At 44.3% G+C, this 115,343-nt stretch carries 102 protein-coding genes, 6 tRNA genes, 1 other RNA gene and 3 pseudogenes (1 of these 112 running past the window's edge); 81 read left to right on the top strand and 31 right to left on the bottom strand.

The window, feature by feature from the left end; translation table 11 throughout:
- Positions 1 to 372 carry the 3' end of a DNA translocase FtsK gene (locus tag GYX26_RS11405; RefSeq protein WP_238791240.1) on the top strand. Its footprint begins 3,327 nt before the window's first position, so the window shows 372 of its 3,699 coding nt (coding positions 3,328-3,699); its start codon lies beyond the left edge, outside the window; it ends in the stop codon at positions 370 to 372.
- Positions 373 to 981: 609 nt separating this feature from the next.
- The gene (locus tag GYX26_RS05825) at positions 982 to 1,359 is read left to right on the top strand and encodes a DUF805 domain-containing protein (RefSeq protein ID WP_174828482.1); all 378 of its coding nucleotides are present in this window, start codon (positions 982 to 984) and stop codon (positions 1,357 to 1,359) included.
- Positions 1,360 to 2,166: 807 nt separating this feature from the next.
- Here GYX26_RS05825 and GYX26_RS05820 read toward each other — a convergent pair.
- Positions 2,167 to 2,382 (bottom strand): DUF4177 domain-containing protein, encoded by a 216-nt coding sequence (locus tag GYX26_RS05820; protein WP_174828481.1) that lies wholly within the window; start codon positions 2,380 to 2,382, stop codon positions 2,167 to 2,169.
- Between the two features lie 1,246 nt (positions 2,383 to 3,628).
- Positions 3,629 to 3,967, bottom strand: coding sequence for a hypothetical protein (locus GYX26_RS05815; RefSeq protein WP_174828480.1), 339 nt, complete (start codon positions 3,965 to 3,967; stop codon positions 3,629 to 3,631).
- 607 nt (positions 3,968 to 4,574) lie between these two features.
- Between GYX26_RS05815 and GYX26_RS05810 the strand changes: the two genes are divergently transcribed.
- From GYX26_RS05810 to narI, 8 genes are all read left to right on the top strand, one after another.
- Complete coding sequence (locus GYX26_RS05810) at positions 4,575 to 6,506, top strand: histidine kinase (protein WP_174828479.1); 1,932 nt, start codon at positions 4,575 to 4,577, stop codon at positions 6,504 to 6,506.
- A gap of 21 nt (positions 6,507 to 6,527) precedes the next feature.
- Positions 6,528 to 7,181, top strand: a complete 654-nt coding sequence (locus GYX26_RS05805) for a response regulator transcription factor (RefSeq protein WP_100089852.1) — start codon at positions 6,528 to 6,530, stop codon at positions 7,179 to 7,181.
- 188 nt (positions 7,182 to 7,369) lie between these two features.
- Positions 7,370 to 8,593, top strand: coding sequence for a nitrate/nitrite transporter (locus tag GYX26_RS05800; protein WP_174828478.1), 1,224 nt, complete (start codon positions 7,370 to 7,372; stop codon positions 8,591 to 8,593).
- 12 nt (positions 8,594 to 8,605) lie between these two features.
- On the top strand, positions 8,606 to 9,976 hold the full coding sequence (locus GYX26_RS05795; protein WP_174828477.1) for an MFS transporter: 1,371 nt from the start codon (positions 8,606 to 8,608) through the stop codon (positions 9,974 to 9,976).
- A gap of 98 nt (positions 9,977 to 10,074) precedes the next feature.
- Positions 10,075 to 13,770: a nitrate reductase subunit alpha gene (locus GYX26_RS05790; RefSeq protein ID WP_174828476.1), complete on the top strand. Its 3,696-nt coding sequence runs from the start codon at positions 10,075 to 10,077 to the stop codon at positions 13,768 to 13,770.
- Between the two features lie 15 nt (positions 13,771 to 13,785).
- Positions 13,786 to 15,336: a nitrate reductase subunit beta gene (gene narH, locus GYX26_RS05785; RefSeq protein WP_174828475.1), complete on the top strand. Its 1,551-nt coding sequence runs from the start codon at positions 13,786 to 13,788 to the stop codon at positions 15,334 to 15,336.
- A gap of 10 nt (positions 15,337 to 15,346) precedes the next feature.
- Positions 15,347 to 15,982, top strand: a complete 636-nt coding sequence (gene narJ / locus GYX26_RS05780) for a nitrate reductase molybdenum cofactor assembly chaperone (RefSeq protein ID WP_202984288.1) — start codon at positions 15,347 to 15,349, stop codon at positions 15,980 to 15,982.
- Positions 15,983 to 15,995: 13 nt separating this feature from the next.
- Positions 15,996 to 16,685, top strand: a complete 690-nt coding sequence (gene narI, locus GYX26_RS05775) for a respiratory nitrate reductase subunit gamma (protein ID WP_174828474.1) — start codon at positions 15,996 to 15,998, stop codon at positions 16,683 to 16,685.
- 259 nt (positions 16,686 to 16,944) lie between these two features.
- Here narI and GYX26_RS05770 read toward each other — a convergent pair whose 3' ends face one another.
- The gene (locus tag GYX26_RS05770; RefSeq protein WP_174828473.1) at positions 16,945 to 17,562 is read right to left on the bottom strand and encodes a LexA family transcriptional regulator; all 618 of its coding nucleotides are present in this window, start codon (positions 17,560 to 17,562) and stop codon (positions 16,945 to 16,947) included.
- Between the two features lie 396 nt (positions 17,563 to 17,958).
- Here GYX26_RS05770 and GYX26_RS05765 point away from each other — a divergent pair, with 396 nt between their 5' ends.
- Entirely contained in the window at positions 17,959 to 18,387 is a 429-nt protein-coding gene (locus GYX26_RS05765; RefSeq protein WP_174828472.1) for a hypothetical protein, read from the top strand.
- Positions 18,388 to 19,105: 718 nt separating this feature from the next.
- On the opposite strand, the gene GYX26_RS05760 is transcribed toward GYX26_RS05765, so the two are convergent.
- Positions 19,106 to 19,696, bottom strand: a complete 591-nt coding sequence (locus GYX26_RS05760) for an XRE family transcriptional regulator (RefSeq protein ID WP_174828471.1) — start codon at positions 19,694 to 19,696, stop codon at positions 19,106 to 19,108.
- A gap of 367 nt (positions 19,697 to 20,063) precedes the next feature.
- Here GYX26_RS05760 and GYX26_RS05755 point away from each other — a divergent pair, with 367 nt between their 5' ends.
- From GYX26_RS05755 to GYX26_RS05740, 4 genes are all read left to right on the top strand, one after another.
- Positions 20,064 to 20,966 carry a phage antirepressor N-terminal domain-containing protein gene (locus GYX26_RS05755; RefSeq protein WP_174828470.1) on the top strand — a complete coding sequence of 301 codons (903 nt, stop codon included), beginning with the start codon at positions 20,064 to 20,066 and terminating at the stop codon, positions 20,964 to 20,966.
- 345 nt (positions 20,967 to 21,311) lie between these two features.
- Positions 21,312 to 21,800 carry a hypothetical protein gene (locus GYX26_RS05750; RefSeq protein WP_174828469.1) on the top strand — a complete coding sequence of 163 codons (489 nt, stop codon included), beginning with the start codon at positions 21,312 to 21,314 and terminating at the stop codon, positions 21,798 to 21,800.
- 3 nt (positions 21,801 to 21,803) lie between these two features.
- Complete coding sequence (locus tag GYX26_RS05745) at positions 21,804 to 22,145, top strand: hypothetical protein (RefSeq protein ID WP_174828468.1); 342 nt, start codon at positions 21,804 to 21,806, stop codon at positions 22,143 to 22,145.
- A gap of 52 nt (positions 22,146 to 22,197) precedes the next feature.
- Positions 22,198 to 22,629, top strand: a complete 432-nt coding sequence (locus GYX26_RS05740; protein ID WP_174828467.1) for a M15 family metallopeptidase — start codon at positions 22,198 to 22,200, stop codon at positions 22,627 to 22,629.
- A 742-nt stretch (positions 22,630 to 23,371) separates the two neighbouring features.
- Here the strand turns inward: GYX26_RS05740 and ssrA are convergent.
- Positions 23,372 to 23,732, bottom strand: a transfer-messenger RNA (tmRNA) gene (gene ssrA, locus GYX26_RS05735).
- A 226-nt stretch (positions 23,733 to 23,958) separates the two neighbouring features.
- On the opposite strand from ssrA, the gene GYX26_RS05730 reads away from it, so the two are divergent.
- The 17 genes from GYX26_RS05730 (at position 23,959) to GYX26_RS05650 (ending at position 36,452) form a co-directional block, all read left to right on the top strand.
- Positions 23,959 to 24,456, top strand: coding sequence for a DUF1841 family protein (locus GYX26_RS05730; protein ID WP_174828466.1), 498 nt, complete (start codon positions 23,959 to 23,961; stop codon positions 24,454 to 24,456).
- A gap of 117 nt (positions 24,457 to 24,573) precedes the next feature.
- Entirely contained in the window at positions 24,574 to 25,023 is a 450-nt protein-coding gene (locus tag GYX26_RS05725) for a DUF441 domain-containing protein (RefSeq protein WP_194240703.1), read from the top strand.
- Positions 25,024 to 25,092: 69 nt separating this feature from the next.
- Positions 25,093 to 25,183 (top strand) — tRNA-Ser (locus GYX26_RS05720).
- A 301-nt stretch (positions 25,184 to 25,484) separates the two neighbouring features.
- Positions 25,485 to 25,991: a Gp37 family protein gene (locus tag GYX26_RS05715; RefSeq protein WP_174828465.1), complete on the top strand. Its 507-nt coding sequence runs from the start codon at positions 25,485 to 25,487 to the stop codon at positions 25,989 to 25,991.
- 8 nt (positions 25,992 to 25,999) lie between these two features.
- A complete protein-coding gene (locus GYX26_RS05710; RefSeq protein WP_174828464.1) occupies positions 26,000 to 27,403 on the top strand; it encodes a phage tail sheath subtilisin-like domain-containing protein in 1,404 nt (467 codons plus the stop codon).
- Between the two features lie 9 nt (positions 27,404 to 27,412).
- Entirely contained in the window at positions 27,413 to 27,928 is a 516-nt protein-coding gene (locus GYX26_RS05705) for a phage major tail tube protein (protein ID WP_093090178.1), read from the top strand.
- A gap of 128 nt (positions 27,929 to 28,056) precedes the next feature.
- Complete coding sequence (locus GYX26_RS05700) at positions 28,057 to 28,341, top strand: phage tail assembly protein (protein ID WP_174828463.1); 285 nt, start codon at positions 28,057 to 28,059, stop codon at positions 28,339 to 28,341.
- Positions 28,283 to 28,489, top strand: coding sequence for a GpE family phage tail protein (locus GYX26_RS05695; protein ID WP_100090311.1), 207 nt, complete (start codon positions 28,283 to 28,285; stop codon positions 28,487 to 28,489). The genes GYX26_RS05700 and GYX26_RS05695 overlap by 59 nt, the downstream gene beginning before the upstream one ends.
- Positions 28,490 to 28,632: 143 nt before the next feature.
- Positions 28,633 to 31,179: a phage tail tape measure protein gene (locus tag GYX26_RS05690; RefSeq protein WP_174828462.1), complete on the top strand. Its 2,547-nt coding sequence runs from the start codon at positions 28,633 to 28,635 to the stop codon at positions 31,177 to 31,179.
- Entirely contained in the window at positions 31,179 to 32,075 is an 897-nt protein-coding gene (locus GYX26_RS05685) for a phage tail protein (protein ID WP_174828461.1), read from the top strand. Before GYX26_RS05690 ends, GYX26_RS05685 begins: the two co-directional genes overlap by 1 nt.
- 2 nt (positions 32,076 to 32,077) lie before the next feature.
- Complete coding sequence (locus tag GYX26_RS05680) at positions 32,078 to 32,299, top strand: tail protein X (protein ID WP_100090308.1); 222 nt, start codon at positions 32,078 to 32,080, stop codon at positions 32,297 to 32,299.
- Positions 32,287 to 33,387 carry a phage late control D family protein gene (locus GYX26_RS05675; protein ID WP_174828460.1) on the top strand — a complete coding sequence of 367 codons (1,101 nt, stop codon included), beginning with the start codon at positions 32,287 to 32,289 and terminating at the stop codon, positions 33,385 to 33,387. The genes GYX26_RS05680 and GYX26_RS05675 overlap by 13 nt, the downstream gene beginning before the upstream one ends.
- Positions 33,371 to 34,000 carry a phage baseplate assembly protein V gene (locus GYX26_RS05670; protein WP_100090306.1) on the top strand — a complete coding sequence of 210 codons (630 nt, stop codon included), beginning with the start codon at positions 33,371 to 33,373 and terminating at the stop codon, positions 33,998 to 34,000. The genes GYX26_RS05675 and GYX26_RS05670 overlap by 17 nt, the downstream gene beginning before the upstream one ends.
- 80 nt (positions 34,001 to 34,080) lie before the next feature.
- Positions 34,081 to 34,452: a GPW/gp25 family protein gene (locus tag GYX26_RS05665; RefSeq protein ID WP_174828459.1), complete on the top strand. Its 372-nt coding sequence runs from the start codon at positions 34,081 to 34,083 to the stop codon at positions 34,450 to 34,452.
- A complete protein-coding gene (locus GYX26_RS05660) occupies positions 34,449 to 35,594 on the top strand; it encodes a baseplate J/gp47 family protein (RefSeq protein ID WP_174828458.1) in 1,146 nt (381 codons plus the stop codon). Before GYX26_RS05665 ends, GYX26_RS05660 begins: the two co-directional genes overlap by 4 nt.
- The gene (locus GYX26_RS05655; RefSeq protein WP_174828457.1) at positions 35,587 to 36,165 is read left to right on the top strand and encodes a phage tail protein; all 579 of its coding nucleotides are present in this window, start codon (positions 35,587 to 35,589) and stop codon (positions 36,163 to 36,165) included. The genes GYX26_RS05660 and GYX26_RS05655 overlap by 8 nt, the downstream gene beginning before the upstream one ends.
- Entirely contained in the window at positions 36,165 to 36,452 is a 288-nt protein-coding gene (locus GYX26_RS05650; RefSeq protein ID WP_174828456.1) for a hypothetical protein, read from the top strand. The genes GYX26_RS05655 and GYX26_RS05650 overlap by 1 nt, the downstream gene beginning before the upstream one ends.
- Before the next feature lie 44 nt (positions 36,453 to 36,496).
- Here the strand turns inward: GYX26_RS05650 and GYX26_RS05645 are convergent, their stop codons facing one another.
- Positions 36,497 to 36,847, bottom strand: coding sequence for a hypothetical protein (locus tag GYX26_RS05645; protein WP_174828455.1), 351 nt, complete (start codon positions 36,845 to 36,847; stop codon positions 36,497 to 36,499).
- Positions 36,848 to 37,007: 160 nt separating this feature from the next.
- Between GYX26_RS05645 and GYX26_RS05640 the strand changes: the two genes are divergently transcribed.
- The 17 genes and pseudogenes from GYX26_RS05640 (at position 37,008) to GYX26_RS05560 (ending at position 52,632) form a co-directional block, all read left to right on the top strand.
- Positions 37,008 to 38,054: a hypothetical protein gene (locus GYX26_RS05640; RefSeq protein WP_174828454.1), complete on the top strand. Its 1,047-nt coding sequence runs from the start codon at positions 37,008 to 37,010 to the stop codon at positions 38,052 to 38,054.
- 12 nt (positions 38,055 to 38,066) lie between these two features.
- Positions 38,067 to 38,726 (top strand): hypothetical protein, encoded by a 660-nt coding sequence (locus GYX26_RS05635; RefSeq protein ID WP_174828453.1) that lies wholly within the window; start codon positions 38,067 to 38,069, stop codon positions 38,724 to 38,726.
- Positions 38,727 to 39,417: 691 nt separating this feature from the next.
- Positions 39,418 to 40,490, top strand: a pseudogene (locus GYX26_RS05630) (IS3 family transposase).
- The gene (locus GYX26_RS05625; protein WP_238791239.1) at positions 40,487 to 40,705 is read left to right on the top strand and encodes a DUF2635 domain-containing protein; all 219 of its coding nucleotides are present in this window, start codon (positions 40,487 to 40,489) and stop codon (positions 40,703 to 40,705) included. The pseudogene GYX26_RS05630 and the gene GYX26_RS05625 overlap by 4 nt, the downstream one beginning before the upstream one ends.
- Positions 40,705 to 42,129, top strand: a complete 1,425-nt coding sequence (locus tag GYX26_RS05620; RefSeq protein WP_174828543.1) for a phage tail sheath subtilisin-like domain-containing protein — start codon at positions 40,705 to 40,707, stop codon at positions 42,127 to 42,129. The genes GYX26_RS05625 and GYX26_RS05620 overlap by 1 nt, the downstream gene beginning before the upstream one ends.
- A 59-nt stretch (positions 42,130 to 42,188) precedes the next feature.
- Positions 42,189 to 42,575, top strand: a complete 387-nt coding sequence (locus tag GYX26_RS05615; RefSeq protein WP_093090215.1) for a phage tail protein — start codon at positions 42,189 to 42,191, stop codon at positions 42,573 to 42,575.
- Positions 42,575 to 42,952 carry a hypothetical protein gene (locus GYX26_RS05610; RefSeq protein ID WP_174828452.1) on the top strand — a complete coding sequence of 126 codons (378 nt, stop codon included), beginning with the start codon at positions 42,575 to 42,577 and terminating at the stop codon, positions 42,950 to 42,952. Before GYX26_RS05615 ends, GYX26_RS05610 begins: the two co-directional genes overlap by 1 nt.
- Positions 42,953 to 42,996: 44 nt before the next feature.
- Positions 42,997 to 43,179: a TetR family transcriptional regulator gene (locus GYX26_RS05605; protein WP_100136624.1), complete on the top strand. Its 183-nt coding sequence runs from the start codon at positions 42,997 to 42,999 to the stop codon at positions 43,177 to 43,179.
- A 120-nt stretch (positions 43,180 to 43,299) separates the two neighbouring features.
- Positions 43,300 to 45,828, top strand: a complete 2,529-nt coding sequence (locus GYX26_RS05600) for a hypothetical protein (RefSeq protein WP_174828451.1) — start codon at positions 43,300 to 43,302, stop codon at positions 45,826 to 45,828.
- Positions 45,828 to 47,156 (top strand): DNA circularization protein, encoded by a 1,329-nt coding sequence (locus GYX26_RS05595; protein ID WP_174828450.1) that lies wholly within the window; start codon positions 45,828 to 45,830, stop codon positions 47,154 to 47,156. Before GYX26_RS05600 ends, GYX26_RS05595 begins: the two co-directional genes overlap by 1 nt.
- Positions 47,146 to 48,285: a phage baseplate assembly protein gene (locus tag GYX26_RS05590; RefSeq protein WP_238791238.1), complete on the top strand. Its 1,140-nt coding sequence runs from the start codon at positions 47,146 to 47,148 to the stop codon at positions 48,283 to 48,285. The genes GYX26_RS05595 and GYX26_RS05590 overlap by 11 nt, the downstream gene beginning before the upstream one ends.
- Before the next feature lie 44 nt (positions 48,286 to 48,329).
- Positions 48,330 to 49,010 (top strand): phage baseplate assembly protein V, encoded by a 681-nt coding sequence (locus tag GYX26_RS05585; RefSeq protein ID WP_100113390.1) that lies wholly within the window; start codon positions 48,330 to 48,332, stop codon positions 49,008 to 49,010.
- A 78-nt stretch (positions 49,011 to 49,088) separates the two neighbouring features.
- Entirely contained in the window at positions 49,089 to 49,439 is a 351-nt protein-coding gene (locus GYX26_RS05580; RefSeq protein WP_100113391.1) for a phage GP46 family protein, read from the top strand.
- A gap of 25 nt (positions 49,440 to 49,464) precedes the next feature.
- A complete protein-coding gene (locus tag GYX26_RS05575) occupies positions 49,465 to 50,517 on the top strand; it encodes a baseplate J/gp47 family protein (protein ID WP_174828449.1) in 1,053 nt (350 codons plus the stop codon).
- Complete coding sequence (locus GYX26_RS05570; RefSeq protein ID WP_174828448.1) at positions 50,514 to 51,080, top strand: YmfQ family protein; 567 nt, start codon at positions 50,514 to 50,516, stop codon at positions 51,078 to 51,080. The genes GYX26_RS05575 and GYX26_RS05570 overlap by 4 nt, the downstream gene beginning before the upstream one ends.
- A gap of 96 nt (positions 51,081 to 51,176) precedes the next feature.
- A complete protein-coding gene (locus tag GYX26_RS05565; RefSeq protein ID WP_202984287.1) occupies positions 51,177 to 51,980 on the top strand; it encodes a tail fiber protein in 804 nt (267 codons plus the stop codon).
- 10 nt (positions 51,981 to 51,990) lie between these two features.
- Entirely contained in the window at positions 51,991 to 52,632 is a 642-nt protein-coding gene (locus tag GYX26_RS05560; RefSeq protein ID WP_174828446.1) for a hypothetical protein, read from the top strand.
- Positions 52,633 to 53,133: 501 nt separating this feature from the next.
- Here GYX26_RS05560 and GYX26_RS05555 read toward each other — a convergent pair.
- Both GYX26_RS05555 and tsaE read right to left on the bottom strand, forming a co-directional pair.
- Complete coding sequence (locus GYX26_RS05555; RefSeq protein WP_174828445.1) at positions 53,134 to 54,453, bottom strand: N-acetylmuramoyl-L-alanine amidase; 1,320 nt, start codon at positions 54,451 to 54,453, stop codon at positions 53,134 to 53,136.
- 3 nt (positions 54,454 to 54,456) lie between these two features.
- A complete protein-coding gene (gene tsaE, locus GYX26_RS05550; RefSeq protein WP_174828444.1) occupies positions 54,457 to 54,927 on the bottom strand; it encodes a tRNA (adenosine(37)-N6)-threonylcarbamoyltransferase complex ATPase subunit type 1 TsaE in 471 nt (156 codons plus the stop codon).
- Positions 54,928 to 55,161: 234 nt separating this feature from the next.
- Between tsaE and murI the strand changes: the two genes are divergently transcribed.
- From murI to upp, 6 genes are all read left to right on the top strand, one after another.
- Positions 55,162 to 55,971: a glutamate racemase gene (gene murI / locus GYX26_RS05545; RefSeq protein ID WP_174828443.1), complete on the top strand. Its 810-nt coding sequence runs from the start codon at positions 55,162 to 55,164 to the stop codon at positions 55,969 to 55,971.
- Positions 55,972 to 56,002: 31 nt separating this feature from the next.
- Positions 56,003 to 56,635: a phosphoribosylglycinamide formyltransferase gene (gene purN, locus GYX26_RS05540; RefSeq protein WP_174828442.1), complete on the top strand. Its 633-nt coding sequence runs from the start codon at positions 56,003 to 56,005 to the stop codon at positions 56,633 to 56,635.
- A gap of 17 nt (positions 56,636 to 56,652) precedes the next feature.
- The gene (locus GYX26_RS05535) at positions 56,653 to 57,327 is read left to right on the top strand and encodes a DUF3108 domain-containing protein (RefSeq protein ID WP_174828441.1); all 675 of its coding nucleotides are present in this window, start codon (positions 56,653 to 56,655) and stop codon (positions 57,325 to 57,327) included.
- A 9-nt stretch (positions 57,328 to 57,336) separates the two neighbouring features.
- Entirely contained in the window at positions 57,337 to 58,599 is a 1,263-nt protein-coding gene (locus tag GYX26_RS05530; protein ID WP_174828541.1) for an RsmB/NOP family class I SAM-dependent RNA methyltransferase, read from the top strand.
- Positions 58,600 to 58,617: 18 nt separating this feature from the next.
- Entirely contained in the window at positions 58,618 to 58,929 is a 312-nt protein-coding gene (grxD, locus tag GYX26_RS05525) for a Grx4 family monothiol glutaredoxin (RefSeq protein WP_100090284.1), read from the top strand.
- Positions 58,930 to 59,003: 74 nt separating this feature from the next.
- Positions 59,004 to 59,636, top strand: a complete 633-nt coding sequence (upp, locus tag GYX26_RS05520) for a uracil phosphoribosyltransferase (protein ID WP_100090322.1) — start codon at positions 59,004 to 59,006, stop codon at positions 59,634 to 59,636.
- A gap of 326 nt (positions 59,637 to 59,962) precedes the next feature.
- Here upp and GYX26_RS05515 read toward each other — a convergent pair whose 3' ends face one another.
- The 6 genes from GYX26_RS05515 to arsC form a co-directional block, all read right to left on the bottom strand.
- Entirely contained in the window at positions 59,963 to 61,354 is a 1,392-nt protein-coding gene (locus GYX26_RS05515) for an ATP-binding protein (protein ID WP_174828440.1), read from the bottom strand.
- Positions 61,330 to 61,992 (bottom strand): response regulator transcription factor, encoded by a 663-nt coding sequence (locus tag GYX26_RS05510; protein ID WP_174828439.1) that lies wholly within the window; start codon positions 61,990 to 61,992, stop codon positions 61,330 to 61,332. The genes GYX26_RS05515 and GYX26_RS05510 overlap by 25 nt, the downstream gene beginning before the upstream one ends.
- 128 nt (positions 61,993 to 62,120) lie before the next feature.
- Positions 62,121 to 62,408, bottom strand: coding sequence for an acid-shock protein (locus tag GYX26_RS05505; protein WP_174828438.1), 288 nt, complete (start codon positions 62,406 to 62,408; stop codon positions 62,121 to 62,123).
- 690 nt (positions 62,409 to 63,098) lie between these two features.
- A complete protein-coding gene (gene hemL, locus GYX26_RS05500) occupies positions 63,099 to 64,388 on the bottom strand; it encodes a glutamate-1-semialdehyde 2,1-aminomutase (RefSeq protein ID WP_174828437.1) in 1,290 nt (429 codons plus the stop codon).
- 321 nt (positions 64,389 to 64,709) lie between these two features.
- Positions 64,710 to 65,369 carry a YdcF family protein gene (locus GYX26_RS05495; RefSeq protein ID WP_174828436.1) on the bottom strand — a complete coding sequence of 220 codons (660 nt, stop codon included), beginning with the start codon at positions 65,367 to 65,369 and terminating at the stop codon, positions 64,710 to 64,712.
- Complete coding sequence (gene arsC, locus GYX26_RS05490) at positions 65,370 to 65,726, bottom strand: arsenate reductase (glutaredoxin) (RefSeq protein ID WP_174828435.1); 357 nt, start codon at positions 65,724 to 65,726, stop codon at positions 65,370 to 65,372.
- 277 nt (positions 65,727 to 66,003) lie between these two features.
- Here arsC and GYX26_RS05485 point away from each other — a divergent pair, with 277 nt between their 5' ends.
- A complete protein-coding gene (locus GYX26_RS05485; protein ID WP_100113408.1) occupies positions 66,004 to 66,522 on the top strand; it encodes a TlpA disulfide reductase family protein in 519 nt (172 codons plus the stop codon).
- Positions 66,523 to 67,553: 1,031 nt separating this feature from the next.
- Complete coding sequence (locus GYX26_RS05480) at positions 67,554 to 68,864, top strand: FAD-binding protein (RefSeq protein ID WP_202984286.1); 1,311 nt, start codon at positions 67,554 to 67,556, stop codon at positions 68,862 to 68,864.
- 145 nt (positions 68,865 to 69,009) lie between these two features.
- Here the strand turns inward: GYX26_RS05480 and serC are convergent, their stop codons facing one another.
- Positions 69,010 to 70,113: a 3-phosphoserine/phosphohydroxythreonine transaminase gene (gene serC / locus GYX26_RS05475; protein WP_174828433.1), complete on the bottom strand. Its 1,104-nt coding sequence runs from the start codon at positions 70,111 to 70,113 to the stop codon at positions 69,010 to 69,012.
- A gap of 307 nt (positions 70,114 to 70,420) precedes the next feature.
- Positions 70,421 to 71,235: pseudogene (locus tag GYX26_RS05470) on the bottom strand (competence/damage-inducible protein A).
- Positions 71,236 to 71,367: 132 nt separating this feature from the next.
- Here GYX26_RS05470 and GYX26_RS05465 point away from each other — a divergent pair.
- Entirely contained in the window at positions 71,368 to 72,186 is an 819-nt protein-coding gene (locus tag GYX26_RS05465; RefSeq protein ID WP_174828432.1) for an META and DUF4377 domain-containing protein, read from the top strand.
- Between the two features lie 104 nt (positions 72,187 to 72,290).
- On the opposite strand, the gene GYX26_RS05460 is transcribed toward GYX26_RS05465, so the two are convergent.
- The 5 genes from GYX26_RS05460 to GYX26_RS05440 all read right to left on the bottom strand — a co-directional run bounded on the left by GYX26_RS05460 (position 72,291) and on the right by GYX26_RS05440 (position 75,347).
- A complete protein-coding gene (locus tag GYX26_RS05460) occupies positions 72,291 to 72,719 on the bottom strand; it encodes a hypothetical protein (protein ID WP_100090273.1) in 429 nt (142 codons plus the stop codon).
- Between the two features lie 199 nt (positions 72,720 to 72,918).
- The gene (locus GYX26_RS11400) at positions 72,919 to 73,314 is read right to left on the bottom strand and encodes a type IV pilin protein (RefSeq protein WP_174828431.1); all 396 of its coding nucleotides are present in this window, start codon (positions 73,312 to 73,314) and stop codon (positions 72,919 to 72,921) included.
- A 44-nt stretch (positions 73,315 to 73,358) separates the two neighbouring features.
- Positions 73,359 to 73,694, bottom strand: coding sequence for a DUF2288 domain-containing protein (locus GYX26_RS05450; RefSeq protein WP_174828430.1), 336 nt, complete (start codon positions 73,692 to 73,694; stop codon positions 73,359 to 73,361).
- 81 nt (positions 73,695 to 73,775) lie between these two features.
- Positions 73,776 to 74,648 (bottom strand): MetQ/NlpA family ABC transporter substrate-binding protein, encoded by an 873-nt coding sequence (locus GYX26_RS05445; RefSeq protein WP_370520853.1) that lies wholly within the window; start codon positions 74,646 to 74,648, stop codon positions 73,776 to 73,778.
- Positions 74,649 to 74,723: 75 nt separating this feature from the next.
- The gene (locus GYX26_RS05440) at positions 74,724 to 75,347 is read right to left on the bottom strand and encodes a hemolysin III family protein (RefSeq protein WP_174828429.1); all 624 of its coding nucleotides are present in this window, start codon (positions 75,345 to 75,347) and stop codon (positions 74,724 to 74,726) included.
- Between the two features lie 178 nt (positions 75,348 to 75,525).
- On the opposite strand from GYX26_RS05440, the gene glyQ reads away from it, so the two are divergent.
- From glyQ to GYX26_RS05405, 7 genes are all read left to right on the top strand, one after another.
- Positions 75,526 to 76,443, top strand: coding sequence for a glycine--tRNA ligase subunit alpha (gene glyQ, locus GYX26_RS05435; protein WP_174828540.1), 918 nt, complete (start codon positions 75,526 to 75,528; stop codon positions 76,441 to 76,443).
- Positions 76,444 to 76,465: 22 nt separating this feature from the next.
- On the top strand, positions 76,466 to 78,529 hold the full coding sequence (gene glyS, locus GYX26_RS05430) for a glycine--tRNA ligase subunit beta (RefSeq protein WP_174828428.1): 2,064 nt from the start codon (positions 76,466 to 76,468) through the stop codon (positions 78,527 to 78,529).
- Positions 78,530 to 78,574: 45 nt separating this feature from the next.
- Positions 78,575 to 79,024: a cell surface protein gene (locus GYX26_RS05425; RefSeq protein WP_194240700.1), complete on the top strand. Its 450-nt coding sequence runs from the start codon at positions 78,575 to 78,577 to the stop codon at positions 79,022 to 79,024.
- 8 nt (positions 79,025 to 79,032) lie between these two features.
- Positions 79,033 to 79,608 (top strand): D-glycero-beta-D-manno-heptose 1,7-bisphosphate 7-phosphatase, encoded by a 576-nt coding sequence (gmhB, locus tag GYX26_RS05420; protein WP_100090268.1) that lies wholly within the window; start codon positions 79,033 to 79,035, stop codon positions 79,606 to 79,608.
- Positions 79,609 to 79,614: 6 nt separating this feature from the next.
- Positions 79,615 to 80,376 (top strand): 1-acyl-sn-glycerol-3-phosphate acyltransferase, encoded by a 762-nt coding sequence (locus tag GYX26_RS05415; RefSeq protein WP_100113417.1) that lies wholly within the window; start codon positions 79,615 to 79,617, stop codon positions 80,374 to 80,376.
- Between the two features lie 68 nt (positions 80,377 to 80,444).
- On the top strand, positions 80,445 to 80,624 hold the full coding sequence (locus GYX26_RS05410; protein WP_174828427.1) for a hypothetical protein: 180 nt from the start codon (positions 80,445 to 80,447) through the stop codon (positions 80,622 to 80,624).
- A gap of 218 nt (positions 80,625 to 80,842) precedes the next feature.
- Positions 80,843 to 81,541: a M48 family metallopeptidase gene (locus GYX26_RS05405; protein WP_174828426.1), complete on the top strand. Its 699-nt coding sequence runs from the start codon at positions 80,843 to 80,845 to the stop codon at positions 81,539 to 81,541.
- A 121-nt stretch (positions 81,542 to 81,662) separates the two neighbouring features.
- Here the strand turns inward: GYX26_RS05405 and mfd are convergent, their stop codons facing one another.
- The 3 genes from mfd to typA form a co-directional block, all read right to left on the bottom strand.
- Positions 81,663 to 85,082: a transcription-repair coupling factor gene (gene mfd / locus GYX26_RS05400; RefSeq protein ID WP_174828425.1), complete on the bottom strand. Its 3,420-nt coding sequence runs from the start codon at positions 85,080 to 85,082 to the stop codon at positions 81,663 to 81,665.
- Between the two features lie 188 nt (positions 85,083 to 85,270).
- Positions 85,271 to 85,759: a DUF456 domain-containing protein gene (locus GYX26_RS05395; protein ID WP_100136657.1), complete on the bottom strand. Its 489-nt coding sequence runs from the start codon at positions 85,757 to 85,759 to the stop codon at positions 85,271 to 85,273.
- Between the two features lie 374 nt (positions 85,760 to 86,133).
- Positions 86,134 to 87,948, bottom strand: a complete 1,815-nt coding sequence (gene typA, locus GYX26_RS05390; RefSeq protein ID WP_100090263.1) for a translational GTPase TypA — start codon at positions 87,946 to 87,948, stop codon at positions 86,134 to 86,136.
- Between the two features lie 236 nt (positions 87,949 to 88,184).
- Between typA and GYX26_RS05385 the strand changes: the two genes are divergently transcribed.
- On the top strand, positions 88,185 to 88,454 hold the full coding sequence (locus tag GYX26_RS05385; protein WP_174828424.1) for a DUF1289 domain-containing protein: 270 nt from the start codon (positions 88,185 to 88,187) through the stop codon (positions 88,452 to 88,454).
- Between the two features lie 54 nt (positions 88,455 to 88,508).
- Positions 88,509 to 89,393 (top strand): EamA/RhaT family transporter, encoded by an 885-nt coding sequence (locus tag GYX26_RS05380; RefSeq protein ID WP_174828423.1) that lies wholly within the window; start codon positions 88,509 to 88,511, stop codon positions 89,391 to 89,393.
- A gap of 45 nt (positions 89,394 to 89,438) precedes the next feature.
- On the opposite strand, the gene prfA is transcribed toward GYX26_RS05380, so the two are convergent.
- Both prfA and hemA read right to left on the bottom strand, forming a co-directional pair.
- Complete coding sequence (prfA, locus tag GYX26_RS05375) at positions 89,439 to 90,521, bottom strand: peptide chain release factor 1 (protein WP_100136661.1); 1,083 nt, start codon at positions 90,519 to 90,521, stop codon at positions 89,439 to 89,441.
- Between the two features lie 84 nt (positions 90,522 to 90,605).
- Complete coding sequence (gene hemA, locus GYX26_RS05370; RefSeq protein WP_174828422.1) at positions 90,606 to 91,868, bottom strand: glutamyl-tRNA reductase; 1,263 nt, start codon at positions 91,866 to 91,868, stop codon at positions 90,606 to 90,608.
- Between the two features lie 190 nt (positions 91,869 to 92,058).
- Here hemA and pdxH point away from each other — a divergent pair, with 190 nt between their 5' ends.
- Positions 92,059 to 92,691: a pyridoxamine 5'-phosphate oxidase gene (gene pdxH / locus GYX26_RS05365; RefSeq protein WP_174828538.1), complete on the top strand. Its 633-nt coding sequence runs from the start codon at positions 92,059 to 92,061 to the stop codon at positions 92,689 to 92,691.
- A gap of 40 nt (positions 92,692 to 92,731) precedes the next feature.
- On the opposite strand, the gene GYX26_RS05360 is transcribed toward pdxH, so the two are convergent.
- Positions 92,732 to 93,544 carry a lysophospholipid acyltransferase family protein gene (locus tag GYX26_RS05360; RefSeq protein WP_174828421.1) on the bottom strand — a complete coding sequence of 271 codons (813 nt, stop codon included), beginning with the start codon at positions 93,542 to 93,544 and terminating at the stop codon, positions 92,732 to 92,734.
- Positions 93,545 to 93,556: 12 nt separating this feature from the next.
- Entirely contained in the window at positions 93,557 to 94,378 is an 822-nt protein-coding gene (mutM, locus tag GYX26_RS05355; protein ID WP_100090257.1) for a bifunctional DNA-formamidopyrimidine glycosylase/DNA-(apurinic or apyrimidinic site) lyase, read from the bottom strand.
- A 302-nt stretch (positions 94,379 to 94,680) separates the two neighbouring features.
- On the opposite strand from mutM, the gene GYX26_RS05350 reads away from it, so the two are divergent.
- From GYX26_RS05350 to GYX26_RS05315, 8 genes are all read left to right on the top strand, one after another.
- On the top strand, positions 94,681 to 97,509 hold the full coding sequence (locus GYX26_RS05350; RefSeq protein ID WP_174828420.1) for a tetratricopeptide repeat protein: 2,829 nt from the start codon (positions 94,681 to 94,683) through the stop codon (positions 97,507 to 97,509).
- 208 nt (positions 97,510 to 97,717) lie between these two features.
- On the top strand, positions 97,718 to 98,356 hold the full coding sequence (gene lolB / locus GYX26_RS05345; protein WP_238791236.1) for a lipoprotein insertase outer membrane protein LolB: 639 nt from the start codon (positions 97,718 to 97,720) through the stop codon (positions 98,354 to 98,356).
- A 6-nt stretch (positions 98,357 to 98,362) separates the two neighbouring features.
- Positions 98,363 to 99,214: a 4-(cytidine 5'-diphospho)-2-C-methyl-D-erythritol kinase gene (gene ispE, locus GYX26_RS05340; RefSeq protein ID WP_174828418.1), complete on the top strand. Its 852-nt coding sequence runs from the start codon at positions 98,363 to 98,365 to the stop codon at positions 99,212 to 99,214.
- A gap of 10 nt (positions 99,215 to 99,224) precedes the next feature.
- Positions 99,225 to 99,300, top strand: a tRNA-Gln gene (locus GYX26_RS05335).
- A gap of 21 nt (positions 99,301 to 99,321) precedes the next feature.
- Positions 99,322 to 99,397 (top strand) — tRNA-Gln (locus GYX26_RS05330).
- Between the two features lie 30 nt (positions 99,398 to 99,427).
- A tRNA-Gln gene (locus tag GYX26_RS05325) sits at positions 99,428 to 99,503 on the top strand.
- Between the two features lie 576 nt (positions 99,504 to 100,079).
- Positions 100,080 to 101,066, top strand: a complete 987-nt coding sequence (locus GYX26_RS05320) for a ribose-phosphate pyrophosphokinase (protein WP_100090315.1) — start codon at positions 100,080 to 100,082, stop codon at positions 101,064 to 101,066.
- Between the two features lie 60 nt (positions 101,067 to 101,126).
- Positions 101,127 to 101,699, top strand: coding sequence for a 50S ribosomal protein L25/general stress protein Ctc (locus GYX26_RS05315; RefSeq protein WP_100090253.1), 573 nt, complete (start codon positions 101,127 to 101,129; stop codon positions 101,697 to 101,699).
- A gap of 586 nt (positions 101,700 to 102,285) precedes the next feature.
- Here the strand turns inward: GYX26_RS05315 and rnr are convergent.
- Positions 102,286 to 104,622, bottom strand: a complete 2,337-nt coding sequence (gene rnr, locus GYX26_RS05310) for a ribonuclease R (protein ID WP_174828417.1) — start codon at positions 104,620 to 104,622, stop codon at positions 102,286 to 102,288.
- 87 nt (positions 104,623 to 104,709) lie between these two features.
- Between rnr and GYX26_RS05305 the strand changes: the two genes are divergently transcribed.
- Positions 104,710 to 104,796, top strand: a tRNA-Leu gene (locus GYX26_RS05305).
- 704 nt (positions 104,797 to 105,500) lie between these two features.
- Positions 105,501 to 105,587: transfer RNA gene (locus GYX26_RS05300), tRNA-Leu, on the top strand.
- A 93-nt stretch (positions 105,588 to 105,680) separates the two neighbouring features.
- Here GYX26_RS05300 and GYX26_RS11390 read toward each other — a convergent pair.
- A pseudogene (locus GYX26_RS11390) lies at positions 105,681 to 106,220 on the bottom strand (threonine/serine exporter family protein).
- Positions 106,221 to 106,255: 35 nt separating this feature from the next.
- Positions 106,256 to 106,768 (bottom strand): threonine/serine exporter family protein, encoded by a 513-nt coding sequence (locus GYX26_RS05285; protein ID WP_255453846.1) that lies wholly within the window; start codon positions 106,766 to 106,768, stop codon positions 106,256 to 106,258.
- Between the two features lie 4 nt (positions 106,769 to 106,772).
- Here GYX26_RS05285 and GYX26_RS05280 point away from each other — a divergent pair, with 4 nt between their 5' ends.
- From GYX26_RS05280 to GYX26_RS05270, 3 genes are all read left to right on the top strand, one after another.
- Positions 106,773 to 106,913, top strand: a complete 141-nt coding sequence (locus GYX26_RS05280; protein WP_174828414.1) for a hypothetical protein — start codon at positions 106,773 to 106,775, stop codon at positions 106,911 to 106,913.
- A 723-nt stretch (positions 106,914 to 107,636) separates the two neighbouring features.
- Positions 107,637 to 109,334 (top strand): ShlB/FhaC/HecB family hemolysin secretion/activation protein, encoded by a 1,698-nt coding sequence (locus GYX26_RS05275; RefSeq protein WP_238791235.1) that lies wholly within the window; start codon positions 107,637 to 107,639, stop codon positions 109,332 to 109,334.
- Between the two features lie 107 nt (positions 109,335 to 109,441).
- On the top strand, positions 109,442 to 115,343 hold a 5,902-nt coding region (locus GYX26_RS05270; RefSeq protein WP_174828412.1), incomplete at its 3' end, for a filamentous hemagglutinin N-terminal domain-containing protein.

Genomic DNA, 115,343 nt, shown 5'->3' with positions numbered 1-115,343 from the left:
CCTGAACGCGTACATGGTGCATTTGTGGCTGATGAGGAGGTACATCGTGTAGTGCATTATCTGAAACAGTTTGGCGAACCAAAGTATATCGATGATATTTTAACTGCCGGTGTCAATGACGATGATATGTTCAGTAATGCTTCCACACGCAGCAATGAGAATGAACTGGATCCACTGTACGATGAAGCGGTTGCACTGGTGGTAAAAACCCGTAAAGCAAGTATTTCTTCCGTGCAGCGTCAGTTGCGCATAGGCTATAACCGTGCAGCTCGTTTGGTAGAACAGATGGAAACTGAAGGTATTGTTTCACCTGCTGAAGGTAACGGTAATCGTACTGTACTGGCACCACAGAATAGCCATCTGGATGATTAGCTGCGCATAACAGGAGCTGCCTGCATCTGTACATTAATCAGAATATTTTAAAACGCATACACACTGTATGCGTTTTTTATTTTCATCATAATATTATGCTGTGAAGTAGTCACTCTAAATGGGTAGTTATTATCGCAGTCATTAGTAATGCTTAAATATTATCAGCGCTGACATCACATGTAATCATTATAGTTAAAATAATGTATTTATTTGTATGAATAAAATAAATATGTAGTGATTTTGTTGCTTTAATAGTCTGTTTTTTTGAAAAATATCAACATTTAGTCAGATTTTACTAAGTAAATTACTGCTGTTTAGCTGGATTTGGCATCAGCCGATACTGGACATTAAAAAGCTGTATAAAAATATGTGCAAAATATTGCTGAAAATTTATTAATACATGTATAAATTTTCAAATCATAAATAAAGAAAAATAAAATTTCTATTATGTTTTATAAGAAAAATAAAATTTGTAAGTAATTGTTTTAAATATTAAATCGTTTGTATTGATTCTAAATTGGTTTTAAGATGAATTGGCTATATTCGAAATGTAAATTTAAATCTTTAACTCTGTAGATATAAATATGTTAATTATCAGGAGGCAAGTTTATGATTGAATCTTATAAACGGTTTTGGCATAACATTCTGAATTTTTCTGGCACCTCCAATCGAACCGATTACTGGTGGCCTATTGTAATAAATTATGTTCTTGGTATGATTTTAATGCATATCGTTGAAAAAATGCTGGGGCATCCGATTAATGATATCTATACCTGGGGTGACTGGACAGTTAATTTTGCCGTGCTTGTGGTTGGTTTTGTAGTTTGGATTGCTAGCTTGTCATTGCTGTTCAGACGCCTGCATGATACAAATCGTTCCGCATGGTGGATTCTGATTTCTCTGATACCGTTAATTGGACAAATATGGCTTATTATCCTGACACTGCTACCCAGTAGACCGAATCGCTTTCATCAGGGTTTTTTTTAATCTGTTTTTCTGACTGGTTTGCAGATGGCAATGAATGAGTAAATTACCCATTTCTGCGTTGGGTTTTCTGTTTATAACCAGTCTGCTTCAGCAGCCATATTTCACTGAGTGGAAAGGTGTTGCTGAGCAGAGAAGCATAAAAAAGTTATCTGTAGCCTCAGGGTTAGTATATTTATTTAGCTGCAATACTGAGCTAACACAGATAATCCACCGGTAAAAATGGCTTGTGATGCTTTTTCTACGAATCATAAAGTAGGATTGATTTAGCATGTCATTATTTGAATGAGAATTTAGTTTAATTAAATATGGTTTAGTTTTCTTTCTTGATTAGAGCTTTAGTTTAAGATAATTTTGATATGAAATGCTAACTGAGCAGATTATTGAAAGGCAATCTGCGATCTTAATCGCTACTTCGATCCTTGGCGCACATTCAAACTAGAAAATCTGTATACAAGAGATATTAAATATCTATTCAGGTCAATAAAATAATTAAATCGAGAGTATGAACGAAAAAAGTCATGCTCTCGATCGTATATTATTTTAAATAGCCTTTTTTCTTTAATTCTTTTTCATGTAGAAAATCTTTTCCTAACAAAAATAAAATTAGACCGACAACAGCAACCATAAGCATTAATATTAAAACACCAAAAATATACAAAATCCATGCTCCTTAATAACGATATGTTGCCCTTGTTCCAGCAAAGAAATTTTAATTTCAGGCTGATAGATTCATTGAAGTCAATATATTTAATATAACCTAATATTTTGATGACAACAATAGAATTTGAATCAAAAAGATTCCTGAATTTACATACGATCTCTTTCCATAATAACTACATATGCTTCTCGATTCCAGAATAGCAGCATACGGCGCATATCTTTTTCAGTTGTTACCACGCGCCATCCCTGCTGAGCATGTTTATTTAAAAATTCTGAAAATTTAATTGGATCAACTTTGGCTGAACCTAAAAACAATGAAGAAAGCATGCTTTCCTGATAGATAATTACTTTATATTCCTTCATCACTACATTCCATAAAGTTTAAGTTTATTTAATTTATTAACTATTAATCGCAAATTAATCTTGCTAATTTGCTCTTTATAGTTAAATTATGTTATCTTACTGAGATGCATTTAGCAAGATTTTTATGACAGTGTGTAATGATGATTGAGTCGTGTTTTATTTGTATTAATATCCTACAAGGCAATGGATTTGCCGCAATCAAAAAACATTATTCTCAAAAAAAGATAATTATTATTTTATGTTATATTTATGAATTTATTATAACGGCGCATCTTTGTGCCGTAAACCGGATAAATTATGCACTAATATGATGCAATTTGCCGTCAGGAATAACTACACTGAGTTAAACATTTTTAAGGAATAAAGTAAATTTAATGCAGATTGCAACAAAAGGAACTGGTTATGTTGCGAAAAGAGCTTAAGCTGTTGCAGATCGAAAACAATATCCCAAAGCAGGCTGTTATCCGTCCAAAGTAAGTAGGCTGAAATTGGTCGCGAATTATGTTGAGAAAATTGAAAATTTTTAACCGTATCTATTAAGTGTTCCAACGTAATTAATATTGACCTCTTGAGCAAAGAAAACTACTAATATGACGATGAGGTGGCGGAAGCAGCATTTAAATTATTAAAACTGGGTTTGCTACAGGAAAAAACTTATTACAAATTGAAGAATTGAAACAGACTTTTGCTACCTATGCTTTAAGCTAAATTTAAAATGATAATGCTATTTAGATTTTGTCTGATTTTGAATATTTGAATTGATTTTAGTAATTAATATTTTTTGAAGAAATTAAATAATTATCTCCATCGTTCATTGAACACTCTACATTTGAAGCATCACTTTTCATCGTTACTTCATAAGTTTTTCCTTTATTTTCATAAAACGCAATAATAAATTTGTGTATATAAACTTTTTTCAGATACTAATAGTGTTATTCGGGTTTTGGTATATCTAAATGTTGAAATCAACTATGCCAGCATTTCTCATCCACATCTTAGTTCATATTTACTGGCCAAGTGTAGCAACTAGATGCTTTTGCTAAATACTGGACAGGAAAATTCGTAATAATAGTGTTAAATAGAATTTTTTAGTTACATAATATTAAAAATTTTTTAAGAAGATTTATAAAAAAGTAAAGAATACGATAAGGTTGTTTCTGCTCTAGCAAATCCATATTGTTTTGTGTTTTGAGCAATACGAAAATTTTAATGGTCTAATCTATTATATTAAAAACTTTTATTGTATTTAGTAAAGAATACGACTTTTTGATATTAAATAGCTATTTACAGTACTCATTGAACATTCTTCATGTGAAGCTTCATTTTGAGTAATTATTTCGTAAGTTTTTCCTTGTTTGTCAAAAAACACAAAATGGTAGATTTGAATATATAAATCTTTTTTCTTTTTTTCTGATGCCAATAAAGTTATTTTTGTTTTGGATTCATCTAAGTTATAGATATCAACTATATTAGCATTTTTCAGCCATCCTTTAGTCATATTCATAGGCCAATTATGGCAATCAGGAGCTTTTGCATGAGACATCATTGGAAGTAACACTAATAATATTTTAGTTAGTTTTTTCATTCTATATACCTCGATTTTTTTTGTCACCACTTTCCTATAATAATTGTTTACGATACTTAAGGTCTATAATAATATATCTGTGAGAAGCCGTTCTGTTTCTTTTACTATTATCACAATGAATTAAAAAAACAGATATACAATACATTTTATTATTTTAAACTGGTAGTAATCTGATTAAATATTTACCCGTAGTAGGATAGGATGGAATTAGTTCAACTATTGTATAGTAGTCTTTAGGAATTGGGCTAATATTTGGTACATTTTCCATCTTGGGAACGTTTTTCCCATATCTTTAGCTGCATACTCTTGAGCTATAAACTTTCCAATATGTTTTAATATATATGTTTTTTTGATTATATGCTTATGAAATAAGGCTACTCCCTTATTTTTACTTGAGTTTGAAATCTCACATTTGAGCTTTTGAAGTTACACTATTTATTATCTATTAATATTGAATTAAATATGTTTTTATTACTCAGGATTCTGTATTAATATGTCTTGTTTTCTTATGTATTTATAATGAAATTTAGTAAATAATTTAAAAAGTTATCAATATTTTATTCTAATTTTTCATTTATATTGATATCAATATATGAGATTAGGTGTTATGAAGAATTTGTGGCAAAAATTTGACCGGTCATTTTTACGTGGGCAAAAGCTTTCAAAAGTATTGGTGGTCATGATTACGATTTGGCTGTTTCTGGCTACCAGTCTGGTAGGGCTGTCGCTGAATACATCGTGGCGGCTGGAGGAGCTGGGGATGGCGATTAATGAAGCCGGTAGTCTGCGCAAACGGGTGTTTTATATGGTGCTGGTGACGAAAACGCCGGGTGCAGAACAGCAGTTTGTACATGAGCAGCGCCAGTTTGAGGCGATTCTTGGTCATTTGCGTCAGTTGCATGAGGCCGGATTTGTTAATGGCTGGCGTCATCGGCAGTTACGGGCACAAGTGGTTAAGGTTGAGGCTCAGTTGCAGGATTTTTTCAGCGACCGTGAGGCATATTTGCAGGGCAGGTTAGGCGATGCGGCATTTCTGGCGCAGGCGCAGAAGTTTACAGCGGTTATTGATCAGCTGGTACTGCTGATTGAGCAGGATAATACGCATAATATTCAGTTGCTGCGCTGGTTGCAGGCATTATTGCTTGTGATGGCGGTGGTTTCGGCGATGGTGTCGCTGGTGCTGCTACATCATTTGGTGATTGTGCCGTTACTGCGTCTGAATCAGGGGATTAGTCAGATTGGGAAAGGCTATTTTGATACGCGTTTGCAGCTTGGCACGGCTAATGAGTTCGGGCAGGTTGCTGATGGTTTTAATCTGATGGCGGCAAAGTTGTATGAGGTATATGACACGCTGGAAAACCGGGTGGCAGAGCAGACTCAGGCAGTGGTGAAACGCAATCGTGAGCTGGCTGTGCTGTATGCGATGACGTCGTTGTTTCAGGAACAGCATGATTTGGCGGTGCTGGTGCAGGTGTTTATGCACAAGATGAAAGCCTTTAGTGGTGCGGATGCGTGTGTGGTGCAGTTGAAAAATCGTCATTCGCAGATGCTGGAGGTGGCCGGTTCGGACGGGCTGACGGAAGAGCAGGTAGACAGGTTTCGCGATTATCGCTGTGATGGCGGGCACTGCACGCAGTTGCTGCAATCGGGACAGATGATTACGAATGAGCAGCTGCGGATTCATGCTGCAAATGATGGTTGCTGCCAGATGAGGCAGACTTTGCCATTTTGTTTGACGTTTGCGGTGAAGTCGGTGGAAGATGAAATCGGTATGCTACATTTGTTTGCGCAGATGCCGTTTACGCTGAGTGGGGAAAATCAGCGCCTGATTTCAACGGTATGCAGCCAGTTTGGGATTGCGATTGAGAGTATGCGCCTGAATGAGCTGGACAAGCAGATGGCGATTCTGGAGGAGCGCAATCTGATGGCGCAGGGCTTGCATGACAGTATTGCGCAGTCGTTGTCGTTTTTGAATATGCAGGTGCAGGTGCTGGAAAAGGCACTTTCGGAGCAGAAGGAGCAGCAGGCGGCACAGACGCTGGATTTTATCCATGAGGGCATTCAGCAGTGTTATGATGATGTGCGCGAGTTACTGTCGAATTTCCGGGTGCGACTGGTGTCGGAGGGGCTGATCAGTTCATTGCAGGGGGTGATGAAGCGCTTTGAGCGGCAAACCGATATTGCGGTGGATTGGTCGGTAGAGGGGGACGTGTATGAGGTGGAATCGGATGTGCAGTTGCAGGTGGTGTTTATTGTGCAGGAGGCTTTGTCGAATGTGCGTAAACATGCGCAGGCCAATGCTGTACGGGTGCGGCTGGCGTATATGGCTGATCGTTTGAATCTGTGGATTGAGGATAATGGTGTGGGTTTTGCTGAGGATACGCTGGAGCAGAAGGAGCAGCAGGGGCATGTGGGTATTCATATTATGAAAGAGCGTGCCGGCAAGATTAACGGGCAATTAAGGATTTTTGCACGGGCAGGCAGTGGGGCGTGTGTGGAGCTGATGGTGCCACGTCAGTATATTCATACGCAGGAATAAATTGTTTTTTTGGGGATGTAGATGCTTGACGGGAAAAAGTACCGGATTCTGATTGTGGATGACCATACGTTGTTTCGGCGTGGTTTGCGTGCGCTGATTGACAGTTGCGCGCGGTTTGAGGTGGTGGGTGAGGCCACAGACGGGCTGGAAGGTGTGAAGATGCAGCAGCAGTTGCAGCCAGACGCGGTGCTGCTGGATTTGGATATGCCGGTGATGCGCGGGCTGGAAGCGCTACCGCAGATGATGAATCACAATCCGCAGCAAGTGGTGCTGATGCTGACGGTATCGGAGGATGGTAGTGATCTGGTGGAATGCATGCGACTGGGAGCACGGGGCTATCTGCTGAAAAATATTGATACTGAGTTTCTGCTGGACAGTATTGAGAAGGCGATTAATGGAGATAGTGTGCTGTCGCCGGAGATGACCAGTAAACTGGTTACGCAGTTGCGCCAGCAGGAACAAGTAGCTGATGAGGTGAAGGAACCGTTAACGCCGCGGGAGCGGGAGATTCTGCGCTGGCTGGCGCGCGGCAACAGTAATAAGCTGATTGCCCGTAATCTGGAAGTTACGGAAAGTACGGTGAAGGTACATGTGCAGAATATTCTGCGCAAGCTGAATGTGGTAAGCAGGGTGCAGGCTGCGGTGTACGCGGTTGAGCACGGTATGGATAAGTAGTTATGTGGTAGTTGCTGTGTGATAGTTGTGCAATTTTTGAGTTTGTATATGGCCTGTTGATTTTGTCAATAGGCCATTTTGCTTATGTGAGCTTGTTCTTTTGGGTTACTGCTTCTGCATCTGATGACTAATGGGATATGCAGGGATGATTCCGTACACTAGGCAAAGTTATTTTTGGGAGTGGCGGGATGGATTCTGGAGTCAGGAAGTCTGTAACTGTGCTTACATCCAGCACGATTGCGTTTGTGACTTGTTTCATGATCTGGATGGTGTTTGCGGTGCTGGGTTTACCTATCAAGCAGCAACTGCATCTGAATGAAACGGAGTTTGGTTTGCTGACGGCGATGCCGGTGTTGTCGGGTTCGCTGATTCGGGTGCCGCTGGGTATCTGGGCTGACCGCTTTGGTAGCCGTATTGTGTTTTTTCTGGTGATGCTGGTGTGTGTGCCGGCGGTATGGTTATTGGAATATGCGCATACTTATAGCCAGTTTTTGTGGATTGCATTGTGGCTGGGCTTGGTAGGCGGTTCGTTTTCAGTGGGTACGCCGTATGTGGCCAAATGGTTTCGCAAGGAGCGGCAGGGGATGGCAATGGGGATTTTTGGTGCCGGTAATGCAGGGGCGGCACTGAACAAGTTTCTGGCACCGGCGCTGATGGCAGCTTATGGCTGGCAGGCTGTACCGCGGGTGTATGCGGTGATTCTGCTGGTGATTACGGTGCTGTTCTGGTTTTTCAGCTATCCGGAGCCTAAAGCTGTTAATGCTAAACAGCCAAGTCTGAAAGCACAGTTGCTACTGATGAAAAATCCGCAGGTATTGAAATACAGCCAGCTATATTCGGTGGTGTTTGGCGGCTATGTGGGTATTTCGCTGTGGATGGTGAGCTATTTCGTTAATGAATATCAGTTTGCTTTGACACAGGCGGCATTGCTGGCCGCGTGTTTTTCGTTGCCCGGTGGTGTGCTGCGTGCCTTTGGTGGGTGGCTGTCGGATAAATATGGTGCTTATAAGGTGACTTGGGCGGTGATGTGGGTGTGTTGGGTGGCATTCTTTCTGCTGTCCTATCCGCAGACACAGATGTCTATTCGTACGGTAAGTGGTCATCTGGATATGCATATTGGTTTAAGTGCGACAGTATTTACGGTGCTGCTGTTTGTTGTAGGTGTGGCGCTGGCAATTGGTAAGGCTTCGGTATTCAAGTTTATTTCCGATGAGTTTCCAGAGGATATGGGCACAGTATCTGGTGTAGTGGGTCTGGCCGGTGGTCTGGGTGGCTTTCTGCTGCCGATTATGTTCGGGGTGTTGGTTGACTGGACAGGGATACGTTCCAGTTCGTTTATGCTGATGTTTGGTACGGTATGTATCAGTTTAATCTGGATGCATTTTTCATTAAAAAAACAGAAGCATCAATAATGTGAGGTTAGTATGGGTAAGGTTTTGAAAGACTGGCGGCCGGAAGACAAGCAGTTCTGGCAGGCCGGCGGTCGTGCGGTGGCTCGCAGGAATTTGTGGATTTCAGTTCCTGCACTGTTGCTGGCATTTGCTATCTGGCAGGTGTGGAGTGTGACGGTGGTGAAGCTGCCGCTGGTGGGCTTTAAATACAGCAGTAATGAGCTGTTCTGGCTGGCGGCGTTACCGGCGCTATCTGGGGCAACTTTGCGGATTTTTTATTCGTTTGTGATACCAATTTTTGGCGGCCGTAAGTGGACGACAATTTCTACAGCCAGTTTGCTGATTCCAGCGCTGGGATTGGGTTTTGCGGTACAGAATCCGAATACTTCTTATAGCACGATGTTTGTGCTGGCACTGTTGTGCGGTTTTGGTGGCGCGAATTTCAGTTCGTCTATGTCGAATATCAGTCTGTTTTTCCCGAAAGCAGAAAAAGGGCAGGCGATGGGTGTAAATGCCGGTTTGGGTAATCTGGGTGTTTCTGCGGTGCAGATTGCGGTGCCGCTGGCAATTACTACCTGTTTGTTTGGTGCGCTGGGTGGTGAGGCGCAGACGATTACTACGCCACAGGGCAGTACGCAGGTGTGGCTGCAAAATGCTGGCTTTATCTGGGTGCCGTTTATTGTGCTGAGCACGCTGGCTGCGTGGTTTGGTATGGATGATATTGGCAGCCTGCATTCTTCGCTGAAAGAGCAGTCAGTTATTTTTAAACGTTTGCACAACTGGATTCTGTGCTGGCTGTACGTGGGTACGTTTGGTTCATTTATTGGCTTTTCTGCTGCTTTTCCTTTGCTGATTACTCGTTCTTTCCCTCATATTGATGCAATCAGGCTGGCTTTTCTGGGGCCGTTTGTGGGCGCGGTGCTGCGTGTGGTGGGTGGCTGGCTGTCTGACCGTATGTCGGCTGCGAAGTTAACGGAAATCAGCTATGCAATGATGATTGTCGGGGTGATTGGTGTGCTGGTGTTTCAGCCAATGGGCGGTAATGCAGGCAATTTTGTTGGCTTCTTCTGTAGCTTTATGCTGTTGTTTGCGTTCAGTGGTATCGGTAATGGTTCGACTTATGCGCAGGCGCCACGGATTTTCTCGCTGTTTCACCGTGAGCTGCATCAGAGTGATGTCAAAGCGGCTGAAATGCATGCAACCAAGGAATCGGCCACGGTGCTGGGCTTTATGGGAGCAATCGGTGCTTATGGCGGTTTTCTGATTCCGAAAAGTTTTGGTTCTTCAATTGAGGCTACGGGCAGTGTATCCATGGCGTTGTGGGGCTTTATCGTTTTCTATGTGAGCTGTCTGCTGATTAATTACTGGTTTTATGTACGTAAACAATCGGTGACACGCTGCTAGTTTGCTGTAGTTACGCCATTGTCGCTGATGATGGCGCTGAAAAAATATAAATCAATAAGAAACTGTTTGAGGCTGCGGCCTCTATGGAGCACAAATTCATGAGCCATTTTTTAGACAGACTGAATTTTTTACGTAAAACCAGAGAGACTTTTTCTGCCGGACATGGTGCTGTGGTGGCAGAAGGGCGTGAATGGGAAGATGCTTACCGTCAGCGTTGGCAGCATGACAAGATAGTACGTTCTACTCATGGGGTGAACTGTACGGGTTCATGTAGCTGGCGCGTTTTTGTGAAAAACGGGCTGATTACATGGGAAATGCAGCAGACGGATTATCCGCGTACTCGTGCGGATTTGCCTAATCATGAGCCACGCGGCTGTCCGCGTGGGGCATCTTATAGCTGGTATGTGTATTCAGCACAGCGGGTGAAATATCCGATGATTCGTGCATCTTTGCTGCGTATGTGGCGCGAAAAGCGCCAGAGTATGGGTGCAATTGAGGCATGGCAGAGCATTACTCAGAATCCGGAGTCAGCGAAGAAATATAAATCCCAGCGTGGTCTGGGTGGTTTTGTCCGTTTGGATTGGCGTGAGGCTTATGAAATTATTGCTGCCGCCAATGCATTTACGATTAAGGAATTTGGCCCTGACCGTGTGATGGGTTTTTCGCCAATTCCGGCAATGTCGATGGTGAGTTATGCTGCTGGTTCGCGCTATCTGAGTCTGATTGGTGGTGTACCGCTGTCGTTTTATGACTGGTACTGCGATTTGCCGCCGTCCAGCCCGCAAACATGGGGTGAGCAGACTGACGTAGCAGAATCAGCCGACTGGTATAACGCCAATTATCTGATGGTATGGGGCTCAAATGTACCAATGACGCGTACGCCGGATGCACACTTCTATACTGAAGTACGCTACAAGGGAACGAAAACGGTAGCGGTATCTTCCGATTATGGTGAAATGGTGAAATTCAGTGATATCTGGATGGCACCGAAGCAGGGTACGGATGCGGCGTTGGCGATGGCGATGGGGCATGTGATTCTGAAAGAATTCCATCTGCAAAATCCATCAGCTTATTTTATCGATTACTGCCGCCGTTTGACTGATATGCCCAATCTGGTGGTACTGAATCAGGATAAGGGTCGTTTGTTGCCCGGTTATTTCCTGCGAGCCAGCCAGATTGCCGGCGGGCTGGATGAGGACAATCATCCGGAATGGAAAACGCTGGTTATTGATGAAAATACCGGCGATATCGTGGCACCGAAAGGCTCGATTGGTTTCCGCTGGGGTGAGCAGGGTAAATGGAATCTGCGCGCGGAAAAATCCGATAATGCGGAAATCAAAGCACTGATTTCACTGGAAAAGAATCATGATGAAATTATGGGCGTGTCTTTTGACTACTTTGGTGGTGAAGATGCGGCTGAAGTGCTTGTGAAAAATATTCCGGTTAAACGGATTACTAATGCTGATGGTGAACAGATACTGGTAACAACAGTATTTGATTTGATGTGCGCCAATTATGGTATCGACCGTGGTTTTGGTGGTGATGGCGTTACTGATGATTATATGGCTGATGTGCCGTATACACCGTTGTGGCAGCAGAAACACACGGGCGTGAAACCTGAGCTGGTGATTCAGGTAGCACGTGAATTTGCACAAAATGCGCATGAAACGCATGGCCGCAGTATGGTGATTGTGGGTGCCGGTCTGAATCACTGGTATCACATGGATATGGCTTATCGCGGCATTATCAATATGCTGATGATGTGTGGCTGTATTGGTCAGAGTGGTGGTGGCTGGTGTCACTATGTGGGTCAGGAAAAGCTGCGTCCGCAAACTGGTTGGGCACCGCTGGCCTTTGCTGCCGACTGGAACAGACCATCACGGCAGATGAATGGCACGTCATTCTTTTACGCGCATACCAGTCAGTGGCGGCATGAAAAGCTGAGTATGGCGGAAGTGATTGCGCCCACTCATGCAGGCCAGATGGCGAATATGAGCCAGTTGGACTTTAACGTAAAAGCTGAACGTATGGGCTGGCTGCCCTCGGCACCACAGTTGGCATGCAATCCGCTGGATGTGACCCGTGATGCAGAAGCACAAGGTAAAGACCCGATTGCTTTTGCTGTTGAGCAGATGAAAGCTGGCACGTTGGATATGGCGTGTAACGATCCTGATAATCCGCAGAATTTTCCGCGCAATCTGTTTGTATGGCGCTCGAATATTCTTGGTTCATCCGGTAAGGGACATGAATATTTCCTTAAATATCTGCTTGGTACTCAGAATGCACTGATGAGTGATGAAAGCACTGCCATCAAGCCAATTGATGTGAAGGTACGCCCGGCTGCTGAAGGCAAGCTGGATTTGCTTACCGTGCTGGATTTCCGTATGTCTACTACCTGCCTGTATGCGGATATTGTGCTGCCAACAGCTACTTGGTATGAAAAGGATGATTTGAATACTTCGGATATGCATCCGTTTATTCATCCTATGAGCGAAGCGGTGAAGCCATTATGGGAAAGCAAGACTGACTGGGATATTTACCGTGGTCTGGCCAAAGCTTTTTCAGAAACCGCGAAAGATTATCTGGGCGTACGCAAAGACTTGGTATTAACACCATTGATGCACGACAGCCCGGAAGAACTGGCACAGCCGTTTGACCCGAAAGACTGGAAACTGGGTGAATGTGAGCCGGTGCCGGGTAAAACCATGCCGAAAATGACGGTAGTGGAACGCGATTATGGCGCGATTTACGACAAGTTTACTTCTGTTGGTCCATTACTGGAAAAAATCGGTAATGGCGGTAAAGGCATTAGCTGGCAGACCGCTGCGGAAGTTGATTTGTTGCGCAAGCTAAACAACACCCAGCATGAGGGTGTGGCCAAAGGACAGCCGAAATTGCACAGTGCCATAGATGCAGCAGAAATGATTCTGACGCTGGCACCGGAAACCAATGGCCATGTAGCAGTTAAAGCATGGGAGGCTTTATCCAAAAATACCGGTATTGACCATACTCATCTGGCAATTGCACGTGAGGATGATGCCATTCGTTTCCGTGATGTGCAGGCGCAGCCACGCAAGATTATTTCTTCGCCTACATGGTCTGGTCTGGAAAGCGAAAAAGTCAGCTATAACGCTGGTTATACCAACGTGCACGAATTGATACCGTGGCGTACGCTTACCGGCCGCCAGCAGTTTTATCAGGATCATAAATGGATGCGGCTGTTTGGTGAAGGATTGGTTTCCTATCGTCCGGCGGTAGACCTGAAAACCACGCTGAATGTGCAAGGCCATCACAGTAATGGCAATCCGGAAATTGTGCTCAATTTCATCACTCCGCACCAGAAATGGGGTATCCACAGTACCTATTCTGACAATCTGCGTATGCTGACTTTGTCTCGTGGTGGTCCGCATGTCTGGGTATCTGAAATTGATGCTAAACGCGCAGGTTTGCAGGACAACGACTGGGTAGAAGTATTCAATGTGAACGGTACTTTAACCGCTCGTGTGGTAGTGAGCCAGCGCGTACCGGAAACTATGATTCTGATGTATCACGCGCAGGAAAAAATCGTTAATGTACCCGGTTCGGAACTGTCTGGTAAGCGTGGTGGTATTCATAATTCCGTCACTAAAGTGGTGATGAAGCCAACTCATATGATTGGTGGCTATGCGCAACTTTCATGGGGCTTTAACTACTATGGCACGGTAGGCACTAATCGTGACGAATTGGTAGTGGTACGCAAAATGAACAAGGTGGACTGGCTCGATCAACCGGCCAAAACACCGGTAGCAGAATAAGTAAGGAACACAATCATGAAAATACGTGCACAAATTGGAATGGTGTTGAATCTGGACAAGTGTATTGGCTGCCATACCTGTTCTGTTACCTGTAAAAATGTCTGGACCAGCCGTGATGGGGTGGAATATGCCTGGTTTAATAATGTTGAAACCAAGCCGGGTATAGGTTATCCGAAAAACTGGGAAGATCAGGAACAGTATAAGGGGGGCTGGGTACGCGAACGTTCTGGTAAGCTGAAACTGAAACAGGGTAATAGACTGAAAATATTGGCTAATATCTTTGCTAATCCGAATATGCCGGCTATTGACCAGTATTATGAACCATTCACCTATGATTATGAACATCTGCAAAAAGCACCACTGATGCAGACTCCGCCCACGGCGCGGCCGGTTTCGGTATTGACCGGGCAGAAAATGGACAAAATCGAATGGGGGCCAAACTGGGAAGATGATCTGGGTGGTGAGTTTGCCAAACGTTCGAAAGACAAACTCTTCGATGGGATTCAAAAGGACATTTATGCCGCTTTTGAAAACACCTTTATGATGTATCTGCCACGTTTGTGTGAGCATTGTCTGAATCCGGCCTGCGTGGCTAGCTGTCCGTCTGGTTCGATTTATAAGCGTGAAGAAGATGGCATTGTGCTGATTGATCAGGACAAATGTCGTGGCTGGCGCATGTGCGTATCCGGTTGTCCGTATAAAAAGATTTATTACAACTGGGTAGCTGGTAAAGCTGAAAAATGTATTTTCTGCTATCCGCGCATTGAAGGCGGGCAGCCAACCATCTGCTCGGAAACCTGTGTTGGCCGAATCCGCTATCTTGGCGTACTGCTCTATGATGCCGATCGTATCAGCGAGAGCGCAGCTGTTGAAAATCCGCAGGATTTATATGAGCAGCAACTGGATATATTCCTCGACCCGAATGATCCGGAAATTGCTAAGGAAGCACTGGCACAAGGCATTCCGGCCGACTGGATACAGGCTGCGAAAAATTCACCGGTTTACAAAATGGCGGTTGAGTGGAAAGTGGCGTTTCCGCTGCATCCTGAATACCGTACCTTGCCGATGGTATGGTATATACCGCCGTTATCACCGATACAGTCAGCAGTTGAATCCGGGGTAATCGGACAAAATGGTTTGATTCCGGAAATCAAGGATATGCGTATTCCGCTTGAATATCTGGCTAATCTGCTGACTGCCGGTAAGACTGAGCCGATTGTGAATGCGCTACAAACCATGATTGATATGCGTAAATACATGCGCAGTAAATCTATTTACTCAGACGAGCAGGCTTTACAGGAGTTGTCTGGCCACCGACTCAGTGCCACACAGATTGAAGAAATGTATCAGATTATGGCCATTGCCAATTATGAAGACCGTTTTGTCATTCCAAGTGCGCATAAAGAACTGGTGAGCAACACCTTCGAAGAAAAAGCCAGCTGCGGCTTCTCTTTTGGTGATGGCTGCCACAATGGCCACAGCAAGGAAAGTCTGTTTGGTACCCGCAAAGCTGCGCCGATTGTTTTTCATGGTCTGCGCAAGAAAAATGACCGCCAGTCAATTTAAGAGGATAGAAATGTACAAGATTTTATCCATTTTACTTAGCTATCCGCGGCAGGAATGGCTGAACCATACTGAAGAGCTGTCTGATGCTGTCAGCAAGCAGGCTACGGCTGAGCAGGCAACAGCCTTACAGCCATTCTTTGCCCATTTGCGTGCCCACGATGAAATCAGTCTGCAGGAAGTGTATGTCGATACCTTTGATCGCAGTCGCAGCCATGCTCTGCACCTGTTTGAACATCTGCATGGCGAAGACCGTGCCCGCGGACAGGCAATGGTAGACCTGCTGGCTGAGTATCAGGCACGCGGACTGGAACCGGAAAATAATGAATTGCCGGATTATCTGCCCTTATTTCTGGAATTTTTGTCCAGTATCGATGTGCAGGAGGCTGAGAATCTGCTTGCTGATGCCGTACATGTGATTAGCTATATTGCGGAAAATCTGCATAAAAGCCAGTCTGTGTATGCGCCGGTAATGGATGCTGTAGTGGCTTTATCCCCTGTGGCTCCAGAACCGTTACAAGCAGCACCAGTGCGCAATATGGATGAAGCATTGGAAAAATTTGGCCCCACCGCAGAAGGACTGGAACCTTTATTAAACCAGCCATCAGTGCAGGAAGTGCAATTTTTCCGCAATAAAAAACTTAGTTAAGCCGGGAGACAGCATGTATTATCTCAATCAATTTATTTTCGGCATTTATCCGTATATTGCCGTCAGTATTTTTTTTCTGGGCAGCCTGATTCGTTTTGATACTAATCAATACTCATGGAAATCCGAATCCAGCCAGTTACTGTATCCGCGTCTATTGCGCGTTGGTAACATTTTGTTTCACATCGGTGTACTGGGGCTGTTTTTTGGCCATCTGGTTGGTTTGCTGACGCCGGTTATCGTCTGGGATACGCTTGGAGTCAGCCATGAAACCAAACAGCTTACTGCCATGATTGCAGGCGGTACTATGGGCACTCTGGCTCTGATTGGCCTGCTGATGCTTATCTATCGCCGTTTCAGCTGTGCGCGCCTGCTGGCCAATAGCAGCTGGCGTGACAAGCTGGTTTTAATCTGGCTGCTGATAACACTTTGTTTGGGGTTGGGCACAATTCATGTTTCTGCTCATCATCTGGATGGGGAAGAGATGATTAGCCTGATGCAGTGGGCGCAGCACATTGTTACTTTTAGAAGTGGTGCAGCAAACATTATTGCCCATGTCGACCCGATATTCAAATTACACCTGTTTATGGGGATGAGTGTATTTGTGATTTTCCCATTTACCCGTCTGGTGCATATCTGGAGTGGTTTCGGCGCCTTAGTTTATCTGAAACGTAAGGCTCAATTAGTGAGAAGCAGACGTTATTAATATAGCTTGCTAGTGATCAAAAAGGCAGTACTGGTATTCAGTACTGCCTTTAAAATATTTGTTATCCGCATAAAGCAATCAGGCAACCTAAACCAATATCGCTTCAATCACTATTGATTTTATACGGCCTGATAAAGCATAATTACACCAATCTTATTGCATCTATGATGCTGATCTCAGCCAGATGGCCATAATATCCAGGCAATGTTGTAATCTCTTTATATCAGGCCGACATTCAATCAAAACCATATATGGTGGATTAAATATATATTTTAAATTTTTCTACCACTACGCCGCATATATGAAAGCGTTGAGACATTTCGATAATCGGATAGCGGTTATTCAATGGCTTCAGATAGTGGTGGCTACCTTCATTGATATATTGCTTGAACATGGCTTCGCTGCCATTTTCACGCACTACAACAAAACATCCGTGGTGTACAGGTTGTTCCGGTTCAACAATAATTCTGTCGCCAGCCGTAAATTCAGGTTCCATACTGTCGCCTTTGATTTCCAGCGCAAATGCCTGTGCTCCTGGCTTGCGTAATGTGGGTACCCAGCTACTGCTGGCCGCAGTTAAAGTATCCCTGTCCAGTTGTTTGGCTGCATCTATCCACGATAGCAAGGGTACTTTGTAACCATTGAATAAAATTTCATTTGCTTCAAATGAACCTATACCAAAATGTTCTGGCTTTACTACATCAGCAAAATAAGAAACCAGCTTGTCAATATGTGCCTTATCTATGCGGCCGGTCTGAATCCAGCTGGTTACAGAAGGTGGTTTAATTGCGAAAGCGCGGGCTACATCAGCTTTTCGTACACCTTTAAGCTCAATTGCGGATTTAATCGCCTCACCTAATTTTTTACCCGTATACATAATGATCCTTAGTTTTTGCCTAATCTTATTTAGTGGCTGTATAATTAGGCAATGAATTGCAATTTATTAGTTATTAGCTTATTATTACGCTTATTCTATTGTGTGGCTATACTTTTTATTAATCAATATCCAATTTTTGTTAGGCAAGTAGTAAAATATATTTATTAAACTACAATATAATACCTACTACAAATTTTAATTTAAAAATACATCATAGCAATCTAAGAAAAGGGAAAAGTATGATTTTGCTAAATATTTGTTAAATAAGTATTTAATCTTATTGTATATCTAAGGTATTAATGAACCAAAGACAAATTCACATCTGGTTAAATACTTTATGAAATTATTAAGTATAACTTAAATGTTTTTAGCACATCACTTAGTTAAGGTGTATCTATGACAGACTATAGAGTAGAAGTTGATCTGGCAGAAAATGTATTGCGTGCTTATGAATACTGTATGAGAGATACCATTAAAAAAGGGCATTGCCGCAGTATTGAATGGAAATATCAGGCTACCACACATGTCAAAAATAATCAGCAGGCACTTTATCCTACCTATCAGCCAGAAGTATACGATATGGTAAAAATCACGTTGGGAAACCTGTTTTACAAAAATCGTGAAGCATTTGCTACATTATCAAGCAAATACTGCAAAATAAGTCCTTTATATAAGCGTCAGAGTCAGCATGGTGTTAAACGCAACCAGCGCCGGCGCTATTCCAGTAAAGACTGGAATCAGGCCATTGAACAAAGCCTGTGGCTTTTCTGGCAGGAAATGAAGCAGCAACCCCTATTTGAAAAATATTTTCGTTATACTACTTGACACATTCTGTACAAACTTTATAATAAGTTAAAAATTACAGGTATGCTTAACCTTAAACAGCTGATAGATAAAGTTCCCGAAAGGGAGCTTTTTTGCGCCCTAAAAAATATTTAGCATGTGAATGCTGATTATTATTTTGATTATTTGAAGCAAATGGCTATTATCTTAAAATTGGATACTGTTTGAATGGATCCGGTTTTTGTTAAGAGCTTGTTTTGAAAATTATGGAAACTTACATCCATGAGGTGAAGTGTACTATTTAAACTTATTTTACAAATATTTAATGAAGAAATTTATCTTTTAAACAAGATGTGTTTCAATTTTGGTCTGGTTATTAGAGCATAATCAAATCGGTGAATTCTTACTGCTTGTGATTGTGTAGCGGATAGAATCATTTTAATCACATAAAGACACAGCGTTAATAGTAATCAAAAGCTTCAATGTTTATTCATACTCCAAATAGTGAAATTCACTAACTAACCCAATTGCCAGCCATAGCTGGCGGTTATCTGAAGGTGAACTGCCTGCTACATTTAGATATAAATGCATAGAAATATTTCAAAACAAATTGTTAAATATGAAATGACAAAAGGTTATTTAACTAAGATTTTTAAGGTTAAGAATCTCTAAGTATTGGGCTGGATACTTTGTTTGGTATCCAGCTAATCATCTGCTATAAAATGATGACTATTAAGATTACTAATTGCCATTAATGTACTTATAAAAATCCTGCTTTGTAAACGATTTGCCCGATAAGTTCAATATCACTTAAGGCCACAATTTCATCAGGGTATTCATAATTGTTGTAACTTTTCATGCGTATTTGCTGATTTGGTAAATTTTGCAGAATTTTGATTCTGAACAGTTCTCCCTGATTAAAGGCATACATCTTGCCATCAATCGGATTTTTCTTGGAAATATCAATAATGAATTTATCACCATCATTCAACAGGCTTTGCATAGAGTTCCCGCTCATGGTGGCACAAACCAGATTATCTATCTGCAAATTATGTAGATTCAGTTCTGTTTTTAAAATGGATAATTGGGTGTTCCATAAAGTGGTACCCTGATTAACGAGTGGAGGAATATTAATGAAAGCACTATCATTGCTACTAATTTGGGCTGTAGTAACAGTTTGCTGAAAATTAAGTATTTCCATGATTTTATTGACTGTTTCTAATCTGGGTGTGATTTTACCCAATTCATATCTGGATATCAGGGATGGGGTAATGCTGGTTTTCTGGGCTAGTTCTTTCTGGGAGAGTCCGGCCGCCAGTCTGGCTGCTTTGAGTTGATTAGCAAATTTCATGATAGAAAAAATAAGATGTTAAGAAATAAAATTTAATTCATAAATGATAAAAAATTGGTCATAAATGGCCATAAAATGCTTGTAATTATCTTTTATAGATTTTAATATAGCCATATATGGCTATGGCTGATAACCAGTTAGGGGTATATTACCTTAAATTATATAGAGTCAAAACTGTCACTAAGTTTTAACTGAAAGTATTTGTAAATAAATTCAACTTAAATTAACGATTGATTGATACAAGGTAAAAATAAAAATTTTTAAATATATTTAACAATATTAGTATCTGAAATGGAAATACCTCAAAGGCTGCCACCTTTGAGGTATTAAGTAAACAAAAATCCCAAGATTGAAAAAGGAGTTTTGAATGAATAATAGTATCACATTTGTTTCTTTTTATGGGAGTAGCCTCGCTACAGTTAAAGTTAAAAATACGGTTTACGTATGTATGAAATCGGTGATTAATGGAATTGGTCTGGACTGGTCAACCCAGCACCGTAAATTAAAGGGATGCTATCAAAAATATGGATGCGGATTTTTGTCTATCCCGGTTAAAAACGGTACCAAAAAAATTCTAGTGACGCCACTAAAAAAGCTGACTAACTGGCTGCAGAGTATCAATCCGAAAAAAGTTAAAGATAGCGTGAAGGAGATGGTATTGGTTTATCAGCGCGAATGCGCTGAGGCTATTCAGGCTCACTGGCGTAAGCCCCGAACTGTGAGAAAACCACGTTGTGAGGAAGTGGCTGATAAGAATGGTTGTACTGGTTTGTTGCCTAACCAGATTTCTATAATCAAGGCCTTACACAGGCAGTTGGTGCTAGCTGTTGCCAAAGAAAAACAGGCTGAGCTGGCGATGACCTTATGGCAGGCTGTGCAAACACGCTATGGTGTCAGTTATGAGAAAGTACCCTCAGCCAAATTTGTAGATGTTATCTGCCTGTTAAGCCGTGTTGCAGTCAAGAAAGCCAGTATCTGTAGCCTGGAATCGGAAAAAGATTGTAGTGATGAAATTAACGTTCCATCTACAGTGCTGGTTAGCCTGTATGAATCATTTGCCTGTTCGCAGAAGATGCGCCTGATGTATGAGCATTTATTTCCGACTTTTCGTATTCTGGGTAGTAAATATGAAGCGCAGATTCATGAATTTGCATATGAAATGGATCGGATATTTAATAAATGTCACAAGGCTTTTTTACCATTGTTCGAAAAAATGCCAGAATCCGAAGCTAAAGAATCAGCACGTAATTATCTGGCCAAACTGATGTAACAGTCTGGTTGGTTTGAATAAAAGTAGTTGTAAGCTTTAGCCACACCTTGAGAGCATCTCGAAACCGGGCTGTCTAATGTGTGGCTAATAATGGCTGAATTAGCTGTAAATTGTTATCACTATAAATTTTAGCATGTATTTAATATGAAAAAGATAATTATAAATTAGTAATGATGTTTACTAAAAAATGATTTTTTATATAAAAGTAAGGAATGAAAAAAAATTTAGAACTTTAAAATAAACTTTTGAAAAATATGATTAATAAATGAATATTTTAATATTAATAGGTATTAAAACTGGCTTTTGAGCCAGTTTTATTGTTTTTGAGGATTTGATGGTTGATTTATGAAAAATGTGGAATTGGCATTGCAGCTACTTCATTCGCTGCTGGACTTGAGGTTTTTGCCTGATAAATTGCAAAAATGGTTATTTTGTACAGGTACACGGGTAATTACGGTTACCAGTGCGCTGATTATGATAGGTTTTGCTGGCATGTTTCTACTGGGTGGCAGTGAAATTTTTAATCTGAAATTGTATAAAGGCTTTTTGTTATTGCACCCTTATACATTGTCGATATTACTGATTGGGGTGGCATTGTTGCAGCTGATTATAGCGATATTTAAATCCAATCGTTGTAGTGTGCTTTCTGGTTATTTACTGATTTTATCTGCATTGATGTGGGCTGTAATATCAGCTACGTTCTGGGCATCATACCCGCCTTTAACAACAGGCATGACTACTTATCCTGTGTTAACCGTGGTGTGTGCTCTGGCAGGGCGTAATTTGATCAACTACACAAAACGGGTTGAAGATTTGAAATATAAAGGACGATAAAGTATGGAGTTAGTGAAAGATGCTTTTTCGGTCTGTATTTTATTTGCGCTGATGGGTGGGCTGGCTGGTTCTTTACTGGTTACAGATTACAAACGTTACGGCTGGTTTATGACGATTTTGTTTGTTTTGTTGGGAATGATATTTGCTGCGGCAGTAACCGATTATTTTTTCCCGCAAAATCATCCGTGGCTTTTTGCCAGCGTCGGGGTGTTTGCCGGTATGTCAACGACGTCATTTTTAGATGCGTTCAAGGCAGCCGCACCGAAACTGGCACAGCGCATAATTAATATTGTGAGCAAAAAAGCAGAGCAGTTTGTTGGTAGTGATGAGTCAACAAAAGAATAATTATAAATAAGTGTCCGGCAGCCTGAGGGCTGCTTTTTTATGGATTATAAAAATGTATAAATTGAGTAATCGATCATTGCAACGTTTATATGGGGTAGATGCTGGTCTGGTTAAGGTAGTCAAACGGGCAATTGAACTGACCAGACAGGATTTTATGGTAACAGAAGGTTTGCGCACGCATGAACAGTGTTGTATTAATTATGGCAAGGGCCGAACAGCGCAGCAATGCAGCCAGAAAGGTGTACCTGCTAAATATGCGCAGCCAGATTTGAGTAAAGTAACCTGGTTAAATAATCCGTTTGCCAGTAAACATGTTACCGGCAGGGCTATAGATTTGATTCCGTATCCGGTTGACTGGAATGATTTAAAAAAATTTCACTTGATTGCCGCGGCCATGAAACAGGCGGCTGCTGAGCTGGGAGTGAGAATTATATGGGGTGGTGACTGGAAAAGCAGTAAAGATTACCCACATTTTGAGATATAATAGGCCGGTTTGGCTTATATCTGGCCACTCTTCAAGCTTGTTGATAATTATCTGCTACATATAAGTTTATTGTGCTATTGGTTGTGCCAATCTGCTATAGACCAGAACTTTGATAATTGTCAGGCAATTTGGTTAATCTGACGGCAAAATTGAATTCTTCTAAACGGGTTGACTCTGATAGAGCAAATGGCGAGGAGTGAATGATATTCAGACAGTTATAAAATTGATTTAATCGGATAATTTGCCATTTATGATAACCGGCTTATCAGGCTGTTCTATCATTAGATTTAGACATTAATTTATTTTCTTTCGGAGATACTGTGCTTAGGGTTTATGAGCACGGATTTGCCATGGTGTGTATGGGTTGTACGACGGCCTATAGCTGATGATAGGATTTTGGCTGTAATGATATATTCAATATTATATTGTTTATCTCACGGAAATAAGTATTGGTTAATTGATATGGCATCAAATTAATTTATAAATTAAATTTATTTTTATTTCAGTATGTTAATATTATTATATTGACGTAAATCAGAAAAATAGCTATAATTTAAATTAATTAATAGGTATGCTTCACCTTAAACAGCTGATTAAAAAAGTTCCCTAAATGGGAGCTTTTTTGCGTTCTGAGGTGGGTAAATTGTTTATGATGTTTTTATCGCTGTGTCTATGTAGATGAAAGGCGGAACGCAGTAATTAATAAATTTAGATGTCGCATCTAAAAAACAGATAGGATAAGTGGTGGAGGCGGGGGGAATCGAACCCCCGTCCGAAAGTCCTCTACAGAGCGATCTACATACTTAGTCTTGCCAACTTCGAATCTTATTCACAAACCGCCGACAGACAGGCTGTTTGTAAACCAGTTGCCATAAATCTTGTTCAATGCCAGACAACACGACATTGAACCAGCCAATGTAAATGTCGTTGCGGTGAGTTACCTCACACGGCCCATTGGCGAACCGTTGCAACGTTTAGCCTTAAGCGGCTAAAGCGTAAGTTTCGTCGTTTGCGACTATATAAATTCAGTGTTTAACGGGAATCTGAGACCCCGGTATGCACGCATCTGCTTTGCAACCCCCGTCGAAACCAAGGTCGCCCCCAGATGGTTTGCTAATTATACTTTATTTTTGGTGCATATGCCTAGTCATGTAGCAATGGCTGCATACTATGTTGTTTTTTGCTGTTAATTTGTTGCTGCATGAGTTGTACTTATGGCTGAAATAGGCTCTGGCTAGCTTTGTGCTGATTGATAGATTGGCAGGAAATTATCGGTACTGATGGCATTGATTTATAATTTGCATTATTTTGTTTGGAACGAATGCTGTTATGTATGATGTTAATACCGATGATGTGCGCCTTTTTTTTGCAGATGTGTGGCGCAAGCGTCAGCAACCGCAGTTTCTGGATGCGTTGCAGCAGAAGGCTTTGCGGATTATTGCTGCGCATACTGAATATGCGCCTTATCTGGAAAATGTTGAACAGTTTCTCACCCGAACATGGCGGCCGGAAGAGGGGGAAACAAATCCTTTTTTGCATTTGTCGCTGCATTTATCGGTACAGGAACAGGTAGCGATTGATCAGCCGTTTGGGATTGCAGCTATTCATCAGCACTTGTGTGAGCGGTATGCGGGTGACTGGGTGAAAGCGGAGCACGATATGATTGAGGCGCTGGCAGAAACGCTCTGGCAGGCGCAACGCTACGGACAGGGGCTGGACGTGAATGCTTATATGACACGTTTGCGTAGTCTGGTGGGTTTGGGGCAGGAAGATGAGGCGCGTTTAAATCCTCATGAAGTGGGACAGGCTTCAGGCAAAGAGGTTTGAGTTTGCTCATGCTTTGATTATGGTTTATTGTTTGACACCTTTGTGTTGGTCAGCTGCGATGTTGGCTGGGTGCGCATGTGGAAACTATTTTCAATAATCTTTAAGCAGGGGATAAATATGTCTTTCTGGGCAAGTAATGCAAATGCTTTGTTGCTGTTGCTGTTTGTGGCTTTGGGTATTATCGGTAATAATCCTTCAGTAACCATTTCGGCGTTGATTATTTTACTGGTACAGCAAACGCCGTTACTTAAATATGCGCCGGTACTGGAAAAGTATGGGCTGCAACTGGGTATTATGCTGCTGATGATAGGTGTGCTGGCGCCCTTGATTACGGGCAAGGTGCAGCCGGCACAGATTGCTGCGCTGGTAACTAGCTGGAAAACCATTGCTGCTGTGGTGGTGGGTACAGTTGTTGCCTGGCTTGGTGGGCGTGGGGTGCAATTGATGCAGGTAAACCCGGCAATTGTGACTGGTTTAATGATTGGCACCATTATCGGGGTGGCTTTTTTACGCGGTGTGCCGGTGGGGCCACTGATTGCGGCAGGATTGCTATCGCTGATTTTATAAGCGCTGTGTTGCTGAAGTTCTTGCCAGAAAGTTAAGGTCTCGCTATAATGCGCGCAATTCCATTCTCACGGAGAGGTGGATGAGTGGTTGAAGTCGCACGCCTGGAAAGCGTGTATACGTGAATAGCGTATCGAGGGTTCGAATCCCTTCCTCTCCGCCAGATTGATTATTTAAAGCTGCCTGTGCAGCTTTTTTTTGTGAATGTTATATTTAATACCATTGGCATTAAATATTTTGTATTTACTCCAAGCCTACTTTTTATTGATATTCTGGTATTTGGGTTGGCTGTATTGGTTTTATGTTTGGTTTGTCAGAGTCGATATTCTGATTTTTTTGATTATTTTATTTATTTTTGCTGACAGGCTTGAGTTGTAATTAATTTTAGCCGCTAAAAATTATGCCCTCACAATTTTGGTTGTGAGGGTTTTTTTGTGCCTGCGGTATTGCATGAGGAGTGGAGGATGAATTTAACCCGTTCGGTTCTGGACAGTGTGCTGGTGCATGTTCAGCAGGCTCTGCCGGATTATTCGGTACAGCTGATGCCAAATAATTTAAAGAATTATCAGTTTGCTCATCCGTTGGGTGCAGTGCTGATTGGTTATCAGCGCAGTAAATTCAGTAAGCCATGTACTACTGACCTGATTACGCAAGAGCGGCGTTTGCAGTTGCGTTTTACTGTTTTTGCACGTGCTCTGGGTGGCGAACGGGGTGCGCTGGATTTACTTGATTCTTTACGCTTGGCTCTGGTGGGGGTTCAGCCTAACCATTGCCAGCAAATCCGGTTGTTGAGTGAGCGCTTTCTGGGGGAGGCCGATGGAGTTTGGCGCTATCGGTTATGCGCTCGCACTGAGACGCTTCAGGTGGAACAGCGTCCGGTGGTTAATCAGCAAAATCTGGTCAAATCGATACCAACTCGTGGTGAGATTAAGGCCAAAGCTATTTCACAATCTGTAACTTCGAAGGAGTAAAAATCATCATGGCAGCAGCTTATTTGCATGGTGTTGAAACAATCCGTATTGATGGCGGCAGTAGTCCGGTCTATACCGTAGACGGGGCGATTACGGCAATTGTCGGTACGGGTATGTCTGGCGCAGTAAATGAATTGACGGTGTGTCAGACAGTTAAGGATTTTAGTCAGTTTGGTTCGGTAACGGGAGCAGGTTTTACTTTGCCTGATGCGGCCAATATCTGGACGCGTTATCAGTCTGGAGTGGCCTATGTGGTCAATGTGCTGGATCCGGCCAAACATAAAACGGTTGTTGATTCTGAAGCTCTGGTTATCGACAGTGATACGTTGATGGCAAAAACAGCGCATCCGGCTGTACAGGCTGGTTATACGGTGCAGGCAGGTAATCAGACTTTGTCTGAAGGCACTGATTACACGCTGAATCAGGAAACTGGTGAGCTGACTTTTGTTCAGCCGCATTCGGATGTGTCAATTGCTTATACTTATCTTGACCCGAGCAAGGTAACGGTAGCGGATATTATCGGTGGCTATGAAGCGGCAACCGGTAAGCGCAAGGGGATGGAACTGCTTACTGAAGGTTTTACCCGCCTGGGTGCGGATGCGAAGATTGTGATCGTGCCGCAATATGATGCAGATGCGGCTGTGGCCGCAGCGATGGTAACGCTGGCAGACAAACTGGAAGCAATTGCCTACATTGCTGCGCCGAAAGGTACTACGCTGACGCAGGCGATTCAGGGACGCGGTTCGCTTGGAAATATTAATTTCCAGACTTCTTCAGACCGCGCGCAGTTATTTTATCCGTATGTTACCGGTTCCAGCGGCGAGCTGGAAAGTCTGGCCACGCATGCTGCCGGTTTGCGTATGAAAACTGATGTGAATCAGGGCTACTGGTTCAGTATTTCCAATCGTGAGCTTTTGGGCGTAACTGGTATGGAAGTATCGCTGACTGCACGGATTGATGATGCGCAGGCGGAAACCAATCGCCTGAATGAAAAGGGGATTACTACGGTATTTAACAGCTATGGTACTGGTTTCCGCTTATGGGGTAACCGTCTGGCCTGTTTCCCGACAGTAACGCATATCAAGAATTTTGAAACCGCTCAGCGTACTGGTGATTTGATTGATGAGTCGATTCGTCGTGCGCAGTTACAGTACATTGATTTGCCTATTGATGATGCGCTGATTGACAGCCTGCTGGGTACGGTACGTACTTATCTGGGTACACTCAAGAGTATTGTTGGTTTTAGTGTGAGTCTGGATTATGACTATGATCTGGCTGATGCTTTCAGTAAAGGGCAGGTACCAATCAAGTATGACTATACCCCTAAACTGCCAGCAGAACGTATCACCAATACCAGTGTGATGACCCGTACTTATCTGGCTAATTTGATTAGTAATCAGTCTGCCGCTTAGGAATCAGTTATGACAGAATTTAATGCAATTTATAATGCCAATGTTTATGTTAATGGTAATAGTCAGTTAGGCCGTGCCAGTCAGTTTAAATTACCGGATATTTCTGTTGGACAAACAGAAACCAAGGGATTAGGGCTGGTAGGTTCGGTGAAACTGCCCAGTGGTATTGAGGCGCTGGAGGGGGAAATTACCTGGAACAGCTTTTATCCGGATGTGTTCACTAAGGTTTATAACCCGTTTAAGGCCTGCCAGTTGATGGTACGTGCCAATGTGCAGGCATTTAATGCTTCCGGTCTGGCCGCAGAAGTACCGATGGTGGTTATGGTGATGGCTACATTCAGTAAAAATCCCTTAGGTACTTATAAACCAAAAGAAAAGGCAGAGTTTGCCAGTACTTTTCAGGCTACGGAAATTCATCAGACGGTTTCCGGCCGTGAGGTTTTGTATTACAACGCGTTTACCAATCAGTATCGGGTAAATGGTGTGGACATGCTGGCGCAGATGCGCGCAAATATCGGTATGTAGTTATTTTCAATTGGTAATGATGTTGTTAAATGCTCACTCTGCTTATCAGGGTGAGCGTTTTTTATAGTTGAAATGCTTTTTTTACGCTGGATGAATTTCGGCGCTTATTGATGATTCAAGGAATAGATATGGCACAAACTGAAGCGCAACAGCTGCAAGAACAATTGGGTACAGGTAAGGTTATCAAGCTGGCGGAACCGCTGCAAACGCCGAATGGTGTGGTAACGGAACTAACGCTGCGCCGGGTACGGGTTAAGGATTTTAAACGTGCCGCTGAGCAGTATCCGGATAATGCGGTATTGCAGGAAGCACAGTGTCTGGCTATGGCTTCAGGCCTGCAAAGTGAAGATTTTGATGAACTGTCGTGGGAGGACTACACGCTGGTGCGTCAGTTTTGTCTGGGTACTCACTGATTGGGATGGTTTTTATCAGGCTGCTGCGGATTTAGCGTGGTGGTTTGGTTTTTCTCCGGCAGATATTGATGAGATGTCTCTGGATGAAATTTTACAATGGCAGCAACAGGCTAACCGACAGATTAAGGCTAAATACAGCAAGCTGTAAGCGGTTGCTGCCCGTTGTGACAGTACCGTTAATTCAGCGCTGGTTTGTAGCAGGAGCTGTGAACCGGAGATGGGTTAACGGTAATGATTTATATGAATAATAAATAATAAGTTGGTGAATTCCAGTATCTCTTGAGTTATTGGATGAAATACATTGGTGCCGATATGGATAGTGGATTTGTTTCTGATTTTGGTGAGGTACAGCGTTCTGTTAAAGCCTTTGGTTCTGCTATTGGTATGGCAACCAGAAAAATAGAGGAGATGGGGCGGTCTGTACAGAGTTTGCAGGTGAAAATCCAGTCTATGGATAATTTGTCTGCAGCAACTGCGAAAGCAATCAGTGCTCAGAATAGGCTAACTGAGGCAGTAGACAGACATAACAAAATTCTGGGGCAGCGCAAGAAAATTGGTGAGGAATTAGCTAAAACCAAAAGTACCATTACAACCTGGATGAAGCCGGTTGAGAAGTCGGTGAAAATTCACATGGAACGGGAAACAGCGGAAACCGGGCTGAAACAGGCTATGATGCAGAAAGATGGCAGCATGGGCAGATTTAATCAGATTAATGCCCATGCTACGCAGCTAAGTCTTGAGCAACAGGGTAACAAAAATGATTATACTCACCTTGCTACCAGTATGAAGCAGGCCAATATGTCTGATGATGCGGTACTGCAGGGAGGGATGAAGGCAATTGCCAGTTTTAATGTGTTATTTGGCAAGAAGATTGAGGATATTTCGGTAGCCAAGGGGTTGATGCAGACTTATAAGCTGAAAGATACGGAATTGTCTGCTGGTCTGGACGCTGTGCAGAAAGTTGCGCATTCTGTAGGTATGAGTCTGGAGGATATTGAAAAATCCCAAGCTGTTATGGCTTCGCCCTTGCAAAAGCTGCATCTGACCGGTTTACAGAATCAGCAGAAAATATATGCCCTGGAGGGAATGGCAATACACGGTGGTGTCAGCAAGTCTGCGGCAGCAGATGGTATGGGGGAGTTTCTGGACAGGCTGGCACAGGGGCCAAAAGCCATGCAGCAGGCTACTGCTGCGATGAGTGTGGAAATGCGCCAGATGATGCAAAAATCTGGTGTGGCGTTTAGTCTGTTTAATAAAGACGGCTCGCTTAAAGATATGCATGTGGTTGTTGGTGAGCTGGAAGCGAATTTTAATAAAGTTAAAGCTAAATATGGTGACCGTGCTGCGTTGAATATGATGGATGCGGTATTCGGGAAGCGTGGCGGACAGATTGCTTCAGCCGCAGCTCAGGAAGGTGGTGCTGGTTTTGCCGCCATGCAAACTCGAATGGGTAATCAGCCTTCTCTGGATCAGCGTGCTCAGCTTCAGACTAATACGCTTGCTGTGAGTATGGGTAATTTACACGATGCAGTGATTGAGGTAGGCAATGCTTTTGGTGCCACGCTGGCACCTGATATTAATACTTTTGCTCAGGTAGCCAAAGATGTGCTGCTCAATACGGTATTGCCTTTTATTCAGAAGCATCCAGCGCTGATTAAATCTGTGGTGGCTTTTGGTGTAGGTTTGGCCGGGCTGCGGATGACGCTGCTGTTGGTTCGTTATGCTATTACCATGGTTACTGGTCCACTGGCGCTATTACGTACTATTTTTGCCCGTTTTCAGATTGCACGTGACCTCAAGCAGGGTGGTTCGGTGTTTCAGCGTTTACGTTTCGCTATTACCTCAGTGGGAAAGTCTGCCGGCTCATTGCGCCGGAAGCTGTTATCTTTTGGCAGCAGGCTGGCTGGTGTGGGCAAGAATTTTGCGGTGTTCAATAAGGGGCGCTCAGCACTGGGTTTACTGAAAAAGGCGTTTTCCAGTATTGGGCGTACTGCCATTGCGCCAATTAAGAAAATTGTGCAGTCATTTGGTCAGATTACCAAAGTAGCAAAACCTTTGTTTACGGTTTTTTCCAGTCTGGGCAGGGGTTTCAGTGCATTGGGTAAAGGCCGTATTGTGCTGAATCTGCTGCGTCAGGGAATTATAGCCGTAGGGCGGGCTTTTTTAATGACGCCTATAGGTTTAGTCGCACTGGCAATTGGTGCAGCTGCTTTTCTGATTTATAAGTATTGGCAACCAATTAAGAGTTTTTTTATTGGTTTATGGGATACCGTTAAAACTAAATTTGAAGCAGGAATGAAATTTTTTAAGGATTTACCTGCAAAATTCAGTGAGTTTGGACGCAATATTATTGATAGTCTGGTTAAAAGTTTTACTGAGGGTGTCAGTAGGGCTGTTAATGCAGTAGGTGAGTTCGCCAGTAAGATTATTAATAAGGCTAAATCTGTATTGGGGATTAATTCACCTAGCCGTGTATTTAAAAGCATAGGCGGTTCGCTGATGGAAGGTATGCATCTGGGGCTTGATCTCGGCGCAGACAAACCAGTTACAGCGATCGGTCTGGTTGCTGAGCGCTTACAGCAGAAATTCAAAAGTCGTTCCGGTACGTTGACTGCTCAGCTTAATGAAAAAATGCAGCTTAATGCAGCAGAATTTGCCCAGAATCGCTATCCGGCAGGACATGATTCCAGTGCAGTAACCATTAATTTTAATCCGACTATTCAGGTTAACGGCAATGCTGACCGTTCGGTGATTCAGCAGGCTTTGGCGCTGAGTCAGCGCGAATTTGAACAGATGTACCGGCGCATGATGCAGGCAAAAGAGTTAAGGAGTTACTGATGTATGCAATGCTAGGAGATATTCGCTTTGAAGTGTTGGATAGTTTCAGCAGTTATGAAGAAACGCATGGTGCTGTTTTTGCCAAACATGATGTGTTGGCCGGACGTCCGCGCCTACAGGCTACCGGCAATGATTTGACCACCATCCGTTTTGGTATGCTGCTGCACTGGAAGCTGAGTAATCCGGATAGTGCCTATACTGCATTGATTCAGGCCAAGGAAGCACAGCAGGCTCTGGCGCTGGTGTTTGGCTCGGGTCGTTTTGTTGGCTGGTTTGTGATTCAGCAGTTGAGCAGTACTACTCTGATTCAGGATGCTCAAGGGCGTACCGCCGCACGTGAAATCAGTGTTGAGCTGCTTGAGTTTGTTGGTGATCCGAATAATCCGTTACCAACACCGGGCATCATGACAGGTCAGAATCCGTTGCTTTCTTTTATGCCGGATTCGATTAAAGGGGCAGTTAACAAGGTTTCAGCGGCGGTACAGACTGGTGTGCGTATTTATCATGCTGTTGAGCAGAATGTCACTGAGATTCAGAACCTGATTACGTGTGCGCGTACCGTGCAACATAATACTTCTGGCTGGCTGGGTATGATTGCCGATGCGCTGGCTGTTGGCGGACAGACGCTAAGCAAGCTAAATACCTTGCCTGAGGTAGGTGCATGGTTTGGTGAGCTGTCCGGTGCGGCAGATTTTTTGTCATACACCGGTCAGGCTGCGCAGCAGCTGCAAGAATGTGTGAATTTAATACAAAGTGGTTATGACAGTGGTGAGTGGGGAGACTGGCTGGATAACAGTGAAAAACTGTTATCGATGGTAGAGGACAGTATTAGCAATGCAACTACCGGCGCTCAGTCGTTAACGGCATGGCTGGCTGCCAGAAAGGATGAGGCCTGATTATGGTTGATTCAGTTTTGCAATACCAGACCTGTGAAGGCGATCGGTGGGATTTGATTGCACATAAATACTATGGTGATGCCACGATGCTGGATCGGCTGATTGCTGCTAATCCGCATTTACCACTGGCTGAACAGTTTGCTGCCAATCTGACGGTACTGATTCCAGTCATACAGTCGGATACGCATACAGCGCAGGAGGATATGCCACCATGGATGCGTTGAGCCTGCTGACAGGAGTATCCGCTTTGGGACGAACCCATCCGGTGACGATGCCGGATTTCACTATAGGCTACGAAAAAAAAGACATTACTCTGGCAATCAAGCCTTATCTGCTCAGTATCAATTATACGGATTATCTGGGTGAGCAGTCGGATGAGCTGTCGGTAGCGTTTGAGGATACGGATGGCAGATGGTTGCGTAGCTGGTATCCGAATCAGGGCGATATGCTGTCGTTCACGCTGGGAGACCAGTTTACCGGTATGGTGAATCTGGGCAATTTTGAGATTGCCGATATTGATTATGCGTTCAAGCCCAATGTGATTACCCTGAAGGCTTTATCCACGGGGATTAGCCGTGCCAGTCGCACTTTGCAGCCCAGAGCATATGAGAAAACGACTCTGGAAAAAATTGTGCAGCTGGTAGCTGCGCGATTACAGCTGGTGCTCAAAAATCCGATTGCCAATCTGGAGATTGAACGTATTACCCAGTATCAGGAAAGTGATGTGGAATTTCTCGCACGGCTGGCAAAGCAGTTTGGCTATACTTTTAAAATTGTCGACCAGACTTTAGCCTTTATTGCCAATACGGAATTAACGGCACAGGAACCGGTGCTGGTATTGCTGCCGGAAGATGTGGAGTCTGCTAGTTTTCGTGATCAGCTCAAAGGTGTTCCAGATGAGGTAGTGGCTTGTGGTTATGATACTAAAGCTAAACAGGTGCGTACGGTCAAGCGAAAGGGGCAGCCGTTACGGCCGCAGAGTAAGCTGAGCGCAAGTGGTGATATGTTGAAAATTGTGGCCAATAAAGGGGAATCGCAACAACAGCTCACTGCACGTGCAGATGCTGCACTTACTGATGCGCGTCAGTGTCAGGTAACCGGTAGTCTGGAGCTGTTTGGCAATGTGAAGCTGGTGGCCGGCCAGATTATCCGTTTGAGCGGTTATGGCAAAATGTCGGGAAATTATCAGATTAAGCAGGCAGGCCACAATTTAAGCCGTAGTTCTGGTTATACCACGTCTCTGGAAATTAACATGATTGAATACATTGCTGATGATGCAGATACGGGGGAAAAACATGCAGAAACTGTATGAATTTGGGGCAACCTTGCAGTTTGGCCTTGTGGAAGCCATTGATGCCGGCAGGCATATGCTTAAAGTGAATATTCCGGCACTGGAGAATATGCATACAGACTGGCTGCCCATGCTTACTGCTGCCGCCGGTAGAAACTGTTTTTATTCTTTGCCGGATATAGGTGAACTGGTGGCATGTATTCTGGATGCCCGGGGTGAGAGTGGGGTGGTACTGGGTGCTTTGTACAATCAGAGTGATACCGCACCGGCACAGAGCAATGATATGTGGATGAAACAGTTTAGCAATGGTACGGTAATCAGCCATGATCGTAAAAGTGGCGAGGTTTGTGTTCAGACCAGCGGTACAGTGGTGGTGCAAGCAGATACGGTATTGGTTAAAGCCAGTGATATTACGCTGGATGCGCCATCCACTACAGCCACTGGCAGCTTACTGGTACAGGGAAAGTTAACCTATCAGGGTGGTATGGCTGGTTCTGGCGGCGGTAGTGCTGCTGCATCGATTGCCGGCACGATTAAGGTTAAAGGCGGTGATGTGGTGGCCGATGGTAAAAGTCTTAAGAGCCATACTCATCCTGATCTGACTTCGGGTGGTAATACTGGTACACCAAACTAATGTTCTGCTAACAGCTTATTCAAACCCAATTTTCATCCCTGTCATTGATGGCAGGGATTTTTTATTACTGGAAAAGCGTTATGACAATTACACCGCGCACTCGCCACTGGCAGTTAGCACCACTGGAATGTGGCTGCGATATTGTCACGGGCATTGATGATATTAATCAATGTATTTTGAATATTTTGATGACACGCAAGGGTACCGATGTGACCCGTCCTATTTTTGGTTCCAGCCATCTGGATTATCTGGATACGCCCGAGGATGTATTTATTCCCGGTGTGACGCGAGAGGTGATTCTGGCTATCCAGACTTGGGAGAAGCGTGTGGTGGTAGAGCGTGTTAGCTTTGCGGGTCAGGCACCTGAGTTAACAATAACAGTCCACTGGCGTATAGCTGAGGAAGTGGCAGGTGAAATTTATCAAACAAATATTGGATTGGTACGTAAATGACAGATTTAACTAAGCTCGCGCGGGCGGATATAAAGATAGTTGAAGATGATCTGGCAACCATTCTGGCCGATACGATAACTGATTACCAGAATCGTACCGGCAAGGTATTACAGCCGGCGCATATTGAACGCTTGCTGATTAATACCTATGCCTATCGCGAGGCATTAACCAGGCAACAGGTCAATGAAGCTTATCGGCAGCAGCATGTGCGCTTTGCTACTGGGTTGATGCTGGATTTATGCGGAGATGATGTTCATACCCCACGCTTGCAGGCACAGCCGGCACAAACAACGCTGCGTTTTCAGGCCAAGCTGGCCGGTAAAGAACAGGTAGTGATTCCGAAAGGAACCAGAGTTACTGTTGATGCGCTGATATTTGCCACTGTTGAAGCAGGTTTGCTTACTGCTACCAATAGCAGCATTGAGCTGGTTGCTGTCTGTCAGTCAACCGGGGTGGTGGGTAATGGCTGGTCAGCCGGGCAGATTAATACTTTAACAGACCATTTGTCTGATATTGCAGAGGTTAAAGTCAGCAATATTACCACTTCAAGTGGTGGTGTGGATATTGAAAGTGATGATGCCTATCGGGTACGCATTCTGCTGGCACCAGAATCATTTTCAGTGGCCGGTCCGGTTGGCGCCTATGAGTATTTTACTCGTCAGGTCAGTCAGGACATTATTGATGTTTATGTGACTAACGATACAGATAAGGAGGGTAAGCCCTTAGGTGGCGTGGTGGCAGTAACCATACTCACTAAAACCGGCCTGCCTTCAATGGAGCTGATTCATCAGGTACAGACAGCCTTGTCTGATGAGCGTGTACGCCCGTTATGTGATCAGGTAGTGGTGCGAGCACCGAAAATTTTCAATTATCAGGTTGCGGCAACATTAACTTTGTTTGTTGGTGCTGATGCTCAGGCGGTGCAGGCTGCGGCCAAAGCTACATGGCAGCAATATCAAAGCAGTCAGGAACAGCGGCTGGGGGTGGATGTGGTACCGCTGGTGATTCAGTCTTTATTAAAGGTTGACGGAGTCTATAACGTGGCCACGCCAGAGCTCAAACTGACTACAGTTGCAGCCGATACTTGGGCGCATTGCAACGATTTAATCCTCACCATTGCTGAGGAGGCTGTGGATGGCTAAGCTGACTTATGCCGCAGTAATTGAGCGCGATCAGCGCCTGCGGGCACTGGCCACACTGGGCTTGCGTCTGGAGCTGATCAGTACACCACAGCTTATGCCACGGCTGGTAAATTTAGTACTGGCTGATCATCTTGAGCTGCTGGCTGAAAGCCACTGTATTCTCGGCGTAAATGGTTACTGGCTGGCAGAAAGCGATCAGGCCAAGCGCCAACTGATAAAAGGAGCATACGAACTTCACCGCAGTAAGGGAACGCCCTGGTCGTTAAGAGAAATCGTTCGCCGTCTTGGTTTTGGTGAAATCACCATTATTGAAGGGCTCAATCATCAACAGCACAACGGTAATATTCAGCGCTCAGGATTATATGTGCATGGACATAATACTTACTGGGCACATTACCGTATTTTGCTGAATAGACCGATTACCAATCAACAGGCTGCCTTATTACGGCATACGCTGGCTGCTTTTGCGCCGGCGCGTTGCGTGCTGGCCAGTCTGGACTATACCGCAGTACCGCTGCAACACAATGGACAGGCACAGCGCGATGGCTCGTTTAATAAAGGAACTGCTTAATGGCAAGTTTAAAAGAAACTTTGTTCTGGGACAAAGGCGTTTATCAATGGGAAAGCAGTACAGCCATGATCGGCGTTCATGCTGTTTTTGAGATTTTTTATAGTAAAAACTATAGTTCATGGGCTGAGCTTATAAAAGTCGCATTAGATACGGCTGATGCACATGCCTCAGACTGGATTGGCGTTCTGCGTGGCAATCGGCAGTACCGTACTGTGGTTAACAGTGCAGCCTTAGGTTATAAGTCTCCTGTACAAATTGCGCTTTGTGATGTGGCAGGATTGATGTAACTAATTTTAGTACTCAGTGTAGATTACGATTGATTCTTTTTAATTTATTGATATTTACGGTTATTTCGTATTTCCACTTGTTTGATGTGCTCATTAAGGCCATCAGGTCCTGACGCTAATGCCTGCAATTTTTCATCAACAGCACGTCTGGCAAACTCGCAAATTCCTGCTTGTTTTTGAGACTCAGCTTTTCGAGCCGCATTCAGTATAAGCGAGCGATCATATTTTTCATCCTGCACATAGGAAGAGGGGATATTACTGTTAGCTTCAAGCTTAACAATTAATTCATCCCAGCGCTTAAAAACATCCTGACAGTTTTGTGGAAGACCGCTTGTACTGGTTCCACAAGCAGAGAAAGATATACAGCAACATAAAATAAATAAGACTTGTTTCATATTTTACTACCCTTCTTTGTTGATAGTGAAAGCATATCATCAAATCCAGCTAGGCACTACTGTATCACAATGGACAGGTGCAGCGTGATGGCTCGTTTAACAAAGGAATTGCTTAATTAGCAAATTTAAAAGAAACTTCATTTAACAAAGGAACTGCTTAATGGCAAATTTAAAAGAAACTTCGTTCTGGGAAGAAGGCATTTATCAATGGGAAACATCCGATCCGGTATTGGGGGGAGAGAATGGGATTGATAATGTGCCCACTCGCCAGCTGGCCAACCGGACTAAATGGTTAAAAGACAATAAACTGGACAAATCAGCAACCGCAACAAATGCGGAGATGGCTAATAGAGCATGCATTGCTGACAGGCTAACCGATGCCAGAAAAATGGGTGGTGTAGCATTTGATGGCTCAGCAGATATTGATTTACCCGGAGTGAACAAGCCCGGTAATCAGAATACATCAGGCAATGCTGATACCGCTTCCAGATTACTTTTGCCAAAACATATTGGTGGTAAGGTGTTTGATGGAACAGCTGATATTCATTTACCAGTCTCAGCGGGCTATGTTTCGACCGAAAAATATGAATCGGGTGATTTGATCAAAGTCGATGGAGACTGGTACGAGTGTTACCATCCTGATGGATGCAAGGGCAAGGACCCTCGCGACCCCTTACACCGTCCTTCTGGCTGGCAAAATTCCGATCAAAGTCAGCCTTATTATTGGTTAAAAATTGGTAGGTGGTTGGCGTTTCCAGAAACAGGAAGTGCAATATATTTGCCAACTACTAATATCCGCGAGGGTTTAATTAAATACCGCAATGACGGTAATCTTCATAAAGACAAATTCTGGCGGCTAGCCACATTGTATCCGCATCTCATATTGAACAACTACATACAGATTGCCGATTTACGCGGCGAGTTCTTACGCGGGCTGGACGATAATCGAGGAATAGATGATTGGGGGCGCGTGATTTTCAGTGCACAAGGAGACGCGATACGAGATATCACTGGATCCTTCAGTGGCACGGTCTTCGGATGCGCTGGAGCCTTCAGTCTCGCAGGGTATAAAGATGCTTGGATGCATTTTGGCGAAGGCACATATTTTGACCGCGCAATTTATAATTTTGCTGCAAGTAGTGTCGTGCCGACAGCTCTAGAAAATCGCCCTCGAAACATTGCAATGCTAATTGCGACTCGGATTTAACAAAGGATAGATATGAAAATTTACTCATATAACGAACAAACAAACGAATTATTAGTTAATACACTACGTGCAGCCGATTATATTGATGCAGCCACAATTTCAATTCCTTTTAATTCAGTAATTGCGGATGCGGAATTGCCTGCTAAGGTAAAAAAGCAGGTTTTTATGGTTACAGGCAAACGAAATACAGACGGGTATTTTACCGTATCCCAAAATATAGCTACTGTCGAGGATTATCGTAGTGAAAAAGTATATCTTAAAGAAACAGGTGAGCAAGTCACTATTACTGAAATAGGTGTATTACCTGATAATGTCACGACATTATCACCCATTCCATATAGTGAATGGTCTGAAGAAACAGGTAAGTGGGTAGAAAAATCTAATGTAGATGAATTGCGCTTGTGGGATAAGCGAAAAGACGCTGGAATACTGAGTCGTAGCCAGATATTGACAGAGATTGAATTACAACATGGAAAAAGTAAAGACAAATTAGTCGAAATTGCTGAACGCGAACTAATCGGTGCACACTTAATTAAGGTGCGTAATACTATTTTGGAGGCTCAGACGTTTACACTGGCAAATGATGATATCTGGCAGTTTTTTACCGAAACATTAAATATTGACCAAGATAGATTATTCCGACTGTGGGAAGAAGCGAAAAAGAACTATTAAAGGGTTAAAAGATTGCGCCGGTTAAGTTGCCGGCGCGGTATAAAATTTGAGTAAAAGAGGCAAAATTTTTTATCACCTTAAATTGGTATAATATATTATTATTTATCTAAATTTCTGTTGAACACTTGAATATTATACATATTGAGTTATGCGAAAAAGATTTATTGGTTAAATGATAAATCAGATACTGAATAAAAGCATTTGATAAAGGCAAAAGGTGTTATCAAATCAATTTAATGGAATTTTTTTGTTTGCTTTTTTTTGTAAACTAATTGAAATTATTAATATTGTTTTAAAATTATTTTTATCATTTATAGCTTGCTGATAATGGCTTAAATAATTGTTTTATACGATCAATTTTTATTTCTTTTCAAGTTTGCTAATAGGTTATATTCAATCTATATCATTTTATTAACTGCAATCTATTTTGTTTAACGTAGCTTAAATTCATAAAATTTAATTTTTTCAACGTTATACTTTGAATAGATTGGATTATCATTTCATAGTAATGTAATACATCACTTCGATTGAGTTGTTACGGGCATGAATTATTAAAAATTTCCAGTACGGAGGGTGAATGCGCTCATTTTATTCTAATTGCGCATCTATAATGTAACTAACCCTAAAATAGTACAGTCCCGAAGTAGAAAATTTTCTCTGTTAACCCACAGAGGATTTAAACGTGAAAAAAATGACTGAACATCAGATCGTATCTATTTTAAAAGAAGCTGAAGCCGGTATTCCTATTAAAGAACTTTGCCGTAAATATGACATCGGCAATTCGACTTTTTATAAATGGCGGGAAAAATACGGTGGTATGGAAACGTCCGATATTAAACGCTTAAAGGAGCTGGAGGCTGAAAACCGCAAGCTTAAACAGATGTTTGCCGAGCTCTGTTTAAAATCTCAGCTTCAGGAGGAAATCATAAAAAAGCTATAGTGCCTACCAAAGTACGTAAAGCCTGGGCTCTGGAGCTACAAGAAAGTCATCCTGTTACTATTGCCATGAGCTGCGCTATTGTTGGCCTAAGCCGCTGTGCTTACTATTATCAACCCAAGTTACCGGATGATTCAGTGATTATGTCAGTACTAAGTGCTATCACTGACAGGCATTTACGCTGGGGCTTTCCCAAATGTTTTAATCGCCTCAGAAAGCTCGGCTATAAATGGAATCATAAACGTGTGTATCGGGTGTATTGTGAATTAAAGCTTAATCTGAGGGTAAAGCGTAAACAACGCATTCCTCCACGAAGCCCGGAAAGGCTATCAGTACCCAATAAACAAGGTGAATGCTGGTCAATGGATTTTATGAGTGACAGCAGTCGCAATCAACGGCGTTTTAGAACTTTCAATGTGATAGATGACTTTAATCGTGAGGCGCTAGGTATTGATATTGCGGTCAGTTTACCGGCTGGCAGGATTACTCGTTATCTGGATAAACTGGCCGAATATCATGGTTATCCACTAAAAATACGGGTAGATAATGGGCCGGAATTCACCGGAAACACGTTTACTAATTGGGCAAAATCACATGGTATAACTATAGAGTACATCAACTCCGGCTGCCCATATCAAAATGGCTTTATTGAACGATTTAACCGTTCGTACCGTACAGAGGTACTGGATTTATGTCTTTTTAATAACCTGGAACAGGCAAGGAGGGTAACCGAAGAATGGCTAACAATTTATAACACCGAAAGACCTCATGAAGCACTAAATAATATGACGCCGATTGAGTATAAAACACTAAAACAAGTAGCATGATTTTCTACGTCAGTTTTGTACTAGCTATGGGGTATTTACAGATCGTTCAAGCAGCAGACGGTTTACGCGTGCCAAAGGAAAATCGCGTTAATTCTTATATAACAACTAACCCAGTTAAGGTTCCAGCAAGTCTCTATTACCGCCGATTGGTAGCTGATGGTGACCTGATAATGATAACGGAAAATTTAAAAAATGAAACAGGAGTAAAGGAATGATTGATAATATTCAGTTTGATACTGTGCGCAATGATATTCGTGTACCAGGTCGGTATATTGAATTTAATACGCGTACTGCAGTAAGAGGCTTGCCAGCCAATCCACAAAAAATGTTACTGATTGCATCTAGATTGTCAAAGAGCAAACAGCCGGCACTGACACCAGTACAATTATTTAGTGATGCTGATGCTGCTAACCTGTTTGGTCAGGGTTCCTGGGCACATTATTGTGTAAAACAGGCATTTATTAATAACCCCTATCTGGATTTAACGGTAATTGGTGTTGATGATGCGGAGCAAAGTAATTCTGCTTATGCAAGTGTAACCATTAAATATTTACCAGATAATTCTGGCGTTCTGACAGTAACCATTGGTGGAATTGATTGCCAGACCCGAGTAAGTAATGATGAGGCCATTGCTGATGTTGTGGAGAGAATGGTTAGCATTATTAATGAAGCACACACTCTGGCAGCAGCAGAAGCTGATGGCAAAGCAATCATACTGACAGCCAGAAATACGGGTTCGATTGGTAATGAAATTTCTTTAATGGCATCTTTTAGTGGAGACAGTGCCAATGCGGATCAAGCTTTCTTGGATATAGAACCATTTCAGGATGGTCATGGGAATCCGGATATCGGTGCTGCCCTTGAGCAGGTAGCCGGCAAACATTTTCATATTATCTGTAGTGCTTTTTCCGATGATTTAAATGCCAGAAAATTATCTGATCATATTGATCTGGTATCCAATGCAATTGAAAAGCGTGGCTGTATCGGGGTGATGGGCTGGCGCGGTACACTCAGTACTGGAACCACTTTTGCTAATGAAATCAATAGTGGCCGTATTACCATAGCTTGGTATAAAAATGCCATGGAAGGCAACGCCATTATTGCAGCAGGTTATGCGGCTGTCATTGCTGGTGAAAATGATCCGGCTCGTCCACTCAATACACTGGAAATAAAAGGGCTGAGGAAAACGGCTGATGCCAACTGGCCTCTGTTTGCTGAGTTTAATAGTGCTCTGTATAACGGGCTGACGCCTTTGCAGATCGTGAATAATCGGGTGCAGATTATGCGTGCCGTATCTACCTATGTGAAAAATGCCACAGGTACAGATGATCCGGCATTGCTGGATATCACTACGATTCGTACACTTGACTATGTACGCGATGCTGTTAACCAGCGTATCGCCTTACGTTTTCCGCGTGAGAAGCTTTCAGAACGTACTCCGTTGAGAGTGCGCTCAGAAATTCTGGATGTATTATATCAGTGTGAAAATGCAGAAATTCTGGAGGCAGTTCTGGAAAATAAAGATAAATTGATTGTACAGCGTAATCCAAATGATCCAAACCGCCTGGATGCGGTTATCCCCGCTGATGTAGTCAATGGCTTGCATGTACTGGCTGCACGTGTGGATCTGTACTTATAAATTAATCATATAAGGTGTTAGTTTCAAGGTTAACACCTTGTCTATATAAAGGAAAAAATATGGCAAATAAAACAGGCGCTAAATATGCCGGCGCGGTAATTATGGAAGTAAATGGTCGTGAAGTAGAAATTATCAGCTTCAAGCCGGAAGTGACTACCGGACGTAAAGTAGTTAAGACCATGAACAAGTCCGGCAAAGTGCGTGGTTATGCAGATGGTGTAACAGAATACACAATGAGTGTCAGTGCAGCCATTCCGCTGGATGAAAGTGGTATTGACTGGGACAACATTACCAATGCAAAAATTACTATTTATCCCCGTAATGCAGATGAAGCACGTATTAGCTATATAGGTTGTACCAGCACTAAATGTTCGGAAGAATACAGTGTAGAAAATGAAGCGCGTCGTGATATTGAAATGTTTGCATTGGATAAAGTGGTAGAATAATGTTAAAAGAGACTGGAAAACTGGTTTATGGTTTGGCGTACAATGGCCAGATGTATTTTGATTATACTGTTAAGCCGCTGACTTTGGCAGATGAACTCAAAGCACTGGAAATACTGGAAGAAACCGGTTTGATTGAAGATGTATCAGGAGCAAAAAAAGCCATTCTGACCACACTGGCTTATTGGGCACAACAATTGGAAGTTTCTGGTATTGATGCAGAGAATCTGAGCGTTGAATTTCTATTGCACAATCTTGCCTCAGAAGATTATCAGTCAATTTTAACCAGTATGGAATCTTTACGTTCAAAATCGATTGCCGCTGGCCAGTCAGACCCAGCGGCATCAGAGGAAGCGGACAGCAACGTAGTTATGCAATAGCTCATAAAAATTATCGACAGGCATGTATTCTGCTGGCTAAATCAATGATTACGCCGGCTATGGTTAGCACGATGTGCCATGCTGAAGTATCTGTCTGGATTGAGACTGTTCTGGAGAGTATGGGCATAAAAAATGATGATGATAATGTTATTATTTCTTTACGCCAAAGAAAGCCAAAACCATTCCAGCCAGTTAAAGATAGTTTGTTAGCTAATCAGCCTGATTGATTAAAGCCCTGCTGTATGGCAGGGCTTTTTGCACGGGTGCTGCTCCGGCATATTCACTTCTTTCAATTATTTTTAATCAGTCAGAATAAATATAATTAACAATTAGGCGAGAGTATTGACATGTCTTCAAATCAGGAGTCGCTAGCAAAACAGGGGGCCTCCATTACCAGAATGACTGAGGAGGTAAAAAAATTAGAACAGCAAATCAAGCGTACAGCTGCTGTTGCAGTCAGGGAAAGTGAGAAAGCCGGTAAATCACAAATCCGAATTATTCAGCAGGTTCAGCGAGAGCAACAGCGTGCTGCGGATATGCGCTTACGGAAGGAAATACGGTCTGAACAGGAAATACAGCGGGAAATTGGCAAGAGCAAAAATGCATATAAGAATTTTACCGCTACTGCTACTGCGGCTCAAAAGCAGATTCAGCATGCAACCAGGGCTTCTCGTAACAGTATTCGCGAGTTAAATAAGGAATTAGAAAAAAGTTCTAAAATACAAAAAACTATTGCAGAACAACAAAAAAAATCATCTAAATGGGGGGCGGCTAAAACAGTCGGCAGCGAAATTATCAAGGGAGGAAAGGCTGTCTACGGCGCAGTTAAGCCAGCAATAGATGATGAGAAAAAATTACGTTCAGCTGTCATTCAGGCTGCTGTAAAAGCATATGGTACAGATAAAAGTAAATCAGCAGACTGGATTAAAACTCAGGGTGTAAAAGAAATTCAGGGTTTGGTTCAGGGACTGGTAGCCAGAAATGGCGGTACATCACAGGCTGCGCTGAATCTGTTTACTGATATGTTACAGCAGGACATGACTCTGGATCAGGTTAAGGCAACTATTCCTTATGCCCATCGTACCATGGTCGGATCAGCTACCAGCGCCGGTGAGTATGATCATGAAAATACAGCCAGACTGTACAAATCATTGGCAGACTATGGTTTGCAGGCTAAGGATTATAACTCGGTTTCTGATCATATTATTGCATCAAGCAGTCAGGGTAAATTTACTATTGCCCAATTGCAGGGTGAATTACCAGATTTATTGTCTTCTGCTAAAAAGGCGGGGCTAACAGATACCGGCGGTATCGATTATTTAATTTCAACCTTACAGGCTACATCAAAAGAGTCAGAATCTAATGACGATGCAAGTAAAAGCGTTAAAGCTTTTCTGGAAGCATTGGCTAATCCGGAACTGGCCAGTACTCTGAGTAAAATTAAAGACCCTGATGTTTCAGGCAAATATCTTGACTGGGATAAAATCAGGGAACAGGGCAGTAAGCAGGGCTTAAATGATGCTCAGTCCCTGATTAAAGTTTGCAGTGATATTCTTGCTAAAGACAGGAATTACCAGAATTTAAAGCAAAAAGCCGATGCTGGCGATGTACATGCCCAGCAACAGATGCAAGCTCGTCAGAATAAGCTGTTATCTTTTATTCCTGTAGATGCCAGAGATGCTGTTAATGCCAATTTGAATAATAATCTGTTGCTGCCACAAATAAACGCGTTGCAGAAAGATGCTGATGGTTTGGCTGCCAAACAGTTAGCTGTGTTATCTGCGGATCCGGAGCGGCAGCAGGAAAAGAATCATGCTCTGGCTACTTTGGGCAGAAGTGATGTAGTAGAACCGTTAGTTAATTTTCAAACCAGGTTAACCGAGTTATCAGCTGAATTTCCTACTCTTACTTTTGCTGTAACCGCTTTGGCCGCTGCCGCCGGTAGTGCAGCAACTGCACTGAAAGCATTGGGTACTTTGTCTGGTCAAGGAGGCGATATCGATATTGATTCAGGGGGTGATTTTGACAGAGAAAGAAGAAAATCGAACAGAAACAAAAGCACAAAAACGCCAGCCGGTCGGAAAACAGGGGTGAAAGGCAGAAAGATTCCGGCTAGAGTTCCTGGCAAGTTATTAGGCAGGGGTAATTCCGCAGTCGCTGTCCTTGGTGGCGCTTATAATGTATATGCGATTCAGAATGATGACAGCTTAACCCATGAAGAAAAGAAGACGGCTCAGATAAAAAATGCAACCAGTACCGCTGGTGGTCTGGCTGGAACCTGGGCTGGAGGTCAGGTTGGTGCAGCAATCGGAACACTAATATTACCTGGTATAGGTACTGCGGTGGGAGGGCTGATTGGCGGTCTACTTGGCGGAATTGGCGGCAGCATTATGGGAGAGAAGGTAGGCGATGCTGTTACGCAAAATAAGGATACCGAAGAAATAAAAGCCACAACAGGTGTAGGGAGCAGCGAGCCGTATACACCAGATTTTCGGCATGCCTATGGATTCAATCCTGCATTATATGGGCAATCAGTGTTTGCCTGTGAAAAGGATCAGCTGATAACAAGTGCCAATATGACGCCATCTGCTGCGATGATGCTTTCGTACAGAAATATTCCGGCTAATCTACCCGCAATAGAAAGCCAGTCTGGTGCCGGGCAGCCTGTGCTTGTGCAGCAAAGTGCTGAGTTTCAAAATGCTTTTCAGGCTATTGTACAGGAGTTGGGTATACGTTTAGACAAAATAGCTACTATTCTCTCGAACCAGCAACAGGTTATTCAGAATAATCTTACGGTGACGCTTGATGGCAGAGTGATTAGCAATCTGGTTTCACGCAATCAGATGGAAATGTATAACCGTGGAGGTGCACAATAATGACAATGTGGAAGAATAATCTGCAAAAGGCCAGTTACAAAAATGTTACCTTTGATGTCATTTCTATTAGTGATAAAAATGAGAAAGCACTGGTACGGCATGGCCGTCCGTTTGCAAATGGAACTGATATTGAGGATTTGGGTACACAGGGACGACAATGTCAGGTTGCTGCTGTCTATTTTGGTGCAGGCTTTGATACACAGTTATCACAGTTACTGGCTGTGCTGGAAGAACCAGGTGCAGGCACATTGGTTCATCCGGTTTTAGGCCTGTTACAAAATATGATTGCTGCAAGCTGGTCATTTCGTACTGAAGCTGATTCAGTTAATTATGTTGCACTGGATATCACTTTTTTTGAAGCAAAAGAGTCAGCTCCGATATTTTTATTTGAGAATCAGTGGTTAGCCAAGTTAGAACAGATACAGAATACTCTGGAAAAGTATACACAGCAGTTACTGGGTTATTCTGAAACGCTGTTAAGCGTTCGGGAGGGAGTTTCGTCTTTATGGGGCAGTACAAATGGTGTATTTGCCGCATTGTGTGGCGTAGCTGGCAGTGTTCGCCGCTTTTTCGATCTGGATCCCATGAAGTATTTGACCAGTAAAGCTTTTTCTTCTGCATCTTACAGTCAGGACGTCAGCAGGCTGATTCATTCTGTAGTCACAATGGTGACAACAGGTCTGGCGAGTGATACACAGTTTGCTACTGGCAGTTTAAGTACCAGACAGACTTTTGATTCTGTCAGTAACCGTGTAGATGGCCTGAATAAATTGCCTGATAATATTCTGTATAGTCAGGATAGACAGGAAACTGAGGAAGAGGCGATCAATCATGTACAAAAGATTGCTGATATTCAGATGCAACCGATTGCCCAGATTCTGCAATTCTTGAGTATTGGTGCTTTGATGCAGAATACTGTCACGATGATTGAAGCGAATAGTGACATAGTGACAGCAAATGAGTTGCTGTATATAAATAATAATCTTCGTCTGCGTATTCAAAAATTAATAGATATTTTACGTGAAACTTACGATTATGCTGATAATGTCAAAAGCATTAATGCTGCCAATATTTATACGCAAACGACGATAATGATTCAGTTGCTGGCCAATATGGCCGCACAATTTAATGACTATGCTTTGGCCGTCATTAATCAGAAACCGCCAATGCGTACCAGAAAAGCAGATATTAATGGCACCATTCATCAGTTGGCATATTTACTTTATCGAGATATTGAGCGGGCAAATGAATTAATGCGCCTTAATCCTCATTTGTGCCATCCATCATTTATTCAGCGTAATGAGTGGATTAATTATTATGTTAAATGAAACTGAAATGTTGCCTTATCCATATGGCAATGAAGTGGTAGTGAGAATAGGGGGGAAAGAACATAAAGACTGGCTTAGCTATGATATTGACAGTGATTTTCTGATTCCTGCTGATGCCTTCAGTTTTGAAACCAATGTTTCTCAAAATCAGAGTGTTCTGGCCGACTATAGCTCCTTGCAATGTGAAGTGTTGATTAATAACCAGTTGGTTATGACTGGAATTATTGGCCATCAGAATGAAATGGTTGATAAAAACAACCATAGTATCGGTTTTAATGGCCGTGACCTTGCCGGTTTACTGGTGGATTGCAGTGTTAAACAAATTAATGTTAAAGGAATGAATGTTTTAGCTGCCGCACAGAAGATAGTTGAACCCTGGCCACAAATCAAAAAAGTGATATTAAAGGCTGAAAAAAATCCAGTTCTGGACAAAGTAGATATCGAACCCGGGGAAACTGCATGGCAGGCATTGAGCAAAATTGCCTATAAGGCAGGCCTGCATGTGTGGCTGGAACCAGATGGTACATTGGTTGTTGGTGGTGCTGATTACGCCAGCCCGCCAGTGGCAACCCTGTGCCACAGTAAAAATGATCGCCGACGTAATATTCAAAGTATTCATATTGAGTATAGTACTGAAAATCGCTACTCGGAAGTTACCTTTCTTGGCCAAAGTCACACCCGTTATGCCAATTCGTCAAAACACGATTTGAAATGGGTATACAAAGACGAAACAATGGTTTTATACAAGCCGAAAACAGTAGTAATCGGTGATGCAGAAAATCTGGAACAGTTGAAGGTGCAGGCAAAAAAAATGCTTTCTGACTGGCGTCTGGAAGGTTTCACTTTAACCATTACGGTTGCAGATCATAAAACTCAGGATGGCCTGCTGTGGCAACCCGGACAACGTGTGCATGTGATTGATGAAGACCAGCAGATAGATGCCATTTTTTTTCTGATGGGACGCCGTTTTTTACTGAACCGAAGTGGCGGCACGCTGACTGAACTGCGCTTAAAAGAGGATGGAATATGGACGCCGGATGCTTATGTTAAAAAATCCGCAGCAGCACGATCACGTAAAGGAAAACGTAAAGGTGTGACTAACCGGCAGATAAAACAGGTCAAGATATAACAGCGTATATATTTAATTGGAATAAATTTTAATTGGAGAGTCAGATGAGTTATGTTGCGAAGCTGGTAAATAAAACCAGAACGACAATTAATAATACCACCAGCTCAGTCCGGCAGGCTTTTCGAGGCAGGCTGACACGGGTAAATGCCTCTCAGCCGATTCAATCTGCTCAGGTAGCAGCTCTGGCCGATGAGGTTTTACAGGATGTGGAGCAGATACAGCAATTTGGTTTTACCAGTAATCCGCCCGTGGGCTCGGAAGCTATTGTTTTGCCTTTAAGTGGTCAGACCAGTCATGGCATTATCATTGCCACTGAGCATGGTGAATACCGGATTAAAGCACTGGCCGCAGGAGAAGTAGCTGTTTATAACCAGTCTGGCGCCTCTATTACCTTAAAAAATGGCAAACTGATTGAGATTGATTGTGAAACTTTAAATATTAAAGCACCGGCAGGAGTAAAAATTGAGGCTGCGGCTGGCATTAATATCGATGCTCAGGCGGGAGTGAATATCAGTGCCCAGAATGTTAATTGCTCGCAGGAAATCACTGCCGCAGGCCAAATCAATGGTAATGGCGGAATGGATATCAAAGGAGGGCAAGGGGCGACATTTTCAGGCAATATTGTACAAACTAACGGTAGCTATACCACTGTCGGCGATGTTAAAGCCAGTGGAATCAGTCTGGCAGGCCATGATCATGCAGTCAGAGTGGGCAAGCCTGTCTGATAGCTGCTGAAGCTCTTGAGCTTCAGATAAAAATAGTTATTTTAGTAAACTATAAAAATAACATAACCGGAGTAGTTTATGGATAGAGAAATAGACACCAGAACAGGTGATTACACCGGACAGATTATAAATCACTTACAAAATGCAGTTTATCTGCGTCTGATGACACCACTGGGTAGTTATTGGGCGGATAAAAAATTAGGCTCACTGTTGTATACGCTTGAACGGGAAAAAGATTTGCAATCAGTTAGCTTACTAGCCAAACAGTATGCGCAACAGGCTTTACAGCCAATTATTGATGATGGGCGTGCGGCAGATATTTCTGTCGCCACCATGCAACCACATAATGGCATGCTGAATTTGAATATACAGGTAACGCAATTAACTGGAGAAAAATTTATATTTGAGTGTCCGGTTAAAGTAATTTAAAAAAATAATTAAATGGATTTTGAAAATGCACAATATTCCAACATTTGAGGAAATACGTCACGCTATTTTGCGTGATATGGTTTCATTAAACCCTCAAGCGGATGTTTCTTCAGATAGTGATAATTATATTCGAGCCAGCAGTCTGGCCAGTTGTGCCACAGGACAATATGCTCATCAGGCATGGATATTAAGACAGTTTTTTCCGGATACTGCGGACACAGAATTTCTAGAGAGACATTGTAATCTGCGTGGTATACGCCGTAAAAATGCTACTTCCGCCAGCGGAACAGCTATTGCTCGTGGTATTCCGGGATCATTAATTGAATCAAAATTACAAATTATATGTGGTGAACATTTATATACTGTGCAGCAACAGGCAGTGATTGGTAAAGAAGGTACTGCTGTTTTATCCATACAGGCGCATGAGGCTGGTTCTGCATCAAATCAGCATAATAAAGCAGCACAATTTATGGCTGCACCGATAGGTATATCCAGCGATGTGGAAATCATACAAGCTACCGGTGGTACTGATGTTGAAAGCGATACTTCATTATTGAACCGTTTATTGGATTTATTGCGTCGGCCACCTGCCGGAGGCAATAAATATGATTATCGGGCCTGGGCATTGAGCGTGGATGGCGTTACCAGTGCATATGTATACCCATTACGCCGCGGGCTTGGTACGGTAGATATTGTCATTACCAGCAATAATAATTTACCCAGTGATGAGATAGTCAGCAAAGTACAGGCTTATATTGATTCAGTGCGACCGGTAACGGCTAAAAACAGCTTTGTTATCAAGCCAGATGTCACCAGAGTTGATATTAAAGTTAAAGTGCGCTTGTCCGATGCAAACCTTGACAGGGCGACAGCAGATATCCGACAGGCCTTGCAGGAGCATTTCAGCGCTTTAAAACCTGGTGATAGCGTGATTGCATCCCAGCTGGAAGCAGTAATCAGTGATGTGTCTGGTGTGACCGATCGTAAGATGACTCAACCAGCAGCCAATCTAATCGCAGAGACAAGCAAAAAGATTGAATGGTTTATGCTGGGTAAGGTCGATGTGAGTTTGCTATGAGTTACGTCAATACTTTATTGGGATTATTACCTCCAGTTGCATATAACCGTACTGCACCGGCAGTAAGAAATGCCGCCACAATTGATAGCAACTGTCTGGATGAAATACAAAATGCTGCCCGTCGTAAACTGGGCGTTATTGACCCACGCACATCGGGAAATTACATCGTGCGCTGGGAGGAATTGCTCAATCTGGACAGCACCGGCAAAAACGGCCAGCAAAGAATACTGGCAGTTATCACCAAAATCAATGAAACCGGTGGCTTGAGTATTCCCTATTTTATGCAGATGGCCGCTTCAATTGGCTACGACATCACCATAACCGAGCCGCAGCCATTCCGAGTGGGTATCAGTCGTGCCGGTGACAGACTGGCGCGTGAAGACATTATGTGGGTATGGTGGGTAAACGTTAAAAATGCCGATAGTCGCGTAACCCGCTTTCGTGCAGGGATATCAACGGCTGGCGACAGATTGACAGCATATGGTGATGTCATTATTGAAACTGTATTAAAAGAGCTGAAACCAGCATTTACCGACATACGATTTACATATAAGGACAAATAAAAAATGTATCCAATTGATACGCAAGACGGACTGTTTCATGATGGTAATGGAATAAACGAACTGGGCACTGTATTGCCGGCTAGCTGGCTGAATCAGGTGCAGACTGAATTAATTGCCATTCTGGCCGCAGCTGGCATCAAACCGGAAAAGGCCACACAGAATCAGGTAATAACAGCAATCAAAATGTTAATTGCATCAAATACGCCAGCAGCCGCAACTGCCGATGTTGCCGGCGTAACCAAAATAATTGATAAATTAAATTCCGATGATGCATTAGCAGCTTTATCTGCACGGCAGGGTAAAGTACTTAATGAGAGCAAGCTGGATAAGAATGGTACCGCTAAAAGTGCTGATACTGCATCTAGATTGAAAACAATGTGCACTATTAATGGCGTGCCATTTGATGGTAGTAGGGATATAAATGTTACACCTGCCGGTGCTGTTCATTATTTTGCTAGTGACTGGGCACCTACAGGTTGGTTAAAGGCTAACGGCGCGGCTATATCACGAACAACATATGCAAATTTATTTGCCGTTATAGGCACTCGATTTGGTGCGGGAAATGGTTATACTACATTTAATATACCGGATTTGCGTGGTGAATTTCTGCGAGCTTTGGATGATGGGCGTGGAGTTGATGGGCAGCGTTGGTTAGGTTCATTTCAAGGTGATACCATTCGCAATGTTTGGGGGGAGCTTGGTTGGCAAAAGGGTACTGAAACAAATTTCGCATCAGGTGCATTTCAATTTTTTAGTGAAGGTAATTTACCATATGCTGGTCACTCAAATGCTATTAATGCACCAACGACGCATTTTACATTTGATATATCTCGGGTAACACCTGTTTCAAATGAAATACGGCCACGCAATATTGCATTACTAGCCTGTATTAAAATTTAAGGAATAAAAAATGAAAATATATGCTCCCACAATTCCTGTATGCCAGCTTGACGAAAACAACTACTTTGTTGGTATGACTACAGCAGACTTGGATCCTTTGGAAAATAACGGCCATTATCTAATTCCCAGACTATGTATTCAGGTTGAAGAACCGGTGCTTAAAAAAGGCTTTATTGCACAATGGACAGGTGATAACTGGCAATATATCGAAGATCATCGAGGCGAAACAGTATATAGCAAGGAAACTGGAGAAGTAGTAGCAATCGATGAGCCGGGCAAATTGCCAGCTACTGTTACTACCATGCCTTGCCCTGATATTTATCATCAGTGGTCAGAGAAAGCGAATAGCTGGGTAGAAAAAGTTGATGCTGCACAGTTACGCTTACAGAATAAACGCAGCACTGCCGGTACTTTGTCCCGTATGCAGATGTTTTCCCAGTTGGAAATTAGCTTGGGTAAAAATAAGGAAGCTCTGGTTGAAGCTGCTGAAAATGTAATGTCAGGTATAGAGTTGATCAAGATTCGCAATTACATTCTGGAAACGCAAATTTTTTCGTTGGATAATGATAATTGGTGGAAATTTTTAACTGATGTTCTGCTTCTGAATGAAAAGCAAATATTTGATTTATGGAATGATGCTATTCATATTTGATGGTTGCGAAGTAATATTTAAGTAATTTTATGCAATATTTTGCTGCTAAATAATAATCGATTTATCTTGCAGCTTTTTTGTTAGCCTTTATTTCTGAGCAGCAATTAATCATTATATTTTTATCTGCGAATTACCGATTGCAGGCTGAAATACATTCTGCAATCGGTATTCAATATTCCTGTCATGTGTTCAATGTTAGATTATTTTCAATCTAATTCAATCACTAAGCTGTAATTTGTATTGCAGCTTAAATCAATAATATTTAATTTCTCGAAGCACATAAGCGAGATAAATTAAATTATCATTTAATAAAAACGCTATTTTGTACTGTAATAAAAATACTAACAGACTGTCAGTCAATCCAGTAATTAAACGTCGAAAAGAGAAGTTTAATAGCTGTTGCAAAACTGATATTCAGGCTGTAAAAGCGTCATTCCATTTGCCATTTATACCAGAATTGCTGTACTGATTAATATATAAGAAGTAAATGATTCATTGCTATCAACGACGTGCCAAGACTGCTGTAGATAAGTAATCTTTAATACCGCTGGCAATGGAATTGGCCATTTTCTGACGAAAATTGCTGCTTGATAGTAACCGTTCTTCAATCGGATTGGAAATAAAAGCGGTTTCAACCAGTATGGATGGGACATCTGGTGCTTTCAGAACGGCAAAATTAGCCTGATCGACACTGCCCTTATGCAGGTTATTGATTTTGCCAAGCTGATTTAAAACATCCTTGCCCAGTTTCAGGCTATCGTTGATGGTTGCTGTTTGGGTAAGGTCAAACAGGGTGTTGTTGACATTTTTATCGGTGGAGTAACTTACGCCACCAATTGAATCGGCTGCATTCTGGGTTTGTGCCAGATATTTGGCTGCTGCACTGGTGGCACCTTTGGGATTAAGGGCGTATACACCGGTACCTTTGGCAGATGGATTGGTAAATGCATCAGCATGGATGGAAACAAATACATCGGCTCTGAGTTTACGCGCTTTGGCTACGCGCACACCTAGCGGAATGAATATGTCTTCGTTTCGGGTCATGTAGGTTTTGTAGCCATAGGAGTCCAGTATTTTTTTTACTTCGCGTCCAATAGCCAGTACCACATCTTTTTCATGCAAGCCGGATGGGCCTGTGGCACCGGGGTCTTCACCACCATGTCCCGGGTCAATCATGATAACGGGCTGGCGGTTGAATTTATTCGGCTTGCCTGAGGTTGGGGGCTGGTTGATAACTGGCGGTTTACTTTCAGGCGGTTTTTGCACCGGAGGCGTGGAAGCGGTAGCCTGTGGACGTGTGGTGCCGTCACTGTTGACCTTGCCGTGGCTATAGTCTTGTAAGAGTGCCATTAATGGGTCGTTTTTTTCCTGTTCCATGGCTACTGTGGCGGTGGGGTATAAGTCCACTACCAGCCGGTTTTTGAAATTGGCTACTGGCGTCAACGAAAATATCTGTGGATTGACGGTTGTTTTCAAGTCCATCACGATACGTATGGTTTCTGGATTGAATTGCCCGATGCGAACACTGGCAATATACGGATCCATGGGAATGACTTTGTTGCTCAGTTCACGCAAGACCTGATTGGTGGCTGAGCCCTGAATATCGATAACCAGTCTGTCAGGGTTTTTGAGTTGAAAGTATTTAAATTGGATTGGTGTTGTGGATTCCAGCGTCATTCTGGTATAGGCTGTGGCTGGCCAGATGCGTGAAGCCACAATGTCTGCGCCAGCTTTGGCGGCGCGCGCAAACGGGGTAAGACTGATTAATAGCGTGCCGGTAGAAGCAAGTAACAATTTTCGGCGGCTGATATGGTTAGGCATGGTTTATTCTGTAATTTTGTCTAGGATGTGTGTGCCATTGGCTGTAGCCGCACTTATCTGCACTGTGCGGCCGCTGCTGTTGGAAGTAATGTTCAGGATGATGTCAGCCGATGGAACCAAATCGCCACCGAGTTGCGGCCATTCAATCAGGATAATGCTATCTGCGGTGATGAGTTCATCCAGTCCTGCATCCAGCCATTCTTCCGGGCTTTGAAAACGGTATAGATCAAAATGATGCAGGTGAAATCCGTTAAATGGATAGGTTTCAACTATATTGTATGTGGGGCTTTTAACTGCGCCATGATAGCCCAGTGCGTTAAGTAGGCCGCGGGTAAAGGTGGTTTTGCCCGCACCTAAGTCTCCTACTAGCCAGATGATTAAAGGTGGGCTGATATGCTGGGCAAAACGGGCGCCCAGATTTAGGGTATCGTTTTCGCCGGCCAGAGCGATTTCACGGATTTGAGGTGCAGACATGGTATGTTTAATTAACAAAACGGGTTTATTATGCGATAAAGTTTGTAAGAGTGAAAGTAGTAAAGTTCTGCCGGTTTGCCAGATTGCAGACCAGAAGCCGGTTTTAAGCCTGTTTGGCCGGATTTGTACTATGAGTATATTTTCAGGTCAATGCTATAATCCCAATGATGACTGGTCTGTGACTGATTCAGTACGTGGTGTGCTGAATTGTCATGGCTACAGATGAAGAGACAAATGATTGCAATACAACAACGCCCGATAGGTGTATTTGATTCCGGGGTAGGCGGCCTGACTGTGGTTCGGGCTTTGATGGAACGGCTGCCTAATGAGAATATTATTTATTTTGGTGATACGGCACGGGTTCCGTATGGGGTGAAGTCCAGACACACAATTGAAGTTTATACTGAACAGATTGTGTCGTTTCTGCTGGAGCATGATGTTAAGGCTCTGGTTGTGGCCTGTAATACCATAGCTGCTGTGGCGCGAGAAAAGATACGGCAACTGGCCGGCGGTATGCCGGTACTGGATGTGATTGATGCCGGTGCCAAGGCTGCACTGGAAACAACGCGGAATAATCACATCGGTGTGATTGCCACCAGTACCACCGTCAATAGTAATGCTTATGCCCGGGCGATTCATAAACAGAATGCACAAACACGCGTATTTTCACAGGCCTGTCCATTATTGGTGCCACTGGTGGAAGAAGGCTGGCTGGATCATGAAGTAACACGATTGACAGCCAGAGAATATTTAAAGTCGATTCTGGCGGAAGATGTGGATACACTGGTTTTGGGCTGTACTCATTATCCATTACTCAAATCATTAATCCGGCAGGAAGCACCTGAACTGAAACTGGTTGATTCAGCAATTACGACAGCAGAAGCAACGGCACAGGCACTGCAACAGCAGCAGTTGGTTAATCCGGATCACACGGGGGCGCAATACCGTTTCTATGTGAGTGATATTCCCCTGCGATTCCAGACAATCGGGGAACGGTTTCTTGGGCGTAGCCTCGAACAGTTGGAAATGGTATCTTTGGGCTAGATTTTCTGTTGGCAGGAGAAAAATAAGCGGTATGAAAAGAATTGTGATTCTGATTTCTGGGCGTGGCAGTAATATGCAGGCGGTGGTAGAGGCGAATATTGCGCAGGCAGAAGTGGTGGCGGTAATCAGTAATCGGGCTGATGCAGCTGGTTTGCAGTGGGCTGCACAGCATGGTGTGGCCACTGAGGCAATCTGCCATCAGGATTATGCCGGTCGTGAAGCGTTTGATACCGCTCTTATGGCGCGGATTGATGCCTATCAGCCGGATCTGGTGGTGCTGGCAGGCTTTATGCGTATTTTGACGCCTGAATTCTGTGAACATTATGCCGGCAGGCTGATTAATATTCATCCATCTTTATTGCCTGCATTTCCCGGACTGCATACGCATCAGCGGGCGCTGGACAGTGGCTGCCGGATAGCAGGATGTACCATTCATTTTGTCACTGCACAACTAGATTGCGGCCCGATTATTGTTCAGGGCGTTGTGCCTGTACTAGGTAATGATACTGCTGATACTCTGGCGCAGCGGGTATTGCGGGTTGAGCATGAGTTATTGCCACAGGCAGTGGCTGATTTTGTTGCTGGCAAGCTGGTTGTAGAGGGGAATCGAGTTAATAATTTGTCTGTGGCTGATATAGATGATTCGGTTTTCCTGAAAAATTAGTATGCTATGAGAGAAGTATGAAAGTAAAATTCTGGCTGGATATATTGCTTGTCTGGGTAAGTTTACTATTGCTACCAGTAACACGGGCTGCCGATTTGCCGCAACGGGCACAATTGCAGTTTGTAGACAGTTATGGTTTGCCGGTAAGCATGGACTTTGTACAGCAAGGTGAGCAGTACCGGATTAATACCCAAATTAATCTGATTTTTTACCAGATGCAGTTTGTTTCTACCGGTACGGTAAATGGTTCTACGCTGAATCCGCTTTCCTATACGGATAGTCGCTTCGGTAGACCTTATGCACAGGCGCGCTTTACTGAACAGGGTATTGATTATGGTAAGGTTTCTGAGGCCAGTAAGCATATGGCGGTAAACGGACCGGTATATGATATGTTTGCACTTGGCTGGCAACTGGGCTTTAATCACGGTAAATTGTCCGCAAATACTTATCTGACTAATGGTAAAAAAGTTTACCTGCTGGATGCAGTTCGTAGTCGTGGCAATGCACAATTACTGGTTAATGGCCGGCAAATTGATATCAGCCAGTACAGTATCAGTCGTGGTGATGATGTGGTGGAATATGCTTTTGCGCCTCAGTTTGAGAATATTCCGGTACAGATTAGCTATATGGATAATGGTAAGGTTTATACCCTGCAACTGAAAGGTGGCCAAATTGACGGGAAGGCTATTTAAGAAATTATGATAAATGCGCAACAACTTGATTTGACAGCTGCTGCTCTGGCTCAGGTGTTAACGTTCAGACAGCCGGCAGATGTTGTGTTGTCGACCTTTTTCCGGCGCCAGCGCAAGCTGGGTGTACGTGACCGGCATGAAATAGCCGAAACTGTATTTGCTACTATTCGTCACTTGCAGAAAATCCAGAAAATGCTGCCCAGACCTCATAACAAGCCACGCCGTGCTGCTCTGGCGGCGCTGGTTTTAGGGCGCGGTTTAAGTATTCATGCTGTAGAAAGCTTATGTGATGCTGAAGAGAAGCAGTGGCTGGTTGAATTAAAGCAGCACAAGTCTGATTTTGCTGCTACGCTGACAACTGCTGCCGAGCTGCCTCAATGGCTGATTGATTGTTTGCAGCAGCAGGACTGGGATGAGAATCAGATTATCGCTTATGGCCGCAGTGTGATGCAGGCAGCGCCGCTGGATGTACGGGTTAATACCCTGAAAGGTAAACGTGATAAGGTTTTGGCTGCGCTACAGGCAGAAGGCTTACGCGCAGAAGCTACTCCTTATTCACCATGGGGAATCCGGCTGTATGATAAGCCGGCATTAAACCGTCACCCGTTGTTTCTGGATGGAGTGCTGGAAGTACAGGATGAAGGCAGCCAGTTACTGGCTCTGTTAACTGGTGTAAAACGTGGGCAGATTGCGGTAGATTTCTGTGCTGGTGCTGGCGGTAAGACTCTGGCAATGGGCGCGATGATGGCAGGCAGCGGACGCTTGTATGCGCTGGATGTGGCCGAAAAACGTCTGGCTAATCTGAAACCACGTATGGTGCGTGCAGGTTTGACCAATATCCATCCGCAACGCATTGATAATGAACATGATGCGCGTATTGCCCGCTTGAAAGGTAAGGCAGATTGTGTCTTGGTGGATGCTCCCTGTTCCGGGCTGGGTACTTTGCGGCGCAATCCTGATTTAAAATATCGTCAGAGTGGTGACAATGTGCAGGCATTGCAGCAACAGCAACGATCGATTTTGCAGGCTGCTTCTGCTCTGGTACGCTCGGGTGGCAGACTGGTATATGCTACTTGCAGTATTCTGGAGGCTGAAAATCAGCAGCCGTTAAATGATTTTCTGGCAGCCAATACAGGCTGGCATATTGAGCCGGTACATACATTGCTCAAGGGTATTGCTTTGCCATCCATGCAGGGTGATTATTTGCAGTTGAATACCAGTGAACATCATACAGACGGCTTTTTTGCCGCTGTGCTAACACGCATTAAGTAAATGAAATAAGGAATGTACATGAGTACTCAGGAAAGAATTAAAACACTTGTTACCGAACATCCGGTTGTGTTGTTCATGAAAGGGACAAAACAGTTTCCACAGTGTGGTTTTTCATCCCGTGCTGTGCAGATTTTGCAGGCGGCCGGCTTGAAGGATTTCTATACTGTTAATGTGCTCGAAGATGATGATATCCGTCAGGGTATCAAGGAATATGCTGACTGGCCAACGATTCCGCAACTGTATGTAAAAGGTGAATTTGTTGGTGGTTCTGACATTATGCTGGAAATGTATGAAGCAGGTGAATTGCAGACTTTACTGGCTTCTGTCTGACTGAATTCTGTTCGGGGAATTTCCCGCTAACTATTTTGATTTAAGTGTTAAAGGAATTATTTTTGGAACAGGCTATGAATATCAATGTGATTGACCATCCGCTGGTGAAGCACAAACTGTCATTGATGCGTGAAGAGGATTGCAGTACCTATCGTTTTCGCACGCTGACAAAAGAACTGGCACGGTTAATGGCTTATGAGGCCAGTCGCGATTTTGATGTAGAGATTGTCAAAATGCAGGGCTGGTGTGGTGAGATTGATGCTTACCAGATTAAAGGCAAGACTGTTACTGTGGTGCCTATTCTGCGCGCCGGGCTGGGTATGCTGGATGGGGTACTGGATTTAATTCCTACGGCTAAAATCAGCGTAGTAGGTTTGCAGCGTGATGAAGAGACGCTGGAGCCGGTACCTTATTTTGAAAAATTTGTCAGTCAGATGGATAAACGTCCGGCACTGATTATTGACCCCATGCTGGCTACCGGTGGTTCAATGAATGCAACCATTGACTTGCTCAAGAAAAAGGGTTGCAAGGATATTAAGGCACTGGTATTGGTAGCAGCTCCGGAAGGCGTTAAAGCGGTTAATGAAGCACATCCGGATGTGACAATCTATACCGCTGCTCTGGATGATCATCTGGACGATAATGGCTATATTATCCCCGGACTGGGCGATGCCGGTGACAAAATTTTTGGTACCAAACACTGGTAAGCTACTGGCCGGTTTTTAAATCAGTCTGTTGGTGGACAGGGAAAAATTTGCCAATTTAAAAAGACAGAATGCTCAATATGGGCTTCTGTCTTTTTAATTTATGTTTAATAAAATCAGGTTTGGCTTGCGGAGTGATGTGCAGAAATCTATCTAACCAGTTATCTGATTGCAATCAGCCTTGCAGATAAATATTTTGAGTATTGCTTGGGTCAATGAGTATTTAAGTTTTTATTCTGTATCCGTTTAGGGGAAAACAAAGGTTGTTATTGATGCTATCTGGTTTTAATGAACATGAACCGGTGTAAATGGCAGGGTTTTGTCTGAATTTATTGATTACAGATGTTAAATATCAGCCCAACAGCCAGTCCCGGCTTATGTTGGCTATTTATCAGGTTTGAGTCTGCCAGCTGAATGGTTATATGCCATTGGTCACACAGGGTTTTAACGATGGCCAGTCCTAAGCCGCTGCCGTTTTCATTATTGCCCAGAATGCGGTAAAACGGTTCGAATATCAGCTTTCGTTCAGTTTCAGAAATACCATAGCCACTGTCTTCTATCCATAAAGCCAGCCGGTTGTCTGTGGTTGGTCTGGTTTGAATACATATATGACCGTTAGCGGGTGTGTATTTGATGGCATTAACCAGAATATTCTTCAGAATGGTTTGTAAATCATTGCTGCTGATGGGCAGTTTGATGTGTTCACCGATGTCGACACTCAGGTTCTGCTGCTTCTGTTCAGCCAGAGGAAGTAATTCTGCAATCAGGTCGCGTAGTAAGGGCATTAAGGCAGTACAGACATTATTCGGCATAAGGTGCTGTTGTTGCTGATGTTGTGCTCTGGCCATGGATAATAGTTGGGTAAGCAGTTGTTCGGTGCGTGCTATACCGGCTTTGATCTGACCAATAAGTTTGTGCTGTTCCTGAATAGTTAAATTTGGTTCGTCAAAACGGGCTATCTGTATGGTAAGTGCAGTGATGGGGGTACGTAACTCATGTGCTGCATGACTGATAAATTTTTTATCAAGTTCAATTGCAGCCTGTAGCTGGCTGAACAGACGGTTTAGTGCGGTGATGAAAGGGCGGATTTCAGTGGGTACGTGCCTGGTATCCAGTGGTGATAAATCATTGGCATTACGTGCAGTTAATTCGGTGCTCATTTCCTGTGTTGCCCGGAACAGGCGGCGAATCCAGATGGCGGTAAACAGCCATAAGATAGGCATAAGAATAAGAAATGGCCACACTACACTCAGTGCGCTGTCTTTGGCAATATGATTACGGTATGCTGTGCGCTGGGCAACAATAATGCGTTCGTGTTCGCGACTAAGGATGTAAACCCGCCAGTGCCGGGCTACGGTGGTAAAGTTGTGAAAGCCATCTTGTAGTTGCTGCAGATTCTGTACAGCATTGTCATCACCCATCAGGATATTGAGATAGGGTGAATCAAGGGTTTGTGCCAGAATACGGGGTTTGGGCAGTGTTCTGGTGCTTTCGGGAAAGTTGAGGTCTTCTGGTTTATCTCTGCGCAATATGGCACTGCGCGGGTCAAGTAAGTGCGCAATCTGTTCCAGTTGTGCATCCTGCAAATCCTGAGTTTCTCGAAAAGCGGTCTGATAGGCAAGAATGTCACCAATAATGGCGATAAAGGTGACCACGATGGTTAAAACCAATAATAAACGCCATTGTAGTGATGATACTATCCGCGTCGATCCACTAGCCATCCCAGTCCTCGCACATTTTTAATGACATTGCTGCCGAGCTTTTTGCGAATTCCATGAATGACCACTTCCACGGCATTGCTCTCCACTTCTTCATTCCAGCCATAAATTTTTTCTTCCAGTTCCTGCCGGGACAGTATGGTACCCGGTTGCAGCAATAAACTGTAAAGCAGAGCGTATTCCCGTGCTGACAGGCGGGTAACCAGACCATTGGCGCTAACTTCTCTGGTGGCCGGGTTTAATGTGATAACGCCATTGCTCAGTACAGGATTGACATGTCCACTGCGCCGGCGCAATAAAGCCCGGATACGGGCCAGTAATTCAGCAGGAGCAAATGGTTTGATCACATAGTCGTCGGCACCACTGTCCAGACCATTAATGCGTTCTTCTACGGTATCACGGGCAGTAATCAGGATGACGGGTAAATCGCTGTTTTTGGCGCGCAGGTGGCGCAACACACTTAAGCCATCCTGTTTGGGTACACCGATATCCAGTAAGGCAATATCGTAGATATCTGGTTGTAATGCACTTTCTGCTGCTAGGCCGTCTGTAACGCAATCGACAGCAAAACCGGCACCATGAAGCATGTCGCTTAGCGCTTCTGCAATCATTTTGTCGTCTTCAAGAAGTAGAATTCGCATGGGTTAACATTTTTCCACATAGACTGATAAGCAGCCTGTATGAAATCAGGCTTAGAGATGTCTATGATAACAAAAACCGCTTCAGTGTTCCTGAAACGGTTTTTTTCTAATGTTAACCAGCTGGCTGATTAATTGGTTTCAGTAGTGGTGGTGGTTTGCTTGGTAGTAGTCATGCTGGCATCTGCTTTTCTGGTATGGGCTTTCTTAGCATGTACTTTTCTTACGTGAGTTTTTTTCGCAGCTGGTTTAACAACTTTGGCGTCAGGTTTAACCGAAGTGGTAGTTGGTTTAACGGATGTGGTAGAAGCAGAAGTGTTAGTGGTAGTAGTGGTAGTTGCAGCAACAGGAGCGGCAAAAGAAGCAGCAGCAGTTAAACCGAAAATAGCACTTACAACAGCAGCAGTAATTTTTTTCATGACAGATCTCCATTAAAAAGTAATTTGGGACAATAACCATCTCGGTTCTTGTTAATGCACAGTATGGCTCTAAATACTTAGGCGAGACTTAGTTAATTGTTTTTTATTGTTAATTTTTTGTAATTATATAATAATATATCTATTATATTTTATGGTTTTGTTAATTTTATTCTTTAAATTTAAAGCCATTGCCAAGAACTGACTGTACTGAAAATATAGCAGAAAAATCATGGATATGAACATGACTGCAACAAATGTAAGGGCGGTAAAAAGCAAATTTGCTGTGAATCACTATTTAAAAGGGTAGGCAAGGAAGAAGGTAGAAAAATAGATAATTTATAGTTATGACAATTGGATATAAGTAAACTGGATTGATGACTTGCAGTAAATAACGAGAGTGTCGATGGCAAACAATGACACAAATTTTGTGTGTACGCACTTTATCAAGCGGCTTGCTCAGGAGGTATTCTAGTCAGAAACTCTATCAGCGTGATTGACCGATAAATTAAGTACTGCGTTCAATAAGTAGAGCGCTATAGATTCAGTAATATGAAAAAACGGGTGTGTTGTGCTTGAACAGAAAAGCAATACTGGAAATGCATGGCTATCAGTTAAAGTTGGTTTGCTGAGCTGGTAAAAAATACCGGCGTCTGCCCCAAATGAGGTGTACGCCGGTAATAATTATTATATTCAGACAGTGCGTGCAATTTCGGTAAATGCTTCTGCGGCCAGACCGAGGGTATCGGCAATGATTTCACTGCTATGAGCAGCGGAAACAAAACAGGCTTCATATGCGGATGGCGCAAATGCCACACCGCGTGACAGCATGGTATGGAAAAACGCTTTAAACAATACCTGATTGCAGTGCTGCATGTCTGCAAAACAATTTGGCAGCTCGGCGGTAAAGTAAAAGCCAAACATGCCACCGATACTGCGAGTACTGAATGGAATATTGGCTTCATGGGCTATTGCTGCCAGTCCATTACTGAGTTCTTGCGTGCGTGCGCTTAGGGTGGTGTAAAAATCGGGGCGCTGTATGATTTCCAGTGTTTTCAGTCCGGCTGCCACGCATACCGGATTACCGGATAGTGTACCTGCCTGATAAACCGCACCTAATGGTGAAACACAGGCCATGATGTCTGCGCGACCGCCAAAAGCAGCAACAGGCATACCACCGCCAATGATTTTGCCAATGGTGGTTAAATCGGGTTTGATGCCATGAATTGACTGTGCGCCGCCCAGAGCAACACGAAAACCGGTCATCACTTCATCGTAAATCAGTACGCTGCCGTGCTGTTCAGTAAGGGTGCGCAGCGCCTGAACAAACTCTGGTGAGGCCGGAATCATGTTCATATTGCCAGCAATCGGCTCAACAATCACACAGGCAATACTGTCGCCCTGGCTGGCAAATATCTGTTGCAGTGCCTCTACATCATTATAAGGCAGAACCAGAGTGTGACGGCTGAAGTCTTCAGGCACACCGGCTGAGCTGGGATGGCCGAAAGTTAGCAGACCGGAACCGGCTTTAACCAGCAGGCTGTCGGAATGACCATGATAACAGCCTTCGAATTTGATGATGTTGTCGCGTCCAGTAAAGCCTCTGGCCACACGAATAGCGCTCATGGTGGCTTCCGTACCGGAGCTGACCAGACGGATTTGCTCCATGCTGGGCATAATATGGCGAATTTCCTCGGCCATACGGATTTCATTCTCAGTGGGCGCACCAAAAGACAAGCCTTTTTCAGCAGCCTGACACACTGCGGCAACTACTTCTGAATGCGCATGTCCGACAATAGCCGGCCCCCATGAACCAACATAATCGATATAACGATTCTGGTTTTCATCCCATACATATGCTCCCTGTGCTTTATTAATAAAGCGGGGAATACCGCCTACGCTGCCAAAAGCGCGTACTGGGGAATTCACTCCGCCCGGAATAATGGCTTTTGCCTGTTCGAAGAGTTGCTGGTTTCGATCCATGATTTGAGCCTTTGCTAATAGTAAATATGTCGAATGATTCGATGTCAGGGATTAATCATACTATCGATTGCCCGACAGGGTTAATGACCTTTGGTGGTTTTTTAGCCAGTATTGTCGGGTATGGAAAAAATGACTGCCTATGCTTACCGGTATTTTTATGACATACAGGGAGAAGTAGTTGTGAAGTTATTTAGCCTTGCGAAATTTGCTGTAACAGATTTCAGTTTATAAATAACTGTAATAAAAGGTGAAGTGTGCTGATTCTGTCAAAGCGGGGATTTCTGAATAAGTTTATACAGGAAGATAGTGAATTCGAAATAATTACAAGAATCTGGTGTGTAACTTATGGATAAGCTGCGGAAAATGTGCCAGAAGTTTTACCCATTGATACATCATAAGTGTATAGCTTTCCTGTACCAGAAAACGCAATTTAGATTGAGTGGCGGTATAACGGGTAGTGGGGGTAGGCGAAACCTGAACATTCAAACCCAGATCACGTGCCATAAAGTCGGCACGTGCCAGATGATAGGGGTCGCTGACGATGATAAAACTGTTTAAGTCATTATCTTCGGCAATAGCTTGTGCATTAACCAGATTCTGCCAGGTATCACGCGAATGGTTTTCGTAGATAATATCACTGGCATCTACGCCGTGGCGGATTGCATAGCGCCGGCCAACTGCGGCTTCAGTCATAAAACCACTCTTGGGGCTGCCACCAGTAAATAAAATTTTTTTTACTTTGCCGGTACGGTACAGATTGATAGCATGATTAATGCGTTCGCGAAAAACCGGAGACGGGCGTTTATCCCATGCTGCTGCACCAAGTACGATTGCTGCATCGGCCTCACTAAGTACTTGCGGACGGCTGAATTGGTAGACTGTAGCAACACTAATGGCAAAATTGGTTCCGACAAAAAGGCTGCCGGCAACGATAACGCTACGCAAACAGTACCAGAAACCAAAATTAGTGCCGGTGTTCATTTACTGTTCAAGTAAAGCTTCGATATTGGTTAACGGGCGCCCTATGGCGGCATGTTCGCCAATTACTGCTATTGGCCGCTCTATCAATATCGGATGTGCTGCCATGGCTGCTATCAGTGTATCTTCATCGGCTTCGCGCAAATTCAGTTGCTTAAAGAGATCGTCTTTGCTGCGCATCATTTCCCGTGCTGAGTTAATCGCGAGTTTCTGTTTCAGTACGCGAATCTGTGCTTCGGTTAATGGTTCGGTCAGGTAGGGGATAACTTTGGTGTCGACATTGCGTACCTGAAGTAAGGACAAAGCCGCGCGTGATTTGGAACAATTCGGGTTGTGGTACAGTATGACGGTATTTGTCATGATTATCCCTGAACTTCTAAAGAAATGAAAAATCTAAATTGGAAGTGTGGACGAAACTTTCAATTTTGACAAGTATTATTAATGATTCTAAGGGTTAAGCTGATTTTTGTGATTGATGTAAATGGATTATCTGATTTTAGTTACATAATTCAGTGGATTGCTGCAGGATAGAAGAATAGAAATGAAAGCTAACTGCTTCCCTATTATTTGTGCTGCTAAATTATATATGAAGTATTCTATAATTAATGCTATTAAAATGTAATATTCAGGTAAGGATATGTCTCAGTCAGCCGGGCTTTTAAAAAAAATATTTTTATTTAGTGTGTTGTTTTTAGGTTGTATTCGTTTACAGGCCGCAGAATTGCAAAGCTGGCCTCAGGGTAAGGCTGCAGTTTTACCAAAGGATAAGCCGATACTTGTGGTCAATATCTGGGCAACCTGGTGTACGCCCTGCCGGAAAGAAATGCCCATGTTGTCACGCTGGTATCAGCAGCAACAGCGTTCTGGTAAAGGTACGGTTGCTGTGGTAGGGGTGGCTCTGGATACTGATGCTAATTTACAACGTTTTACTCAGCGAGTGCCTGTACGATATCCATTGTATCGCTATACCGGCACGGATAGCCGTGCCTGGATGAAGCAATTAGGCAATGGTATTGGTGGTGTACCATTTACACAGGTACGGGCCCCCAGATGCGGGTTTCAGCAGGCATTGCTGGGCTCGCTTACTGAAGCCAGACTTAATCAGGCAGTTGAAGCAGCCAGAAAACAGTGTGCGCAACGTAAAGTTCACATATAACTTCTCTTGCCGGTCAAGAATAAAATGCATCCCCCAGTTTATTTGCTGATTAAGGTCAGCTTGCTCCAGCAGTAAGGCGGGGTTTCCAGTGTTAGTTTATTCAGATTGGGCTGTTTGGATACAAATCGGTGTGTACGGATGGTAAAAGCTCCTGCTATTGGAAATTGGGCAGATTTATATCCAAATTTAGCGGTTTCGCCGGAGATTGTTGTGGTGGTGCTGCAATAACAGCGGCGGCAATCCGTTGGATTACAACACATTCAAGCGGAGGAATTACTGGCCAGATGATTGGTGCCATGCAGTCTGCTATGGGTGGCTGTTTTATCAATGATATACAGTTGAGATACATCAGTGTGACCAGCTATCGGTGGTGGTGCTGGCGTAGACGCAATTCCAAATTATGCAGTAAGAAATGGGCTGTAGCTGAAATTACTGTTGTTATTTTAATTTAAAGATAATTATATTGCTTTGGCACGGAAATGCTATTGTGACCACTGTGCGTCAAGCCCAAGTTGATGCTGGCCATCTGATAGCGGTGGAAGTAGATACGCAAGGAATTGGGTATAGGTATCAGCTTAGTGTTGTTCGGTTATGCTGATAGAAAAACCGCACAAGGCAGTAAGCAGGTGTAAAGTACAGTGTCAGACTGAGGCTTTAGATAATCTGCATGCGGATACAATATTGGCTGTAGCAAAAGCCGGTGTAGATTTTCTGGTGCAGGGGGGGATCTGACTCACCTCATCATGCCTGTTATCAGGATATTAGTATGGATTATGTGAATACTCAGATTATCAAGTAAAAGCGAGAGTCATTAAATTTTTTGCAATTGGATGAAAATATTTGATTTTTGTTAAATGTAGATAATATATATCTTTTATTTACTTGTTTAGCGCAGATAAAATTGCTAATTGGCTTTGGCTATATCGAATATATATTACTTGATAATGAAAAAATTAAATTTGTTGTACTGCTGTCTTTGCCTGCTGTTATCGTTTAAAACACATGCCGTGGTTGTAAATGATGTTACTGGGATGACACCAGTGCAAGTAGCTGCTGTCGTGCAGCCAGAATCTACCCGACAAGTCGCCGAGCTGGTTAAAAGCACTTCAGGCTCAATCAGCATCGCTGGAGGCAAGTACAGCATGGGCGGACAAACGGCGATGCCGGGTGCGCTCCAGATAGATACACGCAAGCTGAATCATGTGATTGCTTTTAATCCTGAACAGAAGCTGTTAACCATTGAGGCCGGTGCAAGCTGGCGTCAGGTACAGGAATTAATTGATCCTTATGGATTATCGGTAAAAATCATGCAAAGCTATGCCAATTTCAGCATTGGCGGTTCATTAGGTGTGAATGTGCATGGTCGTTATATTGGTGAAGGGCCTATTATTCTGTCTGTTGAGCAGTTCAAAATTGTATTGGCTGATGGTTCGGTAGTAATAGCTACTCCGCAAGAAAATCAGGACATATTTTATGGCGCTATTGGTGGTTATGGTGGCTTGGGTGTTATCACGGAAGTAACTTTACGGCTTGCTGATAATGTTAAGGTAAAACGGATTAGTAGAGTGATGCCAATTACACAGTATTCTCAGTACTTCTCTCAACATGTTCGTTCTGATAAGACCGCAATATTTCACAATGCTATAATGTATCCGCCTGATTTTAAAAAAGTTCGTGTAGTCACTTTTGAACAAACGCAAGAACCACTAACTATTTTTAGCAGGTTAAGACCGCCCTTTAAACGTTCACGCAAGCAGGAACAAAAACTGAAAATTGTGGCTGCATCTGATTTGGGCAAAGAGCTGCGCAAATTACGTGATGATCTGCATTATGTAAAGCAACCGGTAATGTGGCGTAATTATGAGGCCAGTTATGATGTAGCCAGCTTGGAACCTATTGCTGAAAAAAATAAAAGTTTTGCTCTGGAAGAATATTTTATACCAGTAGAGCGGTTTGACGATTTTTATCCTGAGCTAGTTGCTATCCTGAAAAAACATCGGGCTAATGTTGTCAATATTTCTATTCGGCATGCAAATCCCGATAGCGGTTCGCTGCTGGCATGGGCCAGAACTGAGGTATTTGCTTTTGTTATTTATTATCAGCAGGCTACTGATGGACGCAGTAAAGAGCAGGTAGGTATTTGGACTCGAGAGTTAATAGATGCTGTACTGGCAAACGGCGGTAGTTATTTTTTACCTTATCAGTTGCATGCAACTCCTGAACAGTTTCAGCGCGCATATCCACAAGCAGAGCAGTTTTTTAAACTTAAAGCGCGGCTAGACCCTGAAAATAAATTCAATAATATGCTGTTGGATCGATACCGTCCTAAAACTGTTCAGTAGGGTAAGGCGGAAGTTGCATCTTTTAAGAGAAAAAATAGGTACAAATTAATGATTTGTAGTGCAAAATAATGATTGATTCTGGATAAAACTGAAAACCGGTGTGGCACCTTGCTGCTACACCGGTTGAAGAAAAAAATCAGGGAAATTAGCCGTATCGGCGCTGAAATTCCTGCATGAAACTTACCAAAGCTTCTACGCCCTGAATGGGCATAGCGTTATAAATGCTGGCGCGCATGCCACCAATTGATTTATAGCCGTGTAGCGCACATAAACCATGAGCATTAGCTTGCTGAACAAATATTTTATCCAGTTCTTTTTCCGGGGTATGGAAAATGACATTCATATGTGAACGGGCATGTTGTTGCACATTATTGGTATAGAAGCCATTGCTGTTGTCAATAGCAGAATACAGGGTTTCAGCTTTCATGGTATTGATGGCATGCATTTGTTCCACTCCACCCTGAGCCTGTAGCCAGCGGAATACCAGACCGGAAATATAAATCGGATAGGTAGCGGGCGTGTTATACATCCCCTGACGGCTGATATGGCTCTGATAATTCCATACGTCGGGGATTCGTTCGGAGCAGCGTTCAAGCAAATCTTCGCGAATAATAACGATGGTGGCTCCTGACGGACCGATATTTTTCTGGGCACCGGCATAAATAACACCAAAATCGGCAACATTAATCGGCCGTGAAAGAATTTCACTCGACATATCACACACAATTGGCGGCATCCCGTCTGGCTTGGGAATATCGCGGTATTGCAGGCCATGTACGGTTTCATTAATGCAATAGTGGACAAAAGCTGAATTTGGGTCAACGTCCCAGCTTGCGGGAGCAGGTACGTCGGTGTAGTTATACAAATCGCCGCCATGTGCTGCCAGGTGTATTTCGGCATTGGAAAGTTTGCCCATTTGGCTATGGGCAATCCGGCTCCAGTTGCCGGAAACGACTGAATCAACCCGTTTAAAGCCATTGGCCAGATTCATAACTACCATATTGAATTGAGCACTGGCTCCACCCTGCATAAACAGTATTTTATAATTGTCTGGAATATGCAGTAGCTGACGCAAGTCTTGCTCGGCATGATACAGAATACTAATAAATGCATCTGAGCGGTGGCTCATGGTCATGACTGAGCTGCCGATACCGTTATAATCCAGCATTTCAGCTTGTGCTGTTTGTAATACGGCCTCTGGCAGTATTGCAGGACCGGCAGAAAAATTGTATTTGTTCAGTGTTGTCATGAATAAATTTATACCTGTTGCTAAGGTGTACGGTTGATGGGTTTAGTACACTATCGACTGGCTCTATACCGGTATCCGGATAACCGCTAAACCAGATATTGCTGTAAGTTGCTGGAATTCTAGTTGCTTGACAAATGAAACGCAAATACAAAACCATTTTGCATGTAAAGTGGTAAAAGTATGGTTTTTTCAGCCTGTCAGCACGATGAATATAGTTTTAAACCCTTTTTTTTAGCATTTAAACAGGTAATTTTTCTATAAATTACAGGATTTATCCTGATATTAATCCACTATATCGGATGCAGATTCAGCCTTCACTGCTTTTATCCAGTGGAGTGATATGGGTGGCGCCAAGCTGTTTCAGTTTCTGTACAGCCTCTTCCCAGATTTCTGGCAGAGTGGCGCAGTCTTTACCCCAGCTTTCAAACCAAATTCGAGCCGGTAGTGATGTATTTGTTCATTAGCTGGTAAATCATCACGGATGGTGGGCAGGCTGAAAGTTTTGATACTTGGCCATTTTTGTTCAATCTGCTCCATCAGTGGCGCAATTCGCGATTCGGGTATGCCGTCAACTAATGCGGCTTTAGTGGCCAGTTTGTATTGGAAAAAGCTCTGCCGGTAATATTGGTCTAATACCCATTGAGCCATTGGGTGTGCCATTTTGGGGAAGCCGGGTAAAAAATAATGTTCTTGGATTGAGAAGCCGGCGATGTTGTTAAACGGATTCGGAATCAGTGCCGCTCCCTGAGGAAAATCCGCCATTTTTGCCCGTTGTAAATGAGCAGGGCTGTCTAATGTGTCGCCATGTTTGACTGAAATGGCTTCAATCGCTTTCAGGGCTTCGGGATGAGGTGTTAATGGCAGGTTTAAAGCATTGGCACAGGCCTGGCGTGTATGGTCGTCTGGTGTGGCCCCTATGCCTCCGGTGACAAAAACAGGTATTTTTTCTTTAAATGACTGCTTTAACTGCCGGCTGATTATTGCCCTATCATCGGGTAAATATTGCGCCCAGGCCATATATAGCCCGTGCTGCTGAAGTAACTGTCTGAAAAAAATAAAATGGCTGTCCTGACGTGAACCATTCAGAATTTCATCGCCGATAATAGTAATACCGATTTGCATGCTGATTTTCCTGAATTTGTTGCCGCTGTTGCATAATAGCCAATCTTGCAGTGATATAAAACATGATAGTTGTTTTATACGTAGATTTATTTTAATGTGCAGGTGTTGTGTCGTTTAAGCAAGGATATACTTATGACTATCAAAAAAATGGTGGTAACTGCCCTGATTGCCGGCAGTCTTACTGCCTGTGCACATACATCTGACCATAAAGTTAATATGCGTGCTGCTAGTGTGCAGCAGTTAGGCGCTTATGAATGGCAGCTAGTAGAAGCTACTGATCGACATGGCCGGCCATTGGCTAATTTCAAGACGAATTCAGCCTTGAAACTGAGTTTTGCTGGCCAGCGGCTAAATGTTTCCGGCGGGTGTAATTCTATTGGTTCTGCTTACCAGCTAAGCGGGCAGGATATGCAAATTCAGGCACCAATGAGTACCATGATGGCCTGTGCACCTGATGTGATGGCACAGGATGCAGCGATTATTGCTTTTATGAATGGGCAGAAACTGCATGCCGGATTGCTTAACACTGAAAATGCCCAGAATGCTCAACCGCAGTTATGGATTGAAAATCGGCGTGGCGAACATCTGCTCTGGCGTGGTGTGCCTACAGCCACTTCCCAGTATGGCCAGCCTACGGTAGTGTTCTGGGAAATAAGTCCGCAGACACAAACCTGTCAGACGGATAATGGCTCAGCTCAATGCCTGAAAGTTCGTGAAATTTTCTATAATGATCAGGGTGTGAAGGTTAAAACTGGTGTATGGCGTAATTTTGCCGGCACGATTGATGGCTGGCAGTTTAATCCGGCAGAAAATCAGGTATTACGCTTGAATGTCTATGAGGTAAAACCGGCCGGTGCTGCGGATGATGCTACTGCCAGCCAGTATGTTTATAAATTGGATCAAATAATTGAACGCTCTGTAGTGAATTCATCTAAATCCAAGCATAAATAAAATTTACCTGATAAATAGTTAAATAAAAAGGCAATGATTTTTTCATTGCCTTTTTATTTGATCTGCTATTTTCTAGATAAATGTCATTCTGAGATTCTGGAAATTTATTGATGCAGATACACATCTGGTTGGCCATCAGCATTATTCAGTATCAACGTTTGTTTGCTCTTGCGATGGTTAAATTTGCCACTTCGAGTAACAGATTTGGTCAGACCATCTCTACTAATCTGATTCTGATAAGTAAAATTTTGATTCGGGTCGAGGCTGAAAGCTGAAGTTTCACTGTATTGATGACATTCTGGCTGTTTACAGTTTTTAAACAGCTTAACCTGATTATCATCCTGAAAAAACGATGCAGATAATTTGTCGATTTCTCTTTCAATCTGCTGTTGCTGGTTGTACATCTGAATGATGATTCTTTCAGCATCATCAAGCCCATCATTATCAGCAATATTTCGATGGCTGGCCGCCAGTGCTGAATTGGCCAGTGTTAGAGTGGTTGATATTAGCAGGAGTGATTTCAGCATTTCCATATGTCTGCTCTTTGTTTTTCTTGTCAAGAACTTAATTACTTGCTTGAGATTACAAGGTTAAATATTGAATCTTTTCGTAATTTTTCAACTATTATTATAACTTGATAGGTAAATGTAAGGTTATTAAAGTAAATATACTACTGAAAACTATACGGTTTTCAGTAGTATATGTTGTAATCTGAAATGCATGAACGTGGATTTAATAAGGATTGCAGTCTTGTTGCTGAGCATTCTCGCACAATAACATACCCTTTAAACTGTCATAAATAACCACTCTAGTGGCACCGCTATTGGCTGCTGTTGGTGTAGCCACCAGACGATAGGTGCTGGGTTGATAGTTGCCTGCCAACGTAAAATATTTTGCACTTTGAGTTTGTTCGAGTAGGTTATCCGCATAACCACTGAAGGTTTTATTTTTAGCGTAATAGCGTTCCAGCTTATTGACATTCCGCACTATATCAGCACGGGCATTTTGTTCGCGAGCTTTAATTACATAGTTATTGTAGGATGGATAGGCAATTACAGCTAATATGGCAATAATGGTGACAGTAATCATTAAGTCAATGAGTGTAAAGCCCTGATTGTGACGTTGCATGACGTTCTCTTTCTATTTTAAATATTAGTTTTAATGTTTTTGGCTTACTTGCTTTCGACAATAGTATTGTCTGGCTGGATCAGCACATATGGCCTTACCACAACAGCCCACATTGGCTGGTTACAATCAAAATACTGCTGTGCCATGATATCGCTGACTTTACCAATTTTACCTTCATGTATCAAAAGTGCAATGGTTGTGCTGTCGTCTGCAGCTATCATGTGTGCAATATTGACTAAGTCCAGTTCTGGTGCAACATAAATACAGCAGCCACGGGCAAAATGAGGTTGGAGTTCATGCCAGTTAATACGTGCAGTTTCCAGATTGATTTTCTGTTCTAATGGTAGTTCATCGCTGGGGATAAAATTGTTTGGCTTCATGTTTGTTTACATTATGGGTAGTAAAAGCATTCCGTTATCGACGCCTGTAACGAAATGCCTATTCAGGGCTGATTCGGGTAATTATTGTACGGGTACTGATGCGGTTTTGTCGCCGTGTATACCCCAGGATTCAGGATATTTGTAACCGGCAAAACGTTTGAACGCATACTGTTTAAATGCAGCTGAGTTGTATGCGGCTGTTATGTCTTTTACCCACTGTCTGTCTTTGTCGGCAGCACGAATTGCAGCCCAGTTAACATAGGTATAGCCGGGTTCAAGGAACAGGGCTGATGTAAATTTCAGGCCTGAGCTGGTGGCAAAATTGCCATTTATCACTGCAAAATCCACATCGTGACGGGAGCGTGGTAATTGGGCGGCTTCCAGTGGTACCAGTTTGATGTTTTTGTTATTGCTGGCAATATCAGCCAGTGAAGCTTTAAGGGGGTTAATGTTGGCTTTTAGGGTAATCCAGCCTAGCTTGTCCAGCATAACCAGTGCACGTGCCAGATTGGAGGGGTCATTGGGTACGGAGACGCTGGAACCACTTTTTACTGCACTCAATTCATCCAGCTTGCCGGTATATATGCCCAGAGGGCCGGTAGGAACCTGAAAAGCCGGTATGATTGCCAGATGGCGCGACTGGGCAAAATCATCCAGATATGGCTTGTGCTGAAAAATGTTGATGTCAATAGATTTATCTGCCAGTGCCAGGTTGGGACGAACATAATCGGTAAATTCCAATAGTTGTACTTTATAGCCTTGTTTTTCCAGTTCGGGCTTCACCTGATCACGCACCATATCGGCAAAGTCGCCTACGGTAGTGCCGATAATAATTTCTTTTTTTACCTGTTCCGATGAAGCAGCAGATTGCGTGGTTTTTTCACCACTACAGGCAACCAGAGTGAGGATGCACAGACTTACAAGCAAGGTTTTCAAGTATATCTTCACTAAAATTTCTTTCATTTAATCGTTTGTAATTAGAGTTGATGTTTGCGGCATTAGTATTCAGGTATCTGTATTAGCGTAATTTCAGATATAGGCATAAACACAGATAAATTGTGCCAGACTGCCCAGCATTACAAATAAGTGCCAGATGCCATGTCCATGGCGGATTTTTTCATCATTGATAAACCAGTAAATGCCGATACTGTATGCCAGACCGCCGCTAGTCAGCCAGAATAAACCTGGTGAAGACATGCGCTGTGTCAGCGGATAGATGGCAATAATAATCAGCCAGCCCATCAACAGATAAAGAATCAGTGACAGGATGCGGGTTTCGCTTTTGCGGCCAATAGTCACTTCCTGAATGATACCAAATATTGCCAGTCCCCACGATACACCGAGTAATGACCAACCCCAGCCACCGTTTAATGTTGTGAGGGTAAAAGGGGTATAGCTGCCGGCAATGAGCAAGTAAATGGCACAGTGGTCAAATTTTTGTAACACTGCCTTGGCGCGGTGTGAAGGAACGGAATGATACAGGGTTGATATACCATATAGAAGTATCAGGCTAGTACCGTAAATAACTGAACTTACAATACGGTAAGTATCTCCATAATGTGCAGATTTGATTAGGAGAAATCCTGTACCTACAATGGCAAGGATAAAGCCGATAAGATGAGAATATGCGTTAAAGCGTTCGCCACGATACATTTTGAGAGATGGAATTAATAAATGAAAAGGCTATCGTTTCACCGCCAGCCAGAAGGTGCAAGTGTTTTTTGATTTTATTATTTATCCGGAGGTTATTCAGGAACGTGATGATGGCTGTTCAACTGCTGGCAAGCACAGTAAAATAGACAATTTTGCAGACTATCAGAAATTTCCCGTCATGCTGACTTTCCAAGAAATTATTTTTACTTTACAGAATTACTGGGCTCGCCATGGCTGTGTGGTGTTGCAGCCTCTGGATATGGAGGTGGGCGCGGGCACCAGCCATCCGGCCACCTGTCTGCGCGCTCTGGGTCCTGAACCTTGGTTTGCAGCTTATGTGCAACCATCCCGCCGCCCTAAGGATGGCCGCTATGGTGAAAATCCGAATCGCCTGCAACATTATTACCAGTTTCAGGTGGCGTTAAAGCCGGCACCGGATAATATTCAGGAGTTATATCTGGCCTCTTTGCAGGAGCTGGGTATTGATCCGCGTAAGCATGACATCCGCTTTGTTGAGGACGATTGGGAAAATCCTACCCTGGGTGCCTGGGGATTGGGCTGGGAGGTATGGCTCAATGGCATGGAGGTGACACAGTTTACCTATTTTCAGCAGGTAGGCGGTATGGACTGCTCACCGGTTCTGGGTGAAATTACTTATGGCATTGAACGGCTGGCCATGTATTTGCAAGGCGTTGAAAATGTCTACGATCTGGTTTGGGCTAAAACTCAGGACGGGCAGATTGTGACTTATGGCGATGTATACCATCAGAATGAAGTAGAGCAGTCTACTTATAATTTTGAGTTCAGTAATGCAGAATGGTTACTGGCGCAGTTTAACCATTATGAAGCGGAGGCCAAACGCCTGCTGGCCGTAGAGGATGTCAGTCTGGCGCTGCCAGCCTATGAGCTGGTACTCAAGGCCGGGCATACATTTAATCTGCTGGATGCACGTGGCGCCATTTCTGTGACTGAACGCGCCACTTATATTGGCCGTGTACGTGCTTTAAGCCGTGCAGTTGCGCATAAATATGTGGAAAGCCGCGAAAAACTTGGTTTCCCGTTACTGAAAAAAAATACTAACGGCCAGACAGCCTGAACCGAATGAAAGTAATACTTGCATGAATGCTCCTTTATTAATTGAACTGCGTACCGAAGAATTACCACCAAAAGCTCTGAATAATCTGGGCGAAAGTCTGGCTGCTGGTGTTGTTGAAGGACTGGAGAAAGCACAACTCATCAGTGGTGTGGCTGATTATCAGGTATTTGCTGCACCCAGACGTTTAGGTGTTCTGGTACAGAATGTTAAACCGGTGCAGGCAGACCAGCGCATGGTGAAAAAAGGCCCGAGTGTGGCTGCTGGCATGAAAGATGGTGAACCTACCAAAGCCTTGCTGGGATTTGCCCGCAGTAATCAGGTAGAAATTAACCAGCTCAGCCAGATTGATGATGGCAAACAGATGGTGTTTGCATATGAGTATACTCAGGCTGGCCAGCCATTGAGTGCATTGTTAAGTGATATTCTGAATCTGGCCATTAAGAAACTGCCTATTCCCAAGGTAATGCACTGGGGTAGCAGTACTTATACCTTTGTTCGGCCAGTGCATGGGCTGGTTATGCTGCACGGTACTGAAACCGTTGCCGGCAGTGTGCTGGGATTAAGCAGTCAGAACTGGACATTAGGCCACCGTTTCCTGAGTGAGGGCCGGATTACATTTAACCATGCAGCAGATTATGCGCAACAATTACTGGAACAAGGTAAGGTTGTAGCCAGCTTTGCTGAGCGTCGTGCCCGCATTGAACAAGGTTTAAGTGAGGCTGAGAAAGCAATGCATGCGCAGGTGGCCTATGCTGAAGGTTTGCTGGATGAAGTAACGGCACTGGTTGAGTGGCCGGTAGTATTGCAGGCAGGTTTTGATGAGCGCTTTTTACAGGTACCACAGGAATGCCTGATTTTAACCATGCAGCAGAATCAGAAATATTTCCCGCTGTTAAACAGTGAAGGCAAACTGATTAACCGCTTTTTGCTGGTATCCAATTTACAGACTGAAAATCCAGTTCATATTATTCATGGCAATGAACGTGTGCTGCGTGCACGTCTGGCTGATGCTGAGTTCTTTTACCTTCAGGATCAGAAAACCTCTCTGGCCAGCCGTCTATCCCGTCTGCAAAATGTCGTTTACCACAATAAACTGGGCAGTCAGGCAGAAAGAGTGCAGCGCATTACCCAGCTGGCCACAGCAATTGCACCGCTGTTAGGTGCTGATGTTAATAAGGCAGCTCGAGTGGCCGAGCTGGCTAAGGCGGATTTACTTACTGATATGGTTGGTGAATTTCCTGAATTGCAGGGTACGATGGGTAAATACTATGCACTGCATGATGGTGAAGATACCGATGTGGCTGTGGCAATTGAGCAACATTACTGGCCGCGTTTTGCTAATGATGCATTACCGGATAATTTACTCGGTACAGTAGTGGCTCTGGCTGACAAGCTGGAAACTTTGCTGGGTATCTGGGGTATTGGGCTGATTCCAACAGGAGACAAAGACCCGTACGCATTGCGCCGCAGTGCGCTGGGTATTCTGCGGATGCTGATGCAGCATAATCTGGCGCTAACACCGCTATTACAGGCTGCATTTGATACTTTTCCTGCTGGCAAGCTGGCTGCTAATACAGTGAGCGAGGTAGCCGAATTCATGCAGGCACGTCTGGCCATTCTGTTACAGAATACTTATGCGCAGGATGTGGTAGCTGCCGTGCTGGCTGGTAATGTGGAGAATCTGGGTGAGTTGGAAGCGAGACTGGCTGCTGTAACTCAGTTTAAACAGCTGGATGAGGCTACTGCATTAATAGCCGCGAACAAGCGTGTGCACAATTTGCTGAAAAAAGTCGATATTTCTACTTTACCTGCTATGGCAACTACACTTTTACAGCAACAGGATGAGCAGAACCTGTATCAGGCAACTGAACAGGTAGCCGTAAAAATTCAGGCTGCCCTGAAGCAACAGAATTTTGTTCAGGCACTGGCGGAGTTGACTGGTATCAAAGAAAAGGTGGATACATTCTTTACTAATGTGATGGTAATGGATGAAAATGAAGCGATCAGAAATAATCGCTTGGCTTTGTTACTGTTTTTGTCACACCAGATGAATGCAGTGGCCGACATTGCTTTGCTGAATGAGTAATATCTGTTTGTACAGTCCGTTCTTATAGTGGATGAGAGTCAAATCATGATATTTGATAATGTAGTGTTTCATACAGAAGAAGATTATCCGCCAGCGCTGGCTATGGCCAATGCTGCTACGCATATGGGCTATTATTGGTCATGGATTGTCCGCCGTGGATTATATAACCCGCAATGGGATGAGGCGGCAGAAGAAGACATGGCTGCGCTAAAGGCACAAGTGATGAGCGGAGCTGAATTTGTTCTGAATAATATGGCTGGTTGTCTGGAAGACAGTGATTTCAATGATGAAGGACGCCGTTTTTCGCTTTATTACTATGAGGATGAAGAGGAAGGCTATGGCCGTTTTATGGAAGACTACGTGCAAACCCTGAATACGCCAGCTCTGGAAAGTTTTTATCATGTAGAAATAAATGATAAAAATCAGGTTTTGCTTGACGGAGTATTTGATAGTGCCCTGATTCAGTGGCGTCAAAGTTTGAAGCCAAACCAGTAAGGATCATTATGGCATTGAGTGGAAAAGGCAAATTAATTATTCTTGATCGTGATGGTGTGCTGAATGCAATGCGGCCGCAGCCAATTAGCGACCCTGACCAATGGCTTCCTTTACCCGGCAGTATGGATGCTGTTGCCTTTTTAACTCAAAGTGGGTACACCGTAGTTGTGGCCGAAAATATGTCTGGAATCGGACGCGATCAGGTGAGTATGCAGGAGCTTAATGAAGTACATGGCAAAATGCATACCCATATTCAGAAAGCCGGTGGCCGCCTGAGCGGAGTCTGGTTTTGCCCGCATACCAATAATGCCAAATGTAACTGCCGCAAGCCCCAACCGGGTTTGTTGTTGGACATTCTCGACCGTTTGCATATGAAGGCTGAAAATACCTGGCTGGTAGGGGATGGCATTCGCGATATGCAGGCAATCGCAGCAATTGGCGGACATCCGGTGCTTGTGTTAACAGGAAAAGGCAAAGAAACGCTGAAAATGGAGACTTTGCCGGATGATACACAGGTGTATGACGATTTGCTGGATTTTGCCAAATTTTGTCGCACACAGGCTGAAAAGGCAGCCGAGGAATAATATAACATGTTGTTGTTACGTAATTTAATTTACTGGTTTTGTTTATGTGTATTTTCGCTGGTATGGCTGGTGGTAGTTATTATTTCCATGCTTATTCCCAAAGGTATTACATGGACAACTACCGCATGGGCAAAAGTGCTGTTCTGGATGCTGGAGCACGTTATTGGCTTGAAATATGAAGTAATTGGCCGGGAGAATATTCCGCATGAGCCGAGTATTGTATGCTGTAAACATCAGTCTGGCTGGGAAACCCTGGCCATGCTTTGCTTTTTTCCTGATCTGGCCTTTGTTGCCAAACGTGAGCTTTTCCGCATTCCGATATTTGGCTGGGCACTGAAATGGCGCGGCACAATAGGTATTGACCGCAATAATCCGAAAGCTGCGAATGCTCAGATTATCAGTCAGGGTAAAATATGCCGTCAAAAAGGGATGTGGATTTGTATTTTTCCGGAAGGTACACGGATTAAACCCGGATACCGCGGGCATTATAAAAAAGGGGCAGCGCGTATGGCTCAGATGCTGCATATGAATCTGGTGCCAGTGGCCTTAAATAGCGGCGAATTCTGGCCTAAGGATTCTTTTTTGAAATATCCGGGTAAAGTAACCGTAGTGATTGGTGCACCGATTCATTATGAAATCGCACACACGCCAGAAGAATTAATCAAACTGTGTGAACAGTGGATAGAAGACCAGCAGATTAAGATTCAGGGTGTTGGCCCGTTCGCACCGCAAAACCCGCAAACGCCCACTCCGGTATTGCAGCATTAACGTCTTGTCTGATTGCCAGCCATCATCATCTACGCATCAAAGCAGCTAGTCTGGGCATTGATACTGTGATGCCAGCAGTAAAATCATTACGTTTACCTTTGAAGCATCACCGTATCAATCCGGCTACGATTGTGGCTATTATGCATAGTGGTAAAAACTACTGTTTTATTGCTACAGACAAACTCAGGGTTAATATTGTCATTCTTTCAGGTGATTATGAATTTATTGGTAATGACGGTAATATATAGCTGTTAAGCTTGAGTGCCTGTCATCAAATTGCCAAACAAAATATTCTTTTATTCATAAAAAACCAGTCTGATGGCCAATTGTTAAATTGCTTTTTTCGGCTGATTCTAGTTTGATGTGGTTGTACACAAAACAGAATAAATGGGTTTGTGTATTGGTATGTAAAAATAGTAGTCTATAACGAAGTTATTTTTTACAGGGTTGTGACAGATTAGTTGTTATGTCGGTGTTTATTCATACAACTGCGGATGGCTGTGCCATCAGACTGAAACTGCGACGTACTGCGCGGAAAAATATTATTGTACGTACAGCTTCGCGCGATTTGCTGGATATCAATGTACCACCATTTGTATCGATGAAGTCTTTGTATCAATGGTTAAGTGCTCATGAACCTTCTATTAAGAAGTTGTGGCAACAGGCGGTACAAATCTCAACGGCTTTACCCGCATATATTTGGTTTCGTGGCCAGACTTATTCTTATACGCTGGTGGCTGTGCTTACTTGTGTGCAATGGCATGCACAGCAGGGATTTTTGTTGCCACTGGCGGCTGCACAATTACCGCATGAGGCTTTGAGTGCATGGCTAAAGCAGCATGCTCAAACTGAATTATTATCGCGCTTGCAATACTGGGCTCAGGTAATGCAATTGCAACCGGCTGCAATGGCTTTAAGTCAGGCGCGTACTTTTTGGGGGGTGTGCCGCAGACGTACCGGTATCCGCTTAAATTGGCGCTTGATTGGTGCACCTGCTTTTGTGGTGGATTATGTCTGCATTCATGAGCTCTGCCATTTGCGTCATGCCAATCATGGTAAGGCATTCTGGGCGATGGTGGCCGAATATACAGCCGATACAGTTAATGCGCGTTTATGGCTAAAACAGCATGGTACTGAGCTGTTTGCACTGGATAAGGTGAGCTGAAATCTACTTGTGGCTAATACCTGTTACGCTGCCAGTCTGCTTAGATAATACTAATTAGCGGTAATACAGCCTGGGCTGTATTACCGCTAATTTTATGGTGAAATTATAGAAGGTTTTATTATCAGTCTGATTTAGCCATATCGACAGCAAGCTGCTTCATGATGTTTTTAATTATCTGTACGCGTTGCATAACATCTTCAATCGCAATATTCACCCTGAGTTTGTCTGCACCAACGAGACGGTAGTTTTTGTCACTTTGCATAATAGCCACAATCGTTGCCGGATTGATACGGTGATGCTTGCCAAAGGTAAACGTAATGGTTTCACTGCTGGCATCAATGGTATCGATGCCCAGACCGGCTGCTTCAATGCGCAGATGGTGGCTGGCAATCAGAGTAGATACAGCCGGTTCGGGCAAGCCGAAGCGGTCGATGAGTTCTTCGTGTATCTGATCTATCTCAGCTTCGGTTTCGCAGCTGGCCAGACGTTTATAAAGCACCAGACGGGCATGAATATCGGGGCAGTAACTTTCTGGCAGTAAAGCAGGGCTATGCAGCTTGATGTCACTGGTGATACCCAATGGCGCATCCAGATCAGGTTCGCGGCCTTTTTTCAGGTTACGTACAGCCTGTTTCAGCATTTCAGTATACAGAGTGAAGCCTACCTGAATCATTTCACCCGACTGTCCTTCGCCCAGAATTTCACCTGCACCACGGATTTCCAGATCCTGCATGGCCAGAGTAAAGCCTGCGCCCAAATCATCGGCCATTTCAATGGCTTCCAGACGTTTCTGCGCATCTTTAGTCATCGCTTCCGGTACCAGTAAATAAGCATAGGCCTGATGATGGGAACGGCCTACGCGGCCGCGTAGCTGGTGTAGCTGAGCAAGGCCGAATTTATCTGCCCGTTCGATGATAATGGTATTGGCATTGGGAATATCAATTCCAGTTTCGATAATGGTTGAGCACAGTAAAATGTTATAACGCTGCTGGAGAAAATCGCGCATCACCTGTTCAAGCTCACGTTCACGTAATTGACCGTGAGCAATACCAATGCGTGCTTCGGGCAGTAAGGTACTCAGTCTTTCATAGCTGTTGGCTATAGTATCTACTTCATTATGCAGAAAAAAAACCTGACCGCCACGTTTCAGTTCACGCATTACAGCCTCGCGTATCAAACCATCACTAAAAGGACGAACAAAAGTTTTCACCGCCAGACGGCGGCTGGGCGCTGTGGTTATGAGTGAAAAATCACGCAAACCTTCCAGTGCCATGCTCAATGTCCGTGGGATAGGTGTGGCGGTGAGGGTAAGTACGTCGACATTAGCGCGCAAACGTTTCAACTGTTCTTTCTGACGTACTCCGAAACGATGTTCTTCATCTATGATAACCAGCCCCAGATTTTTAAAATGTACATCTGGTTGTACCAACTTGTGTGTACCAATTACGATGTCTACTGTGCCATCAGCTAGACCGGCCAGCGTAGCCTGTGTCTGCTTGCTGGTATTAAAACGGGATAGCTGTGCCACTTTAATGGGAAAATCAGCAAAGCGGTCAGCAAAATTCTGTGCATGTTGCTCTACCAGCAATGTTGTTGGCGCGAGAACCACTACCTGTTTACCAGCCATGGCGGCAACAAAGGCTGCGCGTAAGGCTACTTCGGTTTTACCAAAGCCTACATCGCCGCAAATAAGCCGGTCCATGGGTTTTTCAGCGCATAAATCCTTAATGGTGGCAGCAATTGCAGCCGCCTGATCTTCGGTTTCTTCATAGCCAAAGCCATTGGCAAAGGCCTGATAATCCATTTCATTCAAACTGAAACGGTGTCCTTGCTGGGCTTCTCGCTGGGCATAAAGATTTAGCAGCTCTGCGGCAGTGTCGCGAGCTTTTTCAGCCGCTTTATGGCGCGCTTTATCCCAGGCACCATGGCCGAGTTTGTGCAAGCTGATATTTTCATGGGCATTGCCTGCATAACGTGAAATCAAATGTAGCTGGCCAACAGGCACGTATAGCTGTGAACCCTCAGCATACTCCAGTAGCATCATTTCACTGGCGCCTTCGCCCAAATCCAGTGTAACCAGTCCCTGATAGCGACCGATACCATGCTGTTCGTGAACGACTGGGTCGCCAATTTTGATTTCAGCTAAATCGCGCAGCATGCCGTCGGAAACAGCACTGTGTTTGCGTCGTGTACGGCGGCCGCGCACAATATACTGGTATAAATCAGCTTCAGTAATGATGGCCAGTTGTTGTTCTGGTAACAGGCAGCCATAACTTAATGGCGCAATTGTCAGGCACAGGCTGGTGGTGCTGTTGAGAAAATCCTGCCAGCCGTTTACGACGTTAGGTTGTAAATTATACTCGCGCATGAAATTCAACATGGTTTCACGCCGTCCGAGGCTTTCAGCGCAAATCAGCACCCGGTAAGAATGTTGTTGCAGGAAAATTTTCAATGCATGCAGTGGGTCGTCTGCCTGACGGTCAACAGCGACACGGGGCAGGGCATAAATATTATCTTCGCTTAATTGAGGTACCAGACGTGGGTAAGATTTAATGCGTGCGCCAAACTGGTCTTCACTCAAATACAGGTAACTGGGCGCCAGAGGCGGATAGGCCGGATCGCCCTGTGCCAAGGCATAACGCTGTTTAACGTCTTGCCAGATACGGGCGGCTTCATTATGTATATCACCCAGACAAACCAGAATGGCGTCTGCATTGATGTAGTCAAAAATGCTGACACATTCTTCTTCAAAGAATAAAGGCAGGTAGTATTCAACACCTGCTCCGAAATGGCCTTCGGATACCGCGGTATAAACAGTGGCCTTGCGGGCATCGCTGCTGATTTCTTCACGAAAGCGGCTGCGAAAGATTTTTTGTGCATCGCTGTCGGTAGGAAATTCATGGGCAGGTAGCAGGCGGATTTCATTTACACTGGTTAATGTGCGCTGGCTGTCAGCATCGAAGGTTTTAATGGTATCAATTTCGTTATCGAATAAATCCAGTCGAAACGGTATATCGCTACCCATAGGGAAAATATCCAGAATACCGCCACGAGTAGCAAATTCACCTGTTGCCACAACATGCGTAACATGATTGTAACCAGCTTCAATCAGGCTATGCTTAAGTGCATCTACGTCCAATTGCTGACCAGCTTTCAGCCAGAAAGTGCGGCCCAGCAGAAATGAAGGCGGCGCAATTTTTTGCATTGCTGTGGCCAGAGGCAGGAGTAAAACATCAACCAGCCCATTTTTTAATTGCCATAAGGTACTGAGGCGTTCGGATACCAGTTCCTGATGAGGGGAAAAATGTTCATAGGGTAAGGTTTCCCAGTCGGGAAAAAATACTATCCGTGCTGACGGATCGAAAAACTGCCAGGCTGACTGAATGCGAATGGCCTGCTCAGCATCGGCAGTCAGAATGATTTTCAGTTTTTTTTCTGGTAAATGTTCGCTGAGCAGCAATGGCAAGCTACCAGCGTTTAAATCTGGCCAGAATACAGTCTGACTGACTTTAGGCAATGCAAAATGGGTAACAGCGGGCATAATTTCAGTTTTACAGGTAATAATTAATTTGATTGTCAATACTTATGGGCAAGCTATGATAAGACAAGCCTGTACTGACAGGCAATTACATCCAGATGGGTCTGAACAGGTATAGGAAAGCGGATAAATGGCTACAGTACTCGTTCAGATACCGTAGCCACAATTTTTTTGCGAGAACACAGACGGCATCAATATAATGAATACAGATACATAACAGCAATGGTTATCAGCATGGCGAATGCGCAGCCAATTTTGGCTACTACGCCAAGGACCAAGCCGATAACCGTAGCAAATCCCACTTTACCAGCGGCCACCAGATTACGTCTGGCTACAAATTCGCCAGCGGCTGCACCCAGCAAGGGGCCAAGTATCATGCCGGGCAGAGCAAAAAACATACCTATAATGGCACCAATAAACGATCCCCAAATAGCTTTTCTGCTCGCGCCGCTGTGTTTGGCTCCCAGCATGCCGGCCATATAATCCATGGCACAGCCCAGTATGGTTAAAATACCCAGACTAATCAATGTTCCTGCACCCATTATCTGGTAATTGCTGCTTAGCGCCAGTAACCAGACACCACCGAACATTAAGGGCAATCCGGGCAAGGCGGGCATGAATGTGCCTAACAGGCCGATAAGCAATAAAACAATAGCCAGTATCACCAATACTGCGGTCATGGCAAATTAGTCCTTACGAAAAACGAAATAACGAATGTTGAGATGGGGGATGCTGTTTTCACAAACAAGAGAAATTTTTGTTGTGAAAATAAAAAATATGTAATCTGAGAGTTAGCAATTGGTAATTTTAGCAGTTTGAAATGGTATTTGTATATTGGCTTTGGATTTTAGAGCTAAGAGATTGTCTGAAATAATTAATGACATATGGAGCTATATTATTTTGCTGATGTTTTTGCTCATGTTGTATCTTGGCAAATGCAAACTTTATAGAGTGATTTATTTTAAAGACAAAAGCTTTGTTTATCTGCATATTTACACTAATCTAAAAACAGGCAGCCCGTAAAAGCTGCCTGTTTTTAGATAAATAACCAGAATTAATCCAGTTTTTTAAAGTGTTTGCGCCGTTCCTGCTCGCTTAGGTAACGTTTACGCAGGCGAATGGTTTGTGGGGTGATTTCTACCAGTTCATCATCATCAATGAACTCGACCGCAGCTTCCAAAGACATCAGTACCGGTGGCGTCAGGCGTACTGCTTCGTCTGTACCAGAGGCACGGACATTGGTCAGTTTTTTGCCTTTCAGCGGGTTGACTACCAGATCGTTGTCACGGCTGTGAATGCCAATAATCATGCCTTCGTAGATTTTTTCGCCCGGATTGATGAACATGCGGCCACGGTCTTCCAGATTCCATAAGGCATAGGCCACGGCGTCACCCTGTTCCTGCGATACCAATACACCATTGCGGCGGCCGGGTATTTCAGCTTTAACCGGTGCATAATTGTCAAATACGTGGCTCATCAGGCCTTGGCCGCGGGTCATGGTCATAAATTCACCCTGAAAACCAATCAGGCCACGCGCAGGAATGCGGTATTCCAGACGGGTGCGTCCTTTGCCATCACTTTCCATATTGGTTAGTTCACCACGACGGCGACCCAATTCTTCCATTACCGCGCCCTGAGTGTTGTCTTCCACATCTACGGTGAGATTTTCGTATGGCTCGCATTTTACGCCGTCAATTTCGCGGAAAACCACACGGGGTTTACCAACCGCCAGCTCATAGCCCTCGCGACGCATATTTTCAATCAGAATGGTCAGGTGCAGTTCACCACGGCCGGAAACACGGAAAACATCTGCATCAGCGGTGTCTTCAACTTTCAAAGCCACGTTGGTAAGCAATTCTTTTTGCAAACGCTCGCGAATCTGGCGGCTGGTGACAAATTTGCCTTCGGTGCCAGCCAGCGGGCTGGTGTTAACCATGAAATCCATGGTCAGTGTAGGCTCGTCCACGCTAAGCATGGGTAAACCCTGAGGCTGTTCACGGTCGGCAATGGTGACGCCGATACCAATGTCTTCCAAACCGGAAATGGTAACAATATCGCCCGCTTCAGCTTCCTGTAGAGGAATACGTTCCAAACCCTTGAAACCAAGTAACTGGTTAATCCGTCCCTGACCAATCTGCTGATCTTCATTCATGATAGCCACTACCTGACCGGGTTTAATACGCCCGTTCAGAATACGGCCAATACCCAAGCGGCCAGTGTAGTTATCATAATCAAGCTGGGAAATCTGCAATTGCAGTGGTTTATCCGCATCACCTGATGGTTCGGGAGTGTATTTCAGTATGGTATCAAACAGCGGGCGCATGTCGCTGGATTCGTCTTCTTCATTCAATTTGGCAAAGCCGGATAGGCCGGAAGCGTATACAATGGGGAAGTCGAGCTGTTCGTCAGTAGCGCCCAGTTTGTCAAACAATTCAAAAGTCTGATCGATAACCCAGCTTGGACGGGCACTTGGTTTATCAATTTTGTTGATAACCACGATAGGTTTCAGCCCCAGTGCCAGTGCTTTTTTGGTCACAAATCGGGTTTGCGGCATCGGGCCTTCCTGTGCGTCTACCAGCAGTAGTACGCAGTCCACCATGCCCAGTACACGTTCTACTTCACCACCGAAGTCAGCGTGTCCCGGGGTATCAACGATATTGATGTGAAAGCCTTCATATTCGATGGCGGTATTTTTAGCCAGAATGGTAATGCCACGCTCTTTTTCCAGATCGTTGCTATCCATCACCCGTTCGTCTACCTGCTGATTGGCACGGAAAGTACCGGACTGGCGCAATAACTGGTCTACCAGTGTGGTTTTGCCGTGGTCGACGTGTGCGATAATGGCAATATTACGAATTTTTTTACTCATGGGAGTGTGTAACCTAGTTGTATTTGCTATTTGGATGGTAAATTAACCTTGAATTATAACATTTACTCTGGTTTTCGTGGAATATTTAGCAAAATCAGACTGTCTATCTGTGCTAAAGTGGCTGATTTATGCCAGAGTATGCACCACAGTTATTGTTTGCCTTATCTACCTATGGCCGGCAGGCGCAGAGATTGGTTACTATCGCTGCACTGTTGTGGCTCACAGGAATCTGAGCGATGGAACAGTTAGAATTTTTTGTTATTCCGAGCCCTTGCCGTGGTGTGTGCGAAAGTAATCACAAGGGCTATTGCAAGGGCTGTCTGCGCAGCCGGGATGAGCGTCTACACTGGTTGCGTTTATCTGATACACAGAAGCAGCATGTGCTGCGTTTATGTGTCTTGCGCCGGCGCAAGCTGGAACAGCTATTATGGCAGGCTAAGCAAACAGGTGAGGGTGGAGACAGGCTGATGGCGCAATTATGGATACAGGCGGATTTTGATTTTTAAATTCCTGAATAACAGGCTAAGCAGGCCTAAATTTATTTTGTTTTAGGAGGGGAAATGCATTTCTTAATTATTAGTATTTTGTGTAGTGTTTCGGTCTCAGTATTATTAAAACTGGCGCGCAGAAACGGGGTAAATATTGCTCAGGCTGTAGCGGTTAATTATCCGGTAGCTGCATTGTGCAACTGGTTTTTTCTGCGCCCGGATTTTGCTAACTGGCATATGTACACAAGTCACTGGATTATTTTTCTGGCACTGGGGATTGGTTTGCCGCTAGGCTTTATTGTGCTGGGGCGGGCTATTGAGCAGGCCGGGATGGTTAAAACCGATGCAGCACAGCGCCTGTCACTGTTTTTGCCTATTGTGGCTGCATTCGTATTTTTTGGTGAAAACCTGAGTAGCAACAAGATTATTGGTATTGCGCTGGCTCTGATGGCACTGCTAACACTACTGTACCGGCAGAATCCTGCTAAAGGTAAGGGACAGGGTGGTTTTTTCAGTACTGCTGGCTATTTGTTCGGCGTATGGCTATGTTACGGTACAACAGATATTCTGTTTAAACAGATGGCCAAAAGTGGGACGGCCTTTGCACCAACTTTACAGGTGACATTTATTCTGGCTGCTATTCTGATTACAGGTTATCTGTGTTTGCGCAGAACGGTCTGGAATGTAGCCAGTATTCTGGCCGGTTTATTATTAGGCGGTCTGAACTTTGCCAATATTCTTTTTTATATCCGTGCCCATCAACAGTTTCAGCAGGATCCATCGCTGGTGTTTGCTGGCATGAATCTGGGGGTGATTACGCTGGCTACCATTATTGGCGCTTTTGTGTTTAAAGAAAAAATTAATGGTTTGAATGCCACTGGCATTGTGCTCGCCATTGCTGCAATCTGGTTTTTATTCTATGGCAGCAGCCTTAATTCATGGCTGCCGGGGATGTAAACTAAAAAGCTGTTCTGGTGTCCAGAACAGCTTTTTGTAACTGCTTTAGCTGGCATTACTCAGCAGTGCCAGTTGTTGAGCCTGATGCTCAGCAATCAGCGCCTGTGTCAGTTCACTTAAATCGCCGTCCATAATAAAGTCTAGTTTGTGCAGGGTAAGGTTAATGCGATGATCTGTTACCCGGCCTTGCGGGTAATTGTAGGTACGGATGCGTTCGCTGCGGTCGCCACTACCAATCAGGCTTTTGCGTTCCGCCGCTTCTTTGGCTTGTGCCGCATGTTTCTGTTGTTCATACAGACGAGAGGCGAGTACACGCATAGCCTGTGCCTTATTGGCATGCTGAGAACGGCCATCCTGACACTCCACCACCATTCCGGTAGGCAGATGGGTAATCCGCACTGCTGAGTCCGTTTTATTAATATGCTGGCCACCGGCACCGGAAGCACGGAAGGTATCAATACGTAAATCATTGGGATTTAATTGTACTTCGGCTACTTCATCAGCTTCGGGCATGATGGCAACAGTGCAGGCAGAAGTATGAATTCTGCCCTGACTTTCGGTGGTGGGTACGCGTTGAACCCGATGTCCGCCGGATTCAAACTTGAGCTGGCTGTAAACATTCATACCAGCAATACGCGCAATGACTTCCTTATAGCCACCCAGATCGCTTTCACTGGCAGAGACAATTTCTACCTGCCAGCCCATGCGTTCGGCAAAGCGGGTGTACATGCGCAGCAAATCACCGGCAAACAGAGCTGCTTCATCGCCACCGGTACCAGCACGGATTTCAATAAAAATATTTTTATCGTCATCTTCATCTTTTGGTAGCAGCAGTTTTTGCAGTTCACTATCCAGTTGTGCAATCTGGCTTCGTGCGTTGCTGATTTCCTCGGCTGCAAATTCTTTTAATTCAGGGTCTGCAAGCATTTCTTCTGCTGCCGACAGATCGGTTTCTGCCTGCGTATACTGGCGGTAGGTTTCTACCACAGGAGTGAGTTCGGCATGTTCACGGGTCAGGCGACGATACTCGTCAATATTATTGGTGACGTCAGGAGAAGCCAGCAAAGCGGTTACTTCTTCCAGACGCTCAGTCAGGTGCTGTAACTTGTTTATCAATGAAGGTTTCATCTGGTGTTCCGTATTAAAATAAGTTAGTAGTCAATTGAAGCTAAGTTGGACAGGTGTAATGGAAGCTGGATGCTGAATAACGTGCTAACGCTGCCGATTCTGGCCGTGCAGGTGATAAATCAGGCTGATGGCTTCAGCCAGTTCAGGGTGCTGCCGGCTGTCTTTATTTAATGCTCTGGTCGGTGCATGCAAGAGACTGTTGGTCAGTTCGTGGCTTAAACGTTGCAACACCTCCTCAATAGATGTGCCTTTGCGTAACCGGCGCAGCGCTTTGGCTACAGCCTTGCACCGCAGTTCTTCTCCCTGAGTGCGCAATGCACAGATTAAAGGCACGCTGCTGCGGGTTTGTTGCCAGGCAATAAATTCAGCTACCTTGCTGGCAACCATCTTTTCAGCAGCAGCAGCAGCCTGCTGCCGTGCAGCCTGACCGTGCTGCACAATATTGACCATATCGTCGACACTATACAGATAGGCATCGTTCAGTTCGCCAGCTTCTGCTTCAATATCGCGTGGTACGGCCAGGTCGAGCAAAAACATCGGCATGCCGCGCCGCTGCTTGAGCGCACGTTCTACCAGCCCTTTGCCGATAACCGGAAATGGGCTAGCAGTAGAAGAAACAATTACATCGTATTCAGCCAGAATTTCAGGCAAAGCAGTTAAAATGCGTGCATCCGCTTCTGCATTCAGCTTGCTGCATAATTCCTGTGCCCGCGCCAGTGTACGGTTGAGTACCGTCAGGCGCTGCGGATGTTCAGCGGCAAAATAAGTGGCCACCAGCTCAATCATTTCACCGGCGCCCACCATCAAGACATTCAATGCAGAAATATCAGGAAAAATCTGGGCAGCCATTTTTACTGCGGCAGCAGCCATAGACACCGAATTTTCACCAACTGCACTTTCGTTGCGAATTTCTTTTGCTGCGGCAAAGGTTTTCTCAAATAACGCGTTCAGATGCTGGTGTAACGTATGCTGGCTACGCGCTGTACGCACGGCTTCTTTCAATTGTCCCAGAATCTGCGGTTCACCCAGAACCATTGAATCCAGACCACATGCTACCCGAAAGGCATGCTGCACAGCATCTTTGTCATGGAACTGGTATAAATAGGGCGAAAATTCAGCCAGTGGTAATTGATGGTAGCCGGATAGCCAGTGTATTACTGTGGCTGCGTCACCAATACAGTAGATTTCTGTACGGTTACAGGTAGACAAAATCATCGCTTCCGCAATTTCCGTCTCACTGCCAAGCGCAGTTAAGGCTTCCGCCAGCATGATAGCCGGAAAGGCCAAACGTTCACGCACAGAAACAGGGGCAGTTTGGTGATTGAGTCCGATAACGGTTAAAGACATGTTACCTGAAGTAATTTGCGTTTGCCCGCTACCGCGGGTAGGATGATTACTAACCAGACTTTACATTCTGATTAAATAAAAGCGGTTAAAGTGGTCAATTATACGCTATTGGTGTCGAAAAAGCAGCTAATCAGATCTGGTGGCAGTATAAATAAATTTTTCGCATGCAAGAATAAATACTATGAATAATCTGGATTTGCACGATATTCGTCAGGACTACAGCAAACAGTCACTCAATGAGGCCGATTGCTGTGCCAACCCGCTGGAACAGTTCCAAAAGTGGCTAACGGCAGCCATGCATGCCAAAGTGAATGAACCCACTGCCATGAATATCGCTACAGTTGACCAGCATGGCCGCCCCAATGCGCGCATTGTGGTGTTAAAAGAAGTAACAGCTCACGGCTTTGTATTCTTTACCAATTATCATAGCCGCAAAGGCCGCGCTTTAAGCCAGCATCCCTATGCGGCACTCACATTTTTCTGGCCGGAACTGGAGCGACAGGTACGAGTGGAAGGAGTGGTGCAGCCATTACCCGCAGCCGATTCCGATGCATATTTTCATTCTCGGCCATATAGCAGCCGTATCGGTGCATGGGCAAGTGAACAAAGTACCGTTATCAGTAGCAAAACCGAGCTGATGGCACGAGCGGCAAAACTGAGCGCAAAATATTTGCTGAATGTACCGAGGCCACCTCATTGGGGTGGCTATATCGTACAGCCTGAACTGATTGAATTCTGGCAGGGGCGGCCAAGCCGTTTACATGACCGTATCCAGTATGAACTACAAAATAACTTGTGGATTAAACAGCGTTTATCACCATAGATTAAGATAATTTATTTCTGAATTAAATATCAGTCCATGGTTATTGAGAGGATGCACTTTCTGCCGATGCTGTGGATGTTATCGGGCTATCGCTGAGTACTTTGGTCTGAATAAAATCTTCGGCCTGAGTTTTCAGGCTGAAACGGTCAGTAATTTTATTATCAGCAGTGTTCAGTAAAGCAGCAAAATCAACTTTCACCATGATTTCCGGCAGGGAAACAATATTCCACAGACTGCGCAGTAAGGTGGTTCTGCCGGCAAAGGCTACTTTAGGCGTGCGCTGTCCCTGAGAATCATAATAGCGTATTGCTACAGCCATTACTGGCCTGTCGGCATCAATGGCTGCCTGAAACAAAGCAGCTTTAAACGGTAGCATAGTTAAACCTTCGGATGTATAGGCTTCTGGAAAAAACAGCACATTTTTTCCTTCTTGCAGTGCCTGTACTATAGCTTTGATTACTGGATTAATGTCCTGCCGCGACAGCCTGTTAATGTAAACCGTGCCCCCATTGGTGACCAATTTACCCAATACCGGCCACGACTTGATACTTTCTTTGGCAATAAAGCCACCGGGAATATAGGCCATCAATACAAAAATATCCAGCCAGGTAACATGGTTGGCAACAGTTAACCATGGCATGCTGGCGGTATCTGGTACAGCCTGTTCAGGTTTTACTTTTATGTGCAGTACATGCAGTAAATTGTGCGCAATTGAAATTAATTCATTATTACACTCAGTGGCGCTTAAATTCTTGAAGCGCTTTACACGCCTGATGGTTTGTCTCAACCATAGAGCCAGTTTGAAAATACGCGCACAGCGGGTAAGCAAAGAAGTATGTTCTGATTTTGTCATTGTTATTTATCATTATCGCTGGCATTGGGGACAGTAAAAACTGCTGCGTTGACCCAAAACCATTTTCTCAATCGGATGCCCGCATTGCCGGCACAGCTCTCCTGCTCGCCCATATACATCATGCTGTAGCTGAAAATAGCCACTATGACCAGCACTATTCACAAAATCGCGCAGGGTGCTGCCCCCGGCACCAATCGCTTCCTGCAATATCTGTTTGATTGCTTCAGTCAGCGCGCTAACCTGCATTTTGTCCAAATGCATGGCCGTGGTGGCCGGATGAATGCCGGTGCGGAATAGTGCCTCATTGGCATAAATATTGCCTACTCCAACAACCGTTTTATTATCCATGATTGCTAACTTAATCGCACGTTTCTGTTTAGCCAGTTTTTGCTGTAGATAGTCAGCATCAAAATCCGTGCTTAGTGGTTCTGGTCCCAGATTAACCAGTAATGGATGCTGCTCAATCAGGCCAACAAACCATAACACAGCCCCAAAGCGTCTGGGGTCATGAAAACGCAGCAAAGTACCATTAGTAAAAACAATATCCACATGATCATGCTTTTGCACAGGCGGCGCACTGAAATCAGTAAAGACCCGCAAACTGCCAGACATGCCCAGATGAATGATTAATGTGCCAGAAGCCAGCTCGATTAACAGATATTTAGCCCGTCGTTTAACTGATAAAACCTTTTCACCCTCAAGCTGTGAGCCAAGATTATCCATCACCGGCCAGCGCAAACGCGGTTGACGCACTTCTACTTGTGAAACAGTCTGATTCACAATAAAAGGAGCAATTCCACGCCGAGTGGTTTCTACTTCAGGAAGTTCAGGCATAATTTAATGATAAAATCCAGAATAAAATCGATACAATAGCATCGTGAAAATAAATTTGAAAGCACAAGTTGTGCAGGCTATAACCAGATAAAATTGGCATAAGTCATGCGCAGTTAAAAATGTCTGTGTTAAAGTAGCAAACTATTTTACCCCAATAATTTAGTCTTTAAATGGGTAGCAGACATTTCTAAGGCAGCTATCTCAACAGAAGTTAGTAAAAATCTGCCTGTGCCGGTACAGAATTGTTATTTGTTCATGAGTCAGTGTATACGACAACTGATCAGCATACATGGAGAAGTTTAATGCCTCGTTGGATTCATCGCATTACCCCGATTGTTCTGAGTTTAATGGCTGCAAGTATGGCCAATGCAAATAGTACTCAGGAGCGGCAGACATCCGTACCTTTGATTCAAACCAAAATTGAACGCGTAAGTCAGCTTACCGCACCAGATGATGCCGCATCCCTGCAACGGCGTCTGGCCATTGCCGGACGTGCCAATGACATTTTTACCCTGTTTGCCAGCGAACTTACCTATTCGCAGGGCAAAACCGATAAGGCTCTGGCAGCAGACATGCGCATGCTCGAACATACGCAGGAACCAGAAGTAGCAGAGCGAGCCATGGAAATGGCACTGGGTGCCAATAAAATTACAGAGGCGCAAACCATTGCTGATCGCTGGCAGCAAATCGAACCAACTGAAACACCAGCCAGACAGCGCCTGATGTGGGAACTGGCCATAGCAAAAAATGATGTGCCGCAAGTGCTGAAAAATACAGATGCAGTTCTGTCTCATGTCAATGATTATCAGCTGCGCCGGCTGTTTTTAAAACTGGCACAATTGCGCTTAAACAATCTGAATGCCACTGATGAACTGAATGCTCCAATTCACAAAAAGGCAGTTCTGCATCCCGAAATGGCGGAAGCATTGATTGCAGATGCCATCTATGGCGTAACTGGTGCTCATGAAGAGCAAACCATCAAAGCATTACAATCGCTGCTTCGTCTGGATACCGATATCTTTCCGGCCACTCAGCTCACCCTGAATCTGATCAATCTCAAACAGCCACAATACCTGCTGGATTTTTATCAGCAAACTGGCGTGGATACCATGCCAGCTAAATGGCAAAGTCTTTATATAGAATTACTGATTAAAAATAACAAATTGCAGCAAGCATATCAAACCCTGCAGCCATTACTGGCCAAAAGTAAAAGTGCAGACCTGTATTTACAGGCCGCTTATCTGGCCGTCAGCCAGAAAGCAGACACAGCTACCATTGCTTCGTACGCAGAGAAAATCGCCGAACTGGGTAATCGCAATCAGCGCAGTAAAGTGGCAATGATGGTAGCCATGCGCTATTATGATGAGCATAATTTATCTGCTTCCCGTTTATGGGCAGCAAAAGCAGATGATCCGAAGTTTGCCTTTGATCAGGCACTCATGATGTGCTCATTGGATGCCGAAGAAGAACACTGGGCAGCAGCGCAAAAATGGCTGAATAAAGCTCAGTCTACCAATAAACAGGGCACATTTTTCAATTCCAGAGATTTGCTGCGTCTGCAAACCTTTATAAACGGCTCCTCGCTTACAAACCGTCAGTATGAGCAATACCTCAACAGAATGCTGGCGAAAGCCGAGCAGGGCGATGCCAAAACACAGGAACTGGATGTTCCGCCATTATTACTGCTGCGCGGGCTATTATATGCAGATAAACTTAATGAGCCGGCAAAAGCCGTGGCAGACATGCGCCGCTATGTCAGGATGAGGCCTAATCAGGTGGAGGGTCTCAATGCACTGGGTTATACCCTGCTGAGCATGCCTAAAGCCAACTGGCCAGAAGCCCAGAAATTACTGGAACAGGCTTATTCCCTAAGCAGCCAGTCTCCGGCTGTCAATGACAGTTTGGGCTGGGCTTATTTTCTCAATGGTGATGCAGAGAAAGCCCTGCCTTTACTTGAATATGCCTATCAGCATCAGCCTGAAAGTGAAGTAGCTGCCCATCTGGGTGAAGTTTACTGGCAACTGGGACGTGAAAACGAGGCTCGCCAGATATGGGCTCAGGGCTGGCTTAATAAAAAAAGCGAGCATAAAGTTCTGAGCCAGATTCTGAGCAAGCATGGAATCAAGCCAGCCAGCTTGCCCCTGACAGCAGCAAAAACAGAAATGGCTCAGGCGGATGCGGATTCTTATCTGCGACAGGCCAGTGCATTAGATGTCAATAAGGCAAATACACCAGCTATTATCGATAACATTAATAAGGCAATTCAAGTAGGTAATGTTAGCCAGCGCAGTGAAGCAGCACTTCAGGCCGCATTTTATTTTTATAAAAATAACAATAATGCTGAAGCACGAGAATGGTTAAATAAAGTGACAGATAACAAATTTGCCACCGATAAAGCCTGTCTGATGGGCTTGATTGAAGTAGAACAAAACAACATACCAGCAGCACAGCAATGGTTGCAGCGCATTAATCAGAGCCAACAAGCACCAGAATTTTTTGATAATATTGATGTACTTATTCTTTCAATTAACATCGACCGTAAAATACTTCAGCCAAAAGCTTATGTACGTAAACTGACACAGCATCTGAAAGAGGCGCAGCAGCTTGTCGATACCACTCATGACAGCAAATCTGTGGAATTGATCACGTATATGCGTGGTGTGGCTTATGCTGAAAATCTGAATCAGCCGAAAAAAGCAATAGAAGATTTTCGTGTCTTTACTAAATTGAAACCTGATAGTGCTTATGGCTGGAATAACCTGGGTTATGCCATGCTCAATATGCCAAAACGTTACTGGGCTGAAGCGCTAACCATTCTGCAACATGCAAATCAGCTAGACGGAGAATCTGAGGTGATTCAGGATAGTCTGGGTTGGGCCTATTACCTTAATGGTGAACCAAAAAAAGCCTTACCGCTCCTGCGCTCTGCTTATCAGGCATCACCGGAAAGTACCGTTGCAGCACATCTGGGTGAAGTATTGTGGCAAATGGGTGAACAAGAGCAGGCACGGCAAATCTGGGCTCAAGGGCTGGCCAATAAAAATTCAGACCAAAAAGTTTTACAGCAGACTTTAAAAAAATTTGCTGTCGATCCGGCCAGCTTGTCTGCTCCCGCAGCCACAGACCAGTAAATAGACTTGGTAAATCTAGTGGCTTAATTTAATCTGTCAGCCAGATTATCTGGTGATATCGCAAAAAAAGCTGCCGTACACATATTGTGTGAACGGCAGCTACTGATTTATATGCAGATTGTAAGCAGAAGTTTAACAGCTCAGAGTACATACAGTTGCTGTTAATACCGTTACAATAAACACATCACAGTTACCGCAACGGAAAATAATGTATTCATTTTTTCATAGGCAACGCCTCTATGTGTCCACAGTTATCCTTAGCTTAGCCTTAAGTGCCTGTAGCAGCCTGGTGTCGAAAAAAATAACCGCAGCCACAGACTGGCAGGCAGGTCATGAACATACTGTCTCCGCTTTTGACAGTTCCGGCAGGCTGGCTATCAAAGATCAAGGCAAAGGTACATATGCCAACTTTAGCTGGCAGAATTTAGGTACAGTACAAACCATTGAGGTCAAAACACCATTGGGTAACAGCGTAGGTGTTCTGTGTCGTGACAACACAGGAGTAATTGCGGAAGACAACAAAGGGCAGATTACCACTGCCACCAGCATAGAAGAATTAAGCCAGCGTATGCTTGGTTTTGCGCTGCCATTTGATCATCTGAATCAGTGGGTGCAGGGTTACTGGATTACAGATGAACCTTATCAGTTACTGCCAGATGGCAAGCTCAAACAGTCTGGCTGGATTATCCAGCGCCAGCTGCAAAATGGCAGCCGTAATCCACGTGTCGTTCAATTAAATAACGCGCGTTTTGATATCAGACTGGTTTTTGATGAATACACAGATACGGCCAGCCAGACATCATCGCAATGTGAATTGCGTCAAAAACTTCCTGATTTGAGTAATTAGCAGAATATGAATAATTTATATCCACCAGCCGATGCTCATCACTTTCTGGCACCAGCCAAGCTGAATCTTGATCTGCGCATCGTCGGCCGGCGTGCTGATGGCTACCATTTACTCGAAAGCATCTTTACCCTGATAGCGTTGTATGACCAAATCTGGCTCAGAGTAAACAGTAATGGTGCCATAACACTGAATACACCAGTTGCCGGTATCATGGCGGAGCAGGATTTGTGCGTACGTGCAGCACAGTTACTACGCAGCCATACAGGAACACAGCAGGGTGTGGACATCTGGCTGGACAAACAGATTCCCATCGGTGGCGGATTAGGAGGGGGCAGTGCAGATGCAGCAGTAGTGTTAATGGCACTCAATCGCTTATGGCAGCTTAACCTAAATAAGACACAACTATTGCAGCTGGGGGTGCAACTGGGCGCAGATGTGCCATTTTTTATTTTTGGCCAAAGTGCATTTGCTCGTGGTATTGGTGAGGATTTAAGTCCTATATTCCTGCCAAAACAATGGTATGTGATTATCAAGCCGCCCGTGCACGTTAGTACGCCGAAAATATTTGCACATAAAGACTTGACACGAGATTCCAAGCCACGCATAATGCCAGACTTTCAAGCAGGACAGCACTGGCGCAATGATATGCAGAGCGTTGTTTTTGCTGAGTATCCAGCGGTAAAAGCAGCATTTGATGTTTTGGCTGAATACGGTTCACCAATGATGAGTGGTTCTGGTGCATGCGTATTTTTGTCATTTGATTCTGAGAGTGCCGCACAAGCTGTTTACAATAAAGTTTCTCACGCGCATCAGGCGTATTGTGTTGCTTCGATACCGAGGCATCCGTTTTATCAATGATGTGTGTTGTTGGGGAGTCGTCAAGTGGTTAAGACACTGGGTTTTGATCCCAGTATGCGTAGGTTCGAATCCTACCTCCCCAGCCAATTGCTTAATACAAAAAGCATTGGGGAGTCGTCAAGTGGTTAAGACACTGGGTTTTGATCCCAGTATGCGTAGGTTCGAATCCTACCTCCCCAGCCACATATTGAGCAGTTAAGCAGTGAACCCTTTTGGGGAGTCGTCAAGTGGTTAAGACCCCGGATTCTGATTCCGGTATGCGTAGGTTCGAATCCTACCTCCCCAGCCAATTCAAATAAGCGTGTAAGTTTACTTACACGCTTATTTAATGTGTAAATGACAAATTGTTACGTAAGAGCACGTGTAAATCGATAGAAGTGATATAATTTACCGGTTCAGCCTGATGGATTGAAAACCAGTATACTGGATTTCACACAGGCATAATGATGTTACAGTATGTATAAACAGCTTTCACTTTTGTGCTAAGCAAACCAGTTGAGGGGTTGAAAACACAATACAGATTCAATCGTAGTAATAAAATAGTGTTACTATTTTGCCATGCTGCTATCAGGTATCAGCAAAATTCATTGATTAAATCTGTTTCAGCCCTGATACTTGTAGCTAACCAGTGCACACTGGAAAATCTTTTTCAAAGCGGTGGTCATTGCTTTTGAATTTAAAAGCAGCGTAAATGAATAAAGACTGAGAGAAAGAAGAGTAAAACTACTTTGTCCGGTTAATATTCCCCACTTGTTTAAATGACAGATACACCAGCGTCAGTGGTGATATGAAAGCCTTGGATTAAATGTTTAATCTACCTCATACAAACCAAACCAAACCTAAACAGGACTCAGGTACAACAGAAATGGCAGCATACGACAGTTTGATGGTGTTTACCGGCAATGCAAACCCGGAGCTGGCTAATAACGTAGCCAGACATTTGGATATTTCTCTGGGACGAGCCTCAGTAGGAAAATTCTCAGACGGCGAAATCGCAATTGAATTACTGGAAAATGTACGTGGTCGCGATGTATTTATCGTACAGCCTACCTGCGCACCAACCAATGATAATTTAATGGAAATCCTCACCATGGCCGACGCGCTCAAACGTGCTTCTGCCGGCCGGATTACCGCTGCCATACCTTATTTCGGTTATGCACGCCAAGATCGCCGTCCGCGCTCAGTTCGGGTGCCGATTTCCGCCAAGCTGGTAGCCAATATGCTGTATTCTGCCGGTATTGACCGTGTACTCACGGTTGACTTGCATGCCGACCAGATTCAGGGCTTTTTTGATATTCCGGTTGACAATATCTATGCCACCCCCATTCTGGTGCACGACATTGAAAAACAGCGCATTGACAATCTGACCGTAGTCAGCCCTGATATCGGTGGTGTAGTACGCGCCCGTGCTGTGGCCAAAACGCTGGGTACTGATTTAGCCATTATTGATAAACGCCGGCCAAAAGCCAATGTGGCCGAAGTGATGAACATTATTGGCGAAGTCCAGAATCGTACCTGTCTGATTATTGACGACATGATTGATACCGCCAATACCCTGTGTAAAGCTGCATCAGCACTAAAAGAGCGTGGCGCAGAACGCGTACTGGCCTATGCCACGCATCCGGTATTTTCCGGCGCAGCAATCGAACGTATTGCCTCATCAGAAATCGATCAGGTAGTAGTAACTGATACCATTCCATTATCAGAAGCTGCACAGAAATGTGAACGTATCCGTCAGGTAAGCATTTCCGGCTTACTCGCAGAAACTGTACGCCGTATCAGCAACGAAGAATCTGTGTCATATCTCTTTAATGAGGATGTGGCCATCCCGGGAGCAATGTTTCTCCCTTAATACCCCCAAGCCATCTTAAGCTGGTCGCGGCCGATGATGGCATTTAACCTTGGAGTAGTTATGTCTTACGAAATTAAAGCAGAAATCCGTGAAGCTCAGGGCACTGGTGCGAGCCGCCGCCTGCGTCGCGAAGGCAAAGTACCGGCTGTATTGTACGGCGAAGGTACCGAGCCAGTAGCTATTACTGTAGATCATCGTACCTTATGGTATGCACTGGAAAAAGAATCTTTCCATACTGCTATCATCAAGCTGGATGTTAATGGTAAAGCTTACGACGTTATCGTACGTGATTTCCAGATGCACCCGTTTAAACAGCAGGTACAGCATATTGATTTTCAGGCTGTTGATGCAAATAAAGCCATCAACATTCGCGTTCCATTGCACCTGTTGAATGCAGCTATTTCTCCAGCGGAAAAATTGCAGAGTGGTCGTGTGTCCCTGTTGGCTACCAGCGTAGAAGTGAATGCCTTGCCGAAAAACGTTCCGGCTGTACTGGAGCTGGACGTTGCTACCATCCGTGCCGGTGAAATCCGTCACCTGTCTGATCTGGTATTCCCTGAAGGCGTTACCAGCGTTGCCTTGAATCGCAACGAAAATCTGGCTATCGCTTCTGCTACCGGTAAAAACAAATAAGCTGTAAAGCTTGAATACAGCCTATATTTGAAAAGTATTTAACCTATTACAGATAAATACCCAATAAAAACTGAAGCCTGTTATTACAGGCTTCAGTTTTTTTATTTCGTGATATCCGTGGCAATAACCAATCAATAAAACCATTACTACTTAATAAACATGGCACGGTAAGAAAATAGGAAAAATAAATAATTAAAACCAATACAAGTATGCACTTTAAGATACAGTGTTAATACGAAATAATGTAATGCAAGAGCACAATACACATATCTGCTTAAACCCTAAAAACATTCATAACTCAATAAAAATACAAGTGGCTCCCAATTCCTTTAATATTATTTTTCCAGAAAAATAAGTAAACCTGAATATTTATAAAAACCTATCATACAATTGTTGTAACATTGAGCATGAATTACAAAAAAATTTTAAGAATACAGGTTAAAGCTGTCACTGAGAAAGTAGCTAATAAAAGCCTTTATAGGCCAAATAATAAAGGCTTTATTATTTACTGCATACCAACTTGCTAGAAAGCAGACAAATATTTTGTCTTAAGCTAACAACTTAATTAGTACCAATCCGATAAAAATCAGGATTTTTTGCGGCCTGACGACTTACTGCGAGTACGGGCTGAACGGGAATTCTGGCCTGTTGCTGTTTTAGTTCTAGCATCTTTTTGCTTGGTATTGGCAACCTTGCGCGGTTTTTTAGCAGTAGCTTTAAGCTGTTTCTGAATTTTCTGTGCATTGTTTTTCTGACGCCGCTTGCCACTGCTGGTGCTAATCAGTACCAAATCGATCCGGCTGGTATCCAGATCAGCACGGGCTACTTTCACCATTACCTTGTCACCAAGCTTAAAGCTAATACCACTACGTTCGCCAATAATTGCCATCAGTTCAGGATGGAAATTGAAATAATCTTCGCCCAGATCACTGATGTGAATCATACCATCAATGTAAACATTATCTAAAGTAACAAACAGGCCGAAGTTTGCCATACCCGAAATCGTACCGGAAAACACTTCACCAATCTTGTCTTGCATATAGTAGGTTTTCAGCCAGTTTTCAACATCACGGCTGGCATTATCAGCTTTACGCTCCGCCAGCGAGCAATGTACGCCTAACTCAGTCCACGATTTTGGCTGGTATTGCCTGTGCTGCAAAATTGCCTTAATGGCACGATGTACCGTCAAGTCGGGATAACGCCGAATCGGAGAAGTAAAGTGAGTATATGCCGGATAGGCCAAGCCAAAATGACCTATATTCTGTGGCTCATAGACAGCCTGCTGCATAGAGCGCAGCAACATCACGCCAATTACATTACGATCTGGGCGGTCTTTAATTTTTTCGCTTAGCTCCGCATAGTCCTTTGGCGTAGGATTGATACCACCATTCAATTGCAAGCCAAGCAAAGCTAGCTGCTCACGCAAAGTACCTAAACGTTCACTGGTAGGGCCAGCATGATTGCGGTATAGAGCAGGGTGCTTGTGGTGCTTGAGAAACTCTGCAGCGCAAACATTGGCTGCCAGCATACATTCCTCAATCAGGCGATGAGCCTCATTACGTTCAACTGGCACAATACGCTCAATTTTGCCCTGCTGATTAAATATCATCTGTGTTTCTATGCTTTCAAATTCTACAGCACCACGTTGCAGGCGTTTTTTCAGTAAAATCTGATACAGCTGGTACAGACTAAGCACATGCGTTTTCATCGGGTCATCAAACTGGTCATTATTAATCCAGTCCCATGCCTGCGTATAAGTAAGCCGTGCATGGGAACGCATTACAGCCGGATAAAACTCATAGCTTTTAATATTACCGGCATAAGTAATCACCATATCGCATACCAGACACAAGCGCTCTACGTTTGGATTAAGCGAGCAGATGCCATTAGAAAGATTTTCTGGCAGCATCGGAATTACCCGACGCGGAAAATACACACTCGTAGCACGTTCCTGTGCATCCTTATCAATAGCATCATCGGGATAAACGTAATGGCTGACATCAGCAATGGCTACCACCAGACGATAATTACGGCCAATTTTTTCCGCATATACCGCATCGTCAAAATCACGAGCAGTTTCACCATCAATGGTAATCAGCGGTAGTTCACGCAAATCTACCCGGTTTTTACGCTCAGCAGCCTTAACATGATCAGGTATTTTAGCGGCCTGAGCTAAACAATCACGACTAAACTGATAAGATAAATGATGCTTGCGTACAGCGATTTCAATTTCCATACCACTGTCAGCATAATCACCCAAAATTTCAGTAACACGCGCAACGGCTGCCTGTGTTGCATTCGGGTATGACTCAATTCTGGCCACCATAACCTGTCCGGCTTTGGCTTTACCAAGCGAATCCGGCTGTAACACAATACTTGCGCCCAGGCGCTTGTCCTCAGGAACCAGCATGGCCACACCATGTTCAATAGTCAGCCGGCCAACCACATCCTGATTGGCGCGTTCAATCACATCCAGAACCTGACCTTCACGCCGGCCGCGCCGATCGGTACCCGCAGGTCGTACTGTGACAATATCTCCATTCATCAACCCACGCATCTGCCGGGTATAAAGCACAAAATCGCTGCCATCCGCCGGATTCAGCGGTACGGCAAAGCCAAAATCATCCTTGTGTACTTCAATACGACACTTAACCAGTGCCAGCTTATTGGCTATACAAACAGCACCACGGCGATTAATCAAAATCTGCCCATCACGTGCCATGGCGTTTAAACGACGTTCAAAAAAAGCTGTTTCTTCGGCAGTAATATTGAGTTTTTGTGCCAGCTCAGTCATTTTGACTGGAATGCCAATTTTTTCCAAAATGGCAATAATCCATTCGCGGCTGGGTAGGGGATTAAGATAACGTTGTAATTCTCGTTCTAAATAAGGGTCTTGATGGCGTAAATCAGATTTTTTTTTCATAGGGTATTGACAATCTCTTTAGAGAATATATAATGCATTTCCTCAGTTAAAGACATACTTTAACTGAAAGTCGCAATATATGCAAAAGCCCAGGTGGCGGAATTGGTAGACGCGCATGGTTCAGGTCCATGTACCAGCAATGGTGTGGAAGTTCGAGTCTTCTCCTGGGCACCAGAATTCCGAAAAAAGATATCTAAGTAATTAGATATCTTTTTTTATTTCCTATATTAGTAAAATCCTTAAATCTGGAATTTTTCCTATAAATAATATTAAATATTTATTTGGTAATATATTGAAATGTAAATTACATTTTTATCCAGCATATGTACACGTTGTTCACTAGAATAAATTAATTGAGCAATATTTAAATAGCAAGTCTTTACAGCCATCCAAAATGATAAAAATAAAGTATGACATTATGCATTGGTCTTCCAGAGCAGCCGTAAAACTATAATTAGATACAAAGCAAGCAAACAGACAAAAATATATATAAAAAGGTTTATATATATAGCAATTAAATTATTCCCATATAATTTGTACAGTATAAAATGTATCAATACCTGATAAAACATGATCTGTATCGCCAGTTTAATTGATAGTATCAAATCACCCTGTGCACCATCACAACTAAAATTGCGGTAATTTTTATTTACCTAGAGAACTATTTAATGTATTCGATAACCAAATTGCATGCCATAAGCAGTCAATTGAATAGTTTAGATACTGTACACAGCATATTTTGTAAAAACAAAAAATTCCCTTGTTAATCAATAACTGTTATTGTCGATCCCAGCATAGCTATTGACAATCTATATCAAGAATATATAATGCACAACTTCGCTGAACGCAGCAATCTAATAGTTGCAGTAGCAAATAAGGCCCAGGTGGCGGAATTGGTAGACGCGCATGGTTCAGGTCCATGTGCCAGCAATGGTGTGGAAGTTCGAGTCTTCTCCTGGGCACCAGAATTCCGAAAAAAAGATATCTAAGTAATTAGATATCTTTTTTTATTTCCAGATATATAAACAACTTTCTATTAAACTTATCATTATTTATTTTTAACTATCTGCGTAAGTGATTAATTGAACAAGCAAAAAGCAGCGAGAAGGAAATATATTACTTCTGTTCATCAGCAGGTAACAGATTAAATGCCTATTCTTTATCAGTACATACTCGTGCCAGTACCAAACTAATGGCAGAGCAAGAACAATAAACATAGCCTGTGCTCCCCTGTTAATGGCATTAATAATATCGTTTTGCTGTACAAAATACATTGAGCGGAACATATAGATACCGGGAACCATAATACGTACCGCGGGTACCGACAGAGCAATGCACGGGCATTTATTGTAATGACTAAACTAAAATGCGCTAATGCCAACAATAAAGGCTGCAATCAGAGAGGCAACCTGAATAGGAATGTGGGTAAAGTCTATTAATTCCAGACGCAGAGTATTGGCATACATACCAATAAACGCGGTCATAGATGCAGTTTTAATCGGGCTGTTAAAGAGTAGGGAAAAAACGAGAGCCCTAAAAAAGCTGGCAATCAGGTGGAAACATCCATTCCAGACAGGGTAAAGGTTAGGGGAGAGCATTTATCCGGTGCTATATGAAGGCCAGCAGCAACTACCTAGGTGGCAAAAGTGGCACAAAAAATTACGGCCACCGCATAGGCTACCCGCTGAATATCCAAAGAAAAATCCAGTTTGGCCAAATCCAGTATACCGGTTATCAATGGAAAGCCGGGAATCAAAAACAGCATCGAAGCTATATAGCCAGCAGTATACTGAATATTTACTTTTAATAGTAAATAACTGGCGCTAATAATTAGAAAATACAGGTTCGAAGCCACAGCAGCAGCCAATATAGTTACCCCAAACTGATTCAAGTGTTTGTGTAACGGTGCCTGGCCAAAACCAGAAGCAATCAGCACACCCAGCATTTCTATCATGCTGCCACCAATTAGAAAAGTAAAAGAGGAACAGGCAATGGCAGCAAATAAAGCTGACTGGCACAGGCTATATAGAACGGGCTGATTTTCAATTTTTGCCGAAGACTGATCGAGATAGCGGATAAGCTCGCTTTTACTCATGTGTTGATAACGCGCCTGTATTGTTATTAATAGCGTTTCGAGTAATTGCATATTTATGGATATTAATACCAACTTTCTAAATATTGGTGATTTCAGTTTTGAACTGCTTGCTGCTGCGGCAGGTGGAATTGATTTCTGTCAGCGTAATATGCGCCTGATTTTCTACCCCAAGCATATGAGCGACATGGTGCATTGACTGTTTAATGTGGTAGCTACCAGTTGCCAGTTTGCAATAGCAATTTCCCATCTGATCGGAATAGGGGGGTGGCATTGCGTCGTTTGCTGTCTGGTCAGCGCCAGCTAATGCCGGTATCGGCGCCAGTTTGCAACATTACAATTCACTACCAGATGCCGCTGCTGCCAAAAAATGGCAGATAATTCTATTAGTAACATCACTGAATAAACTAAAAATTTAATTACACCGGCCGGTTCTGTATCCTTTTTACAGCGTTTAGGGGTCAGTAGTATTTTTTTTACAGTCAATAAACAATAATATTGCTAATTTTAAATTATATAAATAAAAAACACCAAAATACAGCATAAATAAACAATATATTTATGTGTTTTTAATAAAAATAGACATAAAAAACTAGATCACCTCATAATCGTTTCCCTTAATGCTGTATTTTCTAATAACAATAATTCTTAAAATTGCAACAAAATTATTTTTAATAAAACCAAATGACTAGTATATATTTTTGCTCAATTTAGCCTTTATCTACCAGAATTTCAGCATTAATCCGCACATTACTTAGTCGTATACCGCTATCCATCAAACATAACCCAAGTTGAAATCAGCACATGATGTAGCTAGAATTTACCAACATTAACATTCAATAAGCATAAAATGCACATCAAGAAACTTGCTCTGTTGGTAAATTTGTTGGGTAGTGGCTTGTTACAAGTCTATGCTGCACCGATGTCCGAAATGACAGAACAGCTTGAGCGAAAACAGCAACAGCAAATTATTCGCGAACAGCAGCGGCAGCAGCAATTCCAGCAGCAAATGCAGCCGGATATTAACGTGCGTTTGCAGCCGGAAGAAGAAAACCTGCCGCAGGCAGGCAAACTAATCACAGATGAAAAACCCTGCTTTGCTATCGATAGCATCAGTTTGACTGGTGAAGAAGCGGGTCGTTTTCAGTTTGCCCTGAAAAAAGCCATCCGTCAGGGTCATTTCACCCCCGGCATGTGTCTGGGCGCAAAAGGTGTTAACCAGCTTATGACACTGGCGCAGAATGCCGTCATTGAGCGTGGCTACACTACCACCCGTATTCTGGCTAATCCGCAAGACCTTAGCAGTGGAAAATTGCAGCTAAGTGTTATACCCGGGCGCATCCATGCCATTCGCTACAATTTGGATAATGCAGCAACAACACATGTTGGGCGCATCCGCCATATTCAAAATGAATTTCCAGCCAGAGCTGGCGACATCCTGAATCTACGCAAGCTAGAGCAAGGTATGGAAAACCTGCGTCGAGTACCTACCGCTGAAGCGGATATCCAGATTGTACCGGCAGAAGAACCTAATCAGAGTGATGTCGTGATTAGCTGGACTCAGCGTACCGTACCTGTGCGATTAAGTCTTAACGTAGACGATTCCGGCAGCCATTCAACCGGGCGTTATCAAGGCGGTGCTACCTTGTCAGTAGATAATCCATTGGGATTAAGTGATTTATTCTACATCAACTACAACCATGATTTAGGTGGTAAAGACAGCTACTTCAGCGATGAAGGAAAAACCGGCAGCGGCACCCATGGCTATGCCCTGCATTATTCCGTTCCTATCGGTAACTGGTTAATGGCATTTAACCGCAACCATTATCGCTACCATCAGGCAGTAGCCGGTTATAGCGAAAACTATGACTACAGCGGCAACAGCGACAATACCGATTTTGGCCTTACCCGCGTGTTGTATCGCAACAGTCACCGCAAAACCGACATGACTGCCAAACTGTGGCGGCGCGAATCACACAACTTCATTAATGATGCCGAAATCGAAGTCCAGCAACGACGTACAGCTGGCTGGACAGTCAACCTGAACCATCAAGAGTACATCGGCAACGCCACCCTCAACCTGGGAATAGGCTACAAACGCGGCACTGGTGCGGGTAACAGCTTACGTGCGCCCGAAGAAGAGTTTGGTGAAGGCACCTCACGCATGAAAATCATCACTGCTGATGTTGGTTTCATGTTGCCATTCACCTGGGGTAAACAACATCTGAGCTACGACAGCAACTTTCACGGCCAGTGGAACAAAACTCCATTAATCACCCAAGACCAAATTTCCATAGGCGGGCGTTATACCGTTCGAGGCTTTAATGGCGAAATGAGCCTGATGGGAGAACGAGGCTGGTATTGGAACAACAATCTCAACTGGCAATATAAAGCAGGGCAACAGGTATATCTAGGACTAGATGTTGGCCACGTTGCCGGGCCAGCCACCGAGATGCAGCTAGGAAAAACACTGGCCGGAGCAGTAATCGGCTTTAAGGGGCAAATCAAAGCGGGCGGACAATGGTACTACGACATTTTTGCTGGCAAACCCATATACAAACCCCAGTATTTCCGCACTCCCAGAACCAGCGTTGGCTTTAGCCTCAACTACAGCATGTAACAAACCAACCGGCAAAATTCAGTGCCGACAGTCAAGCACATCATAAAACAGAACACATATTCTGGTTAGCACACACAAAAAAACAGCAAAAGTTTAAAGGGAAAATCATGAACAAAAACCGCTATAAGGTTATCTACAACAAACACCGCGGACAAATGGTAGCCGTTGCCGAAAACACCACCAGCGCCGGCAAAACCAGTGCCGACCGTAGCAGCGGCAGCAACATCATCAGCAGCCTGTTGGCCAAATTACCCATTTTAACCGGTTCCATCCTGCTCGGACTGGGTTTATGCGTATTGGTAGATAACAATGTCATAGCGGCCGAAATTCATGCCGACCCATCTGCCCCTAAAAACCAGCAGCCAACCATCCTGCCAAGTGCCAACGGCACCCCGCAGATCAACATCCGCACCCCGAGCAAACGCGGCGTATCTATCAATCAATACCGGCAGATGGACGTCGACCAGAAAGGCGCCATCCTCAACAACAGCCGCAAAAGCACCCAGACCCGTCAGGCTGGCTGGATACAGGGCAACCCGTGGTTAGCATCTGGCGAAGCTCGCATCATCGTCAACCAGATTAACAGCAGTAACCCAAGTCAACTTAACGGCTACATCGAAGTAGCCGGACGGCGTGCCGAAGTCATCATGGCCAATCCGGCCGGCATCAATATCAACGGTGGCGGCTTTATCAATGCTGCCGGCGTCACTTTAACTACCGGCAAACCTCAAATCAGCGACGGTCAAATCAACGGCATCCAAATCAACCAGGGCAACATCAGCATCAACGGCAAAGGCCTTGACAGCAGAGACAGCGACTACACCCATATCCTCAGCAAAGCAGCGCAAATCAACGCTGGCATCTGGGCTAATAACCTCAACATCATCAGCGGCAGCAATCATATTGATGCCGAAACTCAGCACATCACCCCCACCCAAAGCAACAGCGACACCAAGCCCGGCATCGCCATTGATACCGGCAAACTGGGCGGCATGTATGCCGGTAAAATCGTCCTGATCAGCAACGACAAAGGCGTTGGTATCAACAACGCCGGCCAAATCTTTGCCGGTGCTGGCAGTGTCACCATTAGCGCCGATGGCCATCTGGACAACAGCGGCAGCATCATCGCAGCCGACAAAAGCACCAATGCAGCCGACATAGCAGCCACCACCATTAAAACCAACAGCATCAACAACAGCGGCACCCTTTCCAGCCAGGGCAAACTGCAACTACAGAGCCAGCAACTGAGCAACAGCGGCCTGCTGACCAGCGCCGACGAAGTGCATATCCGCAACCAAAACAGCCTGAGCAACCGTGGCGAAATCAACGGCGGCCGCCTTGACATCATCAGCGGCAGCATCCACAACCAGAATGGCAAAATCATCCAGAGCGGGCAACAAGGATTAAATCTGGAACTGGATCGGCTCAACAACCAAAAAGACAGCCTGATTGGCTATGCGCCACAACCAACCGTACCAGAGCAAAACCCGGCGCAGCCAGATAAACCAGCGCAGCCGCCAGTGGAAGCAGACAAGCAGAGCAAAGCGCCGAGTATCGCCGAAGGTGCCGGCCAGACCATAGCCGCACCGAGCACAACCAGTAAAACATTCAGCGCCGGGCAAATCATCAGCCATAACGACATTGATAACCAAAACGGCCAGATCATTGCCAACGGTGGCATCGATCTGACTGCCCATAATGGCCTGAGCAACCAGGGCACCCTGAATCTCAACAAATTGCAAGTAAATGGTGAACTGCTAGACAACCATCAGGGCAAACTGAATACCAAACAGGCTGATATCCACACCACCCGGCTGGACAACCGCGCAGGACAGATCAGCAGCAGTGGCCAGCTACAAATCCACAGCAGCCAGTTAGACAATCGCCAGGGCCGCATCCAGTCAGCCGAGCGCATCGCCATCGACAGTGCCGAACTGAACAACAGCGACCAAGGCACCATTGCCGCGCAGCAACAACTGCAAATCCACAGCAACCAGCTAGACAACAGCAACAGCGGCCAGTTGTGGAGTGGCGGCCAGAGCGAAGTACAAACCGGCAGCCTGAACAATAGCAACGGCGCCATCGACAGCGATAGCCTGCAACTGACTACCAACGAGCTCAACAACCAACACGGCGCCATCCGCAGTGCAGGCAAACAGCAACTTAGCGTGCGCAACCAACTACAGAACCAGAACGGCCAGATCGGCAGCAACAGCGACCTCAGCATAACCGCCGGTGATATAGATAACAGCCAGGGTAAAATCAGCGCCGGCAAACAGGCCGAGCTGCACACCCGTGCACTTAACAACCAGCAGGGCAGCATCGATGCCGATAGCATCGACCTAACAGCCGATAGCCTGAACAACAATGCCGGAGCCATCCGCAGCAACCAGCACCTGAGTGCGCAGATCAGCCAGCACATCAACAACCAGCAAGGGCAAATCAGCAGTGCTGGCGAACTACAACTCAACAGCAACACCCTGGACAACAGTGCCCAAGGCAAAATCATTGCCGGCAAACAAGCCAGCATCCATAACCACAGCCTCAACAACCAGCAAGGCAGCATCGATGCTGATAGCATTCAGCTACACACAGATACAATCAACAATCACAGCGGAGCCATCCGCGCCAACCAACAACTGACGGCACAGATTAACCAGCATCTGGACAACCGGCAGGGACAAATCAGCAGCGCCAAAGATGTCCAGATTCACGACCAGAACCAACAAAGCCTGAGCATCGACAACAGCGATAACGGCAAAATATTGGCTGGCAATGACCTGAGTATCCAAAGCAAACAGCTCAACAACCCCGGCAGCATCGGTGCCGGCCGTAACGCCACCATCCAGCTGCATGATAACTTCAACGTCGATGCTGACATCAAAGCTGGCGGACGCCTGCACCTGAGCAGTCAAGGCAATATCAGCAACAACCATACCCTTAGCGGTGACGACAGCGTGATCCTTAACGCCGCCAATATCGACAACCAAGCTAGCGGCATCATCCAGAGTAACAACCATACCGAACTACAGGCACAAGACAGCATCACCAACCGTGGCCTGATCAACAGCAACGGCACCACCCTGGTACAGTCAGGCAACAGCATCAACAACATTGGCAGCGGGCGCATCTATGGCAACCATGTTGCCATCGGCACCCATAACCTAATCAACCAGGAAGAAACCATCGGCAGCGAAACCAAAGCCGCGGTTATTGCTGCGCGTGAGCGGCTGGACATCGGTGCCGCCAACATCATCAACAAAGAACATGCCCTCCTGTCGAGCGAAGGCGATATCGCCATTGGTGGTGCCTTAAACGAACAGCATCAGGCCACAGGCATGGCCGACAGCCTGATTAATGGCAGCGCGCGCATCGAAGCGCAGGGTAATGGCAACATCGCCGTCAAAGAATTACACAACCTGAATAACCACTTCAAAGTAGAAGAATATCTGGAGAGCAGCAAAGGAGTAAGACAGTACCAAGAAAAAGGTAACCCTGCTATCTGGGAACATGGTGTAGATGGTAAATTCAGAAGAGACAGAAAAGAAATCAGCTTTACCTTCAATGACGGTAGCAAAAAAGTCTGGAAAAAATACTCAGCCAGCAACGTACACTGGTGGGATTTCAACCGCAAAATCTATAAACAAAAAGTCACCGAAACCGACCCGGGTGAAATTATCATCGGCGGAGATTTAACCATCAGCGGTGATCACTGGCTCAATCACAACAGCCGCATCCTCGTAGGAGGCACACTTAAAGGTGCAGAAAACCTGAATCTCGAAAACCGCGAAACCAAAGGACAGCAGCGGATTGAAGAGCATGGTGAGCAGGGAGGATATAAATACAAAAACCCTCCCCATAAAAAAGGTAAAATAAAAACCACTGGTGAAACTTCATATGATCGCACCATCATCACCAGCCACGAATTCGATACCCCGGCCAGCACCATCCAGCAACACGTAACTACTGGTAGTAATCAGGGCGTAGCCAGCGCAGCCAATCCAACCGGCCATGAAGTTGGTAACATAAATAGCAACAACCAAACCAATACCAGCAACAACAATATTGCCCAACAGCAGCAACACATCAAAACCCTGACTGATACCAACACCAGACTGCCCAACAACAGTCTGTACCATATCAACCCCGATAATAACGGTTATCTGGTAGAAACCGACCCCGCCTTTACCAACATGAAAAAATGGCTGGGCAGCGACTACATGCTCAGCGCTCTCGGCCAAGATCCAAACAAAATGCAGAAACGGCTGGGCGACGGCTATTACGAACAACGCCTGATCAACGAACAAATCGCCAACCTGACCGGCTATCGCCGTCTGGATGGCTACCAGAACGACGAAGAACAATACAAAGCCCTGATGAATGCCGGCATCACCTATGCGCAACAGTATAAGCTGACCCCCGGCATTGCCCTGAGCGCCGAACAGATGGCACAACTGACCAGCGACATCGTCTGGCTGGTTAACCAGACCATCACCCTGGCCGACGGCAGCCAGCAAACCGTCCTCGTGCCCAAAGTTTACCTGATTGCCCGCGCCAGCGACGTCAACAGTGCCGGTAGTCTGATCAGCGCACGCAACATCAACCTGCAAAACAGCGGCAACATAGACAACCAAGGTACCTTGGCAGCGCAGAACATAGTCAACCTTGGCGCCCAGAACATCAGCAATAGCGGACTGATTAACGGTCAAAAAATAGGGCTGAGTGCCAAAGAAAACATCGACTTCAACGGTGGTGTAGCCATCGCCCAAGACCTGCTCAGCCTCAAAGCCGACCAAATCAACCTCACCACCACCACCGCCAGCTATGGTGACAACCGTAATGGTGGTACCGTCATCGACCGCGTCGCCGGCCTGTATGTCACCGGAAACAAAGACAGCATCCTGACAGTGGACGGCAAAAAAGGCATAGATATCAATGGTTCCCAGCTCGTCAACACTGCCACCAACGGCCAAACCCAACTACGCTCCAGCGAAGGCAGCGTCAACCTAAATACCGTCCAGATAGCCGACCACGAAACCGATGGCAAACTGAGTGACCGCAACCACATGTCACTGCATCACAGCGCCGAAGTGGGCAGCCAGATTCTCACCCAGGGTGATATCAGCATCGGTGCTGGCAAACAAATCAACATCCGTCAGGGCGACATCAACAGCTTCAATGGCAGCGTCAACCTTTACGGCAAAGAAGGCGTCAACATTACCGAAGGCAGACAGACAACAGAGCTGGATGAGGCTATTTACAACAAATCCAAAGGGTTTACTTCCAGCAAAACCAATATAGACAAATACCAGCAACATCATGATGAAGCCGTAGGCAGCAGCATCACCGGTAAACAAATCAATATCGGCAGCGATCAGGACATCAACGTGCGCGGCAGCAACATCATCGCCCAGGATCAAACCATCCTCAGCGCCGGCGGTGACATCAACATCCAGGCAGCCCACAACAACTATCAAGACCACGAATACCACGAAGAGAAAAAATCCGGCTTCACCGCCGGCCTGTCCAAAGGCGTGGCCAGCGTCGGCTACAGCAAATCCAAAACCCAGCTGGATCAGCAGGAGCAGAACCACACCCTTACCCTTAGCCAGATAGGCAGCCTCAAAGGCAACACCATCATCCAGGCCGATGGCGACCTCAATGCCAGCGCCGCCATCCTCGGTGCCGGCAAAGACCTCACCCTGCAAGGTAAAAACGTCAACCTGCTGGCTGACCACGTTACCAGCGACCAGCATACCGACCTCAAAACCAAACAAAGCGGCTTCAGCGTTGGCTTCACCTATTCACCCTTCGTCGCCGGAGCCAGCACCTTCAAAGACGGCATGCGCAGTGGTGACTTCAGCAACAGCATCGTTGGCAAAAGCATGCAGGCAGGCGAAGCCGCATCCAGCGCCTATCAGGCAGCCAGCACCCCAATCGTAGCCACCCTGAACCACCAGCGTAGCCATCAAACCCAGGATACGCATACCAGCCAGAGCGTTACCACCC

This window comes from Snodgrassella sp. ESL0253 (genome assembly GCF_013344965.1).
GTDB classification, from domain to species: domain Bacteria; phylum Pseudomonadota; class Gammaproteobacteria; order Burkholderiales; family Neisseriaceae; genus Snodgrassella; species Snodgrassella alvi_B.
This window is presented reverse-complemented; position numbering and strand designations above follow the sequence as displayed.

Coding starts and splice junctions, on each gene's coding strand:
- GYX26_RS05810 (WP_174828479.1), top strand. CDS start 4,575: ATGAAGAATTTGTGGCAAAAATTTGACCGGTCATTTTTACGTGGGCAA.
- GYX26_RS05605 (WP_100136624.1), top strand. CDS start 42,997: ATGATTACGCCGGCTATGGTTAGCACGATGTGCCATGCTGAAGTATCT.
- GYX26_RS05635 (WP_174828453.1), top strand. CDS start 38,067: ATGAAAATTTACTCATATAACGAACAAACAAACGAATTATTAGTTAAT.
- GYX26_RS05590 (WP_238791238.1), top strand. CDS start 47,146: ATGTTAAATGAAACTGAAATGTTGCCTTATCCATATGGCAATGAAGTG.
- GYX26_RS05765 (WP_174828472.1), top strand. CDS start 17,959: ATGACAGACTATAGAGTAGAAGTTGATCTGGCAGAAAATGTATTGCGT.
- rnr (WP_174828417.1), bottom strand. CDS start 104,622: ATGAAAAAAAAATCTGATTTACGCCATCAAGACCCTTATTTAGAACGA.
- GYX26_RS05350 (WP_174828420.1), top strand. CDS start 94,681: ATGCCTCGTTGGATTCATCGCATTACCCCGATTGTTCTGAGTTTAATG.
- hemL (WP_174828437.1), bottom strand. CDS start 64,388: ATGGATCGAAACCAGCAACTCTTCGAACAGGCAAAAGCCATTATTCCG.
- GYX26_RS05320 (WP_100090315.1), top strand. CDS start 100,080: ATGGCAGCATACGACAGTTTGATGGTGTTTACCGGCAATGCAAACCCG.
- GYX26_RS05415 (WP_100113417.1), top strand. CDS start 79,615: ATGTTGTTGTTACGTAATTTAATTTACTGGTTTTGTTTATGTGTATTT.
- GYX26_RS05660 (WP_174828458.1), top strand. CDS start 34,449: ATGACAGATTTAACTAAGCTCGCGCGGGCGGATATAAAGATAGTTGAA.
- GYX26_RS05280 (WP_174828414.1), top strand. CDS start 106,773: ATGGATATTAATACCAACTTTCTAAATATTGGTGATTTCAGTTTTGAA.
- lolB (WP_238791236.1), top strand. CDS start 97,718: ATGTATTCATTTTTTCATAGGCAACGCCTCTATGTGTCCACAGTTATC.
- GYX26_RS05495 (WP_174828436.1), bottom strand. CDS start 65,369: ATGAACACCGGCACTAATTTTGGTTTCTGGTACTGTTTGCGTAGCGTT.
- mutM (WP_100090257.1), bottom strand. CDS start 94,378: ATGCCTGAACTTCCTGAAGTAGAAACCACTCGGCGTGGAATTGCTCCT.
- GYX26_RS05710 (WP_174828464.1), top strand. CDS start 26,000: ATGGCAGCAGCTTATTTGCATGGTGTTGAAACAATCCGTATTGATGGC.
- GYX26_RS05750 (WP_174828469.1), top strand. CDS start 21,312: ATGAAAAATGTGGAATTGGCATTGCAGCTACTTCATTCGCTGCTGGAC.
- GYX26_RS05640 (WP_174828454.1), top strand. CDS start 37,008: ATGGCAAATTTAAAAGAAACTTCGTTCTGGGAAGAAGGCATTTATCAA.
- GYX26_RS05725 (WP_194240703.1), top strand. CDS start 24,574: ATGTCTTTCTGGGCAAGTAATGCAAATGCTTTGTTGCTGTTGCTGTTT.
- GYX26_RS05510 (WP_174828439.1), bottom strand. CDS start 61,992: ATGCGAATTCTACTTCTTGAAGACGACAAAATGATTGCAGAAGCGCTA.
- GYX26_RS05695 (WP_100090311.1), top strand. CDS start 28,283: ATGAACTGTCGTGGGAGGACTACACGCTGGTGCGTCAGTTTTGTCTGG.
- narJ (WP_202984288.1), top strand. CDS start 15,347: ATGTACAAGATTTTATCCATTTTACTTAGCTATCCGCGGCAGGAATGG.
- glyS (WP_174828428.1), top strand. CDS start 76,466: ATGAATGCTCCTTTATTAATTGAACTGCGTACCGAAGAATTACCACCA.
- GYX26_RS05380 (WP_174828423.1), top strand. CDS start 88,509: ATGCATTTCTTAATTATTAGTATTTTGTGTAGTGTTTCGGTCTCAGTA.
- GYX26_RS05645 (WP_174828455.1), bottom strand. CDS start 36,847: ATGAAACAAGTCTTATTTATTTTATGTTGCTGTATATCTTTCTCTGCT.
- GYX26_RS05505 (WP_174828438.1), bottom strand. CDS start 62,408: ATGAAAAAAATTACTGCTGCTGTTGTAAGTGCTATTTTCGGTTTAACT.
- GYX26_RS05740 (WP_174828467.1), top strand. CDS start 22,198: ATGTATAAATTGAGTAATCGATCATTGCAACGTTTATATGGGGTAGAT.
- GYX26_RS05570 (WP_174828448.1), top strand. CDS start 50,514: ATGAGTTACGTCAATACTTTATTGGGATTATTACCTCCAGTTGCATAT.
- GYX26_RS05760 (WP_174828471.1), bottom strand. CDS start 19,696: ATGAAATTTGCTAATCAACTCAAAGCAGCCAGACTGGCGGCCGGACTC.
- GYX26_RS05560 (WP_174828446.1), top strand. CDS start 51,991: ATGAAAATATATGCTCCCACAATTCCTGTATGCCAGCTTGACGAAAAC.
- GYX26_RS05685 (WP_174828461.1), top strand. CDS start 31,179: ATGTATGCAATGCTAGGAGATATTCGCTTTGAAGTGTTGGATAGTTTC.
- GYX26_RS05665 (WP_174828459.1), top strand. CDS start 34,081: ATGACAATTACACCGCGCACTCGCCACTGGCAGTTAGCACCACTGGAA.
- hemA (WP_174828422.1), bottom strand. CDS start 91,868: ATGTCTTTAACCGTTATCGGACTCAATCACCAAACTGCCCCTGTTTCT.
- GYX26_RS05575 (WP_174828449.1), top strand. CDS start 49,465: ATGCACAATATTCCAACATTTGAGGAAATACGTCACGCTATTTTGCGT.
- GYX26_RS05820 (WP_174828481.1), bottom strand. CDS start 2,382: ATGAAGGAATATAAAGTAATTATCTATCAGGAAAGCATGCTTTCTTCA.
- GYX26_RS05770 (WP_174828473.1), bottom strand. CDS start 17,562: ATGTATACGGGTAAAAAATTAGGTGAGGCGATTAAATCCGCAATTGAG.
- GYX26_RS05805 (WP_100089852.1), top strand. CDS start 6,528: ATGCTTGACGGGAAAAAGTACCGGATTCTGATTGTGGATGACCATACG.
- GYX26_RS05715 (WP_174828465.1), top strand. CDS start 25,485: ATGAATTTAACCCGTTCGGTTCTGGACAGTGTGCTGGTGCATGTTCAG.
- GYX26_RS05485 (WP_100113408.1), top strand. CDS start 66,004: ATGTCTCAGTCAGCCGGGCTTTTAAAAAAAATATTTTTATTTAGTGTG.
- GYX26_RS05700 (WP_174828463.1), top strand. CDS start 28,057: ATGGCACAAACTGAAGCGCAACAGCTGCAAGAACAATTGGGTACAGGT.
- GYX26_RS05795 (WP_174828477.1), top strand. CDS start 8,606: ATGGGTAAGGTTTTGAAAGACTGGCGGCCGGAAGACAAGCAGTTCTGG.
- GYX26_RS05790 (WP_174828476.1), top strand. CDS start 10,075: ATGAGCCATTTTTTAGACAGACTGAATTTTTTACGTAAAACCAGAGAG.
- GYX26_RS05755 (WP_174828470.1), top strand. CDS start 20,064: ATGAATAATAGTATCACATTTGTTTCTTTTTATGGGAGTAGCCTCGCT.
- GYX26_RS05585 (WP_100113390.1), top strand. CDS start 48,330: ATGAGTTATGTTGCGAAGCTGGTAAATAAAACCAGAACGACAATTAAT.
- gmhB (WP_100090268.1), top strand. CDS start 79,033: ATGGCATTGAGTGGAAAAGGCAAATTAATTATTCTTGATCGTGATGGT.
- GYX26_RS05410 (WP_174828427.1), top strand. CDS start 80,445: ATGCCAGCAGTAAAATCATTACGTTTACCTTTGAAGCATCACCGTATC.
- GYX26_RS05800 (WP_174828478.1), top strand. CDS start 7,370: ATGGATTCTGGAGTCAGGAAGTCTGTAACTGTGCTTACATCCAGCACG.
- prfA (WP_100136661.1), bottom strand. CDS start 90,521: ATGAAACCTTCATTGATAAACAAGTTACAGCACCTGACTGAGCGTCTG.
- GYX26_RS05670 (WP_100090306.1), top strand. CDS start 33,371: ATGCAGAAACTGTATGAATTTGGGGCAACCTTGCAGTTTGGCCTTGTG.
- GYX26_RS05360 (WP_174828421.1), bottom strand. CDS start 93,544: ATGACAAAATCAGAACATACTTCTTTGCTTACCCGCTGTGCGCGTATT.
- GYX26_RS05615 (WP_093090215.1), top strand. CDS start 42,189: ATGGCAAATAAAACAGGCGCTAAATATGCCGGCGCGGTAATTATGGAA.
- GYX26_RS05815 (WP_174828480.1), bottom strand. CDS start 3,967: ATGAAAAAACTAACTAAAATATTATTAGTGTTACTTCCAATGATGTCT.
- GYX26_RS05450 (WP_174828430.1), bottom strand. CDS start 73,694: ATGAAGCCAAACAATTTTATCCCCAGCGATGAACTACCATTAGAACAG.
- arsC (WP_174828435.1), bottom strand. CDS start 65,726: ATGACAAATACCGTCATACTGTACCACAACCCGAATTGTTCCAAATCA.
- GYX26_RS05625 (WP_238791239.1), top strand. CDS start 40,487: ATGATTTTCTACGTCAGTTTTGTACTAGCTATGGGGTATTTACAGATC.
- upp (WP_100090322.1), top strand. CDS start 59,004: ATGAATATCAATGTGATTGACCATCCGCTGGTGAAGCACAAACTGTCA.
- GYX26_RS05460 (WP_100090273.1), bottom strand. CDS start 72,719: ATGGAAATGCTGAAATCACTCCTGCTAATATCAACCACTCTAACACTG.
- serC (WP_174828433.1), bottom strand. CDS start 70,113: ATGACAACACTGAACAAATACAATTTTTCTGCCGGTCCTGCAATACTG.
- typA (WP_100090263.1), bottom strand. CDS start 87,948: ATGAGTAAAAAAATTCGTAATATTGCCATTATCGCACACGTCGACCAC.
- GYX26_RS05465 (WP_174828432.1), top strand. CDS start 71,368: ATGACTATCAAAAAAATGGTGGTAACTGCCCTGATTGCCGGCAGTCTT.
- narI (WP_174828474.1), top strand. CDS start 15,996: ATGTATTATCTCAATCAATTTATTTTCGGCATTTATCCGTATATTGCC.
- GYX26_RS05675 (WP_174828460.1), top strand. CDS start 32,287: ATGGATGCGTTGAGCCTGCTGACAGGAGTATCCGCTTTGGGACGAACC.
- GYX26_RS05385 (WP_174828424.1), top strand. CDS start 88,185: ATGGAACAGTTAGAATTTTTTGTTATTCCGAGCCCTTGCCGTGGTGTG.
- mfd (WP_174828425.1), bottom strand. CDS start 85,082: ATGCCCGCTGTTACCCATTTTGCATTGCCTAAAGTCAGTCAGACTGTA.
- GYX26_RS05610 (WP_174828452.1), top strand. CDS start 42,575: ATGTTAAAAGAGACTGGAAAACTGGTTTATGGTTTGGCGTACAATGGC.
- tsaE (WP_174828444.1), bottom strand. CDS start 54,927: ATGTCTGCACCTCAAATCCGTGAAATCGCTCTGGCCGGCGAAAACGAT.
- GYX26_RS05405 (WP_174828426.1), top strand. CDS start 80,843: ATGTCGGTGTTTATTCATACAACTGCGGATGGCTGTGCCATCAGACTG.
- narH (WP_174828475.1), top strand. CDS start 13,786: ATGAAAATACGTGCACAAATTGGAATGGTGTTGAATCTGGACAAGTGT.
- GYX26_RS05655 (WP_174828457.1), top strand. CDS start 35,587: ATGGCTAAGCTGACTTATGCCGCAGTAATTGAGCGCGATCAGCGCCTG.
- glyQ (WP_174828540.1), top strand. CDS start 75,526: ATGCTGACTTTCCAAGAAATTATTTTTACTTTACAGAATTACTGGGCT.
- GYX26_RS05275 (WP_238791235.1), top strand. CDS start 107,637: ATGTCCGAAATGACAGAACAGCTTGAGCGAAAACAGCAACAGCAAATT.
- GYX26_RS05425 (WP_194240700.1), top strand. CDS start 78,575: ATGATATTTGATAATGTAGTGTTTCATACAGAAGAAGATTATCCGCCA.
- GYX26_RS05650 (WP_174828456.1), top strand. CDS start 36,165: ATGGCAAGTTTAAAAGAAACTTTGTTCTGGGACAAAGGCGTTTATCAA.
- GYX26_RS05600 (WP_174828451.1), top strand. CDS start 43,300: ATGTCTTCAAATCAGGAGTCGCTAGCAAAACAGGGGGCCTCCATTACC.
- GYX26_RS05285 (WP_255453846.1), bottom strand. CDS start 106,768: ATGCAATTACTCGAAACGCTATTAATAACAATACAGGCGCGTTATCAA.
- GYX26_RS05555 (WP_174828445.1), bottom strand. CDS start 54,453: ATGCCTAACCATATCAGCCGCCGAAAATTGTTACTTGCTTCTACCGGC.
- GYX26_RS05440 (WP_174828429.1), bottom strand. CDS start 75,347: ATGTATCGTGGCGAACGCTTTAACGCATATTCTCATCTTATCGGCTTT.
- GYX26_RS11400 (WP_174828431.1), bottom strand. CDS start 73,314: ATGCAACGTCACAATCAGGGCTTTACACTCATTGACTTAATGATTACT.
- GYX26_RS05680 (WP_100090308.1), top strand. CDS start 32,078: ATGGTTGATTCAGTTTTGCAATACCAGACCTGTGAAGGCGATCGGTGG.
- grxD (WP_100090284.1), top strand. CDS start 58,618: ATGAGTACTCAGGAAAGAATTAAAACACTTGTTACCGAACATCCGGTT.
- purN (WP_174828442.1), top strand. CDS start 56,003: ATGAAAAGAATTGTGATTCTGATTTCTGGGCGTGGCAGTAATATGCAG.
- GYX26_RS05825 (WP_174828482.1), top strand. CDS start 982: ATGATTGAATCTTATAAACGGTTTTGGCATAACATTCTGAATTTTTCT.
- GYX26_RS05595 (WP_174828450.1), top strand. CDS start 45,828: ATGACAATGTGGAAGAATAATCTGCAAAAGGCCAGTTACAAAAATGTT.
- GYX26_RS05315 (WP_100090253.1), top strand. CDS start 101,127: ATGTCTTACGAAATTAAAGCAGAAATCCGTGAAGCTCAGGGCACTGGT.
- GYX26_RS05515 (WP_174828440.1), bottom strand. CDS start 61,354: ATGGCTAGTGGATCGACGCGGATAGTATCATCACTACAATGGCGTTTA.
- murI (WP_174828443.1), top strand. CDS start 55,162: ATGATTGCAATACAACAACGCCCGATAGGTGTATTTGATTCCGGGGTA.
- GYX26_RS05730 (WP_174828466.1), top strand. CDS start 23,959: ATGTATGATGTTAATACCGATGATGTGCGCCTTTTTTTTGCAGATGTG.
- ispE (WP_174828418.1), top strand. CDS start 98,363: ATGAATAATTTATATCCACCAGCCGATGCTCATCACTTTCTGGCACCA.
- GYX26_RS05480 (WP_202984286.1), top strand. CDS start 67,554: ATGACACCAGTGCAAGTAGCTGCTGTCGTGCAGCCAGAATCTACCCGA.
- GYX26_RS05395 (WP_100136657.1), bottom strand. CDS start 85,759: ATGACCGCAGTATTGGTGATACTGGCTATTGTTTTATTGCTTATCGGC.
- GYX26_RS05690 (WP_174828462.1), top strand. CDS start 28,633: ATGAAATACATTGGTGCCGATATGGATAGTGGATTTGTTTCTGATTTT.
- GYX26_RS05580 (WP_100113391.1), top strand. CDS start 49,089: ATGGATAGAGAAATAGACACCAGAACAGGTGATTACACCGGACAGATT.
- GYX26_RS05745 (WP_174828468.1), top strand. CDS start 21,804: ATGGAGTTAGTGAAAGATGCTTTTTCGGTCTGTATTTTATTTGCGCTG.
- GYX26_RS05705 (WP_093090178.1), top strand. CDS start 27,413: ATGACAGAATTTAATGCAATTTATAATGCCAATGTTTATGTTAATGGT.
- GYX26_RS05535 (WP_174828441.1), top strand. CDS start 56,653: ATGAAAGTAAAATTCTGGCTGGATATATTGCTTGTCTGGGTAAGTTTA.